Source organism: Longimicrobium sp., from assembly GCF_036388275.1.
GTDB lineage: Bacteria > Gemmatimonadota > Gemmatimonadetes > Longimicrobiales > Longimicrobiaceae > Longimicrobium.
The window spans coordinates 1-115,343 of the sequence record NZ_DASVSF010000051.1 but is presented as its reverse complement, the minus strand read 5'-3'; the positions used below and the strand labels follow the sequence as shown (position 1 = coordinate 115,343).

63 protein-coding genes and 2 tRNA genes (1 of these 65 running past the window's edge) are annotated in these 115,343 nt (G+C 71.7%); 26 read left to right on the top strand and 39 right to left on the bottom strand.

Features of this window, described 5'->3' with window-relative positions; all coding sequences use genetic code 11:
* The 6 genes from VF632_RS09940 to VF632_RS09915 form a co-directional block, all read left to right on the top strand.
* Positions 1-1,739, top strand: partial view of a SusC/RagA family TonB-linked outer membrane protein gene (locus VF632_RS09940; RefSeq protein WP_331022724.1) — the 3' portion only. 1,294 nt of this gene lie to the left of the window's left edge; 1,739 of the gene's 3,033 nt are visible here — the last part of the coding sequence; its start codon lies off the left edge, out of view; its stop codon occupies positions 1,737-1,739.
* A 16-nt stretch (positions 1,740-1,755) separates the two neighbouring features.
* Positions 1,756-3,108, top strand: a complete 1,353-nt coding sequence (locus VF632_RS09935; protein WP_331022723.1) for a hypothetical protein — start codon at positions 1,756-1,758, stop codon at positions 3,106-3,108.
* A gap of 87 nt (positions 3,109-3,195) precedes the next feature.
* Positions 3,196-4,809 carry a glycoside hydrolase family 10 protein gene (locus VF632_RS09930; RefSeq protein WP_331022722.1) on the top strand — a complete coding sequence of 538 codons (1,614 nt, stop codon included), beginning with the start codon at positions 3,196-3,198 and terminating at the stop codon, positions 4,807-4,809.
* A 1,119-nt stretch (positions 4,810-5,928) separates the two neighbouring features.
* Positions 5,929-7,044: a glycine cleavage system aminomethyltransferase GcvT gene (gene gcvT / locus VF632_RS09925; RefSeq protein ID WP_331022721.1), complete on the top strand. Its 1,116-nt coding sequence runs from the start codon at positions 5,929-5,931 to the stop codon at positions 7,042-7,044.
* A gap of 40 nt (positions 7,045-7,084) precedes the next feature.
* On the top strand, positions 7,085-8,668 hold the full coding sequence (locus tag VF632_RS09920; protein WP_331022720.1) for a sigma-54 dependent transcriptional regulator: 1,584 nt from the start codon (positions 7,085-7,087) through the stop codon (positions 8,666-8,668).
* 115 nt (positions 8,669-8,783) lie between these two features.
* Complete coding sequence (locus VF632_RS09915) at positions 8,784-9,959, top strand: hypothetical protein (RefSeq protein WP_331022719.1); 1,176 nt, start codon at positions 8,784-8,786, stop codon at positions 9,957-9,959.
* A gap of 558 nt (positions 9,960-10,517) precedes the next feature.
* On the opposite strand, the gene VF632_RS09910 is transcribed toward VF632_RS09915, so the two are convergent.
* From VF632_RS09910 to VF632_RS09885, 6 genes are all read right to left on the bottom strand, one after another.
* Positions 10,518-10,802, bottom strand: a complete 285-nt coding sequence (locus VF632_RS09910) for a hypothetical protein (protein WP_331022718.1) — start codon at positions 10,800-10,802, stop codon at positions 10,518-10,520.
* Between the two features lie 40 nt (positions 10,803-10,842).
* On the bottom strand, positions 10,843-11,421 hold the full coding sequence (locus VF632_RS09905) for a DsbA family oxidoreductase (protein WP_331022717.1): 579 nt from the start codon (positions 11,419-11,421) through the stop codon (positions 10,843-10,845).
* Positions 11,422-12,193: 772 nt separating this feature from the next.
* The gene (locus tag VF632_RS09900) at positions 12,194-12,859 is read right to left on the bottom strand and encodes a M15 family metallopeptidase (RefSeq protein WP_331022716.1); all 666 of its coding nucleotides are present in this window, start codon (positions 12,857-12,859) and stop codon (positions 12,194-12,196) included.
* Positions 12,849-13,598, bottom strand: coding sequence for an MBL fold metallo-hydrolase (locus tag VF632_RS09895; protein ID WP_331022715.1), 750 nt, complete (start codon positions 13,596-13,598; stop codon positions 12,849-12,851). Before VF632_RS09895 ends, VF632_RS09900 begins: the two co-directional genes overlap by 11 nt.
* A gap of 748 nt (positions 13,599-14,346) precedes the next feature.
* Positions 14,347-14,823 (bottom strand): hypothetical protein, encoded by a 477-nt coding sequence (locus VF632_RS09890; RefSeq protein ID WP_331022714.1) that lies wholly within the window; start codon positions 14,821-14,823, stop codon positions 14,347-14,349.
* Positions 14,824-14,866: 43 nt separating this feature from the next.
* The gene (locus VF632_RS09885; RefSeq protein ID WP_331022713.1) at positions 14,867-15,454 is read right to left on the bottom strand and encodes a D-sedoheptulose-7-phosphate isomerase; all 588 of its coding nucleotides are present in this window, start codon (positions 15,452-15,454) and stop codon (positions 14,867-14,869) included.
* 131 nt (positions 15,455-15,585) lie between these two features.
* Between VF632_RS09885 and VF632_RS09880 the strand changes: the two genes are divergently transcribed.
* Positions 15,586-16,503, top strand: coding sequence for a hypothetical protein (locus tag VF632_RS09880; RefSeq protein ID WP_331022712.1), 918 nt, complete (start codon positions 15,586-15,588; stop codon positions 16,501-16,503).
* 1 nt (position 16,504) lies between these two features.
* Here the strand turns inward: VF632_RS09880 and VF632_RS09875 are convergent, their stop codons facing one another.
* A complete protein-coding gene (locus VF632_RS09875) occupies positions 16,505-16,690 on the bottom strand; it encodes a hypothetical protein (protein WP_331022711.1) in 186 nt (61 codons plus the stop codon).
* A 272-nt stretch (positions 16,691-16,962) separates the two neighbouring features.
* Here VF632_RS09875 and VF632_RS09870 point away from each other — a divergent pair, with 272 nt between their 5' ends.
* From VF632_RS09870 to VF632_RS09815, 12 genes are all read left to right on the top strand, one after another.
* Complete coding sequence (locus VF632_RS09870; RefSeq protein WP_331022710.1) at positions 16,963-18,306, top strand: sigma-54 dependent transcriptional regulator; 1,344 nt, start codon at positions 16,963-16,965, stop codon at positions 18,304-18,306.
* Between the two features lie 242 nt (positions 18,307-18,548).
* A complete protein-coding gene (locus tag VF632_RS09865; protein WP_331022709.1) occupies positions 18,549-19,121 on the top strand; it encodes a hypothetical protein in 573 nt (190 codons plus the stop codon).
* A gap of 13 nt (positions 19,122-19,134) precedes the next feature.
* The gene (locus VF632_RS09860; RefSeq protein WP_331022708.1) at positions 19,135-20,457 is read left to right on the top strand and encodes a tetratricopeptide repeat protein; all 1,323 of its coding nucleotides are present in this window, start codon (positions 19,135-19,137) and stop codon (positions 20,455-20,457) included.
* A gap of 249 nt (positions 20,458-20,706) precedes the next feature.
* The gene (locus tag VF632_RS09855) at positions 20,707-22,509 is read left to right on the top strand and encodes a hypothetical protein (protein ID WP_331022707.1); all 1,803 of its coding nucleotides are present in this window, start codon (positions 20,707-20,709) and stop codon (positions 22,507-22,509) included.
* A 36-nt stretch (positions 22,510-22,545) separates the two neighbouring features.
* Complete coding sequence (locus tag VF632_RS09850; RefSeq protein ID WP_331022706.1) at positions 22,546-23,187, top strand: YigZ family protein; 642 nt, start codon at positions 22,546-22,548, stop codon at positions 23,185-23,187.
* Between the two features lie 122 nt (positions 23,188-23,309).
* Entirely contained in the window at positions 23,310-23,705 is a 396-nt protein-coding gene (locus VF632_RS09845; protein WP_331022705.1) for a Minf_1886 family protein, read from the top strand.
* Between the two features lie 131 nt (positions 23,706-23,836).
* Positions 23,837-24,034 (top strand): hypothetical protein, encoded by a 198-nt coding sequence (locus VF632_RS09840; protein WP_331022704.1) that lies wholly within the window; start codon positions 23,837-23,839, stop codon positions 24,032-24,034.
* Between the two features lie 69 nt (positions 24,035-24,103).
* Entirely contained in the window at positions 24,104-25,639 is a 1,536-nt protein-coding gene (locus VF632_RS09835; protein ID WP_331022703.1) for an NAD(P)H-hydrate dehydratase, read from the top strand.
* A gap of 545 nt (positions 25,640-26,184) precedes the next feature.
* Positions 26,185-27,462 carry a phosphopyruvate hydratase gene (gene eno / locus VF632_RS09830; protein ID WP_331022702.1) on the top strand — a complete coding sequence of 426 codons (1,278 nt, stop codon included), beginning with the start codon at positions 26,185-26,187 and terminating at the stop codon, positions 27,460-27,462.
* Positions 27,459-27,764: a septum formation initiator family protein gene (locus VF632_RS09825; RefSeq protein WP_331022701.1), complete on the top strand. Its 306-nt coding sequence runs from the start codon at positions 27,459-27,461 to the stop codon at positions 27,762-27,764. The genes eno and VF632_RS09825 overlap by 4 nt, the downstream gene beginning before the upstream one ends.
* A 61-nt stretch (positions 27,765-27,825) precedes the next feature.
* Positions 27,826-27,899, top strand: a tRNA-Met gene (locus VF632_RS09820).
* Positions 27,900-27,945: 46 nt separating this feature from the next.
* Positions 27,946-28,019 (top strand) — tRNA-Met (locus VF632_RS09815).
* Between the two features lie 140 nt (positions 28,020-28,159).
* Here the strand turns inward: VF632_RS09815 and VF632_RS09810 are convergent.
* From VF632_RS09810 to VF632_RS09790, 5 genes are all read right to left on the bottom strand, one after another.
* Positions 28,160-29,506: a tyrosine-type recombinase/integrase gene (locus tag VF632_RS09810; protein ID WP_331022700.1), complete on the bottom strand. Its 1,347-nt coding sequence runs from the start codon at positions 29,504-29,506 to the stop codon at positions 28,160-28,162.
* Between the two features lie 1,177 nt (positions 29,507-30,683).
* Complete coding sequence (locus tag VF632_RS09805; protein WP_331022699.1) at positions 30,684-32,126, bottom strand: MBL fold metallo-hydrolase; 1,443 nt, start codon at positions 32,124-32,126, stop codon at positions 30,684-30,686.
* 18 nt (positions 32,127-32,144) lie between these two features.
* A complete protein-coding gene (locus tag VF632_RS09800) occupies positions 32,145-32,945 on the bottom strand; it encodes a sulfite exporter TauE/SafE family protein (RefSeq protein ID WP_331022698.1) in 801 nt (266 codons plus the stop codon).
* Between the two features lie 10 nt (positions 32,946-32,955).
* Positions 32,956-33,606 carry a rhodanese-like domain-containing protein gene (locus tag VF632_RS09795; protein ID WP_331022697.1) on the bottom strand — a complete coding sequence of 217 codons (651 nt, stop codon included), beginning with the start codon at positions 33,604-33,606 and terminating at the stop codon, positions 32,956-32,958.
* Positions 33,607-33,994: 388 nt separating this feature from the next.
* Positions 33,995-34,417, bottom strand: coding sequence for a DUF302 domain-containing protein (locus VF632_RS09790; RefSeq protein WP_331022696.1), 423 nt, complete (start codon positions 34,415-34,417; stop codon positions 33,995-33,997).
* 48 nt (positions 34,418-34,465) lie between these two features.
* On the opposite strand from VF632_RS09790, the gene VF632_RS09785 reads away from it, so the two are divergent.
* Positions 34,466-34,891, top strand: a complete 426-nt coding sequence (locus tag VF632_RS09785; RefSeq protein WP_331022695.1) for a metalloregulator ArsR/SmtB family transcription factor — start codon at positions 34,466-34,468, stop codon at positions 34,889-34,891.
* A 118-nt stretch (positions 34,892-35,009) separates the two neighbouring features.
* On the opposite strand, the gene VF632_RS28035 is transcribed toward VF632_RS09785, so the two are convergent.
* The 4 genes from VF632_RS28035 to VF632_RS09770 form a co-directional block, all read right to left on the bottom strand.
* A complete protein-coding gene (locus tag VF632_RS28035) occupies positions 35,010-35,270 on the bottom strand; it encodes an EAL domain-containing protein (protein ID WP_414682890.1) in 261 nt (86 codons plus the stop codon).
* The gene (locus VF632_RS28030) at positions 35,200-35,397 is read right to left on the bottom strand and encodes an EAL domain-containing protein (protein ID WP_414682889.1); all 198 of its coding nucleotides are present in this window, start codon (positions 35,395-35,397) and stop codon (positions 35,200-35,202) included. The genes VF632_RS28035 and VF632_RS28030 overlap by 71 nt, the downstream gene beginning before the upstream one ends.
* Before the next feature lie 320 nt (positions 35,398-35,717).
* Complete coding sequence (locus VF632_RS09775) at positions 35,718-37,004, bottom strand: DUF4198 domain-containing protein (RefSeq protein ID WP_331022693.1); 1,287 nt, start codon at positions 37,002-37,004, stop codon at positions 35,718-35,720.
* 25 nt (positions 37,005-37,029) lie between these two features.
* Positions 37,030-39,132: a heavy metal translocating P-type ATPase gene (locus VF632_RS09770; RefSeq protein WP_414682888.1), complete on the bottom strand. Its 2,103-nt coding sequence runs from the start codon at positions 39,130-39,132 to the stop codon at positions 37,030-37,032.
* Positions 39,133-39,745: 613 nt separating this feature from the next.
* Between VF632_RS09770 and VF632_RS09765 the strand changes: the two genes are divergently transcribed.
* Positions 39,746-42,388, top strand: coding sequence for a PAS domain-containing protein (locus tag VF632_RS09765; RefSeq protein WP_331022691.1), 2,643 nt, complete (start codon positions 39,746-39,748; stop codon positions 42,386-42,388).
* A gap of 12 nt (positions 42,389-42,400) precedes the next feature.
* Here VF632_RS09765 and VF632_RS09760 read toward each other — a convergent pair whose 3' ends face one another.
* The 22 genes from VF632_RS09760 to VF632_RS09655 form a co-directional block, all read right to left on the bottom strand.
* Positions 42,401-43,999: a copper resistance CopC/CopD family protein gene (locus VF632_RS09760; RefSeq protein WP_331022690.1), complete on the bottom strand. Its 1,599-nt coding sequence runs from the start codon at positions 43,997-43,999 to the stop codon at positions 42,401-42,403.
* Between the two features lie 138 nt (positions 44,000-44,137).
* The gene (locus tag VF632_RS09755; RefSeq protein WP_331022689.1) at positions 44,138-45,010 is read right to left on the bottom strand and encodes a hypothetical protein; all 873 of its coding nucleotides are present in this window, start codon (positions 45,008-45,010) and stop codon (positions 44,138-44,140) included.
* Positions 45,011-45,054: 44 nt separating this feature from the next.
* Complete coding sequence (locus VF632_RS09750; protein ID WP_331022688.1) at positions 45,055-46,719, bottom strand: hypothetical protein; 1,665 nt, start codon at positions 46,717-46,719, stop codon at positions 45,055-45,057.
* Positions 46,720-46,778: 59 nt separating this feature from the next.
* Complete coding sequence (locus VF632_RS09745) at positions 46,779-47,594, bottom strand: hypothetical protein (RefSeq protein WP_331022687.1); 816 nt, start codon at positions 47,592-47,594, stop codon at positions 46,779-46,781.
* 164 nt (positions 47,595-47,758) lie between these two features.
* Positions 47,759-48,052, bottom strand: a complete 294-nt coding sequence (locus VF632_RS09740) for a cupredoxin domain-containing protein (RefSeq protein ID WP_331022686.1) — start codon at positions 48,050-48,052, stop codon at positions 47,759-47,761.
* Between the two features lie 261 nt (positions 48,053-48,313).
* Positions 48,314-49,348, bottom strand: coding sequence for a M56 family metallopeptidase (locus VF632_RS09735; protein ID WP_331022685.1), 1,035 nt, complete (start codon positions 49,346-49,348; stop codon positions 48,314-48,316).
* Positions 49,345-49,806, bottom strand: a complete 462-nt coding sequence (locus VF632_RS09730; protein ID WP_331022684.1) for a BlaI/MecI/CopY family transcriptional regulator — start codon at positions 49,804-49,806, stop codon at positions 49,345-49,347. The genes VF632_RS09735 and VF632_RS09730 overlap by 4 nt, the downstream gene beginning before the upstream one ends.
* A gap of 128 nt (positions 49,807-49,934) precedes the next feature.
* Positions 49,935-50,576: a hypothetical protein gene (locus VF632_RS09725; protein WP_331022683.1), complete on the bottom strand. Its 642-nt coding sequence runs from the start codon at positions 50,574-50,576 to the stop codon at positions 49,935-49,937.
* A 6-nt stretch (positions 50,577-50,582) separates the two neighbouring features.
* Complete coding sequence (locus VF632_RS09720) at positions 50,583-51,323, bottom strand: HupE/UreJ family protein (RefSeq protein WP_331022682.1); 741 nt, start codon at positions 51,321-51,323, stop codon at positions 50,583-50,585.
* Entirely contained in the window at positions 51,320-54,478 is a 3,159-nt protein-coding gene (locus VF632_RS09715) for an efflux RND transporter permease subunit (protein ID WP_331022681.1), read from the bottom strand. The genes VF632_RS09720 and VF632_RS09715 overlap by 4 nt, the downstream gene beginning before the upstream one ends.
* 10 nt (positions 54,479-54,488) lie before the next feature.
* Positions 54,489-55,976: an efflux RND transporter periplasmic adaptor subunit gene (locus VF632_RS09710; RefSeq protein WP_331022680.1), complete on the bottom strand. Its 1,488-nt coding sequence runs from the start codon at positions 55,974-55,976 to the stop codon at positions 54,489-54,491.
* A complete protein-coding gene (locus tag VF632_RS09705; protein ID WP_331022679.1) occupies positions 55,973-57,250 on the bottom strand; it encodes a TolC family protein in 1,278 nt (425 codons plus the stop codon). Before VF632_RS09705 ends, VF632_RS09710 begins: the two co-directional genes overlap by 4 nt.
* A gap of 227 nt (positions 57,251-57,477) precedes the next feature.
* On the bottom strand, positions 57,478-57,876 hold the full coding sequence (locus VF632_RS09700; RefSeq protein WP_331022678.1) for a hypothetical protein: 399 nt from the start codon (positions 57,874-57,876) through the stop codon (positions 57,478-57,480).
* Between the two features lie 31 nt (positions 57,877-57,907).
* Positions 57,908-59,221 (bottom strand): site-specific integrase, encoded by a 1,314-nt coding sequence (locus VF632_RS09695; protein ID WP_331022677.1) that lies wholly within the window; start codon positions 59,219-59,221, stop codon positions 57,908-57,910.
* A gap of 900 nt (positions 59,222-60,121) precedes the next feature.
* Positions 60,122-61,147 (bottom strand): NADP-dependent oxidoreductase, encoded by a 1,026-nt coding sequence (locus VF632_RS09690; RefSeq protein WP_331022676.1) that lies wholly within the window; start codon positions 61,145-61,147, stop codon positions 60,122-60,124.
* A complete protein-coding gene (locus VF632_RS09685) occupies positions 61,144-76,800 on the bottom strand; it encodes an SDR family NAD(P)-dependent oxidoreductase (RefSeq protein ID WP_331022675.1) in 15,657 nt (5,218 codons plus the stop codon). The genes VF632_RS09690 and VF632_RS09685 overlap by 4 nt, the downstream gene beginning before the upstream one ends.
* A complete protein-coding gene (locus tag VF632_RS09680) occupies positions 76,797-90,176 on the bottom strand; it encodes an SDR family NAD(P)-dependent oxidoreductase (RefSeq protein WP_331022674.1) in 13,380 nt (4,459 codons plus the stop codon). The genes VF632_RS09685 and VF632_RS09680 overlap by 4 nt, the downstream gene beginning before the upstream one ends.
* Complete coding sequence (locus tag VF632_RS09675) at positions 90,173-100,576, bottom strand: SDR family NAD(P)-dependent oxidoreductase (RefSeq protein WP_331022673.1); 10,404 nt, start codon at positions 100,574-100,576, stop codon at positions 90,173-90,175. Before VF632_RS09675 ends, VF632_RS09680 begins: the two co-directional genes overlap by 4 nt.
* Positions 100,573-102,591 (bottom strand): asparagine synthase (glutamine-hydrolyzing), encoded by a 2,019-nt coding sequence (gene asnB / locus VF632_RS09670; RefSeq protein WP_331022672.1) that lies wholly within the window; start codon positions 102,589-102,591, stop codon positions 100,573-100,575. The genes VF632_RS09675 and asnB overlap by 4 nt, the downstream gene beginning before the upstream one ends.
* On the bottom strand, positions 102,591-102,833 hold the full coding sequence (locus tag VF632_RS09665) for an acyl carrier protein (protein WP_331022671.1): 243 nt from the start codon (positions 102,831-102,833) through the stop codon (positions 102,591-102,593). Before VF632_RS09665 ends, asnB begins: the two co-directional genes overlap by 1 nt.
* A 1-nt stretch (position 102,834) precedes the next feature.
* The gene (gene fabD, locus VF632_RS09660) at positions 102,835-104,412 is read right to left on the bottom strand and encodes an ACP S-malonyltransferase (RefSeq protein WP_331022670.1); all 1,578 of its coding nucleotides are present in this window, start codon (positions 104,410-104,412) and stop codon (positions 102,835-102,837) included.
* Positions 104,413-104,686: 274 nt separating this feature from the next.
* Positions 104,687-105,280, bottom strand: a complete 594-nt coding sequence (locus VF632_RS09655; protein WP_331022669.1) for a DUF1579 family protein — start codon at positions 105,278-105,280, stop codon at positions 104,687-104,689.
* A 779-nt stretch (positions 105,281-106,059) separates the two neighbouring features.
* Between VF632_RS09655 and VF632_RS09650 the strand changes: the two genes are divergently transcribed.
* Positions 106,060-108,063: an acyltransferase family protein gene (locus VF632_RS09650; protein ID WP_331022668.1), complete on the top strand. Its 2,004-nt coding sequence runs from the start codon at positions 106,060-106,062 to the stop codon at positions 108,061-108,063.
* Positions 108,064-108,133: 70 nt separating this feature from the next.
* Here the strand turns inward: VF632_RS09650 and VF632_RS09645 are convergent, their stop codons facing one another.
* A complete protein-coding gene (locus VF632_RS09645; RefSeq protein WP_331022667.1) occupies positions 108,134-109,252 on the bottom strand; it encodes an Ldh family oxidoreductase in 1,119 nt (372 codons plus the stop codon).
* A gap of 644 nt (positions 109,253-109,896) precedes the next feature.
* On the opposite strand from VF632_RS09645, the gene hppD reads away from it, so the two are divergent.
* The 4 genes from hppD to VF632_RS09625 form a co-directional block, all read left to right on the top strand.
* Complete coding sequence (gene hppD / locus VF632_RS09640) at positions 109,897-111,009, top strand: 4-hydroxyphenylpyruvate dioxygenase (RefSeq protein WP_331022666.1); 1,113 nt, start codon at positions 109,897-109,899, stop codon at positions 111,007-111,009.
* On the top strand, positions 111,009-112,217 hold the full coding sequence (locus VF632_RS09635) for a PLP-dependent aminotransferase family protein (RefSeq protein WP_331022665.1): 1,209 nt from the start codon (positions 111,009-111,011) through the stop codon (positions 112,215-112,217). The genes hppD and VF632_RS09635 overlap by 1 nt, the downstream gene beginning before the upstream one ends.
* Positions 112,218-112,755: 538 nt before the next feature.
* The gene (locus tag VF632_RS09630) at positions 112,756-113,814 is read left to right on the top strand and encodes a cysteine synthase family protein (RefSeq protein ID WP_331022664.1); all 1,059 of its coding nucleotides are present in this window, start codon (positions 112,756-112,758) and stop codon (positions 113,812-113,814) included.
* Positions 113,815-114,512: 698 nt separating this feature from the next.
* A partial coding sequence (locus tag VF632_RS09625; protein WP_331022663.1) for a condensation domain-containing protein occupies positions 114,513-115,343 on the top strand: 831 nt, incomplete at its 3' end.

Sequence of the window (115,343 nt, the reverse complement as noted above, 5' to 3'; positions counted from 1 at the left end):
TGCGCAGCGGGTGGGCCGGGCTGGCTCCGTACCAGGCCAACGAATACAACAACCTCACGAACACCGACCGCCTGACGCTGGGGATCACGGCCAACTACCGCCCGTGGGAATGGTTCCGCAACCGCCTGACGGTGGGAGTGGACTTCGCCTCGAACCTCGCGCAGATCATTTCGGAGCCGGGCTCCACCGACTCGCCGTCGGGGCTCACGGCGCAGCGGGCGCCGCGCAACCACTTCTACACGCTGGACTACGCCGGCAGCGTGGTCAACGACCTCACGGACGCGGTCGAGTCCACGACGTCGTTCGGCGTGAACGTGGTCAACAAGCAGTACGAGACGCTGTTCGCCTCGGGCGTGGGCCTGGGGGCGCCCGACGTTACGCTGATCGGCTCGGCGCAGACGCGCGACGCCAGCAACGCCTTCACCCAGCAGAAGTCGCTGGGGCTGTTCGCCCAGCAGCAGTTCGGCTTCCGCAACCGCCTGTACCTGACGGGCGCGCTGCGGATGGACAACAACTCGGCGTTCGGCGCGGAGATCCACCGCCTGCTGTACCCCAAGGCCGCGCTCTCCTGGGTGCTTTCCGACGAGCCCGGGCTGGCGCCGGTGTTCGAGCGCATCCATGCCAGCAGCTTCAAGTTCCGTACGGCGTGGGGCCAGGCCGGACGCGCCCCGGACCCGTATTCCGCCACGCAGACCTTCACCATCAACACCGTGGCGCTGGGGACGGGCTCCACGGTGACCACCGGCTCGGCGCTGCGCACCTCGTCGTACGGAAACCCCGACCTGAAGCCCGAGCGCGGCTCGGAGCTGGAGATCGGCTTCGACGCGGCGTTCCTGGACGACCGGGTGGGCATCGACTTCACGCATTACAACAAGCGGATGGTCGACGTGATCGTCGCCCAGGCCATTCCCGGCTCGTCCGGCTTCGCCAGCTCGCGGTTCTACAACCTGGGCGAAACGCTGAACACCGGGATCGAGCTGGGGCTGAACGCCACGCCGGTGGACCTGCGCAACTTCCGCTGGGAAAGCCGCCTGAACCTGTCCACCAACCGCAACGAGCTGGTGAGCTTCGGCGACACGGCCAAGAAGTTCGAGAACGTCTTTTCGTCGTACGCATCCAACATCGACGCCGCGCAGCGGCACGCACCCGGGTACCCGCTCGCCGGGTTCTGGGGCCGCTTCCCGGAACTGGACGCCAATGGGAACGTGAAGTTCAACGCGGCGGGCAACGCGGTGGTGCTGGAGGCGGACCCGCGCTACATCGGCCCGGCGCTTCCCACGCGCGAGATCGGCTTCTCCAACTCGGTGACGCTGTTCCGCTACCTGCGGCTGTACGGCCTGCTGGACTACAAGGGCGGCAACTACGTGTTCAACTTCAAGGAGTTCGGGCGCTGCAACAGCAACCTGAACTGCGCCGTGGTGAACGACGCGACGGTGGGCGACACGGCCAAGCTCCTGGCCCGCACCAACCGCTCGCAATACGTGGAGCGGGCCGACTTCATCAAGCTGCGCGACCTTTCACTGACCTACACGGTTCCGGGCTCGCTGCTTTCGCGCACCCATACGGGAATGCGCGACGTGAGCGTGACCCTGGCCGGGCACAACCTGGCGCTGTGGACCGACTACAGCGGGATCGACCCGGAGGTGAACACGGCCGCCAACCGCCTGTTCGCCCGGACCGATGCCTACTCCATGCCGATGAACCGGCGCGTGTCGGTTGCCGTCAACCTCAGCTTCTGATCCGGAGCGACAGCGAATGCACACATTCAAGACGCGTCGCCGCTGGTTCCGCGCGGCCACCATGGCGGCGGCTTTCGCCGCCATGGGAGCCGCCGGCGGCTGCAGCGACTTCCTGGCGGTCGAGAACCCGGGCGCCGTCGAGACCGAGGACCTGAACGATCCGAAGTACATCGGCCTCCTGGTGAACGGGGTGATCGGCGAGTTTCAGCCTACGCTTCCCGTCGTGGCGTACTACTCGGCGGTGTTCACCGACGAGCTGCGCAACCACCACAACTTCTTCGAGGAGAAGCTGATCGACCAGCGCAACGTCACGCCCGACAACGCGACGTACGTGACGCTGGTGTACAACCCCATGCACCGCGCGCGCTTCCTGGCCGACAGCGCGGCCGCCTACCTGCGCGGCTTCCTGGCCGACTCGGCGGGCCGAGACCTGCGGCTGGCGCGCGTGCAGGCGTACGGCGGGTACTCGTACGTGCTGCTGGGCGAAACGCTGTGCGCGTCGCCCGTGAACATGGGGCCCGTGCTTTCGTCGAACGAGCTGCTGGCGCTGGCCGTAACCCGGTTCACCGACGTGCTGAGCATTACCGACGCGGCCAAGGCGCTGCCCACGGCCACCGCGGGGCAGAAGGCGACGGCCGACTCGCTGGCCAACCTCGCGCGGGTGGGGATCGCACGCGCCTACCTGCAGATGGGCAACAAGGCCAAGGCCCTCGAGTTCGCCTCGCAGGTGCCGGCGGCGTACGAGTTCCGCTCGTACTACTCCATCAACAGCACGCGCGAGAACAACCCCATCTTCGGCCGCCTGTCGCAGGTGGGAAGCATTTCGGGCGGGCTCGACTTCACCCCGTGGGAAACGGTGACCGCCGACCCGCGGGTTCCCCGCCCGGCGGCCAACGAGCCCACGCTGGATGGGATACGCGCGCACCTTCCCAACTCGCCCCTCCAGTACAGCTCGTACAACAACACGGTGGTCGGCGCCGAGTTCGTCCGCGACGGGTGGCTGCGCATGGCGTCGGGGCTGGAGGCGCAGTACATCGTGGCGGAGGCCGCGGGGCCCACCACCGCGACCATCGCCTTCATCGAGAGCCGGCGAGCGATCGATCCGACGGGCCGCGCGGCCGCGGCGACCACCACCGCCAACTTCCTGGCGAACCTGCGGGAGCAGCGGGCCCGCGACTTCTACCTGTCGGGGCACCGGCTGGGCGACATGCGGCGCTACAAGGCGCAGCACGGGGTTGACCTGTTCCCCTCCGGGCCGTACGAGAACTCGTCGAGCGGCGAGGTCTACGGGTCGCTGACCAACAACCAGACGTGCTTCCCGCTCTCGGCCGCCGAGATCTCGGGGAACCCCAACGTGCCGAAGAGCTGAGCGGGCGGTGTTTTTTCTTCGAGGAAGGCCCGGCGGGGAATCGCCGGGCCTTTCCGTTCCTACCGTGGACCTGAACGGAGAAGGCAGATGAGGTGCTTTTCGGTTCGATGCGGCGCCCTGACGGCCGCCGCCGCGCTGGGACTTTCGGCGTGCGCGGGCGGCGGTCGCCCCGCGTCCGGCCCGGCCGCCGCACCCGTCCCGGCCGCAGCCGAGGTCCAGGCCGAGGCGCTTCCCCCGGTGCCGCGCGAGTTCCGGGCGGTGTGGGTGGCGACGGTGGCCAACATCGACTGGCCGTCGCGTCCCGGCCTTTCCCCCGACTCGCAGCGGGCGGAGCTGGTGGCCATCATGGACCGTTCGGCGGCGCTCAACCTGAACGCCGTGATCCTGCAGGTGCGGCCGGCGGGCGACGCGCTGTACGCCTCGCCCCACGAGCCGTGGTCGGAGTACCTGACGGGCCAGTCGGGGCGCGATCCGGGGTACGACCCGCTGGCCTTTGCCGTGGACGAGGCGCACCGCCGCGGGATGGAGCTTCACGCCTGGTTCAATCCCTATCGCGCGCGCCACCCCTCGGCCCGGTCTGAGAACACGGAATCGCACATCACCCGGCGCCGGCCGGACCTGGTGCGCCAGTACGGCGGGAACGTGTGGATGGACCCCGGCGAGCCCGAGGTGCGCGCCCATTCGCTGCGGGTGATGCTGGACGTGGTGAGCCGGTACGACATCGACGGCGTTCACGTGGACGACTACTTCTACCCGTATCCCGAAAGGGACTCGGCCGGGCCCATCGGCTTTCCTGACGAGCCCAGCTGGCGGAAGTACGTCGCGGGCGGCGGCCGGCTGGCGCGCGACGACTGGCGCCGCGAAAACGTCAACACGCTGATCCGCGAGGTGTACCGCGGCATCAAGGACCGGAAGCCGTGGGTGAAGTTCGGGATCAGCCCGTTCGGCTTCTACCGGCCGGGATATCCGGCGGGGCAGGGAACGCCCTTCGACCAGTACGCGCAATTGTACGCCGACGCGCGGCTGTGGCTGCGGGAGGGGTGGATGGACTACTTCACCCCGCAGCTGTACTGGCCCATCTCGCGGCCGGACCTGAGCTATCCCGTGCTGCTGCGGTGGTGGGTCGAGCAGAACGTGCACAACCGGCACATGTGGCCGGGCAACTTCACCAGCCGGGTAGAAGTGCCGCCCGCGGGGTGGCGCGCCGAGGAGATCACCGACCAGGTGTGGGTGACGCGGGGGATGCCGGGCGCCACGGGCAACGTGCACTTCAGCATGAGGGTGTTCCTGCAGGACCGCGATTCCATCAACGAGCGGCTGGTGGCCGGCCCCTACCGGCACCGGGCGCTGGTTCCCGCCTCGCCCTGGCTGGGCGGCGGGGTGCTGGCCGCGCCCGGCGTGACGGTGCAGCTCACCTCGCCCGAGCGGCTGCTGTCGGTGCAGATGCAGCCGGCGGCGGGGACGGACCCGCGCTGGTGGGTGGTGCGCTGGCGGCGGGGGAGCACGTGGGGCGTGGACGTGGTGCCCGGCGCGGACCGCACCTACACCATTCCCGAGCCCGCCGCGCCCCCCACCCCAGCCGCGCCCGCAGCCCCGGCGCCGGCACCCGCGGCGGTGGACCTGGTCACCGTCTCCGCGGTGGACCGCCTGGGTGTGGAGGGGGAGGCTGCGCGCGCCGTTCCCCCGGCGGTCACGCCGTAACCCGCCGAGGGCTCGGGCCCGTCCCGGCGGTTGAAACCGCAGCTGGAAATTCACGAAGTCCGCCTTCGCGGACTGCATGCACAGTCGAGTGCTCAAGGCCAGCCGAAGCGCAATCGAATCGCCCCTCGCTCGCAAGCGGGAGAGGGGCTGCACATCGGGTTGGGGTGGTGCGTCCAGTCCCTGTGTGGTGCCGGGGCCTGTCATCCTGAGGCCCAGACGAGCGATCCTCGCCCGTATACGATCCCTCGCGGGCCGAAGGATCTAACGGCGGACACGTACGAGCTTGAGCGCGGCAGCGGGCACGGTAGCCGAGGCCTCGGCCCCCGTCCCGGCGGTTGAAACCGCAGCTGGAAAGTCACGAAGTCCGCCTTCGCGGACTGCACGTGCAGTGGTGTGCGCGAAGCCAGCCGGGGTGTTGCGTCCAGTGCCGCCGTGGCGACGGGGCCTGTGATCCTGAGGCCCAGGCGAACGATCCTCGCCCGTAAACGATCCCTCGCGGGCCGAAGGATCTAACCGCGGACGGTTCCAAGCCGAGGCGCGGCAGCGGGTACGGTAGCCGAGGCCAGCGGCCCTGCTGGGGCGACTGAAGTCGCGGCAACGACGGCCCGAAGTCCGCCTTCGCGGACTGCTCGCGCAGTGGTGTGCGCGAGGCCAACCGAAGCGCACACGAATTCTCCCCTCTCCGCATGCGCAGCATGCGGAGAGGGGCCGGGGGAGGGGCCTCCCGCGGCATGCGCCGGCCCGATTCGAAGCGCCCCGACGTCGCGGCCTCTGCACGGGTGTCCGCTGCCGCGCCCCGGCTTGGAAGCGCCCCAGGCAAGATCCTTCGGCCCGTGCAGCGCGGTGTACGGGCGGGTACGGCGCGCCTGGGCCTCAGGATGACAGGCCGTTGCGCTACCGTGACTTGGGAGCGGCTCCACTCTGGCTCCCTTCCCCCGCGCGGTTTGCGGGGGAAGGGTTGGGGATGGGGGGCGCCCGTCGCCGCACCGAACTCCGCCCCTTCCGACATCCTCCGCCGCCTCCCATCCTCTCCCCTCCATCCTCTCGCCCGCTCCGGCGGGGTGTGCTAGATTGGCAGCCCGCGATCCGCGAGCGAATCACCCGCACCCGAACGTCCCGATGGCCGAGGGCACCCTTCTGCGCACCCCGCTGCACGGCGAGCACGCCGCGCTCAACGCCAAGCTGGTCCCCTTCGCGGGGTACGAGATGCCGGTGCAGTACCCCACCGGCATCACGGCCGAGCACCACGCCGTGCGCAAGGCCGCGGGGCTGTTCGACGTGTCGCACATGGGCGAGTTCGAGGTGCGCGGCGACCGGGCGATGGAGTTCGTGCAGTACGTGACGACCAACGACGTCAGCAAGATGACGGTCGGGCAGGCGCAGTACGGCACCCTGCTGAACCACGAGGGCAAGCTGCTGGACGACCTGATCGTCTATCGCTATCCCGGCCACTACATGCTGGTGGTCAACGGCAGCAACAAGGATAAGGACTTCCACTGGATCTCGCAGTTCACGGAGCAGTTCGGCGTGGAGCTGGTGGACCGGACGGACGCGATCGCCCTGCTGGCGCTGCAGGGCCCGCGCGCGGAGGAGATCCTGCGCGGGCTGACGGACGCCGACCTTCCCGCCATCCGCTACTACCGCTTCGCCGAGGGCACGGTGGACGGCATCGAGGCGACCATCAGCCGCACGGGCTACACCGGCGAGGACGGCTTCGAGCTGTACGTGCCGGCCGCGGACGCGCCGCGGCTGTGGCGCCGCCTGCTGGAGGTGGGCGCCGATGCCGGCCTGCTCCCCGCGGGGCTGGGCTGCCGCGACTCGCTGCGGCTGGAGATGGGCTACGCCCTGTACGGCAACGACCTGGACGAGGACACCACGCCGCTGGAGGCGGGGCTGGGCTGGGTGGTCAAGCTGGACAAGGGCGACTTCGTGGGCCGCGAGGCGCTGGCCAGGCAGAAGGAGCAGGGGGTGCAGAAGCGCCTGGTGGGCTTCCGGCTGAAGGAGCGCGGCTTTCCCCGCCACGGCTACCCGGTGGCGGTGGACGGGAGCGAGGCGGGCGTGGTCACCAGCGGCACGTCGAGCCCGTCGCTGGGGCAGGGGATCGGCATGGCGTACGTGCCCACGGCCGCCGCCAAGCCCGGAACGGAGATCGGCATCGTCATCCGCAACGCGGCCGTGCCCGCGGAGGTGGTGAGGCCGCCGTTCTACACGGGCGGCTCGGTGAAGAAGGACTGATTTCCTCGTTGATTCACGACGAAGCGATCCGGATTCGAGAGTGGCGGAAGCGGTCCTGATTACCACGGACGACCTGGAGCCGGCGGTACGGCTGCGGGCGGCCTTCGAGGGGCAGAACCTGCGGGTGGAGCTGCTGGCCCCCGGAGAGGCGCTGGACGATGCCCTGGCGGAGCCCATCCTGGTGGTGATCACCGGCGGCCTGCGCGAGCGCCGCGCCCGCGCGCTCATCCAGGCGGCCCGGGAGCGCGGCCGCACGCCCATCATCGGCCTGACGGAGCCCACGGAGCCGTCCGGCCGCGACATCTGCCGCCAGCTGGGCATCCACGAGTGCTTCCCCAAGCCCGTCGACGCCGACGAGGTGGCGCTGGTGGGGCGGCGGCTGGTGCAGCGCCAGGAGCTGCGCGAAATCACCGGCATCGTCGGCGAAACCGCGGCGATGGAGGAGGTGCTGGAGCGCATCGTCCAGATCGCCCCGGTCAACTCCACCGTGCTCGTCCTGGGCGAAAGCGGCACCGGCAAGGAGCTGGTGGCGCGCGGCATCCACGCCCTCTCGCCGCGGCGGCACCGGCCGTTCATCGCCGTCAACGTGGCCGCGCTCCCCGAAAACCTGCTGGAAAGCGAGCTCTTCGGCCACGAGAAGGGCTCGTTCACCGGCGCGACCGACCGGCGCAAGGGCTTCTTCGAGCTGGCGAACGGCGGGTCCATCTTCCTGGACGAGATCGGCGAGATGCCGCTCTCCACGCAGACCAAGCTGCTGCGCGTCCTGGAAGAGCGCGAGTTCCGGCGCGTGGGCGGCGAAGAATCCATTCGCGTGGACGTGCGCGTGATCGCCGCCACCAACCGCGAAATGCGCCAGGAGGTGGAGGTCGGCGAGTTCCGCCGCGACCTGTACCACCGCCTGAACGTCCTGCGCATCGACCTTCCGCCGCTACGCGCCCGCCGCGACGACGTGCCGCGGCTGATCGAGGGCTTCATCCGCCAGTTCAGCGCCGAGCACGAGCGGCCGTTCCTGGGCATCGACCCGGAAGCGCTCGAGATCCTGGTGAACTACGACTGGCCGGGGAACGTCCGCGAGCTGAAGAACCTGATCGAGAGCATGGTGGTGCTGGCGCCCGGCCGCGTCATCCGCCCCGAGGACATTCCCCCCGAGGTGCGCCACGGCCGGCGCGAGACGCTGCTCCCCGTGGCGCTCGCGCGGCAGAACGGGCCGCGCGACGACGGCGGGCGGTCCTCGGGGGCGCCGCCGCCGGAGCTGGAGTTCATCCTGCGCGCGCTGTACGACCTGCGGGTGGACATGGAAGACCTGCGGCGCGAGTTCGAAGTCTATCGTGCCCGCCAGCGCGACCCGATGGCCATTCCCGCCGCGCCCAACGCGTACGGGGCGTATCAACCGATCGCGCTCGGCCCGCCGCCGATGGTGGACCTGGCCCCGGAGCCGGAGCCTGTGCGCGAGGAGGGGACGGTGGTGTTCCGCCCCGGCAAGACGATGAGCGACCTGGAGCACGAGGCCATCAACGCCGCGCTCCTCCACAGCCGCGGCAACCGCCGCAAGGCCGCGGAGATGCTGGGCATCGGCGAGCGGACGCTGTACCGCAAGCTCAAGGAATACGGCATCGAGACCTGAGGGTCGATGCAGTGGGATTCATGGCGACCGCCGGGCCTGGGCTCGGCGGTTCGCTTTTTGTGTGGAGCGCCGCGGACGCGTACCTGCGGGTGAGACGACACCGATCACGAGCCGGATGACGAAGACAGACGGAACGCTGGACCTGTTCGCCATCACCGCGCCGGGGCTGGAGCCGCTGGCCGCGGCAGAGCTGCGGGCGATGGGGATCGACGGGGTGGTGGAGCCGGGCGGCGTGTCGTGGTCCGGACCGCCCGGGCAGATGTACGAGGCCAACCTCCGGCTGCGGACGGCGAGCCGGGTGGTCGTCCGTGCCGCCAGCTTTCGCGCACGCACCTTCTTCGAGCTGGAGCGGCACGCGCGCAAGGTCCCGTGGGACCGTTGGGTGAACCGCGGCGGGGCCGTGCGCCTGCGGGTGACGACCAAGAAGAGCAAGCTGTACCACGAGGGCGCCATCGCCGAGCGCCTGCTGGACGCCATCACCCGCGCGGTCGGTCCCGTGGCGGCCGGCGCGCTGGGCAAGGACGAGGACGAGGCGGATCAGCTCGAGGCGGCCGATGCGCAGCTGTTCATCGTCCGCTTCGTGCGCGACGAATGCGTGATCAGCGCCGATTCGTCCGGTGCGCTGCTGCACTTTCGTGGATACCGGCAGGCGCTCGCCAAGGCGCCGCTTCGCGAGACGCTGGCCGCGGCGATGCTGCTGGGGAGCCGCTGGAACCCCCGCGCGCCGCTGCTCGATCCCATGTGCGGATCGGGGACGATCGTCATCGAAGGCGCCCTGATGGCCCGCGGCATCGCGCCCGGCCTGGCGAACGCGGACCGGCAGCCACGCCCGTTCGCGTTCACGTCATGGCCGGATTTCGACTCCGCCGCGTGGGAATCGATCGTGGACCGTGCGCGGGGCGGGATCCGGCCGGCCGCGGGCCTCCCCATCCTGGGATCGGACCGGGACGAGGGTGCCATCCAGGCCGCGGCCGCGAACGCCGCCCGCGCGGGGGTGGGGGATGACGTGGACCTGAGCGCGCGCCCGCTGTCCGCGATCGAGCCGCCGGAGGGGCCGGGGTGGATGGTCAGCAACCCGCCCTACGGCATTCGCGTTGGCGAGCGCGATCCGCTGCGCAACCTGTACTCGGCGCTGGGCCGCACGCTGCGGGAACGGTGCCCCGGGTGGACGCTGGCGCTGCTCTCGGCCGATCGCATGCTGGAGGGGCACACGGGCGTGCCATTCGACGACGCCTTCCGCACCAGCAACGGGGGGATTCCGGTCAGGCTGGTGGTCGGGCGCGTGGAGTAGCCGGGCGATACCCCGCCGATCCCACACCCCGCAACCCCAGATAAAGCCGCCGTTGGGGAAGCGGTAAGCCTGCACGCACGCCGCACCTGCCACACGACGTCCGGAGCGCGATGTCATCCCGAAGGAGCGGCCCCGCCAAACCTGACTCGACAACGTAGACCGCAGCGACTGAGGGATCCGCCACACACTCAGGAAGCGCGCGAAACCCGCCTCTGCACGACCGCCTGGGCTGGAAATTCGGTCGCGCCACAAAGCCCTCACCACACAAGAACAAGCCAGTCCACGAAGGTGGACTTCGTGTGGCTGTTGCAGCGAATTCATTCGCCCGTGCAGGGTTGGGCGCTCCCTCGAGCCCGAACTCAGCGCGGCCGAAGGATCGGCGACCGCTGCCGCGCCCATGTTTCGAAGCTTCCTCGGTTAGATCCTTCGCCCCGCGAGGCATCGGGTGCGGGCCGGTGCCGTGCGCCTGGGGCTCAGGATGACAGAAAGGGCCGGGCCCCGATGCACGGAGCCGGCCCGATCTCAATCATCCGCCGGGAATCGCCAGGGCGGCCCAGCCTACTCGCGCGGAGGGTCGCCCGGCTGGTAGGGAAGCTGGTTCATCAGGTAGCGCACCACGCCGTCCACCTTGGACGTGCGCAGCCGGTCCGTGCGCGCGCCGACGATCGTCGTATTGCCATGGCGGTGCACCTCGACTACGACGGTGCCTTCGCCCCCGGAGTAGGTGCGCTCGTGGTGGCCGTCGCGGCTCAACGCAAGCTCACCGCGGGTGGTGAGGATCTCGTCGGTCCGCGCCCAGATGTCGCTGAGCGTCAGCACGGTGGTGCGCTCGTAGTCCGCCATCGTCCAAACCTTCGGTAAGGGGGCCGCCGCGCCCCGCCAGTCACTGTTCCAGGATCGCCGCGCGCAGCTCCGCGAAGGGCCGCGCGCCCACGATCCAGCGCGCTTCGTCGCCCGTCCCGGCCACCAGCGTGGGCGTCTGCTGCACCCCCACGCCGCGTGCCGCCTCCAGCTCCGCGTCGATGCGCGCCGCCGCGCCGCCCACGTCGAGCACTACGTGCATCTCCGTGGCGTCCAGCCCCACTCCGGCGCCCAGTTCCGCCAGCACGTCGATGCGGCTGATGTCGCGGCCTTCGCCGAAGTAGGCGGCGAACAGGGCCTCGCGCATCCGCACGCCCACGCCGTTGCGGGCCGCGAACGCCGCCGCCTCGTGCGCCTTGCGCGTCCGCACCGCCAGCGGGGGCACCGACAGCGGCAGGCCCAGCTCGTCCGCCAGGGGCCGCAGCGCATCCATCCACGCGCCGTTCATCTCCGGCAGCGGCCCGGGCGCGGGGTGCAGCTCGAACGCCATCCAGGTGGGCTGCACCTGCCCCTCGCGCTGCATGCGCCGCACCGCCGCCTCGGCAACGTACGAGAACGGGCAGGCGAAGTCCGAAAACACCACCAGCGGAACGGCCGCCATGCTCCAACCACTGCCCTGGGAACGCGCTCGGGAGGGCGCCAATCTGCCCCGCGCCCCCGCTGTCCGCAACCCCGCTCAGCACTTGGAAGTTGGGGTGAACGGCAGCGGTCCCCGATCCCTGGACCGCTCGCCTCGGCCTGCACGGGCGAATGAATTCGCTGCAACAACCACACGAAGTCTGCCTTCGCAGACTGGCTAGTTTCGTGTGGCTGAAACGATGGGGGCACGCCCCGACCACTGTCCTCCCGCCGAGTGCTGCCTCCGGCGCAATCTGTCATCCAGAGGCCCGGGCGCACTCAACCGGCCCGCAGTGCATACCATGCAGGGCCGTGGGATCTTGCCGCGGATGCCTCTTGGCTGGGGCGCGGCAGCGGCACGGAACTCTAGGCCTCCGTCCTGACCCCCGCCTGGGGGAGCGGCCCAAGCCTCCCCGGGCGAATGAATTCGCTGCAACAGCCACACGAAGTCTGCCTTCGCAGACTGGCTTGTTCTTGTGTGGTGAGGACTTTGTGGCGCGACCGTGGTTCCAGCCGGGCTCTCGTGCAGGGGCAGGTCCGGCGCGCGGCTTTCGGTGTGTCGCGGATCCCTCAGTCGCTGCAAACCATGGAGCGATGGAAAGTTACGCTTGGCCGCTCCTTCGGGATGACACCGCGTCTGCAGGTTCGGCGTGCGTGCAGGTGAAGCCTCACGCAGTTTGTGAGGCTTTCCGCCGCTGTTGCCGCGGCTTCAGCCGCCCCTGCTCGGGAGTCAGGATTCGGGAAGCCGTCCCCCGTCAGCGGAAGCAGCGGAGGGGCGCGTCCAGAGGCTCGTAGTCGCCGCCGATCCGGAAGTGCCACCACTCCTTTTCGTAGTTGGCGTAGCCTTCGGCGCGCATCGCCTCCACCAGGACCATCCGGTTCGCGAGCACCTGCCCGGTCGCGTTCGCGGTGTGGGCCGCCTCGGAAAAGGTGTCGTACGGCGTGCCCATGTCCAGCTCGCGGCCGGAGCGCGCATCCACCAGCGTCAGGTCGACCGTGGTCCCCAGGTTGTGGCCGCTCCGCCGGGCCACGTACCCCTGCTGCAGCACCCACTGATTCCCGCTGCGCTCGGCCCAGTTCACCATCGCCAGGGTGGCGCGGACGGGGCGATAGGCATCGTACACCTTCAGGCTCAGCCCCCGCGGGCGAAGCCGCCGCTGCACCCGCGCCAGCGCCTCGGCGGCGTTCGGCCGCATCATCGCCAGGGGCCGCTCGTAGCCGGGGAGGACGGCGCCCGTGAAGTTGTTGCGCGTGGCGTAGCGGATGTCGGTGCGGATGGACGACTCCACCCGGCGCACGTTTACCAGCGTGCCCGCGGGCAGGTCGCATTCGCCCACGTGGGCCACCGCCGGCGCGCAGCCCGTGACGAGAACGGCGGCGACCGCGAGGCCGAAGCTGCGCATGAAGAGATTAGAAGTCATATCGGGCTCCGTCGGTGCCGAATTCAACGTGGGGAAAGATCGTCCGAGCCGCCGCGAGCTGCGCATCCTCCACGCCGGGCGGAAGGTGGACGAGCACCAGGCGTCCAACACCCGCCTCGCGCGCCACCTCGGCCGCCTGCTGGTTGGTGCTGTGCCCGCCCTGCTCGGTGCCGGTGGCCTCGTGCACCAGCACGTCCGCGCCGCGCGAAAGCTCGATGATCAGGTCCGACCTGGCAGTGTCGCACGAGTACGCCGCCACGCCGGGGCCGCGCGCATCTTCCACGCGCAAGCCGACCACCGGGACGCCGTGGATGCCGGGCGCGGCCGTGATCCGCCACCGCTCGTTCGCCAGTACCTGTGCGCCGGCCTCGTGCGCCACCTCGTGCCAGGTGATGTCGGGCACGCCCTTCCATCCGCCGGTGTGGAACGCCTCCCAGGCGCGGCGGGCCTGGTCGATGGCGGGACGGATGCCGTACACGGGGATGGGATCGCGGCGGCCGAGCAGCCAGATCTTTTCCATGAACAGGGGAAACCCCGACACGTGGTCCGGGTGCTCGTGCGTAACGATCATCGCCTCGATGTCGGCCGGGTCGATGCCGGCGGCCATCAGGCGCTGCACGACGTCGCCGCCGCAGTCCACCACCACGCTGCGGCCTTGGCTCTCGAAGGCCAGCATGGTGGTGGTGCGCGACGGGTCGCTGACCGCCGCGCCGGTGCCGAGAAGGTGAACGACGGGCATCGTGGCCCTGGTTCCAGGTGGAGGACGGTACTGCGCGCCTGCGGGCATCATCATGCGCCGTCCCGGCCCCGCGGGGCAAGCGTGGGGCCCCTCCCCCGGCCCCTCCCCCGGCAAACTGCGCCGGGAGAGGGGTGAACTCCGAGTGCGCTTCGGCTGGATGCCCGTGAATGCCGCGGGTGCCCCCTCTCCCGGCCTCTCCCCCGCAAACTGCGCGGGAGAGAGGAGAACGTCGTACCGGATTAGGCCGGCTGCCGGTGCATGCCTTGGAAGCCCCCTCCCCCCGGCCCCCGTCCCCCGCTGCGCAGGGGAGGGGGAGACCTTCGATGCGCTTCGGCTTGCTGGGCGCACTCGACTGGCTCCCTTCCCCCGCGCAGTTTGCGGGGGAAGGGCTGGGGATGGGGGGCGCCGGCCCGAGCACCGGACTGACCTGGACGCACCAAGACCCGAAGTGTACCCCCTCGCCCACGCTGTTTGTGGGAGAGGGTGGCACGCGTGTCAGCGCGGCCGGGTGAGGGCCCCACGGCAGCCGAAGCCTCGGCTACGGTGACCGCTGCCGCGCTCAGGGTGAAAGGTATCTGCGGCTAGATCCTTCGGCCCGCGAGGGACGGTGTGCGGGCGAGTCCAGTGCGCCTGGGCCTCAGGATCACAAGCCTCTGTGCGGTTTTAGTGGCCCAGTGTGCGCCGAAACGCAGAGGGCGGCTCCCCGAAAAGGAAGCCGCCCCGTCCCTGCGCCCCGCCTGGTCCAGCTTCAGCCCTCTTTCTGGTCCTCCACCAGCTTGTTGCAGGCGTGATCGGCGTACTCGCGCGACACGGTGAAGTCGTTGGCGTACAGGCGCGCCACGTTCTCTTCGACGCTGCCCTCCGAGGGCGGGCTCACCCTGAACTTGCCCGCCGACTGGATGTACGCCAGCGAATCCTGCTTGCTGCCGGCGTGGAACGCCGAGTCCAGATACGCCGCCTCGTGCGCCTTGACGTCGGCGTACGCCGCGTACACCTGCGCAAACGTGTGCGGCGCCCGCACGATGTCGGGAATTCCGGCTCCGGCCTGCTGCCGCATCATCGTATCCAGCTGCGCAAGCTGCGACTGCGCCCGCTGCTGAAGCGCCTCGGTGATGCAGGCCGTGCGGCGGGCCTCCAGCCGCTTGGTGCGCTGCTCCGGCGTGATCTCGTCGCCGCCGCAGGCGGCCAGCAGCAGGGCCAGGGCGGCAGGGGCGGTTCTGTACATGGCTCGGACGGTCCGTTCGGCGTAGGGCATCACAGGTGCGGCTTCAAGCGGATTCGGGAAACAGCGTCAGCTCGACGAGTTCGCAGAGCAGGTGGATCAGGGTGATGTGGCCTTCCTGGATGCGCTCCGTGGCCTGCGCGGGCACGATCAGCAGCTCGTCGCACAGCTCGCGCAGGGCGCCGCCGTCGCGGCCGGACAGGCCCAGCACCAGCATCCCCCGCTCCCGGGCCGCCCGGGCCGCGCGGAGCACGTTGGGCGAGCTGCCGCTGGTGCTGATGGCCACCAGCACGTCGCCGGCGCGGCCCATCGCCTCTACCTGCCGGCTGAAGGCGGTGTCGAACTCGTAGTCGTTGCTCCAGCAGGTGAGCGTGGGCGCGTCGAGCAGGTGGTGCGCCGGAAGGCCCGGGCGGTCGCGCTTGTACCGCGCCACCAGCTCCTCTACCAGGTGCATGGCGTCGCACGCCGAGCCGCCATTGCCGCACGCGTACAGCCGGTTTCCCGCGCGAAACGCCCCCGCCACCCGCCCCGCCGCCCGCGCCACGCCCGGCGCCATGTCGCGCATCGCCAGCTTCACCCGGGCGGATTCGTCCAGCGCGTCGCGCACCAGCTCCAGCGTTTCGGCTTCAGTCATGCGATACGGCGGCCCCGCGGGGCGTGGAACGGGCGACAGCCGGGGCGCGCCCGGCCAGGATCGTACGGCTGATACTCCAACGCGGGTGGAATGATTCCATGGGGTGGACGGGGCACGCAAGGGCAGGGGCCGTGATGATGATGGCGGCGGCGATGCTGGCCGCCTGCGAACGCGCCGAAGACACCCTGGGCACCGTGCGCCGGGTGCCGCTCCCTGACAGCCTCCCTGACGGCGCCACCCTGGCCGTGGACTCCGCCCGGCACTTGTGGATCGGCACGCCGGGGCGGCTGATGGCCCTGGACTCGGCCGGCCGCTCCGTGCGCGTGGTGCAGACCCCCGGCACCGAGGCGCCGCGCCTGCTGGGGGAGCGCGAGGGACGCCTGGGCATCGCCGCGGGCGAGCGCGCGGCGGTGGCCGCCGCGGGAAGCGCGCGCGCCGAGGGCGGATGGAGTTCGGCGGCGGTGCGCACCCTGGCGGCGGACCCGCGCGGGGCGTGGGTGTTCGCGGCCAACCGCCGGGGGGGCGTGGTGGGGCTGGACGCCGCCACGCTCACCCCGGCGTGGGGCTGGCCCGAAACGGGGACGCAGGCGCTGGCGGTGGCCGTGTCGCCGCTGGGCGACCGCGTGTACGTGTCGGTGGACGAGGCGGAAGACGGCAAGCCCCAGGTGCAGGTGCGCGACGCGGCCACCGGGCGGGTGCTCTTTCGCGCGGAGCAGGCCGAGGCCCTGCGCGCGCTGGCCGTGGCCCCCGACGGCACCCTGTTCGGCGTCGCGGACGGCGCCGTCGTCCGGCTTCGGCACGAGGGGCAGGTGCTTCGGCGGCTGTGGTCGGTGTCGCCCGGGGCGGGTGACGCGGCGGAGCTGCGGATGGACCCCACGGGGCGGCGGGTGGCGGTGCTGGGCAGGGGAAGCGGCGCCACGCTGGCGGTGCTGGACGCGGGGGACGGGCGTGTTCTGGGGCAAACGAAAACGGCGCCCCTCGACGCCGCGTTCGGCGTGGATGGGCGCCTGTACCTGCTGGAGCGCCGTGCCGTGCGGATCGTCCGCTAGCTCAGTGGCCCAGGTCCGAGTCGCCGCCCTTCATCATGAAGCCGGCCACCAGGAACGGCAGCGAGTTCAGGGCAATGCTGAAGAACGCCGCGTAAACCAGGTACTGGTTGCCCCACATGACGCCGGCGACCAGGGCGGCGATCGCCGGTAGGGTCATCAGCACGGCGGCGATCATGGCGAACTTCATCGGTCCGTCTCCAGAAGCGGTGCGTTGTCGCGGGTCGGGTGCCGCAAAGGCGCGCCAACCTACGCGCCCGCCCCGCTCTCCGGCAAGGGTGGCTTCCGGCATGGACGGTGCCACCCTCGCGGCCACCCCAATCTGCTCCTCGAAGATGTGGCAGACGGCGGATCAGCACGGCGCGTTAAAGCGGGCGAAACGTTTGCGCGACGCATGGGTGGGCGCTATACTGTTCTGATTCCCGTATTCCCAGGCGTTCCCACAAGGTCCCGCTGCCTTCCTTGAAGGTATTGCTTCTCGACGCTGACCGAAGCCTTGGTCGAACGCTCGAACCGGAGCTGGACGACGCGGAGCTCCACGCCGCGTGTTCGCTTACGGACGGGCTGCGCCTGATCGCGTCGAGGTCGTGGGACCTGATCCTCCTGGACGCCGATTTTTCCGGCGCGGGAATGGAGCTGCTGGGCCGGCTGCACGGCGACGGGGGAATGGCGCCCGTGGTGCTTCTTTCGTCGCAGCCCACGATGGACCTGGCCATGGAGGCCATCCGGCACGGGGCGCACGACGTGCTTCCCAAGCCGCTGCCGCGCGGCCGGGTGCGCGAAATCCTGGTGGGGATCGAGGAGATCAAGCGGCTTCGCCCGCTCCCCGAGGTCACCAGCCCCGACGGCACCACCATCGTGGGCGCCAGCTCGCAGATGATGGGGGTGTTCAAGTCGGTGGCCCGCGCCGCCACCAGCGACGCCACCGTGCTGGTGCTGGGCGAAAGCGGCACCGGCAAGGAGATGGTGGCCCGCGTTCTCCACTCGCGCTCCAACCGGTCGCGCGGGCCGTTCGTGGCCATCAACTGCGCCGCCATCCCCGAGAACCTGCTGGAAAGCGAGCTGTTCGGCCACGAGAAGGGCGCGTTCACGGGCGCCATCGGGCGGCGGATCGGCCGGTTCGAGCGGGCGAACGCGGGCACGCTCTTCCTCGACGAGATCGGCGACATGTCGATGGCGCTGCAGAGCAAGATCCTGCGGGCCATCCAGGAGCGCGAGGTAGAGCGGGTGGGCGGCGGGTCGCCCGTGTCCATCGACGTGCGCATCGTGGCGGCCACCAACCGCGACCTGGCGCAGGCGGTGCGCGAGGGCAAGTTCCGCGAAGACCTGTACTACCGCCTGGCGGTGGTCACGGTGATGCTTCCGCCGCTGCGGCAGCGCGGCGACGACCTGGACCTGCTCTCCTTGCACTTCTTCGCGCATTACGCACGGGAGCACGCGCGCCCCATTCGGGCCGTGGCGGAAGAAGTGTTCAACGTGATGCACCGCCACCCCTGGCCGGGCAACGTTCGGCAGCTGCGGAACGCGGCCGAGCGGGCGGTGGTGATGGCCGATGGCGAGATCCTGCTTCCGCAGCACCTGCCCGCCGACATCCTGAACCCGCCCGAGGCGGCGGCGGACGGCACCGGCGGTGGCGAGGACGCGGCCGAGCCGCCCATGGTGACGCTGGAAGAGATGGAGAAGCGGATGATCCGCCGCGCGCTGCGTGAAACGGCGAACAACGTGACGGTCGCGGCCGAGCGGCTGGGAATTCACCGGAACACGCTCCGGCGGAAGATCCAGGACTACGGGCTGGGGCAGGGCTGACACCCGCCTGGCCCTGCGTTTGCACGACTGGTCCGTACACTTCTGCATTGCACCGGATGAGTGCACTGTGCCCACTTCCGGTGCGGAAGCGCCCCCTGCTCGCCGTGGCCAGACGGTAGCTTTTTCTGGCCTAAGCCGTTATGTTGCAAGCAGTTGACCCGCGCGCCGATCCCCGGCGCGCCGCGGTACGCGCCCTGCGCTGGCGCAATCGTCCCCTCTGTTCACCACCCCGGAGGACTTTGATGATCCACCTCATTCGTAAGCTGGGCTGCACCGTCGCCGTCGCGCTGCTGGTTCTCTCCGCCGGATGCACCGACGCGGCTTCGCCGCTGACGGCCCGGGCGGGCGAGCCGGCGTTCAACACGGGCGGCGGCCCCGACGTCGCCGCGCTGGCCCGCTTCGAGAAGAAGCCGCAGATCACGATCGCGTGGGCGAAGAAGTGGATCGGCCCGGAAGGCGGACGGCTGGACTTCTACGGGTTCGCCATCGAGGTGCCCGCCGGCGCGGTCGACAAGGTGACGATGTTCACCATCCGCCTCCCCGTGGATCCGAAGGGGTCGGACCACGTGCTGGCCGAGTTCGGACCCCACGCCCAGCCGTTCAACAAGCCGGTCAGCATCGAGCTGCCCTACCGCAACACCAGCATCGAGGGGTCGTCCACTCCCACGATCGTGTGGTGGAACAACGGTTGGGTCGACGTGGGTGCCAGCATCACGGCCGACGGCCTGCGCCTGCGCACCGACACCGACCACTTCTCCTCGTACGGCACCACTGACAGCCACCGTACCGGCACGCTGATCGTCGGCGGCGGCTGAGATCTCCCGGCTGATGTCTTCTCTCCGTCGCTCCGAGTCCACCGTCGAAGAACTCCTGGCTCTCGTCCCCGAACTGGACGACTTGGAGCTGCTTCGGCTACGCGTGATCCGCGCTGCTGTTCCCGACCCGGGTAGGGCGTGGGACAGTTCCAGCGCGTACACGACCGTCGACAAACGCATCGTATCGGCGGAGGATGTGGAGAGGTCGATCGGAGAGGCAGAAGAGAGCCTGCGCCAGTACGTCACAAGCCTGTACGAGGGCCTGCGGCCGGTGTTCCGGGCGTACTACGAGGGGCGGGACAGCGAATCCGCTGATTTGCTGGTGCAGTTGGGTGAGCGGATGGAGGCTTCGGGGCGCCTGAAGGGCGCCCGCCAGTGCTACCGTTCGGCGCTCACGCTGGCGCTGCCTCTGATCGAAAAGGGGCCACAAATCCTTGCGCTCCGGCGCATCGCGCGTGTCGCGGTGGCGCTCGCCGATTTCCAGGAAGCGGCGCAGTACTATGACCGCAGTGCCCAACTTGCTCGTGACGATGGAGACCTGCGCGGAGAACTGGTGGCGCGCACCGGGACGGCCAACGTGCTCGTATGGCAAGGCCGCTGGCCCGAAGCCGAACTCAAGTACCGTGAGGCGCTGGCGCTGATCGGCACTGTGGAGCCCGCGGAATTTGCGCAGGAGCTGGTGCCTCTGTTCTACAACCTGGGCATGCTCGCCACCCGTATGGCACGCCTTGGTGAAGCCGAGGAGTGGCTTGCCCGCGCGTTCCAGCTTGCGGAGAACGGCGAGTCCACGGTGGATCTGGCTGCCTGCCACATCAACCTCGCGCAACTCCGCGAAAAGCAGGGTCGGTTCGAGGAGGCCCATGCGGCCTATGACCAGGCGCGGGCGCTTCCGGTCCCGCCCGCCATCCTCTCGGCCATTGCGAGTGACCTTGCGGATCTCAGCATTCGTGATGGTCACGTGAGCCAGGCCGAAGAGTGGGGCCGAGTGGCCGAAGAGCATGCGATTGCCGCCGGGAGTGCGTACATCCTGGGTCGCATGTACCAGGGGCGTGGCAACATCGCCCGGGCGCGAGGCGACGAGGACGGGTTCACCTTCTACGAGAAGGCGCTGGAAATTTCTCGCGAGAAGGGCTACCCCTATCTGGAGGCCGAAACGCTGGCCGATTACGCCGAACTGCGGCGCCAGTCCGGGGGGGTCGAGGAAGCATCGGCATACCTGGAGCGGGCGCGCGACATCTTCAACGAACTCGGCGCCGTCCGGGACGTCGCGCGCGTGCAGTCCACGCTGAGTGAATTGGCGGCATCCATCCAGGTGCCCGTAGTGGCTGGCGACTGAGCTCCAGAACCTTGACTTCGCGTTCGAGATGACGGCCCGCCCTCCCCTGAGCGCGGGCCGTCGCTCGTTCCGGCAAACGTGTTGACCTACCACGGTGCGGCGGGGCTCCCGGGTGGGAGCCCCGTTCGTTTTGTGGCACCCGGAGACCCGGCCCGAACATTGCCCCCGTGCGGTGGGTACATCACGCTCCCCGACCCACCCGGCCCCGGCGTTCATCCGCGGCCGCAAAACGCCCTGACCAGAATCCGCGTGCCCGGTTCACGCATCTACGCCGTCGTTGCGCGCCTGGCGCTGCCCGCGCTGGCCCTTGGGGCCGCGCTTCCGGCGGCGGCCCAGGACGGCGGGTGCTCCGATGGCCGCGTGTCCGAGGTCTTCATCGACGCAGGCGACGTGTTCGAGCTGGGCAGCCCCGATCTGGAGCCCCGCCTGAGCCGCGTGTACCGCGCGGCGAACGACATGCACCTGCGCACCCGCGAGTCCATCATCGCCCGCGAGCTGCTGTTCGAGGCGGGCGAGTGCTACCGCTCCGCGCTCCTTGCAGACTCCGAGCGCACCCTGCGCAGCTTTCCGTTCCTGGCCGACGCCAGCGTCTTCGGCGTGCGGCAGCCGGACGGCGACTGGCACGTGGTGGTGCGCACCCGCGACGAGTGGTCTACCCGGCTGGAGCCGCAGATGGACGGCGACTCCGACGGGTGGGGGCTGATCGGGGTGGAGTTCCGCGAAGAGAACGTGCTGGGCAGGGGACTGCAGATCAGCCTGTTCGCCAAGGAGTACCAGCGGGAGCGGGTGTACGGCGGCGCCGTATCCACCCCGCAGCTGTTCGGAACGCAGGTGGACGCCGAGGTGGGGCTGGAGCGCACGCCGGTGGGCGTGGCCGTCACGCAGCGGCTGGCGTACCCGTTCCGCGGCGAGAACGGGCGCTGGGCCTGGCGCCAGCAGTTCGAGCGGATGGAGCGCAACTTCGAGTTCTTCGTGCCGCGGGAGGATGGGGGTGTCCGCCGCACGTACTTCGCCGAGAAGCGGCAGTCGTTCGACGTGGGAACGGTGACGCGGTTCGGCCCGCGGGGAAGCCTGACGCTGCTGGGCGTGGCGCTGGCGGGCGAGCGCACCGAGTACCCGCGCGACTGGCTGAGCATGGACGGGGACGGCGGCCAGCCGGTGCCCCTGGCGGCGAAGCCGCCGCTGCAGGTAGACCCGGTACCGGTGACCGGGCTGGACACGCTGTCCAGCGTGCGCGTGGTGTTCCTGGCGGGGCACCGCAGCGTGTACTTCAAGCGCCTTCGCGGGCTGGACGCCGTCCACGGCACCGAAGACGTGCGCATGGGCATCGACGTGGAGGCCGGCGTGGGCCGCAGCCTGTCGGCGCTCTCCACCGACGACGACCTGTCGGTGGCGGTGGGGGTGATGGCGGCGGGAGACCTGATTCCCGGCGTGCTGGCGGGGGTGCGCGCGACGGCGGAGGGACGGCGCGACTACGGCGCGGACCCGGGGCGTTCGGAATGGCGCGACCTGTTCGGCCAGTTCGACGGCTGGGCGTACTGGCGCCCGCACGCGGAGTCGCGGCACACCTTCGTGGCGGCGGTCTCGGCCGTGGGCGGGTTCCGCACGCGGGTGCCGTTTCAGCTCACGCTGGGGCACCGGGCCGGGGTGCGGGGGCTTCCCGCTCACGCGTACCCGGGCGAGCGGCGGGCGGTCGCCACGCTGGAGCACCGCGCGTACCTGGGCTGGCCGAACGCGCGGCTCTTCGACCTGGGCTCGGCGGCGTTCGTGGACGTGGGCAAGATGTGGGCGGGGGGCGATGCCTTCGCGGCCAGCTCACCCGTGGCCATGAGCGTGGGCGTGGGATTGCGGGCGGCGTTCCCCCCGGGGTCGCGGCGCACCTACCGACTGGACGTGGCCACGCCGCTCGTCGGCGGCGTCCCCGGCCGCAGGCTGACGGTGACGCTGGGCATCGGGCAGGCCGTAGGCCGCAACAACGCGGGCGAAGACGCACAGCTGCGCCGCAGCTCCCGCCGCCCCCTCTCCGCCTCGCTGTTCAGCTTCCCGGACTGAGGCCTGTCCGGACTCTCGCACTCTCGCACTTCCCTCGTGTCCGACACCTTCACCACCCTCGCCGCGCCCGCCGAGGCGCAGATGCGCGAAAAGGCCTCGACGTTCCTGGCCTACGCGGCGCCGGTGGAGAGCGAGGCAGAAGCGCGCGCCATTCTCGCCGACCGCGGCAAGGCCCTGTGGGACGCCACCCACCACTGCTCGGCGTGGTCGCTGCGCGGCGGAACGCGGCGGGCGAACGACGGGGGCGAGCCCGGTGGCAGCGCGGGCCCACCCATCTTGGCGGCCATCGAGGGCGCGGGGCTCACCGACTGCGTGGTGATCGTCACCCGCTACTATGGCGGAACCAAGCTGGGGGTCGGCGGGCTGGTGCGCGCGTACGGCGACGCGGCCGCCGCGTCGCTGCAGGCGGCGCCCCGGCGCGTGGGCACGTACGCCGAGCGGCTGGCCGTGCGCTACGCGTACGAGCACACGGCCGCGGTCATGCGGGCGCTGGAGCGCGGCGGGGCGGAGGAGGTGGAGCACGGCTACGCGCCCGAGGGCAACGCAGGGACGGTGGATTTCACCCTGCCGCGGGGCCGCGTCCAGGCCCTCGCGGACGAGCTGCGGGAGGCGACGGCGGGCGCCGTTGCACCGGAGCGCGGGGGCGAATGCGTGCTCTATCGGAACGCGAAAACCTGATCGGCGTATTCCTACGCGTGTTCACTCCGCGGCGCACCCGCGGACCCCCCTGAAACGTGATTGCCGGCCCTCCTCTACCGGGCCCGGCGCGCGCGCCAGAGCGCACCTGAAGGAGACCCGGGATGGATGGAGCCGTGCTCGCCGAGCCCATCATGGAGCGGTTGAGGAAACGCAACCCCGCGTATCACGAAACCGCGTACCTCTTCATCCTTGCCGCCCTCCACTTCACCATCGAGCGCGTGGGTGAGGCCCGCCACATCACCGGCCGCGAGCTGGCCGAAGGGGCCCGCGACCTGGCGATCGAGCGCTTCGGGCTGATGGCCCGCTCCGTCCTGGAGTACTGGGGCATCCGCACCACCCGCGACCTGGGCGAGCTGGTGTTCGCGCTGGTGGACTGCGGGGTGCTCGTAAAGCAGGACGGCGACTGTGTGCGCGACTTCGAGGGCGTGTTCTGCTTCCGCGACGCCTTCGAGCAGAACTATCCCTGGTGCTGCTCGCGCCAGACGCAGGATTCCTGACCCGCATCTTCCCCCAAAACACCCGAGTTCCACCACGTTTCTTCGCGCCCTGGCTGGAACAGCCCTTGCGGCGCGCAGCCCCCGTCCGTGTGTGTGGGGCGGTGAGAACCTTCAGGGGAGGGGGAGAGGCCATGCCGGACGAGCGTGAGTTTCCGCAGTGCCGAAAGTGCAGCCAGGGCGTGCTGCTGCCGCTGTCGGACTATGGCCGCGACGGTGCGCCCATCACCTACAAGGCCTGGGTGTGCACCAACCCCGAGTGCGGGTTCAATATCCGCATCGACAACGGCGAGATCAGCTTCGGCCGCACCATCGGCCAGAGCTTCAAGTGACGCCCTGTTCCGCATGACCACCCGGCCCACGGCGCCCGCGCGCCGTGGGCCGTTCGCATCCGCGCCGCCATGACCCACGAATTCCCGTTCTTCGCCGCGCCGCGCGTGGACGTCCTCACCGCGGACGAGATGCGGCGGTGGGACGAGCATTCCATCCGCACGGCCGGCATCCCCGAGCGCGTGCTGATGGAATCCGCCGGGCGCGCCGCCGCGTCCGTCATCCACCGGCTGTATCCACAGGGGCGCGTCGTTGCGGCAGTGGGAAGCGGCAACAACGGCGGCGACGCGATGGTGGTCGTCCGCACGCTGCGGGCGTGGGGGCGCGACGTGGCTGCGGTGCAGGTAGGCAGCCGGGCGTCCGATCCGGCGCTGCTGCACGGGTGGGACGTGCGCTCCACCCCGGAGGAGGACGCGGACGAGGCGTTCCGCACGGCGGGGGTGATCGTCGACGGGCTGCTGGGCACCGGCGCGGCGGGCGCCCCTCGCGGCGCGTACGCCCGGGCCATCGAGGCGATCGAGCATGCGGGCCGTCCCGTCGTGGCGCTGGACGGGCCATCGGGCGTGGACCTGGCCACGGGTGCGGCCGAAGGTGTGGCGGTCCGCGCGGGCGTGACCGTCACCTTCGGCGCGCCGAAGCGGGGCCTGCTGCTGTTCCCCGGCCGAGAGCGGGCGGGGCGCATCGTCGCGGTGGAGATCGGGTTCGCGCCGCTGGCGCACGCGGATGCCCGGCTGATCACGCCGGCGTGGGCCCGCGCCGCCCTTCCCGCCGTTCCGCCGAACGCGCACAAGGGGATGATGGGCAAGGTGTCCATCGTCGCGGGGCGGCGGGGGATGGCGGGCGCGGCGGTGCTGGCAGGATTCGGCGCGCTGCGGGCGGGCACGGGGATGGTGTCGATCGTCTCGCCGGATGCCAACCGCGAGATCATCCAGGCGTCCCTGCCCGAAACGCTGTACGTGGATCGGGATGCGCTCGGTCCGGGCTTTCAGTCCGGCTCCCAGGCCGTCGTCGCCGGGCCGGGGATGGGGACGGACGACGAGGCGCTGGACCTGCTCAGCATGATCGCGCGGGGGAGCGACGTGCCGCTGCTGCTGGATGCGGACGCGCTGACGCTTCTGGCCCGCAACCCGGAGCTGCGCGACGTGATCGACCGGCCGCTCGTGCTCACGCCACATCCGGGGGAGATGGGCCGCCTGATCGAAAGGACGGTCCAGGAGATCACGGCAGACCCGTTCGGCGCGGCGACGGAGGCCGCCGAGCGCTTCCGCTGCACCGTGCTGCTCAAGGGCAATCCCTCCCTCGTCGCTGGTGAAGGAGAGCCGACGCTGGTGAACGTGGCGGGGCACTCGGGGCTGGCGACGGGCGGCAACGGGGACGTGTTGAGCGGGGTGATCGGCGCCTTCCTGGCGCTGGGGATGGAGCCGCAAGACGCCGCCGGGGCCGCGCTGTACTACGCCGGCCGCGCCGCGGAGATCGCTGGCCGGGGGCGCGGGCTCATCCCGCGCGACGTGGCGGAGGCGCTTCCCGCGGCGCTGGAGGAGGAGGTGGGGCGGGGGAGCGCGCTCGGGCTGCCGGGGATCGTGCTGGACCTGCCTGCGGCGCGGTAGACCGGGGGCGGCTCATCCGTCGGTCTTGAGGCTCAATCCCGAGGGTAGGAGCCAGCCGCGGGCCTGCACGGGCGAATGAATTCGCTGCAACAACCACACGATGTCCGCCTTCGCGGACTGCATGCTTTGGTGTGGCTTCCGCTGAGTGGCGCGACCGGAACGTGGTGCAGTTCTCCCCCTCTCCCGCTTGCGGGAGAGGGGGCCGGGGGGAGAGGGCGGCTGGGGATTGCACGGCCGATTTCGAAACGCCCCGCCGCTCGCCAGGGTACCAGGCGGGGCGCGGCAGCGGTCACGGAGACTGAGGCCGCGGCGCTGCACGGGCGAATGAAAATGAATTCGCTGCAACAACCACACGATGTCCGCCTTCGCGGACTGCAGGCTTTGGTGGTTCACGCCGGGGGGCGCGCCTCTGGTTCGGTGGGGCTCAGGGTGAGGCATGGCCCTTGGCCGAAGTTGACAGTCGCGCGCCGGAAAAGTACGTTCCGCTGGCAGGCTTTCCGTCGAAATCACGACCCATTCACTCGCGCCCACGCGGTCCCGAATACATGGCGATCATCACCGAGATCCACGCACGCGAGATCCTGGATTCGCGCGGAAACCCCACCGTCGAAGCCGACGTCCTGCTTTCCAGCGGCGCCAGCGGGCGGGCGGCCGTGCCCAGCGGCGCATCCACCGGCGAGCACGAGGCCGTGGAGCTTCGCGACGGTGACGACAAGCGCTACCTGGGCAAGGGCGTCACGCGCGCGGTCGAGAACATCGAGGACCAGATCGCCGAGGCGCTGACCGGCTACGACGCGTACGACCAGGTGGCCGTCGACCGGACCATGATCGAGCTGGACGGCACGCCCAACAAGGGCCGCCTGGGCGCCAACGCCATCCTGGCCGTCTCGCTGGCCACGGCCCGCGCCGCCGCCGACGACGCGGGGCTGCCGCTGTACCGGTACCTGGGCGGGGCGATGGCCAACGTCCTTCCCGTCCCCATGCTCAACATTCTGAACGGCGGCGCGCACGCCGGCAACAACGTGGACTTCCAGGAGTTCATGGTGATGCCCATCGGCGCCGAAACGTTCAGCGAGGGGCTGCGGATGGGCGTGGAGGTGTTCCACGCGCTCAAGAAGGTGCTCAGCAAGGCGGGCAAGAGCACCGCCGTGGGCGACGAGGGCGGCTTTGCGCCGGACCTCAAGGACAACGAAGAGGCCGTCGCCGTCATCCTGCAGGCCATCGAGCAGGCCGGCTACCGCCCGGGCGAAGACCTGGTGCTGGCGCTGGACGTGGCCGCGTCGGAGATGTTCCGCGACGGGGGCTACGTCTTCCACAAGTCGTCGGGCGAGCGCAAGACGCCGCAGGAGATGGTGGAGTTCTACGCGGAGTGGTGCCGCCGCTACCCCATCCGCTCCATCGAGGACGGCATGGACGAGAACGACTGGGAGGGCTGGAAGGCGCTGACCCAGGCGGTGGGCGCGGACATCCAGCTGGTGGGCGACGACCTGTTCGTCACCAATACCGAGCGCCTGGCGCGCGGCATCAAGGAAGGCATCGGCAACGCCATCCTGCTGAAGGTGAACCAGATCGGCACGCTCACCGAAACCCTGGACGCCATCCGCATGGCGCGCAAGGCCGGCTTCAACGCCGTGATGTCGCACCGCTCGGGCGAAACGGAAGACACCTTCATCGCCGACCTGGCGGTGGCCACCGGCGTCGGGCAGATCAAGACGGGGAGCGCCAGCCGCACCGACCGCGTGGCCAAGTACAACCAGCTCCTGCGCATCGAGGAGCACCTGGGCGACGCGGCCCTGTATCCCGGACGAGGCCTGTGGCGGTGAGTCCGCGCGCGTTCCGCCGCCTGGCGACGGGCGGGGTGCTGGCCCTGGCGGCGTATTACGCGCTGTGGGGGGGCGAGTACTCCGCCTTTCACCTGCGGCGGCTGGACGCGGACCGCCGCGACGCCGAAACGCGGCTGGCCGACACGCGCGGGCAGGTGGATTCGCTCAAGGTGCTGGCGCGCACGCTGGAACGGGACGACGCGGCCGTGGAGCGCATCGCCCGCGAGCGCTTCGGGATGATCCGCGACGGCGAGCTGCTGTACCGCTTCGTTCCGGTGGACTCGGTGGCCGCGCCGAAGTAGGCAAGCGGCCCTGCCGGGGGTTGACCCGGGGCGGGGGATTGCCTACCTTTGTCGTCCTGATCGCGGGGTGGAGCAGCCTGGTAGCTCGTCGGGCTCATAACCCGAAGGTCGCGGGTTCGAATCCCGCCCCCGCTATTGGACCGGGCCGGTCCTCGTAAAACAGGGCTGGCCCGGTTTCGTCGGCAGGGTAGCTCAGCTGGTTAGAGCGTACGACTCATAATCGTAAGGTCGGGGGTTCGAGCCCCCCCCCTGCTACTAGGCGGTAAAGCAAGGCCACACAACGGTTTACGTTGTGTGGCCTTTGTCTTGTTCCGCTGACGCGGGAGGAAAACAGTCACAAGAACAGTCACAAGAACAGTCACAAGCACCCTACCCTAAATCTTGGATTTTTAGATTTAGATCCTGCGCAGGTGGATTTTCAATTCTGGCTCTACGGCTGCCGAAGGTCCGCCGACTCTGTGCAGGAAGTCAATCATCCGCGACTTGGTCTTGGCGTGGGTCGTGGCCTGCCTGCCCGCTCGAATTCGCTTCACCGTAGCCTTGGGGATGTCCGTTGCGGTACAGATTTCCCCGGTTGTCATCCCGGCGATCGCGGCCAGGAAGCGCTTAACGAGTTCAGCTCCCTGAGCCGCCCCTTCCCGTTCTGCTGGAAGCGGCGGGGCGTACAACGCCTGCAGCTGCGGTTGGAGGTGGGGCCCAACCATCTCCGTTCGGAACGCGAGTTCCTCCATCCTCACGCGGCGGCGCTGGACGCGCCCGTATACCTTCATGATCATGGCGAGCGACGAGTGCCCGACTTCCCGAGCCACCTGGTACGGGTCGATCGGTGCGCCTTGATCGATGCAGGCAAGCCGATGAGTGATGTAGGAGGTCCGGAATACGCGCGTTCTGATCTGGCCATTGGGAAAGCCGGCGCGCGTGGCGATCGCGTCCAGGACTTTTCGCCAGTCCCCTATGGGTGCGCCCGACGCGGTCGTGAAGAGCAACCCATCCGGTCGACCAAGCCTCTGCACATGCGGAAGCAGAGTTTCTGCGAGCTGAGGGTGCATCGGGATCACGCGATCTGAACTATCGGTCTTTGTCCCAGGGATGTAGATCGAGAGCGAGTCAAAGTCGAAGTGGGACACTTGGAGGCGGCGGACTTCGCCTTCCCGCGCACCTGTAAGGATGAAGGTCGCCAGGAACTCGTACGCAAACGTCGGCAGCCCCTTCTGCCCGGTCGCGCTCCAATGGCCCGTGAGGATTCTGGCGCTTTCAAGCAGCAGCGCCAACTCACCAACTTCGAGCCATGATGTCTGACTTCTGGGGGCTCTAGGTTTATCGATCAGCGCAGAAACCGGATTGCTGCCGATCGGTAGCTTGCCCTCGCTGATCGCTCTCCGAAAAAGGCCGCTGAGGGCGCTGAGGTGGAGTCGCCTTGATGCCCGCCCGAGCACGCCGCCCCGGCCGTTGGGTTGCGTCGCGAGCCAGTCGAGGAATCCCCGCACGTCCACGACGCTGATGGTAGCGAGGTTCCGCGGACGTGCTTTCCCCTCGGTGTTGGTCTCCGTCGCGTGCTGGTGCTGAGTGAAGTAGGCAGTCGCTCGATCCAGGTACGTTCGCGAGATGGTCAGCCACTGCTGCAAGTACTCTCCGGACTTTGCTTTTGCTCTGAGGTGGTGATCGGCGAAATGAGCCAGGTCTGCATCCGGGACCAACCCGAAGAGCACCTTGGCGCGCCGCCGTTCAAGCAGATCACTCATCCTCTGTACGAGCAGATGCTCGGCGATCTCTGGATCCGTCGTTGCCCGGGTTTCTCCTGGGGGAATCAACGCCCTCCGTCCACCGCCACGGTTTCGCAGGTCGGCATACGCGCGTAGTTGTCCCCCTTGGTTCCGCCACCGGATGCGGGAATTCTCCTTCGCGATTGGGTGTCTTTGTTTCGCCATCCGTTACCACGAGCCGTAGGAGAGGCGCTTGGGCGTTGAGGCTGCGTGCGTCACTTCTCACGCGCACGATGTCTCGATGCGAGCTGGCTGCCGACACGATCCGATTACGGAGCGGCCCCGGTGCAGGTTGTGTTGAAGCCACTGCCAAGGGCCGCCGCGGCCACGATCGTACGCTTGTGGGAAGAGCGTCCGCGCGAAGAAGTGGTGGGCGAGGGTTGCACGGGGAGATTGTGAGGCGTCGTAATAGTCCTTGCCCGACGAGGCGCGCCGCTCTATCCTCACCAGTGTAATCTACCGGCTTTTATCCAAATAGTATCCAGTAGCGGCCGGGGAAGCAATGCTCCCTGACCGCTATGTCTCTATTTCCCGCCTCCGGGAAGCGGCGCGCGCACGCGCTGAAGCGACATCCGCCAGGGCTGTCGCGCGGGAAATGGGCGTCGCCCACCGAGGGCTCCTCCTCTTCCTCGACGGCTCACGGCCGCAAGCCAAGACGCTGGAGAAGCTGCTCGCCTGGTACGGCAAGCATGTGGAGCGTACCGAGGGGCCTGCCATCAGTGCTCCCGACGCACTACTCGTTCTCGTGCGCTCACTGCCGCCGGAGCACCGCACGGGCGCGTCGGCTGCCGTAATCTCCACGCTCCAAAGAATCCACGCCGATATCGGCGTGGAACTTCCGCGAGAGTTCGCTGCAGCCGCCGAACCCCTGCCAACTGATTCGCGGGCAGAGGGTATTCGGACGGGATGTCCGGATTCGGACCGGCGGGACGGGAGTTCCCGTGTTTAGGGGGATTCTCCCCATCCCTGATCCGACGTGCAATGAAGTGATGTGGTGGGCGAGTACGCGCGCCATGTCTACTTCCGCAGAATCGACCCTGGCGTTGCTTTGGCGTCCACGCTTTCTCGGCCCGGGGCGAGGCGCGCCCGCCTCGACCTCAGCCTGCCCTCACTCTGCTGCAGGAAAGGCGCTCCTAGGTTTGTGCCCTCCGAACCCTCAGCGTGCCCCCGCCGCGGCCTCTTCCCGTTCGACCGGGTGCCCTCCGGCGACCCATTCCTGGTATCCGCCAGTGAGGTTGACGACCTCCTGCACCCCGTTCGCCAGCAGCAGGCTAGCCGCGATCGCCGAGCGGGCGCCGCCCTGGCAGTGAACCACGACCGGCCTCTCGGCCGGCAACTCGCCGATCCGTTCCGCCAGGTAGCCGACAGGCACGTTCGGCACGCCGGGAAGGTGCCCCGCCTCCCACTCCGTGGCTCCGCGTACGTCCACCACGTCCATGCGGCCGGAGGCGATCTGGTCCGCCAGCTCGTCCGCCGTGATCTGACGGACGGTGCCGGTTTCCCGTCCCGCGCCACGCCATGCGTCGATCACGTCCGCCGTGAAGAACCCCTTCACCCGGTCCAGCCCGATCATCGCCAGGTCCCGCACTGCCTCGTCCACCCTCTCCGTCCGTTCGACGATCAGGTAGAAGTCGTTCTCGTAGGGGAGCAGCCACCCCGCCCACGTGTTGAACGAGCGGTTGACCGGGACGTTGAGCGTGCCGGGGACGTGAGCCCGGGCGTACGCCGGTGCCGCCCGGGTGTCCACCACCAGCGCCCGCTCGTCGATCAGGCCCGGCAGTTCGCTGGTGAGCTGCGGCGGACGCGGGAAGCCGCCCAGCACGCGCGGGCCAACCTTGTTGATCCGCTTCATCTGCGCAAAGTACTTCGGCGGCTCGGGCTGGCCCGCGAGCACGACCGCCACGAACTCCCCCTCGTCGTCCGCCGCCAGCCCCCAATTGAAGAGGCGCTCGTACCCCATCGTGCTCTGCGGCACCGCGCCCAGCGCCTTGCCGCACGCGGAGCCAGCGCCGTGTCCCGGCCAGATCTGCACGAAGTCGGGGAGCTCCGCCTTGAAGCGCTGCAGGCTCTGGAACAGCGTGCGCGCGGCCCCCTCCATCGTTCCCGCCACGTTGGCGGCCTTCTCCAGGAGGTCCGGACGCCCGACGTCGCCGACGAACACGAAATCGCCCGTAAACACACCCATGGGCCGGTCGGCGCCAGCGGTGTCGGTGACCACGAACGACAGGTGCTCGGGGGTATGTCCCGGGGTGTGCATCACGTCCACGCGAACGTTCCCCACCCGGAACGTGTCGCCGTCCCTGAGCAGCACCGCGTCGTACTCGGACGCGTAGGCGTACTTCCAGTCCGCGTCGCCCTCGTCCGAGAGATGCAGCCGGGCGCCGGTGCGCTCCGCCAGCTCGCGAGCGCCGGAGACGAAGTCGGCGTGGATGTGCGTCTCGGTGACGTGCGTGACACGCAGCCCGGCGGTCTGGGCCGCTTGGAGGTACGTGTCCACATCGCGGTTGGGATCGACCACAAGGGCCTCACCCGTGGCCGCGCAGCCCAGCAGGTAACTGGCTTGCGCGAGCTTTTCATCATAGAAATGCTTCAGGATCATCGTCCTAGCCCTTTCGGTTCAGCGGCCGGCCGCGGTCACGCCCATGTCGCCGGACGAATGAGCGGGTGGCAGCACCACGCCGCGGTTCTGGTACACGATCAGCAGTCCCATCACCATCAGGAACAAGGCAAACCCGCGCTGCAGGGAGCGCTGCGGCACGTGCCTGACCAGCCGCACGCCCGCCAGGCTGCCCAGCATAGCGACGGTCGTGAAGCCGGCGATCACCGTCCAGGCGAGCTCGACCTGGCCCAGATAGCCGGCGAGCCCGGTCGCGGAGTTCATCGCGATCACGGCCAGGCTCGTCCCCACCGCCTGCTTCATCCGCAGCCCCGCAAGGAGCACGAGCGCGGGAACGATCAGGAAGCCACCCCCAACGCCCACAAGCCCCGTCAGGATGCCGAGGCCCACACCCACCGGCAGGATCACGCCCGGGCCTGCGGGGGTTCCCGTCTCCTCAACCCCGGACTTGCGGCCGCGGAGCATGAATGCCGCCGCCACCAGCATCACGATGGCGAAGAGGAACAGCTGCACGGCGCCGCTCACCACGACAGCGAGCCGGGCCCCCAGCAGGGCGCCGGCCATGGACGCGACCCCGAAGAGCATCGCGGGCCGAAGAGCCACGTTCCCCGCCCGCCAGTGCCCGGCCGCGCTGAAGAGGCTCACAGCGCCGACCACCGCCAGCCCGGCCGCAATGGCGTCCTTGGGCGCAAAGCCGAGCACGTACACGAAAATCGGGACGGTCAGGATCGAGCCGCCGCCACCCAGCAGCCCCAGGGACAGACCGACTAGGAGTGCAAGCGCCGCCGTGAGGATCGTCATCTCGGCTCCTTCATCGGGAGCAGGATGCGGTTCCGGCCGAAGCGGCCGGCGCGCGGCCCATCCCCGCCGGTGCCGCCCCGGTCTTCAGCGCCTGGACCATCGCGTCTACGTCGCACGACGCGGGACGGTTGTAGGGCAGGCGGGAAAGCACCATCGCCATACCGCAGGTGTCGGTCACACCTGCGAACACCAGCCCGCTCCCAACGAACGCGGCGAGGAGGCCGAACAGCGGGTTCAGGCCGACGGCCAGGAGCCCCCCCGTGGCGGCGAGCGCACCGGCGACGATCCGGACCTGGCGCTCCAGCGACACGCGCTCCGCTCCCCGGGCGACGCGCTGCCCGGCGGCGACCCACCCGTTCACGCCGCCGTCGAGCACGTGCAGGTTCGGCATCCCGGCCTGGCGCAGTGCCTCCTCGGCCTTGCGCGCCCGGTTCCCCGACTGGCACACGAGCACCACGGGCGTTTCCACGTGCGCCCGGATCTCGTCCCCGTGCTCGCCCAGCGTATCGAGCGGCACGTTGTAGGCGCCGGGGATGTGAACGGACTCGTACTCGCCGGGCGTCCGCACGTCCAGCAGCCGGATGCCGGGCTGTTCGCGCAGCAGCGCCGCAAGTTCTCCCGCCCCCACTACCGGGGCGATCGGCTGATTGATCTTCATCATCGCTATCGTATGTCGTTTACGGGATTCCGTCCGGGGTGCGACAAGCCGCACCAACTAAATAACTATATAGTTGTATTGCGCTGGGGTCAACCCCTTCGGCGCCGGCCTCACACGGTGTCCGCACGCTCGTTCCTGCCGCCGGTACCGCGGCCATCGCGCCTCGGATCGCCTGGGTGCGCCCCGTTGCAAATCAGCCCCCTGACCTCCCGCCGACCCGTGCTGGGGGCGGTGCTCGCCGGAGCAGGTATGTTCCTGCTCGCGGATCTCTACCCGCGGAGCACCAGGCGACGGACTCCCTCGGTGTCTTCGTCCTCGCGCTTCTCGTCCTGGCCCGGCGGGCCGGCGCCACGGTCGGACGGGAGCCCGACGCGACCTGACGCCGCCGCAGCTACGCGGGCGCGCTCCCGGCCACGCGGTCCACCACGCGCCGCAGCTGTTCGCCAACCGCCTTCGCGACCGGGGCGACCTCAGGATTGTCAGCGAGGGAGAGGGCAACTTCCGGGTCCATGGCCAGCACTTCGCTGGTTCCTTCCCGCTCACCCGCGCGAACGACCACGTTGCAGGGGAGGAGGAGCCCGATGTCCGGCTCGGCGCTGAGCGCGCGGTGGGCCATGCCCGGGTTGCACGCACCCAAGATGACGTAGGGCCGAAAATCCACGTCGAGCTTCTTCTTCAGCGTGGCGGCCACGTCGATCTCGGTGAGTACGCCGAAACCCTCGCGGGCCAGTTCCTCGCGGGTGCGCTCGACCGCCTCCGGGTAGGGTAGCCGCACCGTCGCCGAGATGGCGTATCGGCTGGTCTGCGTTGCCATTTTGTTCCTCCTCCGCATTCAGTGATGCGGGCTTCACCGAGATGTTCGGTGTCGCCGAAAGTCATGCCGGGCGGATTGCCTCACCCGGACAAATCAACTATATTGGAATATGCTTATGGAATCAAGGAGAAAGGAGTTGCCGTGGCCATGCTGCCGCTTACCCCGGAGATGATCGCGCTGGTCGCCGAGCGCTTCAAGGCGCTGGGCGAGCCTGCGCGACTGCGCCTGCTGCACGCCTTGCGGGAAGGCGAGCGCACGGTGTCGGAGTTGATGGAAGATACGGGCTTGAGCCAGGCCAACGTTTCCAAGCACCTGCAGCTCCTCCATTCGCTCGGCTTCGTCACCCGTCGCAAGGAGGGGCTGTACGTGCGCTACGCCCTCGCGGACGCTGACGTGTTCGCGCTCTGCGACCTCATGTGCGGCCGCCTGCAGGCAGAGACAGAGGCGAGGCGAGAGCTGTTCGCGGTCTCTTGAGGTGCGCGCTCGCGCTGCGTTCCGAAACCGCGCATGTCCCGTACTCGCTCTGCGACATCATGGGCCGCCTGCACGCTGGGGCCGAGCCCGCCACGGGATCTTCGCCGGCTCCCCCCGGTCACCCGCTCCCGCCTCGCGCCAAGAAGCCGTCCAGACCCGCCTCGTCCAGCGCCGGCGCGAACATGTATCCTTGGCCGAACTCGCACCCCAGTTCCCGCAGCTGGTCGCGGAGTTCCCCGGTTTCCACCCCCTCGGCAACGACGTCCATTCCCAGGCCGTGGGCCAGAGAGATGACGGCACGGATGATCTCAGCGTCGCCCTCGCGGCCGTGCATGAACGATTGGTCGATCTTCAGGGATTGTACGGGGAGGCGATGCAGATAGAACGGCCAGGGACGAGTAGCCGGTGCCGAAATCGTCGATGGCGAACTGGATTCCGCGCGCGCGAAGCTCCTCGAAGATGCGGAGAGCCGAGCCGGACGGCTCCACGAGGACGCTCTCGGTGATCTCGAGCGACGGCTGGAACTTAAGGCGAGCCGCGTCGTGGACTGGGAGTTCGTCGAGGAAGACCGGGTAACGAATGGACCCCGGTGCACTGGAGCGGGCCGGCTGGTACGTGGAGCGCTACGGCGCCAGGACGCTAAAGCGCTCAGACTCGCCATCTCCCCTCTCGGGTCCTCGCTGACCAGCCATAGCTCCGCTCCTGAATCTGATTCCAGCGACGGGTAACGGCCAGATGGCCTCCGGACCCGCTGGCACCACGTCCAGCGATGAATGAACAACCCCGGCTTCTTTACGCGGGACCACGCCAGGGCTCAAGCCCCCCGCTAACGGCGTGTACGGGACGACCAGTGGATCCCGGCAATCAGCCATCCCGTACCGTTGCGGGTAAGTACCATCAGCTCCGCGCCGGAGGAGTTGATCTGCCGGCCCCGGAACTCCCCCTGCGTCGTGCTCGTGGATACCGCCCATGCGACATTGTCCCGTATGGTGACCCGGACCGGGCCCCGCTCGCTCCGCACGGCTCGCGCGAACTCGATGTCTCCCGGCAGGTGGTGACCGCGGTACTCCGCCCGGGTCTCCACGCCCCCGCTCTCCAGGATCGTGGCTTCCGGGGCAAGGAGGGCCAGGGCGGCCGCGCTGTCTCCCGTCGCGAGCGCGCGGTGAAACCGCTCGACGACCGCCGCCGCCGCCGCTGAGTCCGATCGGGCCTGGTTCCCCACGGCCGGAGCCGGCCTGCCCGGCCCCATTCCGCTGCCCCGCTGCGGCACGTCGAAGACCATCGTCGCCCAGTGCGCGTCCCAGTCTGCGCCGGAACCCCGATCGGCCGGCACGATCTGCAGCGTGCGGACGTTCCACAGGCCGATGCGGTCGATGAAGACGTGCGCCACGCCGTTGCCGTCCGTCTCCAGGTGCGGGTCCTCGCCCAGGACCCCGGTGCCGCCGCCGCGAGGCGCGGCACCGGCGTGAAGCCGTGCATGGGCGAGGGGACGGCCGCGGTAGAGGAGGCGCACGGTGAGCGTGTCGCCGAGCACGACCGTAGACGGATCAGCCAGCGGCACGATCTCCAGCGGGTGTCCGGCAACGCGCTCCCAGGCACGCGGGCCGCCCCGGCCCACCTCCACGAACGTCTTCGCATACTTGGCGTACCGGCGCGTCACGCTGTCCCTGGTGGGAAGCAGGCCCTCGCGCCCGTACCGCTCCAGGGCCTCGGGAGCCCCCTCCAGTTCCAGGTAGCGCCGGAACGACTCCGCCGACTCGCGCGCCGAGCGGGGATGGAGCCTCACGGCGACGATCCGCTGTCCGGGAGTGGCAGGCCGGCTTCGGAGCACCAGGGAGGTGCCGGAGTGCGACAGGTTCCGGATCGCCTCCTCGCTCCCCGCGGAGATCACGCGGGCGTCGGCCACGCGGTCCAGGGCAACCGCGGATTCGCTGGTGGGGAACAGGCTGCTGGTCTGCCCCCGTACCTCAATCCATCCACCGGGCGTGACCCGGAATGCGTCGGGGACCAGCCAGAAGTCGTGGGCAAAGAGCGCGGTCGCGGCGGCTACGACCGCGATCAGGGCTGCCCCGGCGCGGAGGGCGGGGCGGAGAACCCGGCGAGAGTGCGTCATGGAAAGTTCCTGTGTCGGTGAAGGGTCAACCGAGCGATTCGCGCCGCAGCAGCTGCGCGTTGATGGCCACGATCACGGTGGAGAACGACATGAGCACGGCGCCAACGGCGGGCGAGAGCACCACGCCCCAGCGGTACGCCACGCCAGCGGCCAGCGGGATGGCGACGATATTGTAGCCGGCCGCCCACCAGAGGTTCTGGATCATCTTCCGGTAGGTGGCGAGAGAGAGAGCGATGATGCGCGGAACGTCGCGGGGGTCGCTGCGCACCAGCACCACGTCGCCGGCCTCCACCGCCACGTCCGTCCCGGCGCCGATGGCGACGCCCACGTCGGCGCTGACCAGCGCGGGCGCGTCGTTCACCCCGTCGCCCACCATCGCCACGCGCTTCCCGCGCGCCTGCAGCTCGCGGATCCGATCCGCCTTGTGCTCCGGCAGCACCTGGGCGAAGACCGTGTCGATTCCGAGCTCCTTCGCGACGGCGTCGGCCACGGCCTGCGCGTCGCCGGTCATCATCACCACCTCGATGCCCGCGTCATTCAGGCGCCGCACGGCCTCCGCCGACTCCGGGCGGATCGCATCCGCGGTAGCGAACATCGCCACGGCACGCCCGCCCTCCAGCATGAACATGGCGGCGCGGCCCGCCTGCGCCGCGCGGTCGGCGGCCTCGGCGAGCGCTGGCGGCGGGACGACGCCTTCCGCCACCAGCAGGTTGGGACCGCCGACCATGAGGGCGCGTCCCTCCACCCGCGCGCGCACGCCGCGCCCGGGGATCGCGGCAAACCCTTCGGCGGCGGGCGGCGTGATGCCGCGCTCCTCCGCGCTCGTGACGATCGCGCGCGCGATCGGGTGCTCGGAGTCGCGCTCGACCGCGGCAGCCAGCCGGAGCGCTTCCGCCTCGTCCATCCCGTCGACGGCCATGTCCACCACCCGGTGCTCGCCGAGCGTCAGGGTTCCCGTCTTGTCGAAGACGACAGCAGTCAGGTTGCGCGCCTCCTCCAGCCCGCGCCGGTCGCGCACCAGCAGCCCACCGCGCGCGCCCACGGTGGTGGAGATCGCGATCACGAGCGGCACGGCCAGCCCCAGCGCGTGCGGGCAGGCGATCACCAGCACCGTCACCATCCGCTCGATCGCGAACGCGGGGTCGCCCGGCCGGATCGCGAGCCAGGCGGCGAGCGTCGCGACGCCGGCGACGATGGCGATAATGGTCAGGTAGAAGGCCGCCCTGTCCGCCAGCGCCTGCGCACGCGAGCGCGACGTCTGCGCCTGTTCCACCAGGCGCATGATCCCGGCGAGGGCCGTGCGCTCGCCCGTGCCGGTTACACGCACGCGGAGGGAGCCCTCGCCGTTCACGGTGCCGGCGATCACGGTCTCGCCCCCACGCTTCTTCACTGGCCGCGACTCGCCGGTCAGCATCGACTCGTCGACGGAGCTCTCGCCCGAGACGACGGTGCCGTCCGCGGGAACGCCGGCGCCGGGCCGCACGAGCACCATGTCGCCGTCCTGCAGCTGGTCGATCGGCACCTCCTCCATCCCCTCGCCGACCAGTCGCACGGCGGTGTTCGGCAGCAGCTTCGCCAGCTCCTTGAGCGCGCCCTGTGCCTGAGTGATGGATCGCATCTCGATCCAGTGGCCCAGGACCATGATGGTGACCAGCGTCGCCAGCTCCTCCCAGAGCGGCATGCCGGGGAAGCCGAGCGTCACCGCCACGCTGAACACGAAGGCCACGGTGATGGCGAGAGAGATCAGCGTCATCATCCCCGGCAGCCGTGCCTTCAGCTCGCCGAGGGCGCCCTGGAGGAAGACGATCCCGCCGTACAGGAACACGGCGGTCCCGAAGACCGGCGGGATCCACCCCGAGCCCGGGAACGCCGGCGCGTGCCAGCCGGTGAGGGACATCAGCATGTGCCCCCACAGCACCGTGGGGACGGTGAGTGCCAGCGTCAGCCAGAACTTGCGCCGGAAGATCTCCACGCTGTGGCCGGCGTGCTTGTCGTGCTCCTCGTGGCCGGAATGCGCCCCATGAGCGCTGTGCACGCTTGCGTGGGCGAGCGGATGCCCATCGCCCGCCGGCGGTTCGGTGCCGCCGGTCGGCGTCTGGGGGCGTCCGTGATGGCCGTGGTCGCTCATGGCCTGACCTGACCCGCGTAGAGAGTGGCTGCTACGACCGCAGATTGGGCGACGACATAGATGTGGCGGTGATCGGCAAGGGTTGGGTATGCGCCTGCTATTTTACTCTCAATAAAACTACACCGCAACCACTCGCTTCCTTGGCTGGTTCTCAAACGACCTGTCCGCTCGTGCCGTAAATATGCACGCTCTGCAGTTCAGGCCGGCTTCATGGCGCATGGGCGGTGACGTGGCCACCAGCACGGCGGTGACCAGGAGAACGAGGGCACCGATCACGAGCCGAATGAGAATCGCGAGTTCTGCTCGAGTCGAGGATCAGGGACACCAGCTCGTCCACCGTGGCGTCCGACACGTCCGTCGGGCTCACGCAGGCGGGATCCACCATTCACCAGGCACGCTGTTCCGCCCGTTCATCTCGCCGTTTGCACTCCTCCGCGGGCTCTGGTGCCAGTGACCGGCTGCTTGCGCTGTGCCCGGGCGAAACCAGAGATTGCCGGATGGACCTTCCCGTCCCTGCACTCTCGATCCCGGACGGGTGGGTATGGAAACGCGCGCTCGCAGGACGCGCGTTCCTTGTTTTCCCTTCCTGGCCGATCCTCGGTGTACGGAACCCATGACCCAGGCACCGGAAAAACGCGGGGACGCCGGCGACTTGGCGGCGAACGCCGGGGGGCACCACGACGCCTTTGCCGCGGCACTGGCCCAGACGTCGGACGGGGTAATCCTCACCGACGCCTCGGGAACGATTACCTTCGTCAACCAGGCGGCCCGGCGCATCCACGGGGTCGCCAGGCTGGGGGTGCCCGTGGACTCCTACAGCAAGTCGTACGGGCTCTTTACGCTACGGGGGGAGCCGTACGCCCCCGGCGACCTGCCGCTGGCTCGCGCCGTGGCGCGCGGTGAAACCGTCGTGGACGCGGAGTGGAAGATCCTGCGGCCCGATGGCACGATGGTCATTGCGCAGGGGAGCGCGGCGCCGGTGGTGGACGAGGACGGACGGCAGATCGGCTCCGTTCTCACGCTCCGCGACATCACCGGGCAGCACGAGGCGCGCTCGCGGCTGGAGGAGCAGAACGCGCTTCTCCAGGAGCAGGGGCTGGAGCTGGAGCTGGTCAACCAGCAGCTCCAGGAGCAGACGATCGAGCTGGAGGCGCAGACCGAGGAGCTGCAGGCGACGGCCGCCCAGCTGGAGGAGCGCACGGAGGAGGCGGAGTCGGCACAGCGCACGGCCGAGGCGCAGCGTGCCCGCGCGCAGAGCATCCTGGAGGCAATGGCCGACGCGCATTTCGTGCTCGACGCGGAGTTCCGCTTCGCGGCCGTGAACGGGGCCATGGAGCGCAGCACCGGCTTGGCCCGCGAGGCGCTCCTGGGCCGCAGCATCTGGGAGGCATTCCCGGGCACCGTGGGCAGCGTTTTCGAGCGGCACTACCGGCGCGTAGCCCTGGATAAGGTCGAGGCGCACTTCACCCACGACTACAGCGACGGACGGCTCGATCTGGTCGCCGACGTGGACGCCTACCCGGCCGCCGACGGAGGCCTGGTCGTATTCTGGCGCGACGTCACGGAGCGCGAGCGCGCGGCCGTGGCGCTCCGGGAGAGCGAGAGCCAGTTCCGCACGCTGGCCGATGCCATCCCCACGCTCGCCTGGACGGCCCGCGCGGACGGCTACATCGACTGGTACAACGCGCGGTGGTACCAGTACACCGGCACCACGCCCGGGCAGATGGAAGGGTGGGGATGGCAGTCGGTTCACGACCCGGCCGCCCTTTCCGGCGTGCTGGAGGGTTGGCGCGCGTCGATCGCGAGTGGAAGGGCGTTCGAAATGACCTTTCCGCTGCGGGGCGCCGACGGGCGCTTTCGTGCGTTTCTGACCCGCGTCATGCCCGTGACGGACACGAACGGGCAGGTGGTGCGCTGGTTCGGCACCAACACCGACGTGGAGGCCGAGCGCGCCGCGCGCGACGAGGCCGTGGAGGCTGCCTCGCGCACCGAGCGGCTCCAGACGCTCACCGCGGCACTCGCCGCTACCATCACCGTGGAGGATGTCGCCGCCGTGGTCGTTGCCCGGGGGGTGGCCGCCGCAGGGGCAACGACGGGCGCGCTCTTCACACGCGTGCCCGGCACCGATGAAGTGGTGATCGTGCGGCAGTCGGGTCTGGACGATGCCGTTCTCGCGCGGTACGGACGGTTCACGCTCGACATGCCCGGCCCGGGAGCGGCCTGCCTCAATACCGGTGAGCCCATCTTCATCGAGGCGCAGGACGGGCCCGACGGGCTCTTTGCGCGCTTTCCCGAAATCACCGATGTATGGCGGCGCCTGGGTACCCATGCGCTCGCGACGGTGCCCCTCTCGGTGGCCGGGGAGGTGATCGGCGCCATGTCGTTCACCTTCAATGCTCCGCGCCCGCTCCCGCCCCACGACCGCGCCTTCTTTCTCGCCATCGGCCGGCAGGCCGCGCAGGCGATCGAACGCGCCCGGCTGCTTGCCGCCGAGCGCGAGGCCCGCGCCGAGGCCGAGGTCGCGAACCTGGCCAAAACCGAGTTCCTTTCGACGATGAGCCACGAGCTGCGAACACCGCTCAACGCGATCGGCGGGTACGCGGAGCTGCTGGAGATGGGGCTCCGGGGGCCCGTGACCCCGGAGCAGCTCGCCGACCTGGAGCGGATCCGCCGTGCAGGGCAGTACCTGCAGTCGCTCATCAACGACATCCTGAATTTTGCTCGCCTGGACGCGGGGCAGGTGCAGTTCGAAATGTGCGACGTGTCGGTCGCGCAGGTCACGGAGGACGTGTTTGACCTCGTACTCCCGCAGCTGCGCGAGCACGGACTGGAGCACAGGCGCGAATGCACGCCGGGGGGGGCGGGGTCTCCGCCCTTGGCTCGCGCCGATCCGGAGAAGCTTCGGCAAATCCTGCTCAACCTGCTCACCAACGCGATCAAGTTCACCCCGCGGGGCGGCCGCGTGAGTGTGACCTGCGCCGAGCCGGACGGAGAAGGCGCCGGGACTCTCCACATCCGTGTGTCCGACACCGGGCGGGGAATTCCCGGCACGCACCTGGGCCGCATCTTCGATCCGTTCGTGCAGCTGGATCGCCAGCTCACGCGAGATTCGCAGCAGGGGGTGGGGCTTGGCCTTGCCATCAGCCGGGACCTGGCGCGCGGCATGGGAGGCGATCTCACGGTCCAGAGCACGCCGGGCGCCGGATCGACGTTCACGCTCACGCTGCTCCGCGGCCAGGGCGAGGTCGCCGAGTAAAGCAAGCTACCCTTATGGCCGTATCGGCGGTGCCGTGGCTACCAGCACGGCAGTCACCAGGAGAACCAGCGCACCGATCGCGATCTCCACCCTGGCGGAGCGGCGGAGCCGCGTGGCGCCGAGCTCGTCCCCGAGTGCCGGTTTGACCTTGAGCCAGTTGTACGCCCCGGTGGCGAACACTCCAGAAAGCACCCCGAGCTTTACGAGCAGCGTCCGCCCATAGCCGCTTTCCCAGAGCGCGGGGATACTTCCCATGTGCAGCCAGGCCGCGAACAGCCCCGTCAGCATCAGCGCGCCTGCAAAGGCCAGGGCCGTCGGGGAAAAGGCGTTCACCAGCGCCGCGACGGCCGGCCCGCGCTCTTCGCGCTCCAGCCGCATGGCCGCCGGAATGCCCGCCGCGACCAGCACCAGGAGTCCTCCGATCCACCCGCCGGCCGCCATCACGTGGAGCGCGTCGGCGAGGATGGCGAGCGGACCCAGCCGGGGGACGGCGGCGGCGTGGCCGGACAGCGCGGGCGCGAACGCCAGCGCAAGTGCGCCGACACCCGCCAGCAGCCATGGCGCGCCCGGGATTGCCTGAGCACCGAGCGTGGCCGCACCACTCCGCTGTCCCGGCTCGCCGTCATCATAGGCCGGCGCAGGGGCGGAAGCGGAGCCGACCAGCACCGGGATGGGCTCGGCAGGTGCGGCCTCCCTGACTGGCCCAAGCTGCAGGCGTGGCCTTGCCGCCGCCGCGAAGCCCGCAAGGGCCAGTGCCGTTCCCACGGCCTGCAGCAGCCACCCCCATCCCCAGAGCGTCCGCGTGAGCATCGTGCCCACCAAGGCCGGCTCCAGCACGCGGGCCCCGCCGTGCAGTGCATACGACTGCGCGTACAGCCGGAGCACGGCCGCGATGCCCACCAGGGCCGAGGCGGCCAGCCCGAGGCGGGCCGCCCGCGCCGCCGCGGGGCCGAGCAGGTGGTCAAAGCCCGAGGACCCCTGGCGCCGGGTCAGCGGCAGCACGGCGAAGCGGAACGCCGTGGCTCCGATGACGCCGGTGAGCGCCAGGTAGGTGAGCCAGCGCACCAGCACGTAGAGCGGGGACTCGGCGTCGAACCCTTCGCCCGACGGCAGTGCCGTAGGGTCGTGGTGGGTGACGGGGGGCGGTTCCGCGCCGGGTGCCACGGGACCGGCCAGACCGGCCGCGCCAGGGGCGATCACGAACGTGTAGGTCCCGCGGACGGGATGGCCGTCCGCCCCCGCCACCTGCCAGGCGACTGTGTAGATGCCCGCCATGAGCCCGCCCTGGACCGGCGCGATCAGCACCGTGGCCGAGTCGGGATCGAGCGCCAGCGGCCCCAGTTCGACGGAGGCGCTGTCGGGTCCGATCAGCTGCAGCCGCGCGACCGCCAGCTCGACGCTCTCGTTGAAGGTGAGCCGAAGCTCCCGCGGGGGGGTGGAGAGGTGGGCGCCCTGGCCCGGTTCCGACCGCTGGAGGGCGCCATGTGCGTGCACCCGGGCGGGCAGGAGCAGCGTCAGCGTGGTCAGGAGCAGCCTGAGCGCCGCTGTCCATCTCCCGCGAGCGTTCCCGGGACGCATGCGAAAGACGCGGGCGGTGAAGGGTCCGTGCATACAGGCTATGTCTCCCTTGCCGTCGGGGGCGGGCAAGCCGCCGGCCCGGCGGGGGTCCGGTGGGACCCTCGCCGTCTCGTGTGGAACGGCACGTGGTTGTCTGGGTTGGCGGCTACCCTGCGGCGCGGCGGACGCGCATCACGGCTGCGTCATCACACGGCGCACGCCAGGATCCGACCAGGCTTCGCGCAGCGCGGGGTCCTGCTGGATCTCACGCTGGACCGTGGGGTCCCGCACCAGCTCTCCCGCAAGGTCCAGGAGCTTCCGGGTGCCTTCGTCGGCTGCCCGGTTGCGCGCTGCAAGGGCACCCGATGCGTGGGCCATCCCCGCGTGCCCGCGGGCGCTGACGGCGGCGGGCGTATGCTGCATTCCGGCGTGCGCGCCAGCGGCCGCGGAGGTGCCCTGCCCATGCCCCATCGCTGCGTGGGCCGAGCCCCCGGCGCCCCCCTGCTGTGCACGGCCGCTCGCAGCCTGCCCAGCGTGCGCCATGCCCCCGTGGCCGGCACCCTGCGCCTGGGCAGGCGTATGGCCGGCGTGGCCACCCGTAGCCGCGGCCCGGCGCGTTTCGACGGCACCCCCGTGGTTCATGCCGGCGTGCGCGCCCGCCCTGCTCTGCCGTGTACCCGTCGCACCCCCGTGGTTCATCCCGGCATGGTCGGCCCCCGCCGTCCCGGAGCCGGTGGCTCCGGAGTGGCCCATGGCGGCGTGCCCGGTCGCTCCTGCGGACGCGGCGCCGTGCTCGCCGGAGTGGGCCGCGCCCGCTGGCCCGCCGGCGGCCGTGGCTGCGTGGTCCATTCCCGGCATCGTGGAATGGTCCATCCCCGCCATCCCCTGCGCCGCGCCCGAGTCCGCGGCCGTGGTATCGTGCATGGCGTGCGCGCTGCCCGCCGCGGCGGTGGCGGTATCGCGTGCCGCCTGGGCCGGAGGGTCCTCCGATTCGGAGCCCCCGGACCCCGAGCACCCCACCACGGCGAGTGCCGCGGCCAGGCTCAAAGCGTATTTTCCGTACATCAGGCTTCGTCTCCGTCAGGACGCGGGAATGCCGCGTCGGTTTCCTAGTGCCGGTGCTCGGGCGCCGGTGCGGCCGGCTGCCCGCGGCGCAGCTCTGTGAGCCGGCGCTGCACAGCTGGGTCGCTCCAGAGCTGGTGCAGCCGCGGGTCCGAGTGGATCCTGGCCTCGACCTCCGGGTCGGAGAGCAGCCGGACGACGAAGTCGAGCGCCTGCGCGCTGTCGGAGGCCGCCGCCCCGCTCCCCTCCATGCTTCCGTGATCCATCCCCTGCATCCCCTGGCCGCCGTGCATCCTGGCCATCATCTGCTGGAGGACCGGATCCGTCGCGACGCGCTCGCGGATGACCGGATCGGCCATCATGCGCTCGTGCATCTCCATCATGAGCGCCATGTCGGGTGAGCCCGCGGCTCCGTGCTGCATGCCGCGCATGGCGTTCTGGCCCTGCGCGCCGGCGGTGTTCCGGTGGCCCATCGCTGCGTGGTCCTGCGCGCCCGCCTGCGCGGGCGCCGGTTGCCCGTGGCCCATGGCGACGTGATCCTGCGCGCCGGCCTGCGCCGGTGCGGGCTGCGCGTGGCCCATGGCGGCGTGATCCTGCGCCCCCGCCTGCGCCGGCTGCGGAGTGCCGGCGCCGTGGTTCATGCCCGCCATGTTGCCGTGCGCCACCACCGCCCCGCGCGCCACGGTGGGCTCGGGGAAGCCGGCCAGGAACCCGGTGACGGGGCCGCCCATGTTCTGGACGCCCATCATCTGGCTCATCTCGCGCCACTCGGCCTCGGTCATCACGAACGACGTGTTGTCGCGGTACCGCTCCGCCGCCCGCAGGATCTCCTCGCGCTTCTTCTCCCTCGGCACCTCCGGCGACGCCAGGATGTCCGAGATGACGTCGTGCATCCCGTGCAGGTTGTCGAAGATGATCGCGGCCTCCGGGTACCGCGCCGCGAACGTCGGCGCCACCGCCGCCGTCATCGGCATCAGCCGCGGCATGTTCTCCGGCGCGTTCTCCAGCATCTGGCGGAACCGCGCGACCGTCGCCGTCACCCCCGTCTGGCGCTCCTCCGTCGTACGGCCGAGCATCAGCGGCTCATAGAGTCCCACCTGGAGCCAGTGGTAGCCCCAGATCAAGCCGTTGAACTTGGGCCAGCCATCACGGAACGCCGTGGAGTAGTACTGCCCCTCCATCAGCTCCATGTTCTTCGGAACCGAGCTGAACGCCAGGTCCGGGCGGCTCTTGTAGTAGCGGAGCAGGTCCGCGATCTCCGCGTCCTTCTCCGCCTGCGACAGCCGGTCGTCACCGAGCACGTCGTAGATCTGGCGGTGGAGCAGGTGCGCCCACTCGAACATGAGCTTCGCCTCGGGGGCGAGCTTCACGTACGCGATCTCGATCGCGCCCTCCTCCAGCGGCAGCCGCGGCGGGCTCACCAGCAGGCGGCGGGTGATGAAATTGTACTCGCGCTCCTCCAGGTCCGACGCGGGCGCACCCGGCTTCGTGTACAGCTTCTCGTACAGAATCGCGTGCCCGTAGTCGAACGCGTTGAACAGGCGGTCGGCCCCGGGATAGTTGCGCCGGAACACCCAGTTGTGCTCGGCCGGCATGTAGAACTGCTCGTACTGCTGCGACCACTGCGCGTGGACCGGCTCCGCCAGCGCTCCCAGGCTCAGCGCCAGGGCCGCTGCGCCGATCGCGGCGCGGGCTCGGGACTGCATCGTCATCACGTCATCCTCCAATCAGGTCAGGACCGGCCATGGTGAACCGTCCGGAATCGTATGCTCTAGCGGATCGGGAGCAGGCTGCGCACCGCGAAGGCGTGCGCCGCCCCGAAGGTGAAGAACCAGCCCTGCTCGCCGCCGGCGAAGCGGCGACCGACGCCGAAATCGATGTTGAACTGCGGGCTCGTCTGGTAGCGGAAGCCCGCCTCGGCCGTCCACGCCAGCTCCTCGTCCTCCACCAGCGGCTGTTCCGCGAACACGTTCGCGGTGACCAGGAGGGAGCGCAGCGGGAAGGTGCGGTCCACGGCGACGCCCGCCATCCAGCGCGACGCCTCGCCCACTTGGTCGCCTTCATCGGCGTCGGAGCCGAGCGTGTACTGGCCGTTGACGTGGAAGCGCGCCCACGAGAAGGTGCGGGTCGCGATCCCCTTCAGCGACGTGTACGCGCGGTCCGGGGCGAGGCCGCCGACCGGCAGCAGCACCTCGGCGCCCACGGCGAGCGCGGGCAGCGTGCGCGTCTCCACGTTCAGGTTGTGGAGCGCGGCGATCTCGATCCCCGCCAGGCCTCCAGTCCTGCCCTCCTCGCCGGCGTCCTGGTACGCGAGCGGAAAGCCGACCTCGAGCTGCGTGCGCGGCAGGATGCCGTAGGCCAGCTCGGGCGCGATCTCCCAGTGGTAGGCGCCGCCGCTCTCCCGCTCCATGCGGACCGGCGCCAGTTGCAGCTCGAAGGCGTACCGCTCGACGGGGTAGGCGTCCTCGATCGTCACGGGACGGCCCTTGTCGGTGTTGTAGTAGTCGGTCTGCGCGGCCGCGGGGCGCGCCAGGGCGACTCCGGATGCCACCACGGCCGCCGTGGCCGCCAAGATTCGAGTCCTCATTCCTCTTCATGCCTTGGTGTCGGGCTTCGTCGTAGTCGGGAGGTCCGCCCCCGACCGCTTGATTTTACGCAGCATAAAACGTGCTCGCAAGGGGAGCAGCATTCGCGAACCTGATTGCCGTCCTGGTACGGCTGTCGTTCACCGCGGTACGCCCAGAGCTGTCCCTACGTGGCGACGATTTCGCCGCGTAGCATGCCCATGCCGCAGGCGAACGAGTACGTTCCCCGCTCGGCGGGGGTGAATTCCACGGTGGTTGTCTGGAACGGGGGCAAGGCCAGCCGAATGCCGAACTCGGGGATCGTCACGACGTCCGAGCAGCCGGACGCCTCCTGCCGGTCGAAGGTCAGCCGGACGGGCCGCGCGGCTTTCACGCGCACCGAATCCGGTGTGTATCCACCCTCCACCCGGACCACCACCTCCTGCATTCCCCGTAGCGAGTCGTTCTCGGAAGTGTGCATCTCAGCAGCTGCCCTGGATGGTGATCGTCGTCTCGTCCATCGTACGCATCTCCGCCCGGACCTAATACCCCCTGCCCCTATCGGGGACGATCCCAATATGCATACTCCCTCCTCCTATGTCAAGGCTTCGCCCTGCAGGTGCTGCTGGCCGGCGATGTGCTACATTTCGTGCTGAGCGCCGATCGTCGCGTAGTGGGTAGAACGAAGGAGAGGCCCGGCAGCTGCCGGGCCTCTCCACGATTTCGTTCGTGCCTGCTGACGCTACGCCACCGGCGCGTGCGGGCAGAGCCGGCCCGCCTGGCGCGGAACGTCCCAGCGGCAGAACAGGTGGCCGAACGGGGACTCCCCGGGATGGCCACAATGGTTGGACGGGTGCGCCATGTGGTCCACGGGCAGCGGGTGCGACATGATGGCGCCCGAAGCGCCCACCAGCGCCAGTGCGAGCATCGCCCCCACCACCGACCTGCGCGTCAGCCGGCTCACGGGGGCCGGCTCTTCGCCGGCGAGCCGGCGGATGCGGCGGTCGAGGAGGTTCATGCGCTGCGCGAAACCGACTCCCTCCCCCCACGCCGGACCCGCCGTGCGCCAGGACGCGAGCGACAGGATCGCCGAGGCGAGCGCGAGCGGCTGCTCCCGGGCCGCGCGGTCGTCGGCCTGGATCTCGGCCTCGTCCGCCACGTCGTCGGCCAACCGGCGGAGCACGGGCAGCCAGAAGAGGGTGAGCGCCAGGAGCCGCAGCAGCGACAGGCGCAGCGGATCCCGCCGTGCCACGTGCGCCCCCTCGTGGGCCAGCACCGCCTGCAGCTCATTCGCGGAAAGCCGGTCCGCCAGCGCGGCGGCCACGTACACCCGTGGACGCAACCAGCCGGCCGTGAAGGCCGGGTTGGGAAGCCCGCGGACCACACGAACGGTGGCCGGATCAATCTTCGCTGCCGCCGCGGCTGTCCAGAACGCATCCCCCTCGGCCGGAGCGGCGGAATGCAGAGAGGCAAGCGTTGCCCGTACCCGGCGTGCAGCCCTGAACCGGTCGTAGAGGGCGTAGGCCAGGCCCACGACGAGCAGGACGTGGAAGAGAAGGTGCACCGGGCGCAGGAGGGTGTGCAGCGCAATCAGGCACAGCGCCCCGAGGTGATCCTGGCCGCGCAACCCCTGCTCCAGCCCCGCCGCGAAGTGGTGGCCGAACAACGGGCTCACGCTGAACAGCAGCAGCGTCCCGATCCCGAGCAGCAGCGTCCGGCGGTGCGCCTCCTCACGGGTAACCAGCGCCGGGCTGCGTCCGGGGGCTGTCGCGCTCATCGGCTGCCCTGCTCCTTCATGCGCTTTTCGATGAGCCGCGCGAGCTCGGCGAACTGCTCCGGGTCACGCTCGGCAAGCACGTCGACGAACGAGGCGGTCACCGCGTCGGCGCCGAAGGAAAGGATGCCCTCCACGACCTGTCGCGAGGCCTTCGTGCGGAACTCGTCCTCGCTTAGCGTAGGCTCGTAATGGAGGAGGTCGTCCTGCTTCTCACGCCGCAGCAGACCCTTCTCCACCAGCTTGTTCAGGATTGTGATCACCGTGTGGATCGCGACGGCATGTTCCATCACCACGCGTTCGTGGACGACCCGGGCCGATGCTGGCCGCCCGAGCACCCACGCGACGCGCATCACGCGGGCTTCCAGGTCGCCCAGCACCTTTGCCAAGCCCTGTGCGGACAGGCGTACCGTATCCTGGATCCGGACTCCGTCGGAATCGTTGGGCTCGCGACTCGGCATGTGCGCTTGGACAGGTTCAGGACGACATTCGGCTCGATCGCGTAAAGATACGCAGCGATTTTACGCCGCGTAAAGAGCCCGGTTCCCCAACTGCCAGCCTTTCATCCGCGTGCGTCGTCCGCGACGCGTTACTTCACCTGTTTCAGGTCCTGGTAGTCGCCGCGGGTCCTGAGCGTCAACGTGACCGGCGCGCTCCCCCGGTTCCGCCAGAACCAGCCGTGCATGCCGTCGAACGCGGCGACCAGCACCCCGGTGTCGGAGGCGAGTCGCTGGCCTTTCTCGTAGCCGTGGTACGCGGTGCCGGGCCTGTCGGCGTGGGTGTCGAAGTTCACCACTCCGCCCGTCACCGACCATTCGAAGTTCACGCGCGCGCCTTCGCGCATCGCGAGCTTGATCTCCTTGCCCTCACCCGGCGCCAGCGTGAGCTCCGTCACGTGCGAGTTGGCGGAGTCCGCCGGCGGCGTGGAGGTCGTCGTAGACGCCGCCGGGGCCGCGGCCTGGCTGGCCGGCGCGGGTGCCGCTGGGGACTGTGCCGCGGCCGCTTCAGCGGCATCGGCCGCCTCGGCCTCTTTCGCCAGCGCCATCTTTATCTCGCCCATCTGGGTGAGCCCCAGCACGCGCCCGATGCGGGTGGGGTCGATGCCGTACTCGGCCGGCAGGACGACGGCGACCAGCAGCACCGCGGCCACGGCCAGCGCGATGGCGGTCGACTTCAGCAGGGCGCGGCTCGAGGGAAGCTCGCTCTTGGGAGGTGCGTCTGCGTTGTACATGGTCCGTTATCCGTTCTGAGTGACGAAGAAGCCCGTGAGCTGATAGCCCATCAGCACGAAGCCGGCGGCCATGACCGCCACGTTGGCGGCGTACGCGTGCCTGGAGAAGCTGCTGGTCCGGCGCCAGAACCCCATGGCGATCAGGATTGTGCTCAGCGCCAGGAGCTGCCCGATCTCGACGCCCACGTTGAACGCGATCAGGTTGGGGATCAGCCCGTTCGGCGAGATCTCGAACTCCAGGATCTTGGTCGCGAGCCCAAACCCGTGAAAGAACCCGAAGATGAGCGTGGCCAGCTTGGTGTTGGGCTGCACGCCGAACCACTGCTTGAAGGCGCCCAGGTTGTCCAGCGCCTTGTAGACGACGGACAGGCCGATGATGGCGTCGATCAAAAAGGAGCTGACCCGCACTTCCGTCAGCACGCCCAGCAGCAGGGTCGTCGAGTGGCCGATGGCGAACAGCGACACGTAGACGCCGATTTCCTTCATCCTGTAGAGGAAGAAGATGACGCCCACCAGGAACAGCAGGTGGTCGTAGCCGGTCACCATGTGTTTGGCGCCCAAGTACGCGAACGGCACCAGCAGCACACCCGAGCTTTCCTGGATGTAGCCCTGGTCGCCCGACGCCACGCCGTGCGCGAACGCGTCGTACGGCAGGCCCAGCAGCAGTGCGACGCCGGCCGCCAGGGCGAGCACCGGCAGTGCCCTTCCCGAGCGGGGGAGCAAACGGCCGATTCGGTCGATGATCATGAGTTCTCTTCGCTCAAGGTTGTTTGGATGGCGCGGACCGCCCGCGCCTCCCCGGCGACGGGCATCGCCCGGGCGGGGCCCTGCACGCCGTACCGGCGGTAGAGCGCGGGCACCACGAGCATGTTGAGCACGACGGCGCTGAGCAGCCCGCCCAGCACGACGACGGCCATGGGGCTCTGAATCTCGTTCCCCGGCTCGCCGCCGGCGAGCGCCAGCGGCACCAGCGCAAGCCCGGCCGAGAGCGCGGTCATCAGCACGGGATTCAGCCGCTCCATCGAGCCGCGGAACACCGCCTCGTCCAGCGGCACCCCCTCGCCCAGCAGGTGGTTGTAGTGTGAGACGAGGAGGATCCCGTTCCGCACCGCGATGCCGAACAGGGTGATGAAGCCCACCAACGTGGCCACGTTCAGAACCCCGCCCGAGAGCACCACGGCGAAGACACCGCCCACGAGCGCGAGCGGCAGGTTCACCATCACGAGCATGGCCTGGCGGGTGGACCCGAACTCCAGGAACAGGAGGAGGAACACCGCGGCGAGCGAGACCAGCGACAGGAGCCCGATCGTCCGCGTCGCCTCGCCCGCCGACTCGAACTGCCCACCGTACTCGATGGAGTACCCGGCCGGCAGCTTCACCTCGGCGGCCACGCGCTCCTGAATGTGCTGCACTACGCTCCCCACGTCGCGCCCGCTGACGTTGGACTGCACGACGATCTTCCGCTGCACGTTCTCGCGGCTGATCCCGTTCGGTCCGCGGTCGTTCCGCACCTGGGCCAGGGCGGAGAGCGGCACCTGGACACCCACCGGCGTGTCGAAGCGCGCATTCGCGATCCGCTCCAGGCTCCCGCGCGACGCCTCGTCGAAGCGCACCACCAGGTCGAAGCTCTGCTGGCCTTCCAGCACCTGGCTGGCCACCTCTCCGGCGAATGCCACGTCGATGGCCTCGGCCAGGTACTCCGGGGTGACGCCGTAGCGCGCCATCGCCGCGCGGTCCATCGCGATCCGTGCCTGCGGCACGTCGGCCTGCTGCTCGACGGCGACGTCGGCGGTGCCTTCCACCTTCGCCGCCGCCTGCTTGATCGCCTCGCCCAGCCGCCGCAGCTCGTACAGGTCGGGCCCGAACAGCTTGATGGCGATGCTGGCGCGCGTACCGGAGAGCATGTGGTCGATCCGGTGGCCCAGCGGCTGGCCGATGGTGATCTCCGTGCCCGGCACCATCGCGAGCTTCCGGCGGAGTTCATCCACCGTCTCCTCCAGCTCGTGCCTGGAAAGGTCGAGCCGCACGTCGATCTCGGCGGCGTTGACCCCCTGTGCGTGCTCGTCTAGTTCGGCCCGCCCTGTCCGCCGCGCCGTTTCCCGCACGGCCGGGTGCTCCAACAGGATTTGCTCGATGCGGCGTCCCAGTGCGTTCGATTCCTCCAGCGACGTGCCAGGCACCGTGAGCGCGCTGATCACCAATGATCCCTCCTGGAACTCCGGGAGGAACGCCCGCCCCATGAACGGCACCGCCGCCAGGGCAAGCACCACGGCGGCCACAGCGCCGCCGATCAGGGTGCGCGGATGCCGGAGCGCCGGGCCAAGGACGGCGGCGTAGCGGGCCTTGAGCCAGGTCACCAGCCGGCTCTCGTGCTCCGCCCCCGTCTCCTTCGCGTTCGGGAGCAGGTAGGCGCAGAGCGCGGGGGTCAGCGTGAGCGCCACCACGAGCGACGCCAGGATGGATACGATGTAGGCGATCCCCAGCGGCCGGAGCATCCGCCCCTCCACCCCCGACAGGAAGAAGAGTGGTACGAAGACCACGCAGATGATGAGCGTGGCCGTGGTGATGCTGGCCCGGATCTCCTTCGACGCCTGGTAGATCACCTCGAACGCAGGGAGCCGCTCCGCCTCCGGTTTCAGGCGGTTCTCGCGGAGGCGCCGGAAGACGTTCTCCACGTCGATCACCGCGTCGTCGACCAGCGCCCCGATGGCGATCGCCATGCCGCCCAGCGTCATGGTGTTGATGCTGATCCCGAGCGCCTTGAGCGCGAACACCGCCACCGCCAGCGAGAGGGGGATCGCCAGCACGGAGATGAAGGTGGTCCGGACGCTCCACAGGAAGAGGAAGAGGATGATGACCACGAGGATCGCGCCGTCGCGGAGCGCCTCGATCACGTTGTCCACGGCCGTCCGGATGAAGCTCGCCTGGCGGAACACCCCCTTGTTGACCTTCACCCCCGCCGGGAGCGTCTTCTGGATCTCGTCCAGCGTGGCGTCGATCCGCCGCGTAAGCTCCAGCGTGTTGGTACCGGGCTGCTTGGCCACCGACATCACCACGGCGGGCGCCGCGTTGATGGAGCCGTCCCCCAGCTTGGGCGAGGCGCCCACGCGCACCTCGGCCACGTCCCCGACCAGCACCGGCACGCCGCCGCGCACCGAGACGACGGTGTTCGCGATGTCGGCAAGGCTCTGCGCCCGCCCGATGCCGCGGATCACGTATTCCTGGCCGCGGTCCATGTAGACGCCGCCAGAGGCGTTCACGTTCGCGCCCTCCGCCGCGTGCAGCACCTCGGCCAGCGTAACGCCGTACGAGCGCATCCGGTCCGGGGAGACGAGCACCTGGTACTGCTTGACCTCGCCCCCGATCGGGATCACCTGCGACACGCCGGGGACGGCGAGGAGCCGGCGGCGCACCGTCCAGTCCGCCACCGCGCGCACCTCCATGGGCGTGGCGCGCCGGTCGCCGGTCACCCCCACGATCATGATCTCGCCCATGATGGAGGACACGGGCGCCAGCACCGGCGGCGGCACGCCCGCCGGCAGCGCCGCGGCCACCAGCTGGAGCTTCTCCGCCACGATCTGCCGCGCCTGGAAGATGTCCGTCCCCCAGTCGAACTCCACGAAGACGATGGAGATGCCCTGCGACGTGGCCGAGCGGACCCGGCGCACCCCCGTGGAGCCGTTCACCGCCGTTTCCACCGGGTAGGTAACGAGCGTTTCCACCTCCTCAGGCGCCATCCCGTGCGCCTCGGTGAGCACCGTCACCGTGGGCGCGGTGAGATCGGGAAATACGTCGACCGGCATGCGCGCCGCTGTGACCGCCCCGGCCACCAGGAGCAGCACGGCCGCGGCGGCCACCAGCAGGCGGTTGGCGATGGACCAGCGGATCAGTCCGTTGAGCATCGGCGGCCCCTCAGTGCGCGTGGCCGCCGGACATCGGCGTATTGGACATCGAGGCGAGGCGCACCTGGTACGCGCCCGTCGTCACCACCATCTCGCCCGGCCGGATCCCCTCCAGCACCTCCGTCACCGTTCCGTCGTTCTCGCCCGTCCGCAGCCGGCGCCGCTCGAACGTCTCGCCGCTCACCTGCACGAAGGCGACGGGGATGCCGCCGTCGTCCAGGATGGCACGGGTGGGGATCGCCACGCCGCGGACGCTGCCGCCGGCGGGGATGGAGGCACGGGCGAACTGCCCCGTCTTCAGCGCCCCATCCGGGTTCGGGACGGCGAACACCGCCGGCACCGTGCGGGTCTGCGGGTCCACGGCACTCCCCACGGAGACCAGGCGCGCGGCCGTGTAGGTCCGCGGGTCCCCCTCCACGGTGAAGGTGGGCCGTGCGTCACTCGGGAGCGCCGACGCTACGGCGGCCGGGAGGTTCGCCTTGAGCCAGACGGTGCTCGGGTCGACGAGCGTGAACAGCGGCGCGCCAGCCTCCACGCGTCCGCCGGGCACGAACGCCCGCTCGGTGACGAAGCCCGAGATTGGGGCGCGCACGCGGTAGCGGTAGTCCGCGTCGGGTCCGCCGCCCATCGCCCGCGCCTCGGCCCGCGCGACGGCGAGCTCGTGCCGCGCCTCGTCCAGCCGCCGGGCCGGGATTGCGCCCGCGTCGAACAGGCGCTGGGCGCGCGCGGCCTCGCGCTGCAGCCGCTCCACGTTCTCGCGGATCCGGGCGTAGCCCCCTTCCTCGGAGGTCGGCGACAGCACCGCGAGCACCTGGCCCGCGCGTACCCGTGTGCCCACGGACGGGGCGCCGCGGTTGGCCTCGGCCATGGCGATCCCGCTGGCAGGCGACGAGACCAGCACCTGCGCACCGTCGACGGGTACGATCTCGGCCGCGGCGGACACGGAGCTGGCCACCTCGCGTTCCGTCGCCGGCTCCACCCGGAAGTCGATCACCCACTGCTGCTCCTTCAGGAAGGAGATTCCGCCCGCTTCCTCTTCTTCCCCCTGCTTGGGGAGCTGGCCCTCGTCCGCCCAGACGCGCACTTCCGGGAGCGTGTGGACGCTCGACACCTGCGGGCTCCTGAGCGCGAGCTGCACCTGGTAGGTGCCCGCCTCGCGGACAACGGGGTCCAGCAGGAAGATCCCGTTGCGAGCGGGCTTCGGGATGGTGAACTCCTGCGCCACGCGGCCGTCCTTCAGGAAGCGGACGACCAGCGATCCCGAGACGATCGGCTTGAAGTCCTCCATGTCCGTCAGGTGGATTGCCCAGTTGCCTACCGCCTTTCGGGCGAGCGGGTGCGGGTACTCCAGGAAAAGCTCGGTGTCGCCGTTCCACTGCGTGACCACCTCGCTCGGGTGCTCAGCCTCTTCCTCCGCCCCACCCCGGCGGCAGGAATCGAGCGGCAGCAGGCAGAGCAGCGCGAGGGCGGCCCGGCGGACGGGCATCGTCTTGGTCATCGATCCGTTCCTCCGGTGGCGCGCTCCAGGTCGGCCACGCTGGTCAGGTATTCGGCCAGGAGGGCGTCGGCGCCCTCGCGGGTGGTGCGGAAGGTCTCGGCCGCGTCCAGGAGCTCCAGCAGGCTCGTCTCTCCTTCCGCATACGCCACGCGCGCCGTCGCAAGGAGGGCGCGGGCCCGCGCCAGAAGCCCCTCACGGAGGCGCAGGCGCTCGGCGAGCGCGGCGCGGCGCTCCAAGGCGCGGCGCACGTCCGCCTCGGCCGCGCGCCGGGCGATCGCTACCCGCGTCTCGGCCTGCGCGAGCGCGGCCCGCGCCTCGGCGATCGGCCCCTGGCTGCGGTCGGAGAGGGGCAGCGGGACGGAGACGCCCACCACTGCGCCGGCCATGCCCCCGGCCTGCTCCTTGAGCCCCGCCATCAGCGTCGGGTTCGGGCGGCGGCCGCGGATACGGAGGTCCACCGCCGCGCGCGCCGCCCCCACGTCGGCCTCGGCTGCGCGGATGTCGGCGCGCCGGAGCGCACGGGCCAGCGCCGTGTCCGCCGCGAGCGACGCGGCGTGCAGCGCGATCCCACCGAGGGTATCGGCCGGGAGCACGATGTCGTCGCCGGGTGGCGCGGAGCCGGGCCGAAGGAGGAACGCCAGCTCGCGGCCTGCCTGCCTGAGTTCGAACGCCGCCTCCTCGGAGAGCGTGACGTAGCGGGCTGCCTCCAACTGCAGGCGCTGCAGCTCGTACGCGGAGATGTCGCCCTCGCGAAAGCGTACCTGGCCGGCCTGCTCAGCCGTCCGGAACAAATCGCCGGCCTCGGCGAGAGACGCCAAGCGTGCCTCCGCGGTGGCGGCGCGCAGGTAGGCACGCGTCACGTCGGCCCCCACTCGCGCACGCTCCGCCTCCACCCGCACTTCCGCCGCGGAAACCTCGCGCGTGGCAGCTTCCCGCCGGGCACCCCGCTGGCCGGCAAGGTCCAGCGACTGGCCCACGGAAAGCACCGTCTCATGGGAGACTCCATTTCCGCCAAGCTGCTCGCGGTCCAGCGCCACGGTCGGGTTGGGCCGGGTACCCGCCGTCAGCACGCGCGCCCGGGCCGCGTCGACCGCGCCTCGCGCGAGTTGCAGGTCCAGGCTCCCGGCCTCGGCCGCGGCGAGCGCCTCGTCCAGGGCAACACGACGGGGACCCGGCTGGGAGGATTCCTGCCCTGCCAGCGCCGGTGCGATACAGGGCAGGACGGCAGCCAGGCAGGCGCCTCTCCAGGTACGGCGAAGTGATTTTCGTTGCACGTGTCTGTCTCCTCGGGGCGGGCGAAGCCGCCACGGCCAGGACGCACGCATCGCCCGCGGGATGCAGGTGCGTGCTCTCCCGGATCGCTCGCGCCCCGCACGCTGACGAAAAGGCGTTTGCGGCGCCACGCCCTTGGGCGTGGTTCCGGGAACTTAAAGTTTCGTCGGTGATTACGGGAAACTGCGAGCGGACCGTCCGGCGAACGCATCGCGGAGGTCCTCGGTGGTCAGACGTGGGGCGGGGCTCGGGCGGGATCGCCCGGTGGTGGTGCTCGGGACCGGAGCGCACCGGGCGGCTCGCTCTGGAAGTATTCTGCCTCCAGCTGCACCGGCTCGCGAGATGCCAGAGCCAGGGACGGAAGGGTGAACACCAGCACGTCGCGCCTCACCAGCTTGGCGTCGTCGTGCAGCGCCTGCGGGTGGATGTCCGCGCTGGAGTGGTCGATGGCGGGCCCAGCTTCGGCCACCAGACCGGCGGCGTGCTCGTCGACGTGCCGGCCCTCGTGCACCTCATGCAGTTCGTGCAGAACACCGTGCAGCAGCGGAGTCCCGGCCGCGATCAGGTTCGCGGCCAGGCCCAGCAGCACGAAGAGCGGGCGAAAGCGAGGGGGACGAGCGCACAGCATCCGGCAAAGGTATCCGAGCCGAGCCAGATGGTCAAATACCCCCGGTTTTTCCATTCCGATTCACGATGTCGAGCGAAGGGGTGTGAAGGCGCCCTGCCAGGTCTGGGCCGATCGCGTCGGGCAGAAAGACGAGTTCGTCCGTTCTTGCCCGACCGTACTGAACTCGTTCGAAAACCTTCTTCTTCAAACCCGGTGTGGTGTAGCCCACCTCTCGAGCAACCTTCTTCGGATCGATGGGGATACCCTGATCCATGCAGGCGAGTCGGTGGATGATGTAGGATGTTCTGAATACTGACGGTCTTATCTGGCCTTCCTGAAAGCCTGCGCGCGTGGCGATCAGGTCGAGCATCTCCAGCCAACTGTAGATAGGTTCTCCTGAAATCGTCGTGAATACGTATCCACTTGTTGTCCGGAGACGTTGTACGTACGGCCAGAGTATCTCTCGCAATTGGGAGTGCATGGGAATTGATCGCGCCACCCGCCCGGTCTTGAAATCCGGGATGCGGATGGTGCGAGATTCAAAGTCCAGATGCCGAACCTGCAGGCGGGTGATCTCGCTTTCGCAAGCGCCTGTCAACATGAACGTCGCGACGAGTTCGTACGGGCACGGGAGTGACTGTAGTGCTCTGGCTGCTCGGGGTTCGCACCCGATGGTTCTGGCACTTTCAAGCAGAAGTGCCAGTTCACCGACACTGAGCCATCCGGTTTCTCTGCTCGACGCGCGGAGCTCTTGAATTGCGACCGCGACAGGATTGCTGCCCGCCGGTAGGCTCCCTTCGAGGATGGCTCCATCGAATAGCTCCTTGAGTGCGATGAGGATGCGGCGGCGAGATGCGACAGGACGCTGACATCCGCGTTGATCCGGCATCGCGTTGAGCCACTCGCTGAATGCACGGACGTCTGGAAGATCGATCGAGGCAAGACTCCGCCGGCGCGGCAACGGCTCAGGGTGACGAACTGACGCATGCTGCCAGCGCGTGAAGTAGTCGACAGCCAGGGCCAGATATGCCTCCGAGTCCGTCAACCACTCGGCGTCGTAGTCGTCCGATGCTGCTTGCTCTTGCAAGTGGTGAATCGCGAACTCCGCAAGGTCTGGCCCCGGATCCATGGCGGCCCGAACCTTTTTCTCCTTCCGCTTTTTGTATTTCGCCAGGAGGCGGTGAAGTAGTTGCTCCGCAATCTCGGGATCGGTCGTCGCGCGCTTCTCTCCGGGAGGAATCAGGGCCGGCTGGCCGCCTCCGAGGGATCTCAAATCGGCGTACGCGCGCTGCTTGCCTCCTTGGTTGCGCCAGCGGATCCTTGCGGTCTCCTTCGCACGGGCGAACTCACTGGGATTGGATGTCATCGTCGGGGATTCCGATCTGTTGGAGGTAGCTCAGTGGTACATTTCATCGCTGGATCACTTCATTCGATTGATACCCTCGTGAACGGCACCGGGGACGGTTGAGCATCGGTGATCGTGAGCTCCCAAGGAACAGGTTAGTCTTGCGGGTACTCCTCTGCTGTTACCATCTAGACTCGACACCTGTCGATCACGCGTAGAGCAAAAAAACGAAAAAAACCAGTGACAGAAGTAGTCACTGGCGCTGGTTGGCGCTCCTCAGCGCTGGTCAGCGCTGCCACGGGCCTGTTTGGGGGATTTTCAGCGCTGATGCGGGTTTCTGTCGCTGATAGGCGCTGATGAGCGCCAGTTTTTTCACCCCTTCAACTGCTCATAATCGTAAGGTCGGGGGTTCGAGCCCCCCCCCCTGCTACTGACATACTCAACGCGCCGCACGGGCTTACGCCTGTGCGGCGCGTTCTTTTTTGCTGCTTCCAATTCGACACAGTTCCATAACTTGTGACGTTTTGTTTCGGGACCCCCCTGTGCAGTTCCGCCTTCCGAAGTGCCGCGGGCGACTTCGCGTCGGACATCCATGGAGCGCTCCCGTGTGAGACGCGAGGCGTGCTCATGCGGATAGCCTCTCTACGGTCGAGCGTTCCAGCAGATGCGCCCACCGGACGAGCCGATAGCTGAATTCGACGCCCATGCGCTCTGAACTGCGTTGCGCGTTGGCATACACGCGGGCCATCATCTGCAGGTCTCTGCGTGAACTCTTTTGTCCCTGAGTGCACACCGAACTCCGGGAAATAGTATCACACGGAGATCACTGAGGAGCTTCTCCGTGTCCTCCATGACCTCCGTGTGAGACTCAAGCTGGTCAACTGAAGGCGGGGCTGCGGCGCTCTCGAGCTCGCCCCGGTCTTACCTGCGCGTCGGGTCCGCCGACACCTGCACGATGCGTTTCCCTACATTCTCCCCCGCGAACAGGCCGAGAAGGGCGCGGGGTGCGTTGGCGAGGCCGACGACGATGTCTTCGCGGTAGTGGATGGCCCCTTCCCGCACCCACCGGGTCATGTCGCGAAGGAAGTCGGGGAGGCGGTGGGCGTGGTCGGAGACGAGCATGCCCCGAAGGGTGGCCCGGTTGACGACGAGGGGCAGGAGGCCGGGCCCGGGCGCGGGACGGACGTCGCCGGCGTGCGACATCTGGCCGACCAGGGAAATCCGCGCATGCACGTTGATGCGCTGCAGGACGGCCGCCAGCACCGCGCCTCCCACCTGGTCGACGTAGACGTCGATGCCGTCGGGGCAGGCGGCGTTGAGGGCGGCGCCGAGGTCGGCGCTCCGGTAGTTGATGCACGCGTCGAAGCCGAGGTCGCGCGTGACGTGGGCGCACTTCTCGTCCGACCCGGCCGTGCCGACCACACGGCAGCCCTTCAGCTTGGCGATCTGCCCGGCCACGGAGCCGACGGCCCCCGCGGCCGCGGAAACCACGACGGTCTCGCCGCTCGCCGGGGAGCCGAGGTCGAGCAGCGCGACATAGGCGGTGAGGCCGGGCATGCCGAACACGCCGAGCGACCAGGAGATCGGCGCCCGCCACGGGTCCAGCTTGCGGAGCCCGGCGCCGTCGCCGACGGCGTAGCTCTGCCACCCATCGTCGCCCAGCACGAAGTCGCCGGCGGCGAAGCGGGGATCGGCGGAGTGCACGACCTGGCTGACGGTGGCGCCCACCATCGGCTCGCCCAGCGGCACCGGCGGCGCGTACGACTTCACGGCGCTCATCCGGCCGCGCATGTACGGATCGACCGAAAGCCAGATGGTGCGGCGCAGCATCTGTCCCGGCCCCACCGCCGGCAGCGGCGCCTCGATCACCTCGAAGTTTTCCTCGCGCGGTGCTCCCTCCGGGCGCGACCGGAGGACCACCTCCACGTTGCGCGCGGACACGCTCACGCGAACGCCCCGGCGCCACCCAACTCGGCGACCAGCGACGCCGGGTCGTCCACGCCGCCTTCCCCGTACACGGCACGGCAGAGCGCGCGGATCACGTCGAGCGAAGCGTCGGCCGTCAGCAGCTCGGAATGGTCGGCGGTGTCGACGTCCAGGACGTGCAGGCCCGGCAGGTTTTCTTCCCACTCGCGCCAGTAATCCAGGTGGTCCACCGACTCGACGGCGCCCGGCGCCGGCGGCACCAGGATCATGTGCCCCTCGTGCGGCCCGAAGAAGATGCCGCTGCGGTTGCGGACGTAGTAGCAGGTCACCGCCGCCGCGTCGGGAAGCGGCAGCACCGCGAACCGCTCCTCCTCGATGGCGCAGAAGTAGTGCGCCAGCTGCACGGTGCGCGCGCGCAGCTGCGCGCTCGGCCGGTCCATCCCCCGGCTCCGGGCCAGCGCGATCAGGTGGTCGAGAAAGGCGTCCTCGTCCAGGCGCGGGTCCACGTCGTTCCGGTGCAGGATGCGCGCGGCGATCTCGCGCGCCGAGAAGTTCCCGCCGCCCAGGAGGAGGTTGACCGCGCGGAACAGGCTTCCCTTGGAGACCGGGCCGTGCCGCGGGGCCCCGGCCCGCAGCAGCTCGTTGGCGCGGCCGGTCGCGCGGCTGTCGAGCGAATCGATCATCACCATCGTGGCCACCTCCTCCCCCGTCTCCTGCAGCTGCCGCGTCACCTCGTAGGCCAGCAGCCCCCCCAGCGAGAACCCGCCGAGGTCGTACGGCCCCTCGGGCTGAACGGCGCGGATTACCGAGACGTAGTGCGCGGCCATCGCCTTCTGCCCCACCAGGATGGCGCCGTCCGTCATCCACCCTCGCGGCTGGATCCCGTAGAACGGCCGCGCCGACGCCTCGGCGACCGGCTGGTACGCCTCGACGCCGCCGTGCCCGTGGTGGATCCAGAAGACGGGCCGGCCGACGGTGGCGGTGTTCATCCGGATCAGCTCGGGAAAGTGCGGCCGCATGTGCACGCGCGAGGGCGGTGCGGCGCGCGGCACCCGGTCCAGGATCTCCCGCAGCGTCTCGCACGCGGCCATCGCGGCCACGCTGACGTCGGGACTCACCTCCGCCTGCATGCGGTTGACGAACTGCATCAGGGCGATGGAATCGAAGCCGTAGCGCTTGAGCGGCTCGTCGGGGTCCAGGTCGCTCACGGGAAGGTCGAGCACGGCGGCGAGGATGCCGGCGACGCGGCCCGTCCCGGGGCCCTCGCCGTGCGGCCGTTCCGGCGCCGGCGCAAGCGACGCTCGCAACCGGCCGGCATCGCCGGAAAGGACGAGCACCGCGCCCTTGCCGCTGCTCCAGGCGGCGTCCAGGGCCGCGAGCCCCGCCACCGTGGACATCGGCGCGAGCCCGGTGCGTGCCCGCAGTCGGGCTTCCGCGGCGGCATCGGGGCGCAGGCCTCCGTCGCGCCAGAGCGGCCAGGCCACCGACAGCGTCCGGCCGTGGCGCAGCCCCCGCGCGACGAGGGCATTGCGGTGTTCGGCGTAGGCGTCCATGAAGGCGTTCGCGGCCGCGTAGTCGGCCTGTCCGGCGTTGCCCAGGGCGCCGGCGCTCGACGAGAAGCAAAGGAAGGCGTCGAGCGGAAGGTGGCGGGTGGCCTCGTCCAGGTTCACCAGGCCGGCCACCTTGGGGGCCAGCACCTCGCGGAGCTCGTCGGCGGTCTTGCGGGCGATGGGACCGTCGCGCACCACCGCCGCGGCGTGCACCACGACGTCGATGCGGCCGTGCCGCGCGACCACCCGGTCCACGAGGGCGCGCACCTCGGCCGCGTCGGTGAGATCGACCCGCTCGTGCCGAGACCGTGCGGCCAGCACCACCACCGACCCGGGGGCGCGCCGCGCGACGTCGTCGGCGAGCAGGCGGCCGAGCGCGCCGGCTCCGGCGACGAGGACGACGGCGCCCGGCCTCCAGACCGGACCGGCGGGCGCTGGCGGCGGGAACTCCGTCCACCCCGGGGCGAACGCCTGGCCGTCACGCAGCAGGACCAGCTCCGGCCGCAGGGTGGGATGCTCCTGCCGCGCGCTGCGCAGCATCCCGTCCAGCCCCGCGAGCAGCGGGTCGTCCACGACCACCTGCAGGTCGCCGCTCGTTTCGCGGTGAAGGACCTCCAGCAGCTGCGCGGCGGCGGAGGTGAACCGCCCGGCGGCGTCGTTGCCCGCCGGAGACAGCCGCAGGGCGCCGGGACGAACCGCCGCGGGGCGCCACTCGCGCGCGAACAGCAGCGGAGCGCCGGCGTCGTCGACGGCCTCGGCGGCGGCGTCCGGCGCCGCCTCGACGCGCATCGGCCGGAACACCACTCCGCGGATGCGCACGCACGAGCGCCCCCGGTCGTCGTACAGGTCGATGTCCAGGTTGGCGTCGACCGTGGCCCACATGGCGTCGGTGCAGGGGGCCGCGAACTCGATGGACCCCAGCGCGAACGGCACCGCCCCCGCGTCGCCCTCCAGCCCCACCGTGGCCTGCAGCGCGCCGTCGAGCAGGGCCACGGCCGACGCCCCGCGCAGGCGCGCCAGCACCCGGCCCTCGCCGCAATGGAGCGTTTCGATGGCGCGCAGGCTGGGACCGTAGTCGAGTCCCGCGGCGCGGAGGGCGTCGTAGCACTGGGCCCCCGTCCGCTCGTGGCCGCGGCGCGCGCGCTCCTCCGCCAGGTCCAGCGCCGTCGCGTCGTCCTCCACGTCGGCGGCGAGGAAGGCGGCCCCGCGGCAGTACTCCACCCCGTCGGCCGAAACCTCGAAGTCCATCCCGCCCTCGCGCCGCCGCAGGCGAAGGTGCACCTCGACCGGCCCGTCCCGCACCACCAGCGGCCGGATCCAGGCCACGTCGCGCAGCCGCACGCGCCCGGCGGCGCCACCCGCGGCCTCGGCCACGGCGGCGCGCGCCATCTCCAGGTACGCCACCCCCGGGAGCACGCGCGCGCCATCGACCACGTGGTCGCGCAGGAACGCCTCGTCGCCGCGCAGCGTGGTGCTGAATCGCACGCCGTCGAAGTCGGAGGTGTTGCGCGGCCGGATGGCGTCGGCCTGGCCCAGGGGCACCCAGTAGCGCTCGCGCGCGAAGGGATGGCCGGGCAGCGGCACCCGCCGTCCCCGCGCACCGCCGCGGAGGCGCTCCCAGCCGACGGCGCCGCCGCCCGCCCAGAGCGCCAGCACCCTGGCCGTCCGCCCTTCCGCCACCCAGCGGTCGAGCGTCGCCGCGAGGTCGTCCTCGCCGAACAGGCGGGTGATCTCCTGGTGGCGCTTCACGCTGCCGCGGAAGAGGCCGGCGGCGTCGTCCCGCCCGTCCAGGAAGGCGTCGAGCGTGGCGGCGAGCGAGGCCAGCGAGTCCGCGGCGATCGCCAGCCGCTCCTCCATCGCCTGCCGCCCCACCTGCAGCGTGTAGGCGATGTCGCCCAGGTCGTCGTCGGTGAAGCCGGCCAGCGCGCCGCGGAGCTGGCGGGCGGCCTCGCGCAGCTGCGGCTCCGACCGGGCGGAGAGGACCACCATCGCGGGTCCCGCGGGAGCGCGCCGGCCGCGGCCGGGCGAGGGCGGCGGCAGGTACTCCTCCAGCACGACGTGCGCGTTCACGCCGCCGAAGCCGAACGAGCTGACGCCCGCCCGGCGCGGCAGCTCGTTTCCGTGGGCGTCGCGCGGCGCGGCCCAGGGCTGCGCCTGGCGGACGAGGTGAAAGGCGCTGCCCGCCAGGTCGATGTAGGGATTGACCTCGTCGCAGTGCAGCGTGGGGGCCAGCGTCCGGTGCCGCATCTGCAGCAGCACCTTGATCAGGCCGGCCATGCCGGCGGCCAGCTCCAGGTGGCCGATGTTGCTCTTGACCGATCCCAGGCCGCAGTGCGGTGCCGCGCCGTGGGGCTCGAAGGCCGCCTTGAGGGCTTCCACCTCGATCGGGTCGCCCAGGGGCGTGCCGGTGCCGTGCGCTTCGACGTAGCCGACGGTGCGGGGATCGACCCCCGCCTCGGCATAGGCGGCCCTCAGCATGGCGGCCTGCGCGCCGGGGTTGGGCGCGGTCAGCGAGTTGGCGCGGCCGCCGTGGTTCTGGGCCGAGCCGCGCACCAGGGCGCGGATGGAGTCGCCGTCGCGCTCGGCGTCGGAAAGGCGCTTGAGCACCAGCATTCCCACGCCTTCGCCGCGGCCGTAGCCGTCGGCGCGGCTCGAGAAGGTCTTGCACCGTCCGTCGGGACTGAGCATCCCCGCCCGGTCGAAGCTGACGTAGCCTTCGGGGAGCAGGATGGTGTTGACCGCGCCCACGATGGCCAGGTCGCATTCGCCGCGCGCCAGCGCCAGCGCCCCCCGCCGCACCGCGACCAGCGAGCTGGAGCAGGCGGTTTCGATGGGCTCGCTGGGGCCATGGACGTCGAGGAAGTGGCTCATCCGGTTGGGCCCCACCGAGGCGACCGCCCCCGTGGACGTGTAGCCGTCGATGGGCACGCCGGCGCGCTCGATCAGCGTGGCGTACCCCGTGGCGGCGGTGCCCACGAAGATGGCCGTGTTGCTCCCGGCCAGGCTGGCCGGGGAGTAGCCCGCGTCCTCGATGGCCTTCCATGCGAAGGTCATCAGCAGCCGCTGCTGCGGGTCCATCAGCCGCGCCTCGCGGGGCGAGATGCCGAAGAAGAGCGGGTCGAACTCGTCGATGCCGTCGATGAAGCCGCCGGCGTGCACGCGCGTCTGGCCGGCGTGGGCGCGCCAGTCCCACCGCTCGGGCGGGACGTCGGTGATGCAGTCCCTCCCCTCGACCAGGTTTTGCCAGAACTGGTCGAGGCCGTCGGCCATGGGGAAGCGGCCGCTCACGCCGATGATGGCGATGGGCTCGCCGGCCGCGCCGGGCGCCGTATCGCCGGCGGGGCGCGGGAGCGGGGCCGTGCCGCCCGCGCGGCGCTCGTCGACCGGGAGCCCCGCCGGGGCGGGGGGGAGCGCGTCCCCGGCGAGCGGAGGAATCGCGTCCGCGGCCGCTTCGCCCCCCCCGGCAGGAGCGATGGACGCCAGGTGCGCGGTGAGCCTGCCGATGGTGGGGTGGGCGAAGAGGAGCGTGGGGGTGACCTCCACCCCGAATCGGGCGGAGAGTGCGCCGGCGTACTCGACCATGCTTACGGAGTCGAAGCCGAAGTCGGCCAGGTTGACGCCGGGATCGAGCTCGTCCGGGCGCAGCTTGAGGATCGCCGCGGCCTGCTCCTGCAGGCCCGCCTCGATTCCCCCGGCCAACGCGCCCGCCGGCGCGGCGGGACGCGCCCGCCCGGCGCCGGCCCCCAGGAACCGGTGCACGCGCGCGGGATCGCCGGCCAGCACCAGGAAGCTCGCGTCGCGCTGGCCCAGGAGCGCTTCGAAGTGCGCGAGGCCCTCGGCGGTTTCCAGCGCGCGCTGGCCGCTGCTGCGCAGGTACATCCGCTGGCTGTCGACGTCGTCCGGCCCCATGCCGCCCTCGCGCCAGAGCGGCCACTGGATGGCCACGCGCCGGACGCCGGGAGGCGCGTGCCGCGCGAAGGCGGCCTGGAACCGGTTGCCGATCGCGTATTCGCAGCCGCCCAGGTCGCCCAGGACGGCGGAGGACGACGAGAAGTAGCAGATGAAGTCCAGCGGCTCGCCGGCGGCCATGGCGTCGAGCACCTGCGTGCCCGCCACCTTCGGCGCAAGCACGGAGGTCCATCGCGCGTCCCGCAGCGACGGCGCGCCCGCCACGCCGGCGGCGTGTACGATGCCGTCCACGCGGCCGAAGCGCGCCCGGGCCTGCCGCCAGACCTCCCGCATCTGCACGAGGTCGGCGACGTCGGCCTGGAGCGCGAGGACGTCGGGACCCAGCTCCCGCACCCTGGCGGCGTTCGGCGCCGAGCGTCCGACGACGACCAGCCGCGCCCGGTACCTCCGCGCGAGGTGGCCCGCGACCGCCGCTCCCAGCGCGCCCAGCCCGCCGGTGACCAGGTACACGCCGCCCTCGCGCAGCACCGGCCGCGCATCGCCGAGCGCGGCCGGCGCGACCCGGGAAAGGTGGCGCCGGCCGGCTTCGTCGTAGAGGACGGCGCGGGCGTCGGACGACAGCTCGCGGCGGAGGGAGTCCAGCGCGGAGTGCGAGGGGCCGAGCGCGGTGAGCACCACGGCGACGGGGGTGTCGGGGAGGGCGAGCGCAAGGGAGCGTTCGATCCCGATCCACGACTCCAGGTGGCAGCGCTCCACAGGGTCGGCGAAGGCGCCGGCCAGCACCAGGCGCCGCGGGCGCTCCGCGGCGGCGGCGAAGCCCTGCAGGAGCGGAAGGAGCGTGGGGGTGTCGGCCGCCGCGATGGTGCCGTCGAGCTGCCAGAGATGGCAGACCGCGTCGGCGCGTCCGTAACGCTCGTCGAGACGGCGGAAGAGCTCGCGCCAGCTCCCGGCGGCCGCCGCGTCGACGGTGTAGCCGTGGAGGCCGTCTTCGCCGCAGGCGTGGCCGGGCGCCACGAACACGAGCCGCGCGCCCGGGACGAGCGCCGCCAGCTCGCGGCGCCGCGCGGGGTCGGCGAGGAGGCAGACGAGCGTTCCCGCCCCGGCGCTGGCGGCCGGCAGCGGCGCTTCTTCCCACGACTCGGCGAAGGTCATCAGCGGCATCCCCGAATCGGCCGGCTCCGGCGGCGGCGGCGGATCGCCGAACCAGTAGCGCTCCCGCGCGAAGGGATAGGTGGGCAGCGCCACCTTGCGCGGCTTCACGGGGCCCCACGGGCGCGCCGGCACGTCTTCGCCGGCCGGCACGCCGGCCAGGAACGCCGCCAGCTTCTCCCCGGCCTCGGCCAGGGAGCCGGCGGCGAAGGCCAGGCGCTCCTCCATGAGCTCGCGCCCCACCTCGAGGGTGTAGGCGATGGAGGCGAGGTCGGCGTCGGTGAAGCGCGGCAGGGCGTCGCGCAGCCGCGCGGCCTGCACCCGCAGACGCTCGGGGGTGCGCGCCGACAGGACGATGCGGAACGGCCCGTCCGCGGCGGGCGGCGCCGCCACGCCGGCCGGCTCGTACTCGGCGATGACGACGTGCGCGTTGGCGCCGCCGGCACCGAACGACGACACGCCGGCGATGCAGGGATGCTCCGCCGGGCGCGGCCACGCCTCCAGCTTCTGCTGTACGACGAAGGCGCTCTCCGCGAAGTCGATGTACGGGTTGAGCGTCCTCGAATGCAGCGACGGCACGAGCTGCCGATGCTGCAGCTGGAGGAGTACCTTGGTCACGCCGGCGATCCCCGCGGCGCTCTCGCAGTGGCCGATGTTCGACTTCACGGACCCGAGGGCGCAGAACCGCGCCTCGCCGCCGTCCGCGCGGAACACCCGGTCCAGCGCCGCCACCTCGACGGGATCGCCCAGCGACGTCCCGGTGCCGTGCGCCTCGACGTAGCTCACCGCGCGCGCCGGGACCCGGGCCTCCTCCAGCGCCCGGGCCACGACGGCGGTCTGCGCGGCCGGATTGGGGACGGTGTACCCGTTGGTCTTGCCACCGTGGTTCACGGCCGTCCCCCGGATCACCCCCAGGATGCGGTCGCCGTCGGCCTCCGCCCTGCGCAGCGGCTTGAGCAGGACGGCGCCCACCCCTTCGGCGGGGACGTAGCCGTCGCCGCCCTGGCCGAAGCTCTCGCACCGGCCGTTGCCGGAGATGAACTTTCCCTGGCCCAGGAGGCGGTACTTGTTGGGGTGGACGGAGACGTTGACGCCGCCGGCGAAGGCCATGGCGCACTCGCCGCGCCTGAGGCTGGCGCACGCCAGGTGGATGGCGGTCAGCGACGAGGAGCACATCGTGTCCACCGCCATGCTGGGCCCGTCGAGGTCCAGGACGTACGACACGCGGTTGGCGATGGACGACGGGCTTCCCGACAGCGCCAGCGGCCGGCCGCGCAGCGATTCCTCGGCGCCGTACAGCTGGTACTCCTCGTACATCACGCCCACGAACACGCCCGTCCGGCGCGCCAGGGCGCCGCGCGTGTAGCCGGCGTCCTCCATGGTCGCCCACGCGCATTCCAGGAAGATCCGCTCCTGCGGGTCCAGCAGCTCCGCCTCGCGCGGCGAGATTCGGAAGAAGCGCGGATCGAAGCAGTCGACGTCGGCGAGAAAGCCTCCCCATCCCTCGGCCGCGCCCCAGCGCTCCGCGGGAATGCGGGTGACGCAGTCCCTCCCCTCCGCCAGGTTGCTCCAGAAGGCCTGCAGGTCCTCGGCCTGCGGGTACCGCCCCGCCACGCCGATGATGGCGACGTCGCCGCCGCGGCCCTCCGCCGGTTCGCCGGCCCCCGGGGCGGTGCTCTCGACCGCGTTCGCGGCGGCGCTCCCGGCCAGGTTCGCGGCGGGGCTCGCGGCCGGGGTCCGGACGGGGGACGTCCCGGCCGCCGCGGTTCCGCCGCCGAGCAGCTCCTCCAGGCGTGCGCGGTGGGCAAGGATGAAGTGGTCCGTGAGCGCGCGCAGCGTCTGGTGCTCGAAGAAGAGCGTCTTGGAAAGCGGGCCGAACCGCTTTTCCAGGCCGATCGTCAGGTCGAGGATGAGCAGCGAGTCGATGCCGTACCGTTCCATCGGCGCGTCGGCGTCGATCCTGGCCGCGGGAAGCTTGATCGCCCCCGAGATCTGCTCCTTGAACCAGGTCACCGCCCGGTCGTGGAAGTCGTCCCGGGTTGGCGGCGGGAGCGGTTCGGGCGGCGCGAACGCCACGGCGCGCGGCTCCACCAGCCGGCGGATGGCCGCTTCGTCGCCCGACAGGACGAGCACCTGCCCCGCGCCGCACCCCCAGGCGCGGTAGAACGCGTCGAGACCCGCCTCCGTGGCCAACGGCACCAGACCGGTGGTTTCGCGGATGCGCGCCTCGATCGCCGCGTCGACGCGCATCCCTCCCTCGCGCCACATCGGCCAGTCGACGGAGAGGGTGCGGCCGTGCCGCGCCCCCGCGGCAACGAGGCCGTTGCGGTGCTCGGCGTAGGCGTCGAGGAAGGCGTTGGCGGCCGCGTAGTCGGTTTGGCCAGCGTTGCCGAGCGCCCCCGCGCCGGACGCGAAGCAGACCAGGAAGTCCAGGGAGAGGCCTGCCGTGGCCTCGTCCAGGTGCACGAGACCGGCGACCTTGGGCTCCAGCACCTCGCGAATGGATTGCGCCGTCTTGCGCGGCAGCAGGCCGTCGCGGACGACGCCCGCCGCGTGCAGGACGCCGTTCAGGCGGCCGTGCTCCGCCAGGATCCCGGCGACCAGCTTCTCGACCGCGGCCCGGTCGGTGACGTCGGCCTGCCGGTAGCGGCCGGGGCCCTCCGCCGAGCGGCCGCAGGAAACGACCACGGCGCCCGGCGCGCGGCGCCCGATCTCCGCGGCGAAGATCCGGCCCAGCCCGCCCCCGCCGCCGGTGACCAGGTACACGCCGTCGGCCCGCCAGGGCAGCACCGCCGCGGTGCCGGGGGGAACCTCCTTCCACCCGGCCACCCAGCGCGCCCCGTCGCGGTAGCGGACGACCGGGTCCCGCGGGTCGGCGGCGCAGCCCTCCAGCGCCGCGTCCAGCCCCGCCGCCTCCAGGTCGTCGACGGCGACACACTGCCAGAGCAGTCGCGGGTTCTCCCGCGCGGCGCTCCTCAGCAGCCCGGCGAGCGCGGCGTTGCCGAACGCGGAGGCGGGATGCACCACCTGCAGAAGCACCCGCTCGGCCGTCCGCGCCGACAGCAGCTCGCGCAGGGTGTCGTACAGCTGCCCCACGTGCTCCTGGAACCCTCCCGCGGCGGGAACCACGAGGCGGCGGTCGTACGGGGGCGGCACCGACGGCAGGGCCTCGCGCCGCCGCCACACCGGCTGCAGGAGCAGCGTCTTCGCCTCGCCGCCGGCCGGCGCGTCGTCGCGCTCGAAGACGCGGCACGCCAGCCCCCGCAGGCGCACCGCGACCCCGCCGCGCTCGTCACACAGGTCTACGTCGATGTGCTGCGGCCCGGAGTCGCGGGCGCGCACCACCGCCCACATCGACGCGGCGCAGGGCGCGAACACCTCCAGCGACTCGAGCGAGAAGGGAAGGGCCGCGCGGCCCGTGGGCTCTTCCCCGGCCGTCCACCACAGGCCCAGCGAGGCCTGCAGCGCGCCGTCGAGAAGGGAGGGATGCAGGACGAAACCGTGCGCCGGGGTGTCGTCCGGTATCCGCAGCGCGGCCACCACCACGCCGGGGCCGGCGCGGAGGCCGGTGATGGCGCGCATGGACGGTCCGAACTGCAGGAGCCGCCGCTCGTAGTGGGCGTAGCAGTCGGCCACGCCGGGGGGGCGGCCCGTGCACCCCGCGCGCACGGCGTCGAGGTCCACGGAGGGCGCCCCGCCGGCGCCTTCGGTCGCGGCGGCGCACGAGGCGGCGCCGCGGCTGTAGACGCCGTCGCCCTCGCCGTACACTTCGAAGCGGTACGCGCCGTCGGCCTGGGGGGTCACCGACACGCGCACCTCGCGCGGGGTGTCACCCACCACCAGCGGCCGCGGCCATACCACGTCGCTCAGCGTCACGCGCGCCGCCTCGCCGGGGTGGGCGTCGGCGACGGCGGCGCACGCCAGCTCCAGGCAGGCCGCGGCCGGAAGGACGCGTTCTCCTCGGAAGCGGTGGTCGCGGAGAAAGAACTCGTCCCCGGTGAGGCGGGCGTGGAGCCCGTCGCCGTCCGGGTGGGGGCGCAGCACCGGATGCGGCTCGTCGATCCAGTACGTCTCGCGCGCAAAGGGGTAGGGAGGAAGGTGGGCACGGGAGCCGCGCGGCCCGGGTGCGGCGGCGTCGTCCGCGTGGCCCCCGGAACCGGTCTCGGCGAACTCGCGCAGCGCCCGGATCGCCTGGCCGCGGTCGTGCGCGGCGAAGGCGCGGCGCTCCTCGAAGGGGTGGCGGCCCGTCCACAACGTGCGGCTGACCGCGGCGAGCGAGGCGCCGCCGCGTTCCAGGAACGCCGCCAGGTCGCCCGCGCGCCGCCGCAGCGCCGGCTCCGTCCTGGCCGACAGCGGCAGCGTGAAGGGCCCCCGCTCCTCTCCCTCGTCGTCCTCGCCCGCCCACGCTTCCACCACCAGGTGGGCGTTGGTGCCGCTGATGCCGAACGCGCTGACGGCGCCCTGGCGGGGCGCGCCGCCGGGCCAGGGGCGCGTCTCCTGGTTGACGAAGAAGGGGCTTCCCTCCCACTGGATGAACGGGTTGGCGCGGTCGCCGTGCAGGCTGCGCGGGATCACTCCCTCGCGCAGCGACCGCACCAGGGCCACCAGGCTCACCAGCCCCGACGCGGCCAGCGTGTGGCCGAAGTTGCCCTTGGTGGAGGTGAGGGCGCAGAAGCCCTGGCGCGGGGTGAAGGCGCGGAAGGCGTCGGCGAGCGCGTCGACCTCCACCGGGTCGCCCAGGCGCGTGCCGGTGCCGTGGGTGACCACGCAGCCGATCCGTTCCGGGTCGATGGCGTACTGCTCGTAGACCGATCGCACCAGCGCAGTCTGCGCGGCGCCGCTCGGCGCCGTGATCCCGTTGGTCCGGCCGTCGTAGTTGACGCCGCTTCCGCGGATGACGGCGTGGATGGGGTCGCCGTCGGCCCGGGCGCGCGAAAGCCGCTTGAGCACCAGCACCACCACCGCCTCGCCGGGGACGATGCCGCCCGCCTCCTCGTGGAACGGGCGGCAGGTGCCGTCGGGCGAGAGCATGCCGGCCCTTTCCATCGACGCGTACGCCGAAGGGGTGAGCATCAGGTTGACGCCGGCGGCCAGGGCCACGTCGCATTCGCCGGTGCGCAGGCTCTGGCAGGCCAGGTGCGCCGCCACCAGCCCCGACGAGCAGGCGGTGTTGACGGACATCACCGGGCCCTTGAAATCCAGCAGGTACGGCAGGCGCGCCGCCAGGATGCCGTTGTGGTTGGCGGTTACGCTCCCCCGTTCGCCCGCCAGCTGCCAGTAGTCGCCTTCCTCGGCACCCACCCACATCCCCAGGCGGGCGTTCCGCAGGTGTGCGGGGCCCAGCGCGGCGTCCTCGAGCGCGTTCCACGCTTCCTGCAGCAGGAGGCGCTGGCGCGGGTCCATCGTTTCGGCCTCGCGCGGCGAGATCCCGAAGAAGAGCGGCTCGAACTCGTCCACGCCGGGAACGAAGCCGCAGCGGTGCCGGCTCCCCCGCCAGCCGCCGCGGCGGCCCGGAGGCGGGCCCTGCACGGCGGACGCCCCGTCGCGCAGGATCGACCACAGCTCGTCGGCGTTGCGCGCGCCGGGGAAGCGGCCGCTCACGCCGATGATGGCGATGCCGTCGTCGTCCCGGCCGGGGCGCGCGGCCTCGGGACGGGGGGGCGGCGCGGCCCGTTCGCCGTGCCCGGGAGCCGGCGACGCCAGGTGCCGTGCCAGCTTCGCGACGGTGGGATGCGAGAAGAAGAGCGAGGGCGTCAGCTCCGCGCCAAAGCGGCGCGAGAGCGCGCGGGCGAGATCAACCAGGCTGAGCGAGTCGAAGCCCAGGTCGGCGAGGTTGCTGGACGAGGCGATCTGCTCCACCGGCGTGCGCAGCACCTCGCCGATCGTCCGCTTCACCTCGTCCTCCACCGTCGCTTCCGGCGCGCGGGCGCGGCTCGGCTCGCGGGTGAGGACGAGCGGCGCCGCCTCGGGCCCGGCCAGCAGCCGCTCGAAGAGCGCCAGCCCTTCGGCCGTTCCCAGGGCGCGCTGTCCGCTGCTGCCGAGGTACAGCCGCCGCGCCTCGTCGCTCTCGAACCGCAGCCCGCCTTCGTCCCAGAGCGGCCACTGCACGGCGACCGCCCGCGTGGCCCCCCCGCCGTACCGCGCCAGGGCCGACTGGAAGCGGTTGGCGACGGCGTAGTCGCACCCGCCGAAGTCGCCCAGCACCGCCGAGGCCGAACCGAAGAAGCAGACGAAGTCGCACGATGCGCGGGCGGCGAGCTCGTACACCACCCGCGAGCCGGCGACCTTGGGCGCCAGCACGGACAGCCATTCCGCGGCCGTCTTGGCGGCGAGCGGCTGCGTTCCGGAGATCCCGGCGGCGTGCACCACGCCGTCGATGCGTCCGAACCGGGCGCGGGCCTGCTCCCAGGCGCTCTCCATCTGCGCCCGGTCGGTGACGTCGGCCCGCAGGGAAAGGACGTCCGCCTCCGTCGCGCCGGGCGCGGACCGCCCGACGAGCACCAGGCGCGCGCGGTACTTCTCACGGAGGTGCCGCGCCACGAGCGATCCCAGGCCGCCGTGGCCGCCGGTGACCAGGTACGTCCCTCCCTCGCGCAGCACGGGCGTTCCCTCCGCGGCGTCCAGGGGTGCGAGGCGCAGGACGTGGCGTTCCCCGTTCTCGTACAGCACGCTCTCCGGCCGGGCGGCGGCCAGCTCGGGCCAGAGCGCGTCCATCCACGGACCCGCCTCGCCGGCCGCACGCATCACCACGGCGAACCGCCCGGCGGGAAGCGAGCGCTCGATGCCGATCAGCGATTCCAGGTGGCAGCGCTCCAGCGGGTCGTGAAACTCGCCGGCCACCACGATCCGCGCCGTCGTTCCCTGCAGCAGCGGGAGCAGCGCGGCGGAGTCGGACGCCCCGAAGACGCAGACGGCGTCGGCCGCGGGGTCCATCTCGAAGACCACCCGGGTGCGGGGGCTGAGGCGCGCCACCTCGGCCTCCACGGCGCGGCGGCGCTCCGGGCCGGCCCCCAGGCAGGCGAGCGTGCGGATCCCGGCCGCCGGCGCCGGCGCCGGCGCCGGCGCCGCCTGCCAGGCCTCGGCGAAGGTGAGGGGGCTCGCCTCGCCGGTGCACCAGTGGCGCTCGCGCGCGAACGGATACGTCGGCAGCGACAGGCGCGTAAACCCGCCGCCGTCGAACCGCGCTTCGTACGCCGCCAGGTCGGGCTCGTCGCCCGGCCGTCCGGCCAGCCACCCCTCCAGCCCCTCGATCACCGCCGCCCGGGTGCCGGCGACGAAGGCCAGCCGCTCCGGCATCCGCCTGCGCCCGCGCAGCAGGGTGAAGCTCAGGTCGCCCACGTCCAGCGCCGGCTGCCGGCGGCACCAGGACAGGAGGTTCTCGGCCTGCCTGCGCAGCTGCGCAGGCGCCATCGCCGAAAGCACGACCGGCCAGCCGGCATGCTCCGCGTGCCGCCGGGGGGCGTGCGGCGCCTCTTCGATGACGGCGTGCGCGTTGGTGCCGCTGAACCCGAACGAGCTGATCGCGGCGCGGCGCGGCCCACCGCCAGCCGTTTCCCAGGGCTCGAGCTCGGTGTTCACGTAGAACGGGCTGCCGTCGAGCCGGATCCCGGGGTTGGCGTCGCGGAAGTGCAGCGACGGCGGGATCTGCCGGTGCCGCATGGCCAGCAGCACGCGGAACAGCCCGGCCACGCCGGCGGCGGTGGTGGTGTGGCCCAGGTTCGTCTTGATGGAGCCCAGCGCGCAGAAGCCCGCGCGGTCCGTCGCCCGGCGGAAGGCGTCGCTCAGGGCCTGGAACTCGATGGGGTCGCCCAGCTCGGTGCCGGTGCCGTGCGCCTCCACCATCCCCAGGGTGGACGGGTCGATCCCGAGCTCCGCGTAGAGCCGCGACTGGAGCCGCTCCTGCGACCGCGCGCTGGGCGCGGTGATGCCGTTGGTGGCGCCGTCCTGGTTGACGGCCGAGCCGCGGATGACGCCGTGGACGTGGTCGCCGTCGGCGAGGGCCTGCTCCAGGCGCTTGAGCACCACCACGCCCGCCCCCTCGCCGGGAACGAAGCCGTCGGCGCGCGCGTCGAAGGCGTGGCAGCGGCCGCGGGGCGAGAGCATGCCGGCGCGTCCCGCCATGTCGTACAGCCCGGAGGTGGACTGCACGCTCACCCCGCCGGCCAGCGCCATCTCCACCTCGCCGCTGCAGAGCGCCTGGCAGGCCAGGTGCACGGCCACCAGCGAGCTCGAGCAGGCGGTGTCGACCGCCAGGGCCGGCCCCTTGAGGTCGAGGAGATAGGCGATGCGCGCGGGGATCACCGACGCGGCGTTTCCCCACGCGGCCTGGTGCGGCGGCTCACCCGCGAACAGCCGCGTATAGTCGCCGCTCGTGCAGCCCACGTACACGCCGCACCGCAGCCCCTGCACGCCGGCGCCGGCGTATCCCGCCTCTTCCAGCGCCGTCCACGCCTCCTCCAGAAAGATCCGCTGCTGCGGATCCATGTACGCGGCCTCCACGCCGGAGATGTTGAAGAACCGCGCATCGAAGCGCGCGACGTCGTCCAGGAAGCTCCCGGCGTGGCAGGGGCTTTCGGGGGGAAGGGTCCAGCGCGTCACCGGCCCCACCAGGTCGCGCCCCGCGGCAAGGTGCTCCCAGAGCGCGTCCAGGTCGTCGGACCGCGCGAAGCGCCCGCTCATCCCCACGATGGCGATCGGGCCCTTCGCGCCGCCGGCGGCGCCGGACCCCGCTTCCGGCGGGCGCGGGACCGCCTTGGGCCGGGCCGCCTTCCGGGCCGGGACGATGCGGTGCGCCGCGCCCTCCGGGGCGGGCGGCGCCCCGTGCCGCGCCAGCAGGTGCGCGGCCAGCTCCTCGACCGAGCGGTGGTCGAAGACGACGGTCACCTCCAGGTCGGAGTCCAGCCGGCGGTTGACCCCCCGGATGAAGCGGACGCTGAGGATGGAGTCCAGGCCGAAGTCGGCGAAGGCCACGCACGGGTCGATCCGGGACGGGTCGATCTGCAGCGCCTGCGACAGCTCTTCCGTGAGGACCCGCTGGATGCGGTCGAGGCTGGCGGAGTCGGTCACGGCATTCTCCTTTCGGCGGGCGGTGCGTCCGTCCGCGGGCGGGCCGGCCGCTGCCGGCGAACCACGCCGTCGCTTCGCGCGGCGATGATCTGCTGGCCGAGCGCATGCGCCTCCTCGGCCGGGAAGCAGACGAAGCGGAACCCTTCTTCCTCCAGCAGCCGCCGCCACGCCGCGGGCATCAGCCCCGGGCACCCCGGAATGCGCAGCTCCGTGTCTTGCGCCAGCCACCACCCCTCCAGGAGGCCGAAGGTGACGTGGTTGAACAGGGTGTGCGCGCTCAGCTCGTCGAGCAGGAGCAGGCCGCCGGCCTTGAGGGTGGCCTTCACGTTCCGCAGGGTGCGGCGGATGTCGGGGGTGGCGTGCAGCACGTTGGCGGCGATGACGACGTCGTACGCGCCGGCGTCGATCCCCTGCCGCTCCGGCGGCTGGCGGACGTCGAACGGCCGCACGGCGAGGAACGGGTGCGCGGCGCCGAAGGTGTCGCGGCCGTGCAGCAGAAAGGCGCGGGACACGTCGGTGTAGCAGTACTCGGCGATCCGGCCGCCGTGCGGCTGCAGGGCTCGCAGCACCGCCGTGGTGGTGCCGCCGGTCCCGGCGCCCACCTCCAGGACGCGCACCGGACCGGCGCCGTGCGCGCCCAGGTACGCCGCCAGCGTGCCGGCCAGGGTCTCGCCGAAGTAGTCCGCGACCGGGTTGCCGCGGTAGATCCCTTCCACCAGCCCCACCGACGCATCGGGGAAAAGGACCTCGGTGGCGGGGCGCCGTCCGGTGAGGATCTCCGGGAGCGCCCGCAGCGCCGCCTCGGCCACCCCGGCCTGCGCGGGCGCCCACCCCTCCTTGCGCGCCGCCCACGCTTCCCACAGCGCCTCCAGCGGCCGCGGTGCGCCGGCGTCCTCCAGCATCCGCGCGCTCTGCTCCATCCAGCGCCCGTACAGCGGGATCGTGCGTGTCCCGCGCAGCCGCGCGAGCTGCGACGCCAGGATCTCGGCGATCATCCCGTCGAACGCCGCGGCCGCGCCGCCGCGGACGGCCGCGACGGCCTCCGCCGGCACGGCGCGGGGGGCGGCCGGCGGCAGTGGCGCCATCGCGGCGTACGGCGGATGGACGACCACCGCTTCGGCCGCGCTCACCCCTTCGATGGCCACCGGGCGGTGGGTCCGCACCAGTCCGAGCGCGTCGAGCGGGCCGGCGAGAAGGTCTTCCAGCGCGTCCATTCCCGCCTCGGGGTCGATCAGCTCCAGCCCCACGGCGCGGAGCTGCTCGATCTCCTCGACCCCCATCGCATCGTTGCCCCAGTAGCCCCAGTGCATGGACTTGACCGGGCAGCTCCAGGCACGCGCCAGGTGGCGGGCGAAGGCGTCGGTGAAGCCGCACCCGGCGGCGTAGTGCCCCTGCCCGCGGTTGCGGATGAACGAGACCAGCGACGAGAAGAAGACCACGAAGTCCAGCGGCTGCCCGTCGAACACCTGGGCCATGCGCACCGCCGTCGCCGCCTTGGCCGCGAGCGACGCCGACAGCGCGTCCTCGTCCAGCTCGGCGAGCGTCTGCTGCGAGAACACCATCGCCGCGTGGATGACGCCGTGGATGCGCGGATGCCGCTGCGTGACCTCCGCCAGGGCGCGGCGCAGCGCGCGCTCGTCTCCGGCGTCGGCGCTCAGGTACAGCGGCGCGGGTCCCTCCCCGGCCAGGCGCTCGATGGCGGCGCGGATGGTGGCGTCCAGGGGACGGCGGCCGATCCACACCACCCGTGCGCCGTACCGGCGCAGGAGCTGCCCGGTGACGGCCCGGCCGATGGCGCCGGCGCCGCCGATCACGACGTAGACACCCCCGGAGCGGAAGGGCGGCGGCGGCTTCGTGGCGAACGAAACGGGGAGCAGCTCGCGGCGCGCCCCGGCGATGCGCCACCGGGGGTGCTCCTTCGCGGCCGTCTCCAGGATCGCGTCGACGCCGCCGTGCGCGGGGTGGTCGTGCGTGAGCGCCGACAGGGTGAGCGGCCGCTCGCCGTACCCGGCCGCCAGCAGCGCCCGCACCAGGCGGTACGCGGCGACGACGGCGCGGCGGCTGGCGTCGATGAGCGCCTGGGCGCCCTCGGGAGAAAGGTCGAAGGGGGGCGGGTCGGGGGCGCGCCAGACCAGGTGCTCGACCGGCGCCGACGACGCGAGCCGGCGGGCGATGCCGGCGGCGGAGTCGCCGCCGTCCAACTCCAGCGAAGGCGTGCCCCCGCGGGGCTCGTCCGCCTCGCCGCGCGCGACCGGAACGAGGACCAGGTGGCCCGACGGGAGGCTTTCCCCCTGCGTGGCGCCGAAGCCCCGCATGCGCACGCAGACGCGGCCGTCGTCGTCGAGCAGGTCCACGTCCAGCGTCGCGGCGTCGTCGGAGGAGCGCACGTACGCCCAGGGCTGGGCGGGGCAGGGGCCCAGCAGCTCCAGGCGGGCCAGGGTGCGGGGCGCGTCGCCGCCGGCGGCGGGGGCGCGCCCCTCGACCAGGACGCGCCACGCCTCGGCCGCCTGCAGGGCGCCCCCGAGAAGGGCGGGGTGCAGGACGTATCCGTGGGCCCCGGCCGCGGCCGGCGGGGCCAGCCTGGCCAGGAGCGCCCGCTCGCCCACCGCCACCGACGCGATGGGCCGGTGCGCGCCATCGTCCGCGGTGCCGAGCCGCTGGTAGACCTCGGGGCCGGAGAGCGTTCGCGCGAGGGCGCGGGCCAGGCGGGCGGGCGGCTGCGGGGACGGCACGTCCACCCCGTCCAGCCGCACGCGCCCCCGCGCGTGGACCCGCGGGTCGTCGCCGTCCGCGCGCACCTCGTAGCGCAACTCGTCGTCGGACGTCGATTGCAGCCCTACGTGCAGCGTCAGCGGCGCACCGTCCGATGCGGGGGGCTCGGTCCAGGCGACGTCCTCCAGGCGCACGCCCCACGGGCGGGCTTCGTCGATCCCCGCCGCCAGGGTGGCCGCGGCGCGGGCCATCTCCAGGTAGGCGGCGCCCGCGAAGTGCGCCAGCAGCGGCTCCGTCCCCGGGAAGCGGGAAGTGAAGCGGAGCTCCGCGACGTCGGACGAGTTGCGATGCACCAGCGGGTGGAGCGGCCGCTCGCGTTCCGGCACCGCGGGACCGCCCCGCGGCGCCCAGTGGCGCTCGCGGGCGAACGGGTAGGTCGGCAGGCTCACGCGCCGGGGATGGCCCCCGGGGTAAAGGCGTGTCCAGTCGACGTCCACGCCGCCCACCCACCGCGCCAGGAGCGCCTCCCAGGCGCCGCGCCCCCGGGGCGGATGCACGGCCCCCGCCGACCCTTCGCCCTCACCGGCCGCGGCCTCCCGTCCCCGCCGCGCCCGTCCCTGGCAAAGGCCGCCGATGCCCTCTTCGCCGGCCAGCCACCGGCGCAGCTTTTCCCCCAGCTCGCCGGGCGTTTCAACGGCCAGCGCCAGGCGGTGCTCCATCGCCGGCCGCCCCACCTGCAGGGTGTACGCGACCGCGGCAAGGTCGCCGCCGGTGTCGCCGCGCTCGACGGCCCGCGCCAGGCGGGCGGCCACCTCGCGCAGCTGCGGCGCTTCGCGCGCGGAAAGCACGATCCCGTACGGCGCCGGGGTGGCGGGCGGCTCCGGCCGCTCTCCCCGGAACTCCTCGACCACCAGGTGCGCGTTCGCCCCCCCGGCACCGAAGGCGGAGACACCGGCCACGCGCGGACCCGGCCAGGGGGCGAGCGCCTGCTGCACGACGAACGGGGTGCCGTCCAGCTCCAGCCGCGGGTTCAGCTCCGCCGAGTGGAGCGACGGCACCAGCTGCCCGTGCTTCATCTGCAGCAGGACCTTGGTGAGGCCGGCGATCCCCGCCGCGCCCTCGCAGTGGCCGATGTTCGACTTCACCGAGCCGATGGCGCAGCGGCCGCGGCGGAACGTCTTCGCCAGGGCGCGGATCTCGATCGGGTCGCCCAGGGCGGTGCCGGTGCCGTGGGCCTCCACGTAGCTGACGGCGGAGGCGTCGACCCCGGCCTGCCGCAGCGCGCGCCCGATGGCCGCGCCCTGGGCCAGCGGGTTGGGGACGGTGAAGCCGTTCGTGCGCCCGCCGTGGTTGACGGCGCTGCCGCGGATCACGCCGTAGATGGAGTCGCCGTCGGCCAGGGCGCGGCCCAGCGGCTTGAGCAGCACCGCCCCGACCCCCTCTCCCGGCACGTAGCCGTCGCCGCCCGCGCCGAAGCTGCGGCAGCGGCCGTCGCTGGCGGCGAACTGCCCCTGCCCGATCATCAGGTACTTGTTGGGGTGTAGCGACAGGTTGACGCCGCCGGCGATCGCCATCGTGCATTCCCCCCGCCCCAGGGCCGCGCAGGCCAGGTGGATGGCGGTGAGCGACGACGCGCACATGGTGTCCACCGCCAGGCTGGGCCCCCCCGCGTCCAGGAAGTACGAGACCCGGTTGGCGATGGACGACAGGCTGCCGGGGAGCACGGTCGGGCGGCCGGAGCGCGTTTCCTCGACCCCCCACAACTGGTACTCGGAGTACATCACCCCCACGAACACCCCGGCCTCCGTGCACGCGGGCGAGCCCGCGTAGCCGCCGTCCTCCAGCGCCTCGTACGCGCACTGCAGAAAGAGCCGCTCCTGCGGATCGAGCGCCGCCGCCTCGCGCGGCGAAACGTGGAAGAAGAGCGGGTCGAACTCGTCGGCGCCGCGCAGGAAGCCGCCCCACCGGGTGTACGTCTTTCCCTCCGCCCCCTTCTCGGGGTCGAACCAGCGCGCGTGGTCCCAGCGGTCGGGCGGGATCTCGGTCACGCAGTCCCTTCCCGCCTTGAGGTTCTCCCAGAACTCGCCCAGCGTTTCCGCACCCGGATACCGCCCCGCCACCCCCACGATCGCCACGTCCAGCGCGGAGGTCCGGGGTTCCTCCGGCCGCGCCGCCGCCACCGCCCCGCCGCCGGCGGGGCGGGGCTGGGAAACGGGCGGCGGCGGCGCGGCCTGGACCAGCCGTTCCACCTCGCCGCGCCGCGTGGCGATGAAGTGCCCCGCCAGCGCGTCGATCGTGCGCACCTCGAAGAGCAGGGTGCTGCTGACCGGCGCGATGACCGCGCGCAGCGCGGTGGTGAGCTGCACGACGAGAAGCGAGTCGATGCCGTAGCGCTCCAGCGGCGCGGCCGGGTCGATGTCGGCGGTGGCGATCTTCAGCGTGTCGGCGACGATCGTGGTGAAGAACCGCGTGGCGCGCTCGTGGAGCCCCCGGTCGTCGGCCCCGGGCGCGGGCGCGGCCCTCCGCGGCTGCCGGACGGTGCCGTCGCTGGTGGCCGCGATGACCTGCTGCCCCAGGTCGTGCGCGGCGGCCACGGGAAAGGCGACGTCGCGGAACCCTTCGGCGGCCAGGACGCTCCGCCACGTCTCCGGCGCCACGGCGGGCGAGCCGGCGATCCGCAGCGCCGGGTCGTCGTACCGCCACCACCCCTCCAGCAGGCCGAAGGTGAGGTGGCTGAAGAGAACGTCGGCGCTCAGCTCGTTGAGGACCAGGAGGCCGTTGCGGCGCAGCGCGGCCTTGGCGTTGCGCAGCGTCGCGCGGATGGAGCGGGTGGCGTGGAGGACGTTGGTGGCCACCACCACGTCGAACGAGCCCGGCTCGATCCCCTGGTCTGCGGGCGGCTTCTCGACGTCGAAGAGGCGCGTGTCCAGGTACGGGGCGTCGTACCGCTCGCGCGCGTGCAGCAGGAATGCCCGCGAAACGTCGGTGTAGCAGTAGGTGTCCACACGGTCGCGCAGGGGGCGCAGCCTGGCGAAGACGGCCGCGCTCGTCCCGCCGGTGCCGGCGCCGATCTCCAGGATGCGCACCGGCCGTTCGGCCGCAGCCACGTGCGCGGCGACGGTTTCGGCCACCACCTCGTTGAAGAAGTCGGCCGCGGGGTTGCCGCGGTAGATCCCCTCCACCAGCGCCAGCGACGAGCCGGGGAAGATCACGTCGGTGGCGCGGCGCCCGCCGGTGAGGATTTCCGGGAGCGCGCGCAGCGTCGCCTCGACCAGGGTGGCGTGCGGCGCCCTGCTCTCGTCGCGCATCCATTCCGCCCTGCGCGCACCCCACGCCGCCCAGGGCGCCGCCGGATCGGCGGCGGGCGCCTCGGCGGCGGCCAGCACCCGGTCGGTCTGCTCCAGCCAGCGTGCGTACACGGGAAGGACGCGGGTACGCTCCACCTCCCGCAGCCCGGCGCGCAGAAGGGGGAGGAGCAGCGGGTCCATCTCCGCCGTCTGTGCGCCGACGCGCCGGCGCAGCGCGGCGATCCGCTCCGCGTGGTCGGGCGCGTGCGGGGGGGCGGCCGGGGCGGCCGGGGCGTCGGGGAGGATGGTGACGGCCTCGTCGTCGCTGAACCCCGTCAGGGTGCGCGGATCGGAGGTCTTGACGAAGGCGAGCTGGGTGAAGGGCCCGGCCAGCAGCACCTCCAGCGCGGCCATCGCTTCGTCGCCCTCGATCGATGCCTGGCCGGCCCGGGCCATCCGCGCCTGGTACGGCTCCGAGGCCACCACGCCCACGCGCCCCCACCACCCCCAGTTCATCGTCTTCACGGGGCAGCGGAACCGCGCCGCCGCCCGTTGCGCGAACGCATCCTGAAAGGTGCAGCCGGCGGCGTAGTTGCCCTGGCCGGCCGCGCGGAAGAACGACTGGATGGACGAGAAGAAGAGCACGAAGTCGAGGTCGTCGTCCTGGAAGACCTCGGCCAGGGCCACGCTGACGTCCACCTTGGCGCGCAGCGCCGCCCGGAACCGCTCCTCCGGCATCCGCGCCAGGCTCCCGTCCTGCAGCACGATCGCCGAATGGACCACCCCGTCGACGCGGCCGCAGCGCGCGCGGACCTCGTCGCGCGCGCGGCGCAGCGCCTGGGGATCGGCGGCATCGGCGCGGATGTACAGCGGCCGCGGACCGAGCGTCCCCAGCGTGTCGAGCCGGGCCTCCATCGCCGCGTCGGCCGGGCGCCGCCCGATCCACACCACGCGCGCCTGGTGGCGGCGGATCACCCACTCCGACCACACCGATCCCACGCCGCCGGCGCCGCCGATCACCACGTACACGCCGCCCTGCCGGTACGGCGCAGCACCGGTCCTCTCCCCCGCTCGCACCGGGACCAGCTTCTGCCGAAGCCATTCGCCGCCACGCCACGCCCACGGGCGGGCGAGGGGGTCGAAGGGCAACCCCGCCAGGTCGGGGACGCCGTCGCCCTCCACGTCCACCAGGCGCACCTTCCACTGCGGGTACTCCCGCGCCAGCGAGCCGGCCAGCCCGTGGACGGCGGCGTGCCCGGGATCGGAGGCCCGCGTGAGCACGGTCAGCGCGAGCGCGCGCGCGTCCGCCTCGTCGCGCAGGAGCGCCTGGACGTGGCGGAAGAGCGCGAGCACCGGGCCCTGGAGATCGCCGTCGGAGGGCGGCGCCGTCCACGGGAGGGATTCCTCGGCCTCCTCCTCCGCCGCCTGCGCCGGCCCCGGCGCGGCCACCTCCCACACGGGGACGAGGAGCATCGCCTCGGCCCGCGGCTGCACCACGCGCGAGGTGTAGCCCCGCATCCGCACGCACACGCGGCCGCCGTCGTCCACCAGGTCGATGTCGAGCGTGCCGCCGGCGTCGCGCACGTGCGCCCACATCTGGTCCCCGCACGCCCTCCACCCGTCGAAGGCGTCGAGGGCGAAGGGGACGGCCGTGCCCCCCGCGTCCGAGGCCAGGCCGACGCTCGCCTGGATGGCGCCGTCGACGAGGGCCGGGTGCCAGGGGGACGCCGATGGGGGGGCGGCCGGGGGAAGGCGAAGGCGGGCCAGCACCTGGCCGTCGCCCAGGTGAACCTCGTCGATCGCCTGCAGCGAGGGGCCGTGCTCGATCCCCATCGCGCGCAGCGCGTCGTAGCACTCGCGCGACGAGAGGAGTCCGCGGCCGCAGGCGCGGCGCAGGGCGGCCAGGTCCACCGGCGCCGGCGCCGCGGACGGCTCCCGGTGCGCGACGCCCGTCACGTGCACGGTGCCGTCGGCGCCCACCAGGCGGAAGGCGCCGCCTTCCACCTGGACGGAGACGCGCGCGTCGTGGATCGGCGCGACCCAGGCGACGTCCTGGAACCGGGCCGCCTGCGTGGCCGCGCGCACCCGCTCCAGTGCCACCACGCCGGGCATGACCTCGCGCCCCTGCACCCGGTGGTCCGCGAGCGGCGCGGCCGGAGGGGGGGCGGCCAGGGGGGCCGCGAGGGGCGCGGCGCCCTCCACCCAGAACCGGTCGCGCCGGAACCGGTACCCGGGAAGCGGGATGCGGCGGCGGCCGGCGTCGCCGGCGTTCCCTTCGGCCGGCGCGAGGGAGGGGCGCGTTTCTCCCCCGGCCAGCCACCGCTCGAGCGCGGCGACGGCGTCGTCGCGGTCGCGTACGGGCAGCTCCAGCCGGGTGGGAAAGCGGCGCCGTCCCGTTTGCAGCGTAAAGCAGAGGTCGTGCACGTCCAGGTCGGGGTGCGCGCGGCAGTGGCGCAGCAGGTCGGCGGCCATCTCTCGCAGCTGCTCCTGGCTGGCGGCGCTCAGCCCCAGCACGCACTCCGCGCGCGAGGCGGCGCGAGGCGGCGGCGGCGGGGCCTCCTCGATGACCACGTGGGCGTTGGTGCCGCTGGCCCCGAACGAGCTGACGGCGGCGCGGCGGGTGCCGTCGTCCCCCGCCACCCACTCGCGCAGCCCGGTGTTGACGAAGAAGGGCGTGCCCTCCAGGCGCAGGTTGCGGTTGCCCCGCGCAAAGTGCAGCGACGGCGGGATCTGCCGGTGGCGCAGCGCCAGCAGCACCTTCAGCACGCCGGCGATGCCCGCGGCGAACTGGGTGTGCCCCAGGTTGGTCTTTACCGAACCGAGGGCGCAGGAGGCGGGCCCCGCGCCGCCAAAGGCGTCGACGAGCGCGCGCAGCTCGATCGGGTCGCCGAGCTTCGTGCCGGTGCCGTGCGCCTCCACCACCTGGATCCCGCCCGGATCGATGCCGTGGCCCTCGTACACGCGCCGCAGCAGGCGCGTCTGCGAGCGCGCGCTGGGCGCCGTGATCCCGTTGGTGGTGCCGTCCTGGTTCATCCCCGAGCCGCGGATCACGCCGTGCACCGTGTCGCCGTCGCGCAGCGCGTCGGCAAGGCGCTTGAGCACCACCACGCCCACCCCTTCGCCCGGCACGAAGCCGTCGGCGCCGTCGTCGAAGGCGCGGCAGCGGCCGGTGGGCGAAAGCATCCCGGCGCGGTCGGCGGAGAGGTAGAGCCGCGGCGTCGACTGCACGAACACCCCGCCGGCCAGCGCCATCCCGATCTCGCCCCGGCGCAGCGCCTCGCAGGCCAGGTGCAGCGCCACCAGCGAGCTGGAGCACGAGGTGTCGACGGAAACGGCGGGCCCTTCCAGGTCCAGGTGATAGGAGATCCGCGAGGCCACCACCGAGGCCATGTTCCCCCAGAGCGCGTGCCCGGGCGCGTCGTCGCCCACGAGTGCGTGGTAGTCGCCGGCGCAGCACCCCACGTACACCCCGCAGCCCGGCTCCGCCGGCCGGTCGCCCGCGTAGCCGGCGTCCTCGAGGGCGTGCCACGCCTCCTCCAGGAAGAGCCGCTGCTGCGGGTCCATGTAGGTGGCCTCGACCCCCGAGATGTTGAAGAAGAGCGGGTCGAAGCGATCGACGTCGGCCAGGAAGCCGCCACTGCGGCAGGCCACGCCGGGCGGCAGGGGCCAGCGGGTGGCGTCCTCCACCAGGTCGGCGCCGCGGCGCAGGTGCTCCCACAGCTCGCCCAGGTCGGCCGCGCCGGCGAAGCGGCCCGCCATCCCCACGACGGCGATGGGCTCGGGGAAGGGGTCCCGCGCCGGCGCCTCGGCCGCCCGCTCCCCCGCGGCGCCCGCCGCGGGGCGGGCCAGGGCCACGTGCCGCTCCAGCCGCTCCAGCGTGGCGTGGTCGAAGAGGGTGGTGGTGTCGAGCGCCGTCCCGAAGGCCTGGTTGAGCGACTCGACCAGCCGCACGCCCAGGATGGAGTCGAGCCCGTAGTCCGCGAAGGGGCGGCGCGGGTCGATCTCCTCCGGCGGCACCTGCAGCGCGTGCGCCAGGTGGTCGAGAATCGTCTTCCGCGGCGAGGCGCCCCCATCGTCCGGCCAGCAGCGCCTGCGCGTGAACGGGTAGGTGGGAAGGCCCACGCGGCGCCGCGGCTCGCCCCGTTGCAGGCGCTCCCACGGCACGGGGAGGCCCTTGACCCAGAGCGCCGCCACCGGGGCCATGTCGCCGCCGCGCCGCCACCCGTCCAGCAGCCCGGCCAGCCGCGGATCGGCGTCGATGCGGGCGAGCGTTTCCCTGGGCACGGCGGCGGTGCCCCGGTGCAGCGCGGCGCAGGGCACCCCCTCCACGAAGGCGCGCATCGCCTCGCGCAGCTCGTCGGGCGACGACACCACGCAGCAGAGCCGCTCCTCCATCGGCTCGCGCCCGGTCTGCAGCGTCCAGGCAAGGTCCTCCAGGTCGTGCTCGCCGCGGGCGAGGGCGTCGAGCAGCTTGCGGGCGTAGGCGAGCAGCGCCTCGCCCGTGCGCGCGGAGAGCGGCACCGGCACCGCCCGTGGCGCGCGGGTGCGCGGTACGGGCGCCACGTATTCCTCGACGACCACGTGCGCGTTCGTGCCGCCGGCCCCGAACGACGAGACCCCGGCCACGCGCGGACGCGCCCATTCCGCGCCCTGGCGCTGCAGCACGAAGGGCGAGGCCGCGAAGTCGATGTTGGGATTGGCCTCGTCGGCGTGCAGCGTGGGGGCCAGCCTGCCGTGCCGCATCTGCAGGACCAGCTTGGTGAGCCCCGCCATCCCCGCCGCCGCCTCCAGGTGGCCGATGTTCGACTTGGCCGAACCGAGGGCGCAGGACTGCCCTCCCGCCGTCCCGAACGCGTCGGCGAGGGCGGCGACCTCCACCGGGTCGCCGAGCTCCGTCCCGGTGCCGTGCGCCTCGATGCAGCTCACGTCGCGGGGGTGCACGCCGGCGCGCTCCAGGGCGCCGCGGATCAGCGCGGCCTGCGCGCCGGGGCTGGGCACCGTGTAGCCGTGCGTCCGGCCGCCGTGGCCGACGGCCGTGCCCCGGATCACGGCGTGGACGTGATCGCCGTCGGCCAGCGCCCGCGACAGCGGCTTGAGCAGCACGCACCCCACCCCTTCGCCGGGGACGAAGCCGTCCGCGCCGAGTCCGAAGCTGCGGCAGCGTCCGCGGGGCGAAAGCATCTGCTGCGCGCACAGCTCCACGTACGCCGAGGGGTGGACGTACAGGTTGACCGCCCCGGCGATGGCCACCTCGCACTCGCCGCGGAAGATCTGCTCGCACGCCTCGTGGATGGCGGTGAGCGACGACGAGCACATCGTGTCGACGGGCAGGCTGGGGCCGCGGAAGTCGAAGACGTACGAGACGCGGTTGGGGATGGAGGCGAACGTGGAGCGCGGAAAGCGCAGGGCCGCGCTCTTGGTGACCCCGGCGAACACCCCCACGCGCCCGCCGTGGCGCGCGGCCAGCGAGGCGCGCGTGTACCCCGCGTCCTCCACCACCTCCCAGCATGCCTCCAGGAACAGCCGCTCCTGCGGGTCCATCTGCGCGGCGTCGCGTGGCGCGATGTTGAAGAACAGGGGATCGAAGTCGGCGATGCCGTCCAGGAACCCGCCCCACTTGCTGTAGCTCTTTCCCTGGCGAACGGCCCGGGCGGGATCGGGCTCGTAGAAGCCGTCGAGCGGCCAGCGGTCGGCGGGGACCTCGGTGACGCAGTCGCGGCCGGCCTCGAGGTTGCGCCAGAAGGCGTCGAGCGTCGGCGCCTGGGGGTAGCGCCCGGCGATGCCGATGATCGCGATCGGCTCGCGCGCCGGCGCGGGCGCGGGGCGTGCGGCGGGCCTCGCCGGGGGCGCGGAGCGCTCTTCCAGGTGGCGGGCCAGCGCCGCGAGCGTGGGATGCTGGTAGAACAGCGTCTTCGGGAGCGGACCGAACCTCGCTTCCAGCCGCTGGTTGAGCCGCGTGACGACGATGGAGTCGATCCCGTACCGCTCCAGAGCCTCCCCCGCGTCGATGCTCTCGACCGGGCGCTTGATCACCGAGGCGAAGAGCTCCTTCAGGACGTGCAGCACGTCCGCTGCGGCTCCGGCCGTGGCCGCCTCGACCCCGTCGACCTCGGCCTCGACCCCGTCGACCTCGACAGGCTCGACCTCGACTGGCTCGACCTGGGCAGCCTCGACCTCGATCGCCTCGACCTCGGCCTCCTCCGCCTGGGCCGCCGCGGAAGGCGAGGAGCGCGCGGCGTCGCGCGCCAGGCCGTGCTCGCCCTCGTGAACGGCGGCGGGCGCGGCCGACACGCGGACGTGCGCCCATCCCGACGCAACGCAGCGGTGGAACGCCTGGAGCCCGGCGGCGGCCGAGATGGCGGCGTGCCCCTCGGCCCGCATTCCGCCCTCCGCCCACAGCGGCCAGGCGATGGAGACCGTCCGGCCGTGGCGCCCGTCGCGCCACGCGGCGTAGGTGTCCAGAAAGCCGTTCGCCGCCGCGTAGTCGGCCTGCCCGGCGTTGCCCAGGGAACCGGCGTTGGAGGAGAAGAGCGCAAGGAAGTCCAGCGGCAGGTGGCGGCTGGCAAGGTCCAGGTTCAGCGTTCCCTGGACCTTGGGCGCCAGCACGCGCCGCAGCGACTGGTGCGTCTTGCGGATGATCCACGCGTCTTCGATGAGCCCCGCGCAGTGCAGGATGCCGTCGAGCCGCCCGTGCGCCGAGACGATGGAGGCCAGCAGCGCGTCGACGGCGGCGCGGTCGGTGACGTCGCACTCCGCGCGGCCGGCCAGGACGCCGTGCGCGCCGTGCTCCCGGGCGTCGCGCGCGAAGAGGCGGGCCAGGCCGCCGACGCCGCCGGTGACCAGGTACACGCCGCCCTCCTTCCAGCAGGGCGGCACCCGCTCCGCGGCCGGCGCCTCTTCCCACCCGCGCACCCACGCCGCGCCCCCGCGATACGCCACCTGCTCGCCGCCCGTGCGCAGCAGGTGGCGCAGCTCCTCCGCCCCCGGCCACTCGTCGAGCTCGATCGTCTGCCCGTGGATCCCCGGGTCTTCCAGGTGCGCCGTGCGCAGGAGGCCGATCACGCCGGGGGCGAACTGCAGTGCATCCGCGCCCAGCGACACCACCTGGACCAGCGTGTTGCCGGGGCGCCGCCCCGTCATCAGGCGCTGCAGCTCGCTCAGCAGCCGGCTGACCGTCATCGCGTAGCGCTCGTCCGCGCCGGCACGGTCGCTGTGCAGCACCACGCAATCGCAATCGGCGTCGCCGCCCTCCACGGCCGCGCGCCAGTCGGCCGGCGGGTCGCACAGCAGCACCAGGCGCCGGGCGAAGGAGGGCGCACCCGGCGCGGCGTCGCGCGACGGGACCCAGACGGGGCGGAAGGAGCGCGTCCCGCTCACGGGCGGCCTCCTTCGAGCAGCATCTCGAGCTCGCGCACGTACGCCGCCTCGTCGAGCGACGGCGCCTCCGGACGCGGGATCCAGTACCGCTCGCGCGCGAACGGATACGGCGGCAGCGCCGCCATCACCGGGTGCCCGCCGGTCCACAGCGAGGCCCAGTCGACATCGGCGCCCGACATCCACCGCGCCAGGACGGGGTCCTCGGGAACGGGTGCCGGCCTTGGCCCCGACGCGCAGGCGGCCAGGCCGTCGCGAAAGGCGGAGCGCCCGGCGGCACGGAAGGCGAAGCGCGCCTCCATGGGCTCGCGGCCCGCCTGGAGCGTCCAGGCGATGGCGGGGAGCGGGGCCGCGCAGTCGGCGAGCCCCGCGGCCAGCCGGCGCAGCTGCGCCTCGTCGCGCGCGGAGAGCACGAAGAGCTCCGCGGCGTCGCCGTACGCGCGCTCGGCGGGCGCCGGGGCGGGGTACTCCTCCAGCACCACGTGCGCGTTGGCGCCGCCGAAGCCGAAGCTGCTGACGGCGGCGCGGCGGGGGGCGTCGGCCCGCCGCGGCCACGGCGTGCGCTCGCGGACCACCCAGAACGGGCTTCCCTCCAGCTCCAGGTGCGGGTTGAGCTCGCCGCAGTGCAGCGTCGCCGGGAGCTCGCCGTGGCGCATGGCCAGCAGCGCCTTCACCACCCCCGCGGCGCCGGCGGCGGCCTCCAGGTGGCCGATGTTGGTCTTCAGCGACCCCAGGGCGCAGCGGACCGGCCCCTCGGCCGGCAGCGCCGCGTACGCCCGGCGCAGCGCGCTCACCTCGGCGGGGTCGCCCAGGGGCGTGCCGGTGCCGTGCGCCTCGACGTAGCCGATGGTGGCGGGGTCGATCCCGCTCATCGCCGCTTCGATCAGCCGCGCCTGGGCCTTCACGTTGGGCGCGGTGAGCGAGCCGGCGCGGCCGCCGTGGTTTTCGGCGCTGGCCAGGATCACGCCGTGAATGCGGTCTCCGTCGCGCTCGGCGTCGGCCAGCGGCTTGAGGACCAGGGCCACCACCCCCTCGGCGCGCACGTAGCCGCCGGCGTCGCGCGAGAAGGTCCGGCAGCGGCCGTCCGGGCTCAGCATGCCGGCCATCTGCGCGGCGGCCGAGGTGTCCACGCTCAGCAGCAGGTTCACCCCGCCGGCGATGGCCATCGCCGAGCGCCCCGAGCGCAGCGTCTCCACCGCCCGGTGGATGGCCACCAGCGAGCTCGAGCACGCCGTGTCCACCGGCTGGCTGGGGCCGTGGATGTCGAGCAGGAAGGAGATGCGGTTGGCGAGCATCGAGTGCTCGTTGCCGGTGGCGATGAACGCGTCGGCCGGGACGCCGTGCACCGAGAGCAGGTTGGCGTAATCGGAGCCGGAGATGCCGAAGAAGACCGCCGTGCTTTCCGGCAGGCGCGACGGTGGATGGCCGCTGTCTTCCAGCGCGTGCCAGACGGTCTCCAGCGCCAGCCTGTGTCGCGGGTCCATCAGCTCGGCCTCGAGCCGCGAGATGCGGAAGAAGGCGGCGTCGAACGCGTCCACGTCGCGCACCACGCCGGCGTACTTCGGAAAGTCCGCCCGGTCGACGATGTCCCGGTAGAAGGCGTCGTACCGCTCGCGCGGGAAGGGGGTAATCAGGTCGCGGCCCGCGACCAGGTGGTCCCACAGCTCCTCGATGGAATCGGCCTGCGGGAAGCGGCCCGCCATTCCGACGATGGCGACGGCGCCCTCCCGCCGGACCGCCGCGCGTGGGGCGGCGGCCGCGATCGGCGCCGGCCGCTCCGGCTGCCGCACGCCGCGCAGGTGTCCGGCGAGCGACTCGACGTTGGGGTGCTCGAAGAAGACGGCGGGGGTGAGCGCGACGCCGAACGCGTCGTTGACGCGGCCGGCCAGGGTGGTGAGGGCGATGGAGTCCAGGCCGTACGACTGGATCGGCGTGCGGTGGTCGATCTGGTCCACGGAAAACTTGGCGATGGCCGCGACCTGCACCTTCAGGACCTGCTCCACCGAGGGGCCGGCGCCGGTGGCCGGGGAAGCGGACCCGCCGGCGGCGGAGCCGGCCCGGCGGATGCCGGAAAGGTGGCCGACGATCTCGCCGTCCGCGCCCACGAGGGCCATCTCGTCCCCGTCCAGCACCACGGAGCGCGTCTCGGCGGCGGGGCGCAGCAGGCGCAGTCGGCCGATGGACCGCAGCGGTCCCGCCGACTGCGCGATCACCACCAGGAGCGGCGCCGGAAGCGTGACGTTCCGCTTGAAGTGGTCCTGCTGGAAGGGTGGCTCGGCAACGTCCCACCGCCGGCCCGCCGGCACGGGGGAAACGGGCGCGGAGCCGGGCCGCGCGAGCTCGAGGCGGATCGCCTCGACGCCGGTGGAAACGGCCAGCGACCAGCGCTCGTTTCCGCGGCTTTCCAGGCGGTACAGCAGGCGCGTGGCCGTCGTCCACTCGATCGGCGCCAGCCAGTGCACGTCGCGCAGCTCCAGCGGGCCCTCCACGCCGGCCAGCCTGGCGACGGCCAGCGCCGCGTCCAGGACGAAGGTGCCGACGATCTCCCCCTCGTGGTGGTAGTCGAGCAGCTCGTCCGGGTGGACGTCGAGGGTGAACCGCACCCCGGCGAGGCCCGACTCGTTGCGGCCGACGAAGGGGTGCAGCTTCGCGGCGAAGCCGATCGGGTCCAGAAGCGACGGAGCATCGGGAAGCTCCGGATACCAGCAGCGGGTCTCCTCGAACGGATAGGCGGGGAGCGAGAGCCGCCGCGGCTGCGCTCCGGGGTGAAGCGCGTCCCAGTCGATGGCGGCGCCGGCGATCCAGTACCGCGCCACGGCCTCCAGGTCGCCGCGCCCGGCCGCCGCGCTCACCTCGGCGGCGTCGTACGCAGCCGCCTCCAGGGCCACGTTCTCCGTGAACGGCAGACCCGCGCGGTCGGTGAGCCGGCGGCGTACCCCGGCCAGGTCGGCGGCCACGAACGCCAGGCGGCAGGGGAGCGCGTTTCGTCCCGCCTGCAGCGTGTACGCCAGCGACCGCAGGTCGACGTCCGGATGCGCGTCGAGAAAGGCCCGCATCCGCTCCAGCCACGCCGTCATCCGGCGCGGGTTCATGGCCGAGAACACCATCAGGTGCGGCCCGCCGCGGGCCGCCGCGGCCGGGGGCGGGGCCTCGTACTCGTCGATCACCAGGTGCGCGTTCATCCCCCCCGCGCCGATGGAGGTGACCCCCGCGCGGCGGGGCGCCCCGGCCGGCGGCACCCATTCGGCGCCCGTCCGCTGCACGAAGAACGGGGACTCCGCGAAGGGGATGGCCGGGTTCAGCTCCTCCGCGTTCACCGAGGCCACGAGGCGCCGGTGCTTCATCTGCAGCAGCACCTTGGTCACCCCGGCCAGCCCCGCCGCGGCCAGCAGGTGGCCCAGGTTCGACTTCACCGACCCCACCGGGCAGAACCCGCGCTCGCTCGTCCACTTTTCGAAGGCCAGGGTGGCGCCCTTGATCTCGATCGGGTCGCCCAGCCTGGTCCCCGAGCCGTGGCCTTCGAAGCAGGAGATGCTCCGGGGGTCCACGCCGGCGTCGGCGAGGGCCTTTTCGATGGCCAGCGCCTGCATGTGCGGATTGGGGACGGTGAAGCCGTTGCGCACGCCGGCGTTGGTGACCGCGCTCCCCCGGATCACCCCGTAGACGTGGTCGCCGTCCCGCTCGGCGTCGGCCAGCCGCTTCAGCACCAGGGCGCCGGCCCCCTCGCCCACGATGGTGCCGTCGGCGCCCAGCCCGTAGCTGCGGATCTTCTCGCCCGTGGTGGTGGTGTAGTGCTCCTGCGAGGTGGCGACCAGGTTGTAGGGGTGCAGCATCAGGTTGACGCTCCCCACCACCACCATCGGACATTCGCCGCCGCGCAGCATCTGCACCGCCTGGTGGATCGCCACCAGCGACGACGCGCACATGGCGTCGACGAACAGGGACGGGCCGCTGAAGCCGTAGAAGTACGAGAGGAGGTTGGGAATGGCCCCGGCCAGGGTGCCGCTGGCCCGCGCCCCCCGCCGCAGCAGGCTCTGGAACCCGTAGAGCAGGTAGTGGTTGTTCATCGTGCCCACCAGCACGCCCACGTTGCCGCGGTAGCGGCGCTGCAGCGTTTCCCGCGAGTAGCCGGCGTCCTCCAGCGCCTGCACCCCCACCTGCAGCAGCAGCCGCGCCTCGGGCGACATGAGCTCCGCGTCGTGCTGCGAGATGCTGAAGTAGCGGGGGTCGAACCGGTCGATTCCGCGCAGGAAGGTGCCCGTGCGGATCGTGCTCTTGCCCAGGACGTCGCGAGTCGGCGCGTACAGCGCGCGCGGGTCCCAGCGGTCGGAGGGTGGCGGCTCGAAGGCGTCGCGCCCTTCGTCGAGCAGTCTCCAGAGCTCGTCCAGGTTTTCCGCGTGGGGATAGCGTCCGGAGAGGCCCACGATGGCGACGTCGCGCGAACCGGGCGGGGGCGCCGGGGCCCGGGAAACCGCGACGGCCGGGGAAGCATCGGCGGCGGGGGAACCTTCGACGACCGGGGAAGCCTCCACGGGGGAAGCCTCGACGGGGGAAGCCTCGACGGGGGAAGCCTCGACGGGCGCGCGGGACACCGCCACGCGGCCCTCGCGCGCCAGGAACTCCGCCACGCCGTCCAGGTCCACGTGCTCGAAGAACAATGTCTTCGGCAGGGGGCCGAACTCCTTCTCCAGGCGCTGGGTGACGGAGACGGCCAGGATGGAGTCCAGGCCGTACTCGTCCAGGCGGACGTCGGCGCGCAGGCGCGCCGGGTCGATCCCGGCCGCCTCGGCGAAAAGGGACCGGACGAGGGGGAGCGCGTCGGCGGCGGTCCCGCCCGCACGCGGCGCAACGGGTGCGGCGTCCGGCGGGGCGGCCGGGGCCGCGGCGGCCACCCGCCACGAGCCCACCTCCACGCCGATCCGCGCGCCGGAGAACCCCCGCAGCGCCACCTCGAAGGCGGCCAGGCCGTCCGCCGTGGCCATCGCCTCGGCGTCCGCCCGCGGCGACGGCGGCTTCATCCCTCCCTGGGCCCACAGCGGCCAGTTGATCGAGATCGTGCGCCCGGGTCCGCGGCGCTGCTCGGCGAAGGCGTCGAGGAACGCGTTCGCCGCGCCGTAGACGGCCTGGCCGGGGCTGCCGCGAACGGCGGCGACCGAGGAGAAAAGGGCGAAGAAGTCCAGGCCGAAGCCGCGCGTGGCCTCGTCGATGAGGGTCGTGCCGTCGACCTTCGGCGCCAGCACGGCCTCCATCGCGTCGCGCGTGTCCTTCAGCAGCCAGGCGTCGCGGAGCACCCCCGCCGCGTGGACGATGCCGTCCAGCCGCCCGTGGCGCTCGCGGATCTCCGCCACCACCCGGTGCACGTCGGCGCGCCGCGTGACGTCCGCCTGGCGGTACTCCGCCCGTGCCCCCGCCCGGCGCAGCGTCTCCAGAAACGCGGAGCCGTCGGACGTGAGGGCCGAGCGGCCGGTGAGGACCAGGCGAACGCCGGGCGTCTTCCCCAGGTGGGCGGCGACGATGCGTCCGAGCCCGCCCATGCCGCCGGTGATCCAGTAGACGCCGCCGGGGACGGCCGCGGGAGTGCCCGGCCCCCCCGGCGGGGTCCATTCCGCCAGCCGGCGGACGTACCGCGCGCCGGAGGCGTCGTAGCGCACCTCGTCCTCGCCGTGCTCGCCGGCCGCGATCCGCGCCACCGCTTCCGGCGCCCACCCGGCGAGATCCGGGATCGTGACCACGGTGCCGCGGAGCTTCGGGTTCTCCAGCCGCGCCGTGCGGAAGAGCGCGGCCAGCGGCGCGAAGCGCGCGTCCGGGGCCATCACCAGCAGCCGCACGGGGCCGGAGTCGCGATCGCGGAGCACGGCCTGCGCACGCTCGATCACCGGCATCCATTCCGTGTCGAGCGGCTCGGCCGCGGCGGCGGTGCGTTCCGCCACCTCCCGCAGGGCGGCCCCGTCGAGCCCCGCCAGCATCAGGTGCACCCTCGCGGGGTCCGGCCGTCCCTCCACGTCACGCCGCTCCCACCGCGGCACCGCGTACACCAGGCGCGGCGCCGGGCGAACCCCGTCGGCGAACTTCTCGGTGAGCCCCGCCATCCGCAGGCACAGCTCCCCGTCGTCGTCGTGGAGGTCGATGTCGAAGACGTGCAGGCGGCCGGGGCGCCGGCGGACGTGGACCCACGCGCTCCCCGGGACGGCCCGGCGCAGCTCGATGGCCTCGGCGCTGAACGGCATGGGTGCCGCCGTGGCGTTCTCCTCGGCCTCCAGCGCCAGCAGGAGCGCCACCTGGAGGGCGCAGTCCAGCGCCGCCACGGCGCTCGCCGCGGCGACGCGCGCCACCGCCCGCCCCGGCCCACGGTGCACGCGGCTCAGCCCGCGCATGGCCGGCCCGTGCTCCATGCCCAGCGCGGCGAAGCGGCGGTAGCACTCTTCACCCGTCCATTCGCCGTCGGGGCACGACGCGAGCAGCGCGGCGAGGTCGGCGCGCTCGGGGGGCGCATCGGAGAGCGCGGCCACCGTGCCGCGCACGCAGGGCTCGTCTGCCTCGATCGTGAACTCGTCCGGCGCGGCCAGCACCACGCGGACGCTCGTTCCCCCCTCGCCCACCACCAGCGGCCGCAGCCACACGACGTCGCGCAGCACCAGCGGGCCGGGGTCCGGCAGCGCCGCGCGCACCAGGTCGGGGCACACGGCCGCCGGTAGCACCCTGCGCCCGTCGATGCGGTGCCCGTCCAGGAAGAACTCGCTCCCCGTGTAGTGCGTCGCCCCGCGCGGAGCCGTGGCGGGCCAGTAGCGCTCGCCGGCGAACGGATACCCCGGCAGCGAAACGCGCCGGTACCCCTTCCCGAACGGCTCGTCCGCGCCAGCCTCGCTCGCCCGCCGTTCCCGCAGCGCGTCCGACAGCTCGGCCAGCGTCTCCGCCCGGCAGGCGAAGCGGTGCGGGAGCTGCCGCCGTCCCGTAAGCAGCGTGTAGCTGACGTCGCCCAGGTCCAGCCCGGGATGCGCGTCCACGTGCGCGCGCAGCTCGTCGATCTGGCGCTGCAGCTGCGCCTCGCTCTGCGCCGAGAGCACCACCGGATAGGCGCGCGGGGGCCGGGGCGCCCGCGGGATCGCCGGCGCCTCCTCGATGACCAGGTGGGCGTTGGTCCCGCAGAAGCTGAACGAGCTGACCGCGGCGCGGCGCGGACCCTCCGCCTCCCAGGGGATCAGCGTCGTGTTCACGTAGAACGGGCTGTCGTCCAGGGGAATGGCCGGGTTCGCCCGCTCCCAGTGCGGTGCCGGCGGGATCTGCCCGTGCCGGAGCGCCAGCAGGACCTTGAGCACGCCGGCCACCCCGGCGGCGGTGGTGGTGTGGCCGATGTTCGCCTTGACCGAGCCGAGGGCGCAGTAGCGCGTGCGGTCGGTGGAACGGCGGAAGGCGCCGGTCAGCGCCTCCAGCTCGATCGGATCGCCCAGGATGGTCCCCGTCCCGTGCGCCTCCACCATCTGGATGCCGGCCGGGTCGATCCCGAAGCGGTCGTACACCTCGCGCTCCAGCCGCTCCTGCGACTGCGCGCTGGGTGCCGCCAGGCCGTTGGTCCGGCCGTCCTGGTTGATCCCCGAGCCGCGGATGACGGCGTGCACGGCGTCGCCGTCGGCAAGGGCGTCGGCCAGGCGCCTGAGCACCACCACGCCCGCCCCCTCGCCGGGAACGAAGCCGTCCGCGCGCGCGTCGAACGCGTAGCAGTGGCCGGTGGGCGACACCATCCCGGCGCGGTTCACCGCGTCGTAGAACGACGGCGTGGACTGCACGAAGACGCCCCCGGCCAGCGCCATGTCGACCTCGCCGCTCCACAGCGCCTGGCACGCCAGGTGGATGGCCACGAGCGAGCTCGAACAGGCGGTGTCCACCCCCACGGCGGGGCCCTGCAGGTCCAGGAAATAGGCGATGCGCGCGGCGATCACGGCATCCGAGGTCCCCCAGAACGCCTGTGCCGGCGCCTCGGCGCCGAAGAGGGCTCCGTAGTCCGTCCCCTGCGACCCCACGTAGACGCCGCAGCGGCTCCCCTCGATCGCACGGCCCGCGTGCCCGGCGTCTTCCAGCGCGTGCCAGGCCTCCTCCAGGAAGATGCGCTGCTGCGGGTCCATGGCCGTGGCTTCGGCCCCCGCGATGCGGAAGAAGGGGGCGTCGAACCGGTCGATGTCGGAAAGGAACCCGCCGCGCGAGCACTGCCACTGGGGGCGTGGCGGCCAGCGGGACACTTCGCCGACCAGCTCCGCCCCGCGCGCCAGGTGCCCCCAGAGCTGCTCGACGTTGTCGGAGCGCGCGAAGCGCCCGCTCATCCCGACGACGGCGATGGGGGAGGGACCGGCCCCCCCCGCCGCCCCGGTTTCCGGCGACGGCGGCGGGGAAGGGAAGGGGCGGGGCTGTCCGGCCTCCAGGTGCCTCGTGAGGCGGTCGACGCTGGCGTGGGCGAAGAGGCTCGTGGTGCTCAGGTCGGTGCCCAGGTGCTCGTTGAGCGTCTGGACGACCCCCGCGGCGCTGATCGAGTCGAGCCCGTAGTCGGCGAACGCCGCCTCCGGGTCGATCGCCCCGGCGCCGAGCCCGAGCTTCGCCGCAAGCGTCCGGACCACCAGGCCGCGCACCGAGGCCGGGTTCGAATCCAGGGCCGGGGCCGGAGCGGATGCCCGGGCCGGGGCCGGGGCGCCGCGTTCCGCGGGATCCGCCCCCGTCGGAAGCCAGTACGGCGTCCGCGTGAACGGGTAGGTCGCGCAATGGATCCGGACGGGCTTCGTATCGCCGTACAGCAGCGCCCAGTCCACGTCCAGGCCGTGCGACCAGGCCCGGGCGAGCCGGTCGGCCCGGCCCTGCTCCACCCAGTGGGCCGTGAGCAGCCTCGCCTCGCCAGGGTCCAGGAAGGGCGCCCCCGCCGCCGCGCGCGTCCCGGTTCCGTCGCGGAGGAAGTCCTCGATCCTGGCGCGCAGCTCCTCGGAGGTCTCCGCGACGAAGGCCGCGCGCTCTTCCATGGCGTCGCGCGCGGTCTGAAGCGTGTGCGCCAGCGATGCGAGGTCCGTCCCCGCCTGCAGCGAAGCGAGCACCGCGCGCGCGTACGCCCGCAGCGCCTCGCCGGTGCGCGCCGAGAGAGGGACCACGTGCGGCCCCGGGTGGCCGGGGCCCCCCGGGTCGCCCGCGGGGGCCGGCGGGGGCTCCAGCACCACGTGCCCGCTCACCCCGCCGAACCCGATCGTGCTCACCCCCGCCCGCCCGGGCGACGGCCACTCCCGCGCCGCGCCGACCACGTAGAACGGGCTCCCCTCCAGCTGGATCAGCGGGTTCAGCGTCTCGAACCCGCACGTGGCCGGCAGCATGCGGTGCCGCATCGCCTGCAGGACCTTGACGATGCCGGCCATCCCGGCCGCCGCTTCCAGGTGGCCGACGTTCCCCTTCACCGAGCCCACCCCGCACGGCCGCGTCGCGCCGAGGCGCGCGAAGGCGCGCTTCAGTCCCTGGATCTCGATCGGATCGCCGAGCAGCGCCCCCTGCGCGTGGGCCTCCAGGTAGTCGACGGTGTCGGGATCGATCCCGGCGCGCGTGTAAACGTCGACGATCAGCGCTTCCTGCGTGGTCGGCGTCACGGCCGTGAGCGAGTGGGTCTTCCCGCCGTGGCGCGTGGAGACGGCACGGATGACGCCGTGGATGGGATCGCCGTGGGCGACCGCGTCGGCCAGCGGCTTGAGCACGAGCACCGCGCCCCCCTCCCCCCGTACGAAGCCGGCGGCCGCCGCATCGAACGCGCGGCTCGCGCCGTCGCGCGACAGCTGTCCGCTCTTGCGGAACGCCGTAAAGCGGCTCGCCGACAGGCACAGGTTCACCGCCCCGGCCAGCGCCATCGAGCACTCGCCGTGCTCCAGCGCCAGCACCGCCTGCTGGACGGCCGTGAGCGAGCTCGAACAGGCGGTGTCCACGGCCAGGCTCGGCCCGCGAAGGTCCAGCAGGTGCGAAACGCGGTTCGCCACGATCGAATGCGAGGTGCCCGTGGGCATGTACGCGTCCGAATGGGCCTGGTGCCGCGCCGTCAGCTCCGCGTAGTCCGACGCACCGACGCCCATGAACACGCCCACGTTCGCGCCGGCGAGCGCGCCCGGACGGTAGCCGCCGTCCTCGATGGCCTTCCAGGCCAGCTCCAGGGCGATGCGCTGCTGCGGGTCCATCATCTCCGCCTCGCGCGGCGAGACGCGGAAGAACGCGGCGTCGAAGCCTTCGACGTCGTCGATCGTCGCCGCGCGCAAGCCCTCCGTCCCCGGGCCGCGGCGCCCGGCCGGAAGCGTGCCGATCAGGCACCGTCCGGTGGCCAGGTGCTCCCAGAACTGTCCGGGATCGTCGGCCTGGGGAAAGCGGACGGCGATGCCGATGATGGCGACGGCGGTCATGGCGCCCCGGCCTCCGCCGGGCGGCGGGCCATGCGGCGCCGCACCGCGCCGGTGCGCTCGTCGACCACCCTGACGAGCGTTCGCTCCGTCGCGCGCTCCTCCGGATCCGGGAGCCCCTCGCGCCTGACGAAGTAGCGGTGCAGCCAGACCAGCGACATCAGGAAGACGAAGGTCTGGCTCTCGCGCGTGCTGACCTGGCCCGGCGGGGTCGAGAACACCTTCTTCACCAGGGCGCGCGCGAAGACGGGATCCAGGCAGTCCACCCGCGCGAGCGTCGCGTCGCAGAGCAGGTCGAGCGTGTCGCCGCGGCGCTCGGCAAACGCGGCCACGTCGGGGGCGCGGTACGGGAACTTCCCCTTCGCCAGGACGGCGGGCGGCAGCCGGTCGCCGAACGCCCTCTTCAGCAGCCGCTTCTCGTCGAACCCGTCGTCGAAGCGCAGGTTGGTCGCGGCGGCCACGGCCACCACGGCGGGGTCGAGGTAGGGGCAGCGGTTCTCCACGCCGTGCGCGAGCGCCATCCGGTCGCCCTGCGTCGACAGCAGGTATCCCGGCAGGAGGGTCCTGAACTCCAGCCACTGCGCCTTCTGCACGGGCGTGAGTGCGCCGAACCCCGGCTGGGCGCCCAGCCATTGCACGAGCGAGGGAAGCGGGTCGGGCGCGTCGCGCAGCAGCCGCGTGGAGAAGCGGCCGTTCTGCAGCCGCATCTCGTGCGAAAAGAGGCCGGGCGTGCGCTCGGCGGAGAACTGCTGGTACAGCCCCATCAGGCGGCCGTGCTCGCCGCCGCCGCTGAAGTGGTCCAGGTACGGATACAGCCGGGCCAGCCGCGCCTTCTTCTCCTCCGTGGTCAGGCTGTTCCACGACGACAGCAGGAGCGTGTCCTTGAAGATCCCGTAGCCGAGGAACGCCTCGTCGGCGCCCTCGCCGCTGAGGACCACCCGGACCCCCGCGTCGCGCGTGGCCCGGGACAGAAGGAACATCGGCACGAACGCCGTCCGGAAGGCCGGCACCTCGGCGTGAAAGACCGCGCGCGGAAAGTGGTCGGCGATGTCGCCGTTGCCCACGCGCACGGTGGTGTGCGCGGTGCCGAGGCGCTCCACGACCGCCCGCTGCTCGGCCGACTCGTCGAACTGCGTCTCCTCGAACGCCACCGAGAACGTCCGCAGGGGAGGGCCCGCGGCGTCGGTGGCCAGCGCCGCCACGATGGACGAATCGACGCCTCCGCTGAGGTAGACCCCCACCTCGACGTCGCTGCGCATCCGCAGCGCCACGCTCGCCCGCAGCGTGTCGCGGATTTTCTCGATCGCCTCCCCTTCCGTGGCCGGCGCGCCACGACCCTGAAGGTCGAGCGTCGTGTAGGCGCCGCGCCGCGACCGGCCGCCGCGGTCGACCACCAGGAACTCTCCCATCGGCAGCTGCTCGACGCCGGCGAACCCGGTCTGGTGCGGCAGCGGAGTCCAGGTGGTGAAGATCGTTGCCAGCTGGGCGGAGTCGAAGGCGAAGCGAACGCGCTCGAAGGCCAGGAACGCCTTCATCTCCGAGGCGAACAGGAGCCGGCCCTCGTGCAGGACGTAAAAGAGGGGACGCTCTCCGAAGCGATCCCGCGCCAGGACCATCGAGCCGTCGCGGGTGTCGTGGATTGCGAACGCGAAGGCGCCGTCGAGGCGGGGCAGGGAAGCTTCACCCCAATGGATCCAGGCCTGCAGCACGACTTCGGTGTCCGAGGCCGTGCGGAAGCGGCGTCCAAGGGCCTCGAGCTCGCGCCGCAGCTCGCGGTAGTTGTACAGCTCGCCGTTGCAGCAGATCCAGTAGCGGCCGTCGCCGCTGCCGAGCGGCTGGGTGCCGGACCTCCGGTCGATCACGCTCAGCCGCGCGGTACCCAGGCCGGCGACGTCGGAGACGTAGTAGCCGGCTTCGTCCGGCCCGCGGTGCGCGAGCAGGGCGAGCATGCGCGTCATCAGGGCCGGATAGCGCTCGGGCGCCTCCGGCGCACGGAAGAAGCCGGCGATCCCGCACATCAGCGGCCGGCCCTTTTGGCTTCGGCACAGGCCAGGATGCTGTTGAGCGAGACCAGCACGTTGGAGAGGAGCTCGTCGTCGGTGAAGCGGATGCCGTACTCCTTCTCCAGGTGCCGGATCATCTGGACGTATCCGAACGAATCGATGATCCCGATGCTGAACAGGTTGGTTTCCGGGGTGACGTCGCCGCCGAACTCGAAGAGGAAGGTGTCTTCCAGGTATCGCTGAAGCTCTTCTCGCATCTCAATTCCTCAGCCCGGTCTCGATGAGGTGGGCGATCTCGTTCCAGTGCCGGCGTATGAAGAAGTGGTCGCCGGGAAAGCTCCGCACCGTCAGCGGATGAAGGGTCTCGTTCTGCCACTTCCGGGCGTCCGCGAGCGAGACCGCCTCGTCCTGGCCGATCATCACCGCAATGGGGACGTCCAGCTGCGGGCCGCCCGGGTGGACGCACGCGCTCAGCACCTCGAAGTCGGCGCGGAGGATCGGTTCGTAGTGCGCCATCAGGTCGGCGTGCTGAAGCAGCTCCGGGGGAACGCCGCCCATGGCGCCCAGCCGGCGCCAGAACGCGTCCGACGCCAGCCTCCAGGTCTGCTCCTCGCGCGAAGGCGCGGCTGGCGAGCCTTCGCCGGAAACGAAGAGGCGCGCCGGCGCCCGCCCCTGCTCGCACAGGCGGCGGGCCAGGAGATAGGCCAGCCGCGCGCCCAGGCTGTGGCCGTACAGCGCGTATGGCCCGTCGATCCGGGGCGCGATCTGGGCGAACAGGTCGTCGATGACGGCGTCGGGGTCGTGGAGCAGCGGCTCGGAGGCGCGGCTTCCGCGTCCGGGCCGCTCCAGCGGCACGGCCTCAGCCCCCGCCAGGCGTTCGGCCAAGCCGTGATACGCGCGCGCGTCGCCGCCGGCGTACGAGACGCAGAACACCTGGCTCCGGCGCTCGCGCCCGGGCGGCGCGGACGCCGGCGAACGCGCGCCGCCCGCGTCCCCGGCGAGGGCAGACCGCGCCCGCATCTTGGTGAGGATGGAGCTCCCCATCTCCTCGAACGCCATCTCGCGGTCCAGCCCCAGCAGGTGCTGCACGCTGTCGCGCCACAGCACCGCGCCCGTGATCTGCCGCGTCAGCGTTTCGGCGACGCGCGCGCCCTCGTACGGCCGCGCGGTGGCGTTGGCGATGACGGGAACCTGCAGCGGGGCGAAGGAGAAGCCGGCCAGGAACGCCGCGAATTCGTCCCGCGCGGGGCGCATGTGGCGCGAGTGGAAGGGCGCGCTCACCTTCAGCGGCAGGGCCGTGATCCCCTCCTCGGCGCACGCTGCCCGGGCGCTCTCGATGTCGGCCGCCGTCCCGGATACGACAAACTGGTTGTCGCTGTTGTGGTTCGCGATGTCGACGGCCTCCAGCCCGCGGTCGCGCAGCAGCCGCTCGATTCGCCCGGCGTCGACGTTCACCAGCGCCAGCATTCCGCCGCCCGCCGCCGCGCCCATCAGCTCGCCGCGCTTCAGGACCAGCTTGAGCCCCGTCTCGAAGTCGAACGCGCCGGCGGCCAGCAGCGCGTTGTACTCGCCCAGGCTGTGCCCGAGCAGGAAGTCCGGCGTGCCCGGCACCCTGTCCTGGTGGTCCAGCCACGTAAGCGCGTTGACGACGTACATCGCCGGCTGCGTGAACTGCGTCTGCGCCAGCCGGTCCTGGGGATCGTGGACGCACAACTCCTCGACGTCCCACCCGGCGATGTCCGAGGCCCTGCGCGCCAGGCGCGGATACCGGCGGAAGAGCGCCTCGCCCATCCCCCTGGACTGAGCTCCCTGGCCCGGAAACATCACCGCCCTCATGCCGCCTCCCCGGGAAGCGGGGCATCGCTCGCCACGTCCTCGACGCCGACGCCGCGCGCCACGTCGGGGAGAATCACGCCGTCGTCGTGGGAAAGGCTGAACCGCGGAGACACCGGGGTGTTTTTCGATGTGGGGACGGCCGTGGCGGTCGGGAACGATCCGCCGGGCGGCGCGGGGATTGACGGTCTGGTACTTCTCGAGCAGGCCTTCAGCGCCTGGGCTCCCCCTCCGGAGGTCCGGACAGCGTCGGACCTCCGGAGGGGGAAGCGTTTCGCTACGAGCTGGCGTCGCCGACCCGGGTGTACTCGATCTCGGTGGCCACGTACTGCTGGTGTCCGTCCGGGGTCCACTCCAGGATCTGGAGGGTGCGCCGATTGCGCCCGGTGATCTGGATGGTCACGTCGGCGCCTTCGCCGTCATGCGTGCCCGTCAGCGTGTCGACGTGATGGCTGCTCCGCAGATTCAGCGTCTGCGAGCCTTCCGGCCAGTCGCCCTCGGAGACGATGAGCGCCGTCTGGAAGTTGTCGTAGTAGGCGGTGAAGAACTTCCTCCTGCGGTAGTCGTAGCCGATGATGGTGCGGCCCTCGTAGTCCTCGCGGTCCAGGAGCGTGCCCCGGGCCTGCTCTTCCAGGAACCTGCCGCCGAACACCGAGCGGACCGTCGTCGTCCCCCGCGACTCGCGCGGCTCGGCGCCGGCATCGCGGTACCACCTCGTCACGAACTCCCACTCCCCCTCGAGGGCCGACAGCCGCTTGTGGTGCTCCGTCGGTTGGCCGACCTGCCTCCAGGTTTCGAGGTATCTCTCGTCCTCGGCGGTCAAAGTGGCTGACGTTCCCGCGTCGTACGACATGCGTCCCTTGCCTTTCATGAAAGATGGGCCCGCTAGAAAATGGTGCGTCGACAATAATGTTCTCCGCCACTTCACAAGTCAACATTTACGTCGTTGAAGGTGGGGTCTAGCTGTTGCATGCCCCCATCTCTGGAAAGCAGAGTGCAGGATCAGCGTACCGGCGGCGCAGAATACATTGACGCCATCTGGTTACATTTCTGTTCTCCTGTGCGCTTCGTGGGTTGCTGCGCCCGGCCATGCCGGTTGCAGCGTTCGGTGTCCCGTCGAGAGTGGGATCAAGAAACGGGAAAGTCGACACATCTCCCAGGAAGCGTCCTACGCCCGGCGTAGACCGCCGCGACCGCGCGCCGCCCGTGCGCACGCGGCTTCCTGGCACCTGCCCCTCAGCCGAGGGGGACGCCCGTCTGCCGGGCGACGCGCTCCAGCGCCTCCACCACCGGCCGGATGACGGGGATCCCCTCCCGCCGCCGTACCTGTTCCGTGCGGCAAGGTACTTCGCTGAAATGCCCGCACCCTGAATGAATGCCGATGGGCAGTGTTGCAATTCCTGGACATACGGGTGAGCCGTAGACATCGGTTACAGTACCTTCCCGCCCTGCTCTTCCGCCGGTATGTTTCCTGAGGCGTCGTATTACGGCAGTGCTCCCTTGGGCGCTCCTCCTCATCGCCTCCCCTGCGCTGGCTCAGGCTACCGTCGAGGTCCACCTCGTTCCGGCGCCTTGATCGTCTCGCGAACCGTGCGCGCCCCCAGCTCGTGACCTCCGAAAGAACGCATCCCGTTGCCCCGTGGCGCACCCGTGGCTGAGCCGGCTCCGAACGGCGGGCATCACTCGCGCGGCGAGTGGCGGTTCCGGCCAGACATCGAGGGGCTGCGGGCCATCGCCATCCTGGCCGTGGTGCTGTACCATGCAGGCGTGCCGAACGTGCCCGCGGGCTACCTGGGCGTCGACGTGTTCTTCGTCCTTTCCGGGTTCCTGATCTCCGGCATCCTCCTCAGCGAGGCGGCGACCGGGACGATCTCTCTCCGCGCGTTCTGGGCGCGGCGGGCGCGGCGGCTGCTTCCCGCGGCGGCCGTGCTCATCCTGGCCGTCCTGGCCGTCGATGCTGTGCTCGCTTCGCCCACGGAGCGCATGCCGCACGCCCAGAGCGCCGTCGCGGCCTCGCTGTACGCCTCCAACATCCTCTTCGCCCTGCGCAGCCGGCTGTACTTTGGCGCGGAGAGCGGGCGCGATCCGCTGCTGCACACCTGGTCGCTGGGCGTGGAAGAGCAGTTCTACCTGCTGTTCGCGCCACTGGTGCTCTTCCTGGTGATGCGGGGCGGGGCCGCGGGGCTTCGCCGCCGCTTCGCCGTCGTGGTGGGCGCGGGCACGATCGTGTCCTTCGGACTGTGTTTGGCAGCGGCCCGCGAGGCGCCGGCATGGGCGTTCTACCTCCTTCCCACGCGCGCCTGGGAGTTCGGGGCCGGGGCGCTGTGTGCCCTGGCCGTCGGCGGCCGGAGCCGCGGCGCGCGGAGGTGGGAGGTCGTCGCCGGCCTGGGCGCCGCCGGTCTGATCGGGGCGATGCTGCTGGATCCCGGCGGCACCTCGCTCTCGCACCCCGGGACGGCCACTCTTCTGCCCGTGCTCGCTACGGTGGCGATCATCCTGGCGGGCGGCACCGGATCGCCGCCCCGGGTGTCGCGGGTGCTGGCACGCCCCTCGTTCCGGCTGCTCGGACGCCTGTCGTACTCATGGTATCTGTGGCACTGGCCCGCGCTGGTGTTCCTGGAACTGGAAGTGCCGGCCGCCTCCGCGGGCCTGCGTCTGGCGGTCGCGGCGGCGGCGCTCCTCCCGGCGGCGCTCACCTACGCCCTGGTCGAGAACCCGGTCCGCTACCACGGAGCGTTCCAGCGCCGCCCGGGGCTGGCGATCGTGGGTGCGGCGCTGCTTACGGTGATCCTCTCCGGTGCTGCCTGCGCCGCGGGCGCCCTGGCGGAACGCGCCTACCGCTCCCCCCGCATGGCGGCCGTGCGCGAGGCGGGGCGAAAGCCGGACCGGGAAGCGCTCGGGTGCAAAGTGCTGAACGCTCCCGTCCTGGCGAGGGAGTGCGGAACGGGCGCGGGTGACGGTCCCCTCCTGGTCCTGTTCGGCGATTCGCACGTCGGCCACTGGCTCCCCGCCTTCATACCGGTGGCGGAGCGGCGCGGCTGGCGGCTCCTGATGGTGACCCGGGGCGGCTGCACGGCCCCGTCGGTAACGGTGCTGCTCCGGGTGGCGCCGCTTTCCGGCAACCGCGACTGCGACGCGTGGCGCGCGGCCGCGCTGCGCTGGATCGCCAGCCAGCGGCCGCACGTGGTGGTTCTCAGCAGCAGCCGCGACCGAACCATCCACGTGGGCGGGGACCGCTACCTGGCCGCGGACAGCACCGGCGACGGCCGAAGGCGCTGGGCGGCCGGGCTGCGGCATACGGTCGAGCAGGTGCTGCCGTCCGGCGCCCGGGTGGTGGTGGTGCAGGACACGCCGCTGCCCGGCTTCGACGTGCCCGACTGCATCGCGCGGCACCTGGACCGTCCGGAGCAGTGCGACGTGCCCGCCGCGCGTGCCGTGGACCATCGGCTGGCCCGGGCCGAGCGGGAAGCGATCGCCGGGTTGCAGGGTGTTTCCTACATCGACATGACCCCCGCCATCTGCGGCCCGCGCGTCTGCCGCGTGTACGTGGACGGAGTGATCCGCTTTCGCGACACCGACCACCTGTCCACCCGGTTCGCGGCAGCCCTGGCGCCCCGGATGGACGCGGCGCTGGATGGGGGCGGCCTGCGGTGAGATCCACGCCGGGGCCCGTCGGGGCTTCCTCGCGCGCGCGAGTCGCCCGCGGCTTCGTGCGGCCTGCCCCTCAGCCCAAGGGGACGCCGGTCTGCCGGGCGACGCGCTCCAGCGCCTCCACCACCGCCGGAATGAGGGGGATCCCCTCGCGCCGCCGCAGCTGTTCCGTGCGGCGGCTGGGATCGCCGGGGATCATGGGGCCCGAGGTGCCCTCCGCCGGCCGCGTCGCCCGGAGCGTGCGGATCCAGTCGTCCACCTGGCGTCCGAACTCCTCCGGATCGGCGAAGGCGGCCACCTGGAACGCGCCGAACAGGTGCCCCACCCCCTTGCCCACGGTCCGTGGCGGCGGCGGCAGGTGCGCGGGGAAGGGCGGCGCGAAGGGCCCCCAGCTGGCACCTCCCAGGGGTCCGCAGAGCAGGTCCACCATCGCCCCCAGGCAGTACCCCTTGTGCGCGCCGCGCTCGCGGTCGGACCCCAGCGGAAGGAGCGCGCCTCCGTTCAGCATTTCATGCGGATCGGTGGTCATCCGGCCGTCGCGGTCGATGGCGCACCCTTCGGGGATGGAGGTTCCCTGGCGCGCCGCGTGCTCCACCTTGCCGAAGGCGAATGCGCTGGTGGTGAGGTCGATGACCACCGGCGGCTCTTCCAGCGCGGGGAACGCGATGGCCAGGGGGTTGGTTCCCAGCATCTTTTCGGCGCCCCACAGCGGCGCCACCTGCGGCGGGGAGTTGGTCATCGCCCAGCCGATCAGGCCCCGAGGCAGCGCCTGCAGCGGGTAGTAGTCGCCCGCCCCGAAGTGATTGCTGTTCCCCACGGCCACCCAGCCGGTCCCCACCCGCTCCGCCTTTTCCATCGCCAGCTCGTTGGCGCGCGGGCCCACCACCAGCCCCAGCCCGTTGTCTCCGTCCACCGTGGCCGTGGCGGGCGTTTCCCGCACCGTGCGGATGCGCGGGCGTGGGTTGATGCGCTCCTGCGCGAGCATCTCCACGTACTGCGGCAGCCGGGCTACCCCGTGCGTGTCGATGCCGCGCAGGTCCGCGCTGCTCAGCACCCCCGCCGCCAGCTCCGCGTCCTCTGCCGGCACCCCGAACGTCTGCAGCACGCGGCAGGTGAACTCGCGCAGCAGCGCGGGCTCGAACGTCTTCTCCGCCGTCGCGGGCGGGATCTTCGGCACTGCGGTCACGTTCACTCTCGTTCTCTCCGGTCCCCACCGCCCCTCCGGAGCGCCTGGCGAGCCGGAGCGCGGATCGGCCCGCGCACACGTCCGCCGGAGACGCGGGAGCGGCGAAAAGGGGGTGGAGCAAGGTGGAATTGCTTTCCGGGACAGCTAATGAGTTACAGGAGGGTTGATCATTCGTCAACCGCTTACCGGCCGGAACCGAGGATCACGGGTTCCGCGGCGTCCCCAAAGGGGATGTTTTCCGGCCGGGGCCGGCAGCCTGGACCCTGCCTGGATCGCCGCGTACGCCGGTCCCGACACGTTCCTGCCGGGGACGCGGGCGCTTCCGGCCGGCCAGGCCCACGGGGCTCGAAAGCGCCCGCGGCAGCGGAATTCCAGGGCGATCGGCTCGCCCGCGGTCCGCCGCCGGAAGCGGCGGGTTGACACGGGAGAAACGAATGGGTTAGAGTAGGGATGTCACGGATTCTGGCGGATCAGGTGAGGACAATTTCCCATCGCCACGGCGCGCCGATCCCTCCGCCGGAATCGCGGCACGCCGGTCCGTGCAAACGTTTTCCGCGAGGACTCACCCGGACCCGCCGTGCGACGGCGCCGCGGCGGAGGCGAGCCTCCTCGCGGCGCACACTCTACATCTACCTACCAACGGAGTCGGTATGGCAACGCTCGAGCCGGAAGTCCTCAACCAGAGTGCGCTGCAGCTGGAGGGCATCGACCACGTGGAGCTGTACGTGGGCAACGCCTACCAGGCGGCGCACTTCTATCGCACCATGTTCGGGTTCCGCCCCGTGGCGCGAGCGGGGCTGGAAACCGGCGTGCGCGACCGGCTCTCGATCGTCGTGGAGCAGGGCGAGATCCGCCTGGTGCTCACCAGCGGCCTGCACCCCGACTCGCCCATCACCCAGCACGTCGCGGTGCACGGCGACGGGGTGAAGGACGTGGCGTTCCGGGTGGCGGACGTCGAGAGCGCGTATCGCACCGCCGTCACCCGGGGCGCGGTGCCCGTGTCCGAGCCGCAGGTGCTGCAGAGCAGCGAGGGACGGGTGGTGCGTGCCACGATCGGCGGCCCCGGCGAGGGCGTGCATTCGCTGGTGGAGCGCCAGGACTACACGGGGCAGTTCCTTCCCGGCTTCGAGCCCATTCACGACGCGCCGCACACGGTCTCCACCGGGCTCACGGAGGTGGACCACGTGGCCGTGAGCATGGAGCAGGGCGGGCTGGACAACTGGATCGCCTTCTACAAGGACGTGCTGGGGTTCCACCAGTCGCACCACGAGATGGTGTGGACCAAGAACAGCGCAATGAACAGCAAGGTGGTCGAGGACGCGTCGGGCAAGATCAAGTTCCCCATCCAGGAGCCGGCGGTGAACGGCGGCAAGTCGCAGGTGCAGGAGTACCTGAACTTCAACCACGGCGCGGGCGCGCAGCACGTTGCGTTTCTGACGGACGACGCGGTGGCCACGGTGCGCGCCATCCGCGACAACGGCGTGCACTTTCTGCGCGTTCCCGGCAGCTACTACGACATGCTGGAGGCGCGGGTGGGAGAGGTGGCCCCGGCGGTGATGGGGGCGCTGAAGGAGCTGGGGATCCTGGTGGACTCCGACGACGACGGGCGGCTCCTGCAGATCTTCAGCGAGCCGGTCACCTCCCGCCCGACCATGTTCCTGGAGATCATCGAGCGGCAGGGCGCCAAGGGCTTCGGGTCGGGGAACATCAAGGCGCTGTTCGAGGCGGTGGAGCGCGAGCAGGAACTGCGCGGCAACATCTGATGGCCGACACCACTCTTGCCCCCGCCGCCCTGCGGCTGGCGGGGTGGGCCCGCGCCTCGGGAACGTCGGCGCTGCAGACCATGCTGTCGGTGGGCACGCGCCCGGGGACCATCTCCTTTGCCCTGGGCCTTCCCGCGCCGGAGTTCTTTCCCTCGGAGGAGTACGGCCGCGCCGCGGCGGCCGTGCTGGCCGAGGACCCGCGCGCGCTGCAGTACTCCCCGCCCAGCGCGCCGCTGCAGGCGCACGTGGCGGCGCTCATGGCGCAGCGCGGGGTGGCGTGCGCGCCGGAGCAGGTGTTCCTGACCACGGGCGCGCAGCAGGGGATCAGCCTGCTGGCGCGCCTGCTGCTGGAGCCGGGCGGCGAGATCATCACCGACACCCTGTGCTACACGGGCTTTCAGCAGGCGGTGGAGCCGTTCGCCCCGCGCATTCTCACCGTGCCCACGGACCTGGACACGGGGATGGACGTGGACGCGGTGGAGGCGCTGCTGGCGGGCGGCGCGCGCCCGGCCTTCATCTACACCGTTCCCGACGGGCACAACCCGCTGGCGGTGAGCATGTCGGCGGAAAAGCGCGTGCGGCTGGTGGAGATCGCGCGCCGCTACGGGGTGCCGGTGGTGGAGGACGACCCGTACGGCTTTCTTGCGTACGACGGCCCGCCGGCCCATCCGCTGCGGGCGCTGGAGCGGGAGTGGGTGTTCTACGTGGGCTCGTTCAGCAAGGTGCTGGCGCCCGCGCTGCGGCTGGGGTGGATCATCGTGCCGCAGGAGCTGGTGCGGCTGCTGGCCATCGGCAAGGAGGCCAGCGACATCAACACCGCCACGCTGGCCCAGCGCGGGGCGGCGCGCTTCTTCGACGGCGGCCACCTCCCCGCGCACCTGGCCATGCTGCGGCGCGAGTACCGCCTGCGCCGCGACACCATGCTGGCCGCGCTGACCCAGCACTTTCCCGCCGGCACCCGCTGGCGGAAGCCCGCCGCGGGCGTGTTCATCTGGGTGGAGCTGCCGGAGGGGACCGACGCGGGCGAGGTGCTGCGGGTGGCCATCGAGCAGGAGGGCGTGGTCTTCGTCCCCGGCCACGCCTTTGCCGCCGACGGCAGCCGCACCGCCAGCAACTGCATGCGCCTCAACTTCTCCCACAGCACGCCGGAAGCGATCGAGGAAGGCATCGCCCGCCTGGGCCGTGCCCTTCGGGCCGCGGCGCCCTGAGCGCCGCACGCCAGGGGTCCGCGAGCCGTTTGGCGTGAAGGTGCGCCTCACAAGGACGGAGAGGCACGGAGAGTGAGTCTCTCCGTGCCTCTTCGCGTGAGACGAGCGGCGGAAATGCACGAGGCGGCCAGCGCCCGCCGCTGTCGTTCCGAAGGCGACGATCCGGCGCCGGGACGTCTCCGGCGACGCCCTTTTGGGCCATCGGTGGAAAAGGGCGTTTTTGTGCAATCGGGTTGCGTTTTGAGGCGGGGAATAATATTTTTTCCAGACCGACAAACAACGTTTTCCCGTCTCGTCGAACGTTTCGCGCCCGGGCGCGCCCAACGTTCGCCCCCTGGCGCGTACGGTTCACGCCGGAAGGGGATGTGAACCGGCAAGGACCCGGGGTCCCGCCGGGCACAGGGGACCCCACGGTTGTTGTCTCGGGCGAGTTTTTTCGTGGGAAAGCAGGCTGTGGACGTGCTTGCTGGCCGGACATCCTCCACACCACCGCCGGCGAACGAGCCCCGGCCATTTTCCCGATGACGAAGGAGAGATCGTGAGCGGTCCCGTGATCAACGCCAACGTGGTGGACGCGCTGGTGCTTCCCCGGCTGGTGTGGCTGCGTCCGAACCTGGTGGGGCTCGTGTTCACGCTGTCGAAGCTGCTCCCCGCACGCTTCATCGTCAGCAGGGCGCGCGAAGAGGGCAAGCTGCGGCCGGGCGCGTTGATCGCCGAGACCAGCTCGGGGACGTTCGGGCTGTCGCTGGCCATGGTGGCCCGGCTGCACGGGCACCCGGTGCAGCTGGTGAGCGACCCCTCCATTGAGCCGCCGCTGCGGCGCCGGCTGGAGGACCTGGGGGCCACCGTCCACATCGTGCGCGACCCGGGCCCGTCCGGGGCCTTTCAGATCGCCCGGCTCGAGCTCCTGGAACGGATCCTGGCGGAGAACCCGGACGCGTTCTGCCCCCGCCAGTACACCAACCCCCAGAACCCGGCCAGCTTCGCTCCCTGCGCCGAGCAGCTCGCCCACGCGGCCGGCACGGTGGACTGCCTGGTGGGTCCGGTGGGCTCCGGCGGCTCGCTCTGTGGCACCGCGTCGTTCCTCCGCCTCCTTTCCCCCGAACTGAACGTGGTGGCGGTGGACACCCACCACAGCGTCATCTTTGGCCTGTCCGAGGGCCGGCGCACGTTGAAGGGGCTGGGGAACAGCCTGGTGCCCGCCAACGTGGACCACGCGGCGGTGGACCTGGTGCACTGGGTGGGCGCCGCCGAGGCCTACCAAGCCACCCGCCGGCTGCACGCGGAGCACGCGGTGTTCATGGGCCCCACCAGCGGCGCGGCGTTCCTGGTGGCCGACTGGTACGCCCGGAACAACCCCGACGCGCTCACGGCCGTGATCCTTCCGGACGAGGGCTACCGCTACCAGGACACGGTCTACGACGATGCCTGGCTGCAGGAGAAGGGGCTGCGGCTGGACGCGCCCCCCGCCGGGCCGGTGGAGTGGGACCGCCCCCACGACGGCGACGAGCCGTGGTCGTACTTCCGCTGGGGCCGCCGCGACTACGCCCAGGTGATGGGCGCTCCCCCCCCGCGCCTGGAACTGGCGTCGCTCTGAGGGCGCGCCGGGGCATGGATCCGCCCCGCCGGCGCACGGGTGAGGTTGGCGGGGGCGTCGCCATCGACACCGGCCGGGCTTCACATGAGGATTATGTGTCCTCGCTGGACGCGTACGCCCACCGGCATGCCCCGTCGAGCGGTAACGGGCGAGCCACCCGAGCGCGCGTGTGGAGCGTCGCCAACGACGATCCCTCACCGGCGCATGCCCCTCCACATCATGCTGTCTCATCCGGTGCGCATCTCTATGTCAAAAGTAGAGATTTCAGTTCCTCGATCCCACGTCGATCGATCGATTTCCCCGCACGCTCCTTTCCGACAGAAACGTCAGAAAAGAGCTTGATGATTGCCGCTAAACCTGACGGGAACGGTTGACGGCACGGGCGCGCCCGGGTTATCGTTCTTTTCCCCACGTTTTTGGAACATCGCGTAGTTCTCGTCCTCCCGACCAACGGCTGTGCCGCCAGAGGTTCTCGGACTGCCTCCCCCGCCTCGGTGATCGAGGCGGTACCGTGGGAGCCTGTCTGTGTTTCCGGCAGGGCCGGTAAGCGAGGGTCGGGGGTCGTCACGCGAGGTGGCGCGTCGAGGGACCCTGCGGGGGCGGATGGCCCGCCAGCTTCACGTCTCAGGCGAGATTTTTCTAGAGGAATACAGTCTATGCACGTGCTTCCTGGTCGGGCCTCCTCCACATCACCGGCGGTGACGGCGAGCGCGGTCCGGGCGGAACTGCCGGCGATCGGCGACGAGCTGCTGCGGGAGCAGGCAGAGTACTGGCAGGAGACGCTGGCTGACGCCCCGGAGCCGCTGGAACTGACTGCGGACCGCCCGCGCCCCGCGCAGCCGGACCCCACCGGGGCCATCGTCCGGCTGGAACTGGACGAGGAGCTGGCTGCGGCCCTGGAAGCGCTCGGAATGCGTCACAGCTCGCACATCTCCACGGTCCTGCTGGCGGGGTGGGCCGCGGTGCTGGGCCGGCTCTCGGGGCAGACGGACCTGGTGATCGGGTGCTCCGGGAATGCGCTGCCGGTGCGGGTGGACCTGTCGGGCTCGCCCACGGCCGCGGAGCTGCTGGGCCGGGTGGAGGCGCGGGTGCGGGGTGCGTTGCGGAACCAGGACCTTGCCTTTCAGCGGGTGGTGGAGCTCGTGCAGCCGGACGGCGCCGCTTCCGCCACGCCGCTTTTCCGTGCGGCGTTCGTGTGGCGGGACGCACCCGCGAGCGACCCGGAGCTGCCCGGCCTGGAGCCCGGTGCGGTGGCTGCTTCGGAGCGGTGCTCGACGGGTGGGCTCGACCTGTCGCTCGAACTCGGGGAGGAGAACGGCGGGGTCGCGGGCCAGGTGGTGTTCGCGACGGCGCTGTTCGACCGCGAGACGGTGGAGCGCTACGCGGGATACCTGCGCCGGATGCTCGCGGGGATGGCGGCGGACGAGACCCGGCCGGTGGACCGGCTGACGCTGGTGTCGGACGAGGAGCGCCGCCTGGTGGTGGAGGAGTGGAACCGCACGGAAACGCCGTACCCCGCCGACTCGTAC

What these genes read in the sequence shown, in the direction of transcription:
- fabD (WP_331022670.1), bottom strand. Translation starts at nt 104,412, where the DNA reads ATGAGGGCGGTGATGTTTCCGGGCCAGGGAGCTCAGTCCAGGGGGATG.
- VF632_RS09790 (WP_331022696.1), bottom strand. Translation starts at nt 34,417, where the DNA reads ATGGCAACGCAGACCAGCCGATACGCCATCTCGGCGACGGTGCGGCTA.
- VF632_RS09730 (WP_331022684.1), bottom strand. Translation starts at nt 49,806, where the DNA reads ATGCCGAGTCGCGAGCCCAACGATTCCGACGGAGTCCGGATCCAGGAT.
- VF632_RS09720 (WP_331022682.1), bottom strand. Translation starts at nt 51,323, where the DNA reads ATGATCATCGACCGAATCGGCCGTTTGCTCCCCCGCTCGGGAAGGGCA.
- VF632_RS09695 (WP_331022677.1), bottom strand. Translation starts at nt 59,221, where the DNA reads ATGACATCCAATCCCAGTGAGTTCGCCCGTGCGAAGGAGACCGCAAGG.
- VF632_RS09745 (WP_331022687.1), bottom strand. Translation starts at nt 47,594, where the DNA reads ATGAGGACTCGAATCTTGGCGGCCACGGCGGCCGTGGTGGCATCCGGA.
- VF632_RS09750 (WP_331022688.1), bottom strand. Translation starts at nt 46,719, where the DNA reads ATGACGATGCAGTCCCGAGCCCGCGCCGCGATCGGCGCAGCGGCCCTG.
- asnB (WP_331022672.1), bottom strand. Translation starts at nt 102,591, where the DNA reads ATGTGCGGGATCGCCGGCTTCTTCCGTGCGCCGGAGGCGCCCGAGCGC.
- VF632_RS09865 (WP_331022709.1), top strand. Translation starts at nt 18,549, where the DNA reads ATGATCCACCTCATTCGTAAGCTGGGCTGCACCGTCGCCGTCGCGCTG.
- VF632_RS09755 (WP_331022689.1), bottom strand. Translation starts at nt 45,010, where the DNA reads ATGTACGGAAAATACGCTTTGAGCCTGGCCGCGGCACTCGCCGTGGTG.
- VF632_RS09805 (WP_331022699.1), bottom strand. Translation starts at nt 32,126, where the DNA reads ATGATCCTGAAGCATTTCTATGATGAAAAGCTCGCGCAAGCCAGTTAC.
- VF632_RS09675 (WP_331022673.1), bottom strand. Translation starts at nt 100,576, where the DNA reads ATGACCGCCGTCGCCATCATCGGCATCGCCGTCCGCTTTCCCCAGGCC.
- VF632_RS09905 (WP_331022717.1), bottom strand. Translation starts at nt 11,421, where the DNA reads ATGGCGGCCGTTCCGCTGGTGGTGTTTTCGGACTTCGCCTGCCCGTTC.
- VF632_RS09840 (WP_331022704.1), top strand. Translation starts at nt 23,837, where the DNA reads ATGCCGGACGAGCGTGAGTTTCCGCAGTGCCGAAAGTGCAGCCAGGGC.
- VF632_RS09845 (WP_331022705.1), top strand. Translation starts at nt 23,310, where the DNA reads ATGGATGGAGCCGTGCTCGCCGAGCCCATCATGGAGCGGTTGAGGAAA.
- VF632_RS09890 (WP_331022714.1), bottom strand. Translation starts at nt 14,823, where the DNA reads ATGTACAGAACCGCCCCTGCCGCCCTGGCCCTGCTGCTGGCCGCCTGC.
- gcvT (WP_331022721.1), top strand. Translation starts at nt 5,929, where the DNA reads ATGGCCGAGGGCACCCTTCTGCGCACCCCGCTGCACGGCGAGCACGCC.
- VF632_RS09740 (WP_331022686.1), bottom strand. Translation starts at nt 48,052, where the DNA reads ATGCACACTTCCGAGAACGACTCGCTACGGGGAATGCAGGAGGTGGTG.
- VF632_RS09915 (WP_331022719.1), top strand. Translation starts at nt 8,784, where the DNA reads ATGACGAAGACAGACGGAACGCTGGACCTGTTCGCCATCACCGCGCCG.
- VF632_RS09775 (WP_331022693.1), bottom strand. Translation starts at nt 37,004, where the DNA reads ATGACGCACTCTCGCCGGGTTCTCCGCCCCGCCCTCCGCGCCGGGGCA.
- VF632_RS09770 (WP_414682888.1), bottom strand. Translation starts at nt 39,132, where the DNA reads ATGAGCGACCACGGCCATCACGGACGCCCCCAGACGCCGACCGGCGGC.
- VF632_RS09895 (WP_331022715.1), bottom strand. Translation starts at nt 13,598, where the DNA reads ATGCCCGTCGTTCACCTTCTCGGCACCGGCGCGGCGGTCAGCGACCCG.
- VF632_RS09860 (WP_331022708.1), top strand. Translation starts at nt 19,135, where the DNA reads ATGTCTTCTCTCCGTCGCTCCGAGTCCACCGTCGAAGAACTCCTGGCT.
- VF632_RS09885 (WP_331022713.1), bottom strand. Translation starts at nt 15,454, where the DNA reads ATGACTGAAGCCGAAACGCTGGAGCTGGTGCGCGACGCGCTGGACGAA.
- VF632_RS09665 (WP_331022671.1), bottom strand. Translation starts at nt 102,833, where the DNA reads ATGCGAGAAGAGCTTCAGCGATACCTGGAAGACACCTTCCTCTTCGAG.
- VF632_RS09765 (WP_331022691.1), top strand. Translation starts at nt 39,746, where the DNA reads ATGACCCAGGCACCGGAAAAACGCGGGGACGCCGGCGACTTGGCGGCG.
- VF632_RS09900 (WP_331022716.1), bottom strand. Translation starts at nt 12,859, where the DNA reads ATGACTTCTAATCTCTTCATGCGCAGCTTCGGCCTCGCGGTCGCCGCC.
- VF632_RS09930 (WP_331022722.1), top strand. Translation starts at nt 3,196, where the DNA reads ATGAGGTGCTTTTCGGTTCGATGCGGCGCCCTGACGGCCGCCGCCGCG.
- VF632_RS09655 (WP_331022669.1), bottom strand. Translation starts at nt 105,280, where the DNA reads ATGAAAGGCAAGGGACGCATGTCGTACGACGCGGGAACGTCAGCCACT.
- VF632_RS09795 (WP_331022697.1), bottom strand. Translation starts at nt 33,606, where the DNA reads ATGATGAAGATCAATCAGCCGATCGCCCCGGTAGTGGGGGCGGGAGAA.
- VF632_RS09725 (WP_331022683.1), bottom strand. Translation starts at nt 50,576, where the DNA reads ATGTACAACGCAGACGCACCTCCCAAGAGCGAGCTTCCCTCGAGCCGC.
- VF632_RS09810 (WP_331022700.1), bottom strand. Translation starts at nt 29,506, where the DNA reads ATGAGTGATCTGCTTGAACGGCGGCGCGCCAAGGTGCTCTTCGGGTTG.
- VF632_RS09760 (WP_331022690.1), bottom strand. Translation starts at nt 43,999, where the DNA reads ATGCACGGACCCTTCACCGCCCGCGTCTTTCGCATGCGTCCCGGGAAC.
- VF632_RS09835 (WP_331022703.1), top strand. Translation starts at nt 24,104, where the DNA reads ATGACCCACGAATTCCCGTTCTTCGCCGCGCCGCGCGTGGACGTCCTC.
- eno (WP_331022702.1), top strand. Translation starts at nt 26,185, where the DNA reads ATGGCGATCATCACCGAGATCCACGCACGCGAGATCCTGGATTCGCGC.
- VF632_RS09800 (WP_331022698.1), bottom strand. Translation starts at nt 32,945, where the DNA reads ATGACGATCCTCACGGCGGCGCTTGCACTCCTAGTCGGTCTGTCCCTG.
- VF632_RS09735 (WP_331022685.1), bottom strand. Translation starts at nt 49,348, where the DNA reads ATGAGCGCGACAGCCCCCGGACGCAGCCCGGCGCTGGTTACCCGTGAG.
- VF632_RS09715 (WP_331022681.1), bottom strand. Translation starts at nt 54,478, where the DNA reads ATGCTCAACGGACTGATCCGCTGGTCCATCGCCAACCGCCTGCTGGTG.
- VF632_RS09875 (WP_331022711.1), bottom strand. Translation starts at nt 16,690, where the DNA reads ATGAAGTTCGCCATGATCGCCGCCGTGCTGATGACCCTACCGGCGATC.
- VF632_RS09635 (WP_331022665.1), top strand. Translation starts at nt 111,009, where the DNA reads ATGGCCGACACCACTCTTGCCCCCGCCGCCCTGCGGCTGGCGGGGTGG.
- hppD (WP_331022666.1), top strand. Translation starts at nt 109,897, where the DNA reads ATGGCAACGCTCGAGCCGGAAGTCCTCAACCAGAGTGCGCTGCAGCTG.
- VF632_RS09700 (WP_331022678.1), bottom strand. Translation starts at nt 57,876, where the DNA reads ATGCTGTGCGCTCGTCCCCCTCGCTTTCGCCCGCTCTTCGTGCTGCTG.
- VF632_RS09710 (WP_331022680.1), bottom strand. Translation starts at nt 55,976, where the DNA reads ATGACCAAGACGATGCCCGTCCGCCGGGCCGCCCTCGCGCTGCTCTGC.
- VF632_RS09935 (WP_331022723.1), top strand. Translation starts at nt 1,756, where the DNA reads ATGCACACATTCAAGACGCGTCGCCGCTGGTTCCGCGCGGCCACCATG.
- VF632_RS09910 (WP_331022718.1), bottom strand. Translation starts at nt 10,802, where the DNA reads ATGGCGGACTACGAGCGCACCACCGTGCTGACGCTCAGCGACATCTGG.